Source organism: Pseudomonas oryzicola (assembly GCF_014269185.2).
Taxonomy (GTDB): Bacteria; Pseudomonadota; Gammaproteobacteria; order Pseudomonadales; family Pseudomonadaceae; genus Aquipseudomonas; species Aquipseudomonas oryzicola.
The window spans coordinates 765,198-876,571 of record NZ_JABWRZ020000001.1 but is presented as its reverse complement, the minus strand read 5'-3'; the positions used below and the strand labels follow the sequence as shown (position 1 = coordinate 876,571).

Sequence of the window (111,374 nt, the reverse complement as noted above, 5' to 3'; positions counted from 1 at the left end):
GGTCCGGGAAATGATCGAGGCTGTGCCCAGGACGATACTGCGGCCCTGGGCCCCAGCCATTGCCATTGCCGTCCGGGCGCCCTTGCCAGTCGCCGCCGGGCCGTTGCCCCGGGCCGCCGGCTTCCCAGTAGCGGTGCTCGCCATGGCGACGCGGAATGTCCTGGTAGTAGCCTTGGCGTGGCGGCTGCGTCTGTTGCACTTCGTCGCGCGAGTCGAGCGCACGAGCAGGCGCCTCGCCTGGCCCTTCGGCCATGACCGCGAAGCTGATGCCCAATCCCAACACACCAACACCTGCCAACTGCCAGATGCGCGACTTCATGGTATTCCTCTCGATAGAAAAAACGGCGCAGGCAACCAGTCTACCGCGCCCATCACGCGGGCCAAGAGAAATTCCCAGGCATGAAAAAAGGGAGGCCGCAGGGCCTCCCTTCAGGAATTGTCGTCCGTGCTCGGCACTTGTGGCGCCGGCTCACCTCACACCGTCTTCTGGAAAGTGTGTAGCCCGGGGGCCTGGCGGATCCTGTTGGATGGCTGGCCGCGACCGCCCGCCTGGGGCACGTCGCCTTGGACTGATGTCCGGGCAGTGATTCTGTGGATAAAGATACCGGACAGGGTGCGACAGCGGATTGCTAAGATTGCTCAGATAAATAGCACTTGCGCAATTTTTCGCCCCGGATTGATAATTCAACGCAATCGGAACAGAAAAGGCATACCCCATGAGCAAACTTGACCGCTACGACCTGAGCATCCTCGCCGAATTGCAGCGCGATGCGCGCATTTCCAACCAGGAACTGGCCGAACGCATCGGCCTGTCGCCCTCACCATGCTCGCGCCGGGTCAAACAACTGGAAGACGATGGCTACATCTCGCGCCAGGTGGCCTTGCTCGACCGCAAGAAGCTCGGCCTGAGCCTGACCGCCTATGTGCTGATCGGCATGGACCGCCACACCCCGGAGCGCTTCGAAACCTTCGAGGCGGCCATCCGCAACCTGCCACAGGTGCTCGAATGCAGCCTGGTGACCGGAATGGACGCCGATTACCAGCTCAAGGTGGTGGTGCCGGACATGGACCACTATCAGAAGCTGCTGCTGGGCAGCCTGACCCGTATCGAAGGCGTCACCAGCGTGCGCTCGAGCTTCGTGCTCAACCAGGTGCTGGCCAGCACCGAGCTGCCATTGACCCATTTACGTTAAACGCTCACGTCAGCCGGCGTATAATCACCTGCTCAGCCTGCCTGGAGAACACTGATGGATCCCGCCGTATTCGAAGAATGGATGATGATCATCCTGGTCACCGTGCTGATCGGTTTCATGGGCTTTATCGTCTGGGATCTGGCGAAAAAGTCCAAGGCAGGCAAGTTCGGCACCTTGATCCTGTTCTTCGTGCTGGGGCTGGGGGTGTTGGCCTTTATCATCAAGAGCGTGGTGGTGGGGTTTCTCGAAGGGGTGTAGGAAGTTTCGCGGCCATTCGCGGGCACGCCGGCGAATGGCCCTTTATCCAGACTAAAGCTTGGCGGCCACTTCGCGCCAGCAGCCCTGCTCCAACCCATCCAGCGCCCAATTCCCGATCCGCACCCGCACCAGGCGCAAGGTCGGCAACCCCACCGCCGCCGTCATCCGCCGCACCTGGCGGTTACGCCCTTCGCGAATCACCAGCTCCAGCCAGCTGGTCGGCACGCTCTTGCGAAAGCGTACCGGCGGGTTGCGCGGCCATAGCTCGGGTTCTTCCAGGCGCCGTGCCTCGGCCGGCAAGCTCGGCCCATCATTCAGCGCCACGCCATCGCGCAAGCGCTGCAACTGCTCATCGCTCGGCTCCCCTTCCACCTGCACCCAATAGGTTTTGGCCAGCTTGTGCTTTGGGTCGGCGATACGCGCCTGCAGACCACCGTCGTTGGTCAGCAGCAACAAGCCTTCGCTGTCACGGTCCAGGCGCCCTGCCGGGTACACGCCGGGGATGTCGATATAATCCTTGAGCGTCGCCCGTCCGTCGCCGTCGCTGAATTGGGTCAGTACGTCGAACGGCTTGTTGAACACGATCAGGCGTGGCTCGGCTGGGGGCGCCTTGGGCTGGCGACGCAGGCCGGTGGCAGGCCGCGCCTGAGGGCGGCGCGGCTTGGAACGGGGGGGCAGTGACATGGGGCCTCAGCGGAACGGCGGCTCATCGAAACTGCGCAGTTTACGCGAGTGCAGCGAATTGAGCTCGGTACGCAGCAGGTCGAGCGCGGCAATGCCGATCTTCAGGTGCTGGCTGACCGCCCGGTTGTAGAACGCGTTGGCCGAACCCGGCAGCTTGATTTCGCTGTGCAACGGCTTGTCGGAAACACACAGCAAGGTGCCATATGGTACGCGCAAGCGGTAACCCTGGGCGGCAATAGTGCCGCTTTCCATGTCTACCGCCACAGCACGCGACAGGTTGATCAGCGGCCGCTCCTGAGCCCAGCGCAGCTCCCAGTTGCGGTCGTCGTAGGTCAGCACGGTGCCGGTGCGCAAGCGTTTCTTCAGCTGTTCGCCACGCTCGCCGGTGACCTGTGCGGCGGCTTCCTGCAAGGCCAGTTGCACTTCGGCCAGCGCCGGAATCGGGATGTTCGGCGGCACCACCCGGTCAAGGATGCCATCACGGCGCATGTAGGCGTGTGCCAGCACATAGTCGCCGATGGTCTGCGACTGCCGCAGGCCACCGCAGTGGCCGATCATCAACCAGCAGTGCGGACGCAGCACGGCCAGGTGGTCGGTGATGTTCTTGGCGTTGGACGGGCCGACGCCAATGTTGACCAGGGTTACGCCGTCGCCGTCGGCGGCGATCAGGTGGTAGGCCGGCATCTGGTAGCGGTGCCAGACCACACTGGCCACCAGAGCCTGGGTTTCACCGTGGTCCATGCCCTTTTCGATCACCACGTTGCCTGGCAGGACCATGCGCACGAAACGCGGGTCGTCACGCAACTGGTCAAGACCGTGGCTGATGAACTGGTCGACGTAGCGGTGGTAGTTGGTCAGCAGAATCCACGGCTGTACGTGGCGCCAGTCGCTACCGGTGTAGTGCACCAGGCGGCGCAGCGAGAAGTCGACCCGCGCGGCATCGAACAGCGCCAGCGGCAGGGTCTCGGCACCGCCCCAGTCGTATAGGCCGTCGGCAATATTGTCGGTAGCCGCCGACAGGTCGGTGCTGGGGAACACCCGCGCCAGCTGGGCGGCGGTGATGCCGCTGCCGGCCAGCTCGTCGCCCTGATCGACCACGTAGGGGTAAGGGATGTTCTGCTCGCTGACGCCAACCTCTACCGTCACCGTGTAGTCGTGCATCAGCGGGCGCAGCTGCTCCAGCAGATAAGCACGGAACGCAGCCGGCTGGGTGATGGTGACGCTGTACGTGCCGGCCACCTGCACCTTGGCATAGGCCCGCGTGGTGGCGGCGACTTCACCGTGGCTGTAGTAGGTCAGGCGCAGCGCAGGGTAGCGGAACAGGTCGCGCTCTTCGGCGCCCGGCTCGGTACGGTCCTTGAGGTAACGCTTGAGGGCCTGGCTGAGGGCCCCGGTAGCCTGGTCATGCAAGGCCGCCAGACGGTCGACGGCCTGCTCGGGGGTATCAACGACTACAAACGCTTGGCTCACACTGTGCTTCCTGTCTGGACATGCATGTGAACCATCTTGCCTGCCTTCTTGGCTAAATACACCCCCATTGATCGGTGTTGCATCCATTCGCGGGCACACCCGCTCCCACAGGATCTTCACTGCCCTCAAGGACGACGCAATACCTGTGGGAGCGGGCGTGCCCGCGAAGAAGCCAGCTCAGTTCGCCCAGGCTGGCGTCGCCCTGGCCACCAATGCCTCCACATTCACACCCCGCGGCAACGCCCCATACACACGCCCGCCCCCCGTCAAGCGGCTGTCGATAAACGCATCACTGACCACCGCATTGCCCGCCTCCAGCAACAGCTTGGCCTGCAGCGCCAGGGCAATATCCTCGGTCAGCTGCCGCGCGCGATACTGCATGTCGCCAGTGTCGGCAAACGCCCCCTTGAGGTTGCCGATATGCGCCGCCAGGCGCGGGTCGCCGTGCCCATCGCCCAATTCGGCGAACAACGCATCGAGCACACCCGGTTCCTTGGACAAGGCACGCAGCACATCCAGGCACTGCACGTTGCCCGAACCTTCCCAGGTCGAGTTGACCGGCGCCTCGCGGTACAGCCGTGGCAGGATGCTGTCTTCCACATAACCCGCGCCGCCCAGGCATTCGGCGGCCTCGTTGATCATGGCCGGCGCACGTTTGCAGATCCAGTACTTGCCCACCGCCGTGACCAGCCGGGCAAAATGCGCCTGCTGCGGGTCATCGAGCTGTTCCAGCGCCTGCCCCATGCGCAGGCTCAGGGCCAGCGCGGCCTCGCTTTCCAACGCCAGGTCGGCCAGCACGTTCTGCATCAACGGCTGCTCGCTCAGCAGCCGCCCGCCAACCTTGCGGTGCGCGCAATGGTGGGCCGCCTGGGTCAACGCCTGGCGCATCAGGGCGCTGGAGCCGACCATGCAGTCGAAGCGGGTCATCGCCACCATTTCGATGATGGTCGGTACCCCTCGCCCCTCTTCCCCAATCATCCACGCCAGGGCACCGCGGAACTCCACCTCGCTGGAGGCGTTGGAGTGGTTGCCCAGCTTGTTCTTCAAGCGCTGGATATAGAACTGGTTGCGGCTGTCATCCGGGCGATGGCGCGGCAGCAGGAAGCAGCTCAAGCCTTTTTCGGTCTGCGCCAGGGTAAGGAAGGCATCGCACATGGGTGCCGAACAGAACCACTTGTGCCCGACCAGCTCATAGGCCTGGCCCGGGCCCGCCGCGCCGACTGGATAGGCCCGGGTGGTGTTGGCCCGTACATCGGTGCCGCCCTGCTTCTCGGTCATGGCCATGCCCAGGGTGACCCCAGCCTTGTGGCGGTCGCCGACGTTACGCGGGTCATATTGGCAGGCGAGGATTTTCGGCAGCCAGTATTCGGCCAGTTCAGGCTGCAGACGCAGCGCCGGGACAGCGGCGAAGGTCATGGTCAGCGGGCAACCGCTGCCGGCCTCGGCCTGGCTGTGCAGGTAGGTCATCGACGCCCGGGCCACATGCGCGCCAGGGCGGGGCTCGGCCCATGGCAGTGAAGGCAGGCCGTGCTCGACGGCAGTGCGCATCAGCTCATGGTAGGCCGGGTGGAACTCGACCAGGTCGATGCGATGGCCATAGCGGTCATGGCTGCTGAATTCCGGTTTGTGCGCGTTGGCCAGGAAGCCTGCCTGCATCAGTGGGCCACCGGCCAAGGCCCCATAGGCATCGATCCGCGACTCGGCCCAGCCCGCGCCAAAACGCCGTGACCATTCCTGTAGCGGCAAGTCAAGGCGGTACAGGTTGGCACCGTCAAGGGGTGGTGGCTGGTTGGTGACTTCGTGGGTTTCGGCGTACTGGTGCAGGTTCATCGGGGGCTCCTGGATCCGGGTAGCTTGAAGCACCAGTGAAGCACTCCCGAGGGGTCAGTCAAAGTGACATTGATGACTAAACGTGTGGTGGCAGGATGTCATGGCGAACACCTGTCAGCCATGCCTGGATTCTCTGCCCTCAAAGCGAGCCCCGCGCCTGCAAAATCGTCGGGCTCATCTGCAACTGCGCCACAGCCATGTTCAAACTCAACTCGAACCGGCTCCCCAGGCCCCGCGTCGACTCATGCGCCAACCTCGCCCCCAGCAACTCGCCCATCTGCCGGCAGATTGACAAACCAATTCCCAGCCCGCCATAACGCCGGGTCATCGAGCCATCGACCTGGAAGAAGCGCTGATACAAGGTCGACTGGTCCAGGTCATCGAAACCAATGCCGCTGTCGCTGACAATGAACGTCAGCGCCAGGTCGCCCAGCCCCACCCGGCGCCCGCGCACCTGAATCAGCACCCCGCCCTGGTGGGTGAACTTCAGGCCGTTGTCCACCAGGCAACCCAGGCAGCGGGCGAGTTTCTGGCCATCGCCCAGCAAGCCATCCGGCAGGTCGGCCGGAATGTCCAGGCTCAGGTACAGGCCTTTGCCCAGAGCCTGCCCGGCATAACCAGCGCGCAAGCCATGCAGCAGCGTGCGCAGGCTGAACGGCACCGGCTGCGCGCGCAGGCGGCCGGCCTGCAGTTCGGAGAGGGTCAGAATGGCATCGACCATGTCCATCATGCCTTGGGCCGAACTCACTGCAGTGCGATGGTACTGGGCCATTTCCGCCTCCATGGGCAAGGTGTGCATCAGCTCCAGCGAGCCGATGACACCGTTCATCGGGGTGCGCAGCTCATGCGTCACGCTGGCCAGGAACTCATCTTTCAGGCGGTTGCTCCTGGCCAGTTGCAAGTTCAACTGCTCCAGCGTCCGCCCGGCATCACGCAAGGTCTGCGCCTGCTGCTCGCGCAAATTGTTGATGCGGTCGGCCAGGGCCAGCGACAGCAAGGCCACCTCCAGCGCCGAACCCAGCTGGCTGGCATACATGGTGATGAACACATTCGGCAGGTAGCCCAGCACCATCAGGGTGTTGGCCAGGCCACCGAGCAGGAATGCCGTCCAGGCGATGATGAACCAGCGCGCCACGCGCAAGCCATGCCACCAGGCGTAAAGCCCGGCGCTGAAGATGCTAACGGTGAACAAAAGTGCCAGCGCCGTGGCCATGCGCAAGGCCAAGCCATAGGGCATGGTGACGGCCAGCACCATGACCAGCGCGCCACCCAGCATCAGCGCTTGCAGCAGCCGGTCGAAACCACGGCTGATGCTGGCCAACTGCAGGAAGTGCCGGGCGAACTGGCAGCCGAACAGGCCAGCAGCACCGATGAACAGCGGCGTCGAGGCATTAGCCCACCAGGGGCTGTCAGGCCACAGGTACGCCACGCCGGCGCCATTCACCGACACCTGGTAAAAGCCGAACGAAGCGATATAGAGGATGTAGTAGAGGTAGCTGACGTCGCGCACGCTCAGGTAGATGAACAGGTTGTACACCAGCATCACCAACAGCACGCCATAGATCATTCCCAGCACGTACAGGCGCGTGGGCTGCTCCTCCAGGTAGGCCTCGGCAGACCATAGCGCCAGCGGCGCCTGCACCGAGCCCTGGCTGTGCAGGCGCAGGTAGACGGTGGTCACCTGGCCGGGCGGCAGCTGCAGCTCGAACAGGTAATTGTTCTGCCGGATCTGCCGGCTGTCGTAGGGCAAGGCGTCGCCGGTGCGCCGGGCCAGGCGGTAGCCGCCGCTGCCGTCAGGCAGGTACAGCTCGAGGTGATCCAGCGGTGGATAGGCCAGCTCCAGCAGCCATTGCCGAGGGGCTGCGCCGGGCGCGGCCAGGGGGCGCAGTTCGACCTTGAGCCAGAATACCGAGGTGGAATAACCGGCGTTCAGCACCTCTTCGCGGTGAGGGCGAAAACGCTTGGCGAACTCTGGTGCACAGACCTGGGCGATGCTGGCACTGCCGTCGACGTCTTCATAGACTTGCATGGCCTTGCCCAGCGGAAGATGCCGGGTAGCGTCATCGAAATCGACCGCTCCGGCCAGAACGGGCAGCATACCCAGAAGCACAATCAGCAAATAGCGCATACAGCCCCAGCATGGCCTGTCCGGTCGAGTCGCGGTTGCCTCCCATCCATTTGAGACGACCTGATCCGGCAGAACCCGTTTGTCGAGTTATCCGAGCACTCTAGCATAGCTTCGCAACCTGGCAATCGGCCACACCCCTGCACAAAGAAAAGGCTCTAAATCAATACTTTCAGAAAGAAACAAAAGCAAAAGACGAGCGCATGTTCAGCAAAACCCATTGGCATGACGATCCGCCCAAACAGGATTGGTGGTAAGCTCGCCGACCATGAATATCTACAGTTCCCGCCCTGTTGTCCTCTGTCTCTCCGGCCACGACCCCAGTGGCGGCGCCGGCCTGCAGGCAGACATCGAAGCCCTGATCGCCCAAGGCTGTCACGCCGCGCCCGCGGTGACTGCCCTGACCGTGCAGGATACCGTCAACGTTTCCGACTTCCGCGTGCTCGACCGCGAGTGGGTGCTGGCGCAGGCCAACGCCGTGCTGGCCGACTCCACGGTAGCCGCCGTCAAGCTGGGCATGCTCGGCTCGATCGAGATGGTCGACACCGTCGCCGAACTGCTGGCCGCGCACCCGCATCTGCCGCTGGTGTGCGACCCGGTACTGCGTGCCGGTGGTGGTGGCCGCCTGGGCAAGGACGAAGTGGGTTACGCCTTGCGCGAACGCCTGCTGCCACTGGCGACCATCGCCACGCCGAACCTGCCCGAAGCCCGCATCCTGGCCGAACTGCCCGAAGGTAGCGCCGATGAGTGTGCCGAAAAACTGTTGCCGTTCTGTAGACACCTGCTGATTACCGGCGGTCACGGTGACGAGGACGAAATTCACAACCGTCTTTACAGCCGCGACGGCCAGCACCACACCTGGACCTGCCAGCGCCTGCCAGGCAGCTACCATGGCTCGGGCTGCACCCTGGCCAGCGCCCTGGCCGGGCGCCTGGCCCTGGGCGAGCAACTGGACAGCGCCGTGCGCAGCGCCCTCGACTACACCTGGCGCACCCTGCGTGACGCCGAGCAACTGGGCAAGGGCCAGTTCGTGCCACGCCGCCTGCCGCTGGATTTCTGCTCCTGACAAGAGGCCTTCAATGAAGCTACGCGGTCTGTACGCCATCACCGATAGCCAGCTGCTCGCCGGCCGTTTCCTCTCGCATGTCGAAGCGGCACTGGATGGCGGCGTATGCCTGCTGCAGTACCGCGACAAGGGCGACGACGCGGCCCGGCGCCTGCGCGAAGCCGAAGGGCTGATGAAGCTCTGCGAGCGCTACGGCACCCAGCTGATCATTAATGACGACGCCGAACTGGCTGCGCGCCTGGGTGTCGGCGTGCACCTGGGCCAGACCGACGGCCCGTTGACCCCGGCCCGCGCCTTGCTCGGCCGCCAGGCGATTATCGGTTCCACCTGCCACGCCAACCTTGACCTGGCCGTCCAGGCCGCCCGGGAAGGCGCCAGCTACGTCGCCTTCGGCCGCTTCTTCAACTCCGTCACCAAGCCGGGTGCGCCCGCTGCCAGCATCGAGCTGCTGGAGCAGGCCCGCGCCCAGGTGAAACTGCCGATCGCGGTAATCGGCGGCATTACCCTCGACAACGCTGCCCCGCTGGTCGCCCATGGTGCCGACCTGCTGGCGGTGATCCACGGCCTGTTCGGTGCCGACAGCGCGCAGGAAGTCACCCGCCGCGCCCGCGCCTTCAACGCCTTGTTCGCATCCTGATTCGAGAGAACCTCCCATGTCCCGTTCCGAAGCCCTGTTCGCCCAAGCCCAGAAGCACATTCCCGGTGGCGTCAACTCGCCGGTCCGCGCTTTCCGGAGCGTTGGCGGCACGCCACTGTTCTTCAAGCATGCCGAAGGCGCCTACGTCGTTGACGAGGACGACAAACGCTATGTCGACTACGTTGGCTCCTGGGGCCCGATGATCCTCGGCCACGGCCATCCGGAGGTACTGGACTCGGTACGCAAGCAGCTGCAGCACGGCCTGTCCTACGGCGCGCCGACCGCCATGGAAACCGAAATGGCCGACTTGGTCTGCTCGCTGGTGCCGTCCATGGAAATGGTTCGCATGGTCAGCTCGGGCACCGAAGCCACCATGAGCGCCATCCGCCTGGCCCGTGGCTACACCGGCCGTGACGCCATCATCAAATTCGAGGGCTGCTACCACGGCCACTCCGACAGCCTGCTGGTAAAAGCCGGCTCCGGCCTGCTGACCCAGGGCGTGCCAAACTCGGCTGGCGTGCCGGCGGACTTCGCCAAGCACACCCTGACCCTGCCGTTCAACGACATCGCCGCCGTCGAGAAGACCCTGGCGGAAGTCGGCCAGACCGTGGCCTGCATCATCGTCGAGCCGGTGGCCGGCAACATGAACTGCGTCCCCCCGGCGCCCGGCTTCCTCGAAGGCCTGCGCGAGCAGTGCGACAAGCACGGCGTGGTACTGATCTTCGACGAAGTGATGACCGGTTTCCGTGTTTCCCTGGGCGGCGCCCAGGGCCACTACGGCATCAAGCCAGACCTGTCGACCTTCGGCAAGATCGTGGGTGGCGGCATGCCGGTCGGCTGCTTCGGTGGCAAGCGCGAGATCATGGGTTGCATCGCCCCGCTCGGCCCGGTCTATCAGGCCGGCACCCTGTCGGGTAACCCATTGGCCATGGCTGCCGGCCTGACCACCCTGAAGCTGATCAGCCGCCCGGGCTTCCACGCCGAACTGACCGACTACACCAGCCGCATGCTCGACGGCCTGCAACAGCGCGCCGATGCTGCTGGTGTGCCGTTCGTCACCACCCAGGCCGGCGGCATGTTCGGCCTTTACTTCAGCGGTGCCGACGACATCGTTACCTTCGACGACGTGATGGCCAGCGATGCGGAACGCTTCAAACGCTTCTTCCACCTGATGCTCGACGGTGGCGTGTACCTGGCGCCGAGCGCGTTCGAGGCGGGCTTCACCTCCATTGCCCATGGCGACAAGGAGCTGCAGATCACCCTGGATGCGGCTGAGAAGGCCTTTGCTGCGCTGAAGTAGCTATCAGTCTGACCGGGGCGCTTTCGCGGGCAAGCCCGCGAAAGCGCCGGTACAGGCAACAAATACCCATGCACAATCAGCTGACTTCCCCAACCAGACAGAAATTCGAGTAAAACTTTGTAAGGTTGGCGCTGCTTATCCCATAATGTGCCACCAGAGACATTGGCCGCAGCTTTGCAGAGGTAAGTCGATCCCCATGAACCGCACCGGCCGCGCCCTGACCCTGGGCTGCCTGTTGCTTCTTCAGCCCCTGCTGGCCCTGGCAGAGGGCGGTAACTCGTTGCTGATTCCGGCGACGGGCCGCTGCACCTTGAACGTGCAGCCTGAAGACCTGGCAAACGCCCTGAAGGCCTGCGAACAGACGGCTACGGCGGGGGATGCCCAGGCGCAATTCGAACTCGGCGAGTACTACTACTCGCAAACCCCGAAAAACTTCGACAAAGCCCTGGACTGGTTGCAGAAGGCCTCGCTGCAAGGCCATGCCGAAGCCCAGTACCGCCTGGGTGCCATGTTCTACCGCGGCGAAGGGGTCAAGGCCAACAACGTGCAGGCCTACATCCTGCTGAAGATGGCTGCGGTCAACGGCGCCGAGGATGCGCTGGACATGGCTGACGAAGTGACCGAGAAAATGCCCCGCGACGAGCTGGAACATGCCACCCAGGTGCTCGGCCAGATCTTCCGCAAATACCTGCTGGAACTGCAGAACGCCGAAGGACGCACCCCGTTCTCGCCACTCCCCTGATGGTTACTTCTCCGGCATCGGCATGGGGAACGGCATCACGTTGCCGCCACCCTTGGCTTCGCTGATCTTGGCGGTGCCCAGGCGCTCCACCTCGTCGATGCGCACGATCGAATGCAGCGGCACGAAACTGCGGATCACCCCGTCGAACTGGCTCTTGAGCTTCTCTTCGCTCGGGTCCACCACCAGCTGCGAGCGCTCGCCGAACACGAACTCCTCGATTTCCAGGAAGCCCCACAGGTCGCTCTGGTAGATCTGCTTGGCATACATCTCGAAGACCTGCCCCTGGTTGAGGAAGATCACCTTGTAAATGGCGGGTTCGCGTTTGCTCATGTTCGGCGGGATAACACATGCGTAAGAAAAGGCAGGCATCATAGCAGACAGGCTTGCCGATCTGTGTCGCCTGCCCCGGCGACGAGGCCGGAACAGGCCAGACATACCGTTGGACGTTTCAGTGCTTTCGCCACTGCCATTCAAGGGTTATTCTTGAGTTCACCTTCATTGCCGTCGAGCGGCTAAAAACGACCTTGAACGCACCCATACAACCCCATCGTTTCATCCTCGAACCCTTCGAGGCCCACCGTTTCGCCAACCTGTGCGGCCAGTTCGACGAGCACTTGCGCCTGATCGAACAGCGCCTGGCCATCGAGATCCGCAACCGCGGCAATCAGTTCGAACTGATCGGCGAACCCAAGACCACCTCTGCCGCCGAGCAACTGCTGCGCCGTCTCTATCGCGAGACCAAGGCCACCGACCTGTCGCCGGAAACCGTGCACCTGTACCTGCAGGAGTCGACCGTCGAGAACATCGACAATCCGGCAGTCAACGAGGTCAGCGTTTCGCTGCGTACGCGCAAGGGCAATATCCGCCCGCGCGGTGTCAACCAGCAGCGCTACGTCAAGGAAATCCTGGCCAACGATATCAACTTCGGCATCGGCCCGGCCGGTACCGGCAAGACCTACCTGGCGGTGGCCTGCGCCGTGGACGCGCTGGAACGTGAACAGGTGCGCCGCATCCTGCTGGTGCGCCCAGCGGTCGAGGCAGGCGAAAAACTCGGCTTCCTGCCCGGTGACCTGGCCCAGAAGATCGACCCGTACCTGCGTCCGTTGTATGACGCCCTGTACGAAATGCTCGGTTTCGAACACGTGGCCAAGCTGATCGAGCGCCAGGTGATCGAGATCGCCCCGCTGGCCTACATGCGTGGCCGCACCCTGAACAACAGCTTCATCATCCTCGACGAAAGCCAGAACACCACCCTTGAGCAGATGAAGATGTTCCTGACCCGTATCGGCTTCGGCTCCACGGCGGTCATCACCGGCGACATCACCCAGGTCGACCTGCCCCGTGGCACCAAGTCGGGCCTGGCGCACGTCATCGAGGTGCTGAAGGACGTTCCGGGGATCAGCTTCACCCACTTCCAGCCCAAGGATGTGGTTCGTCACCCACTGGTACAGCGCATTGTCGAAGCCTACGACCGTTTCGATGCCCGCCAGGCCAAACCCGAGGCACCTGGCAAAGATGCTTGAACTCGACATGCAACGGGCCACGGATGCCGCCGCCCCGGATGACACCGCCTTCCGCCAGTGGTGCGAACTGGCCCTGCGCCAGCGTAGCGCCGATTCGGAGATGACCATTCGTCTGGTCGATGAAGCCGAGGGGCGTGAGCTGAACCGCACCTACCGGCACAAGGATTACGCGACCAATGTGCTGTCGTTCCCGGCCGAAGTGCCCGATGACCTGCTCGATATCCCCTTGCTGGGCGACCTGGTGATCTGCGTACCGGTGGTCGAGCGCGAAGCGGCCGAACAAGGCAAGTCGCTCGACGCGCACTGGGCGCACCTGGTAATCCACGGCTGCCTGCATTTGCTCGGCTATGACCACATCGAGGATGAGGAAGCCGAGGAAATGGAAGGCCTGGAACGGGAATTGCTGGCGGAACTGGGTCACCCCGACCCCTACGCCGATGATGAAACCGACTCAATCACACACTGATACACGAAGGATCACGAGAACCGCCATGAGCGAAGATCGATCGAGCAACGGGCAGAAGTCCTGGCTGGGTAAACTGACCCAGGCTTTTGCCCATGAGCCGAAAAACCGCCAGGAGCTCCTCGAGCTGCTGCGCGAAGCCCATCAGAACAAACTGCTGGACAGCGAAGCACTGACCATCGTCGAAGGCGCCATCCAGGTCGCCGACCTGCAGGTGCGCGACATCATGGTGCCGCGCTCGCAGATGATCAGCATCAAGGCCAGCCAGTCGCCACGCGAATTCCTGCCGGCGGTGATCGACGCTGCGCACTCGCGCTACCCGGTGATCGGCGAAAGCCACGACGATGTGCTGGGGATCCTGCTCGCCAAGGACCTGCTGCCGCTGATCCTCAAGGAAAACGGCGACAGCTTCAACATCAAGGACCTGCTGCGCCCGGCCACCTTCGTGCCCGAGTCCAAACGCCTGAACGTGCTGCTGCGCGAATTCCGCGCCAACCACAATCACATGGCCATCGTCATCGACGAGTACGGCGGCGTAGCCGGCCTGGTCACCATCGAAGACGTGCTGGAACAGATCGTCGGCGACATCGAGGACGAACACGACGTCGAGGAAGACAGTTACATCAAGCCGCTGCCGAGCGGTGACTTCCTGGTCAAGGCACTGACCCCGATCGAGAACTTCAACGAGTTCTTTGACAGCGAATTCTCCGATGACGAGTTCGACACGGTGGGCGGCCTGGTGATGAGCGCCTTCGGCCACCTGCCCAAGCGCAACGAGACCACCGAGATCGGCCCCTACAAGTTCCGTATTCTCAACGCCGACAGCCGGCGGATACACTTGCTGCGCCTGACACCGATCACCCGTTAAGGACGAACATGCGTTGGATCACCCGCCCCGGCTGGCCCGGTAACCTGCTGGCCCTGGTGGCCGGCGCTTCCACTCTCCTGGCCCTGGCGCCATTCGACATCTGGCCGCTGGCCTTGCTGTCCATCGCCCTGCTCTACCTTGGCCTGCGCGAGCTCAGCCCGCGCCAGGCCATGTGGCGTGGCTGGTGGTTCGGCTTCGGCCTGTATGGCGCTGGTACCTGGTGGATCTACGTCAGCATGAACACCTACGGCGGCGCCTCGCCGTTGCTGGCGATTCTGCTGCTGCTGGCGTTCTTCGCCGCCCTTGCCTGGTTCTTCGCCCTGCCCACCTGGCTGTGGGCACGCTGGTTGCGGCGTAACGAAGCGCCGCTGGCCGACGCCCTGTGCTTCGCCGCCCTGTGGCTGTTGCAAGAGGCCTTCCGCGGCTGGTTCCTGACCGGTTTCCCCTGGTTGTACGCTGGCTATAGCCAGCTGGACGGCCCGCTGGCCGGCCTGGCCCCGCTGGGTGGCGTCTGGCTGATCTCCTTCACCCTGGCGCTGAGTGCCGCCCTGCTGTGCAACCTGCACCGCCTGCGTACGCGCCCCTCCTTCCTGGTCGTAGCCTGCCTGCTGTTGCTGGCGCCGTGGGCACTGGGCCTGGCACTCAAGGGCCATGCCTGGACCAAACCGGCAGGCGACCCGTTGAAGGTTGCAGCCATCCAGGGCAACGTCGAGCAGGAACTGAAATGGGACCCGGCACATATCGATGCGCAACTGGCGCTGTACCGTGACCTGAGCTTCAGCTCCCGGCCGGTGGACCTGCTGGTCTGGCCAGAAACCGCCGTACCCGTGCTCAAGGACCAGGCCCAGGGTTATATCGACGTGATGGGCCGCTTCGCCGCCGGGCGAAACTCGGCGCTGATCACCGGTGTGCCAGTGCGTGAAGTGGTGCACCACCAGCGCCGCTACTACAACGGCATCACTGTCACCGGTGAAGGCGACGGCACCTACCTCAAGCAAAAGCTGGTGCCGTTTGGCGAGTACGTACCGCTGCAGGACATGCTGCGCGGCCTGATCGAGTTCTTCAACCTGCCCATGTCGGACTTCGCTCGGGGCCCGGAGGACCAGCCACTACTGCAGGCAAAGGGCTATCAGATAGCGCCTTACATCTGCTATGAAGTGGTCTACCCCGAATTCGCCGCAGGCCTGGCAGCCCGCAGCGACCTGCTACTGACGATCAGCAACGACACCTGGTTCGGCACCTCGATCGGCCCGTTGCAACACCTGCAGATGGCGCAGATGCGTGCGCTGGAGGCCGGGCGCTGGATGATCCGCGCCACCAACAATGGTGTGACCGCGCTGATCGACCCGTTTGGCCGCATTACCACGCAGATTCCACAGTTCCAGCAGGCGGTGCTGTATGGCGAGGTGGTGCCGATGCAGCAGCTGACGCCATACCTGCAATGGCGCTCGTGGCCGCTGGCGATTGTCTGTGCATTGCTGCTGGGCTGGGCACTGCTGGCCGGGCGTATTGCCAAGACCGTCTGATGATAGCGCCTGTATCGGCCTCTCGCGGGTTTGCCCGCGAGAGGCCGATACAGGCGCTACAAGGCTCAATAGAACAGCCGATACCCTGCCAGCCCCACCCCTTCATTGAGCAACTGCCCGCTCTGCCACATCGCCCGGCTTTCCGGCAGCAACCCGGCAAACGGTCGCGCATGCTCGCGCCCAAGAAACCCGACCGGCGCCGGCACCACCACGAACCCCGCCTGCTCGAAGCTCCAGCGCGAACGCTGCATGTGCCAGGCCTGGGTCACCAGCACCACCCGGCGTATCCCCAACGGTTGCAGGACCTTGGCCGTAAAACGGGCATTTTCCCAGGTCGTGCGGCTGGCTTCCTCCCGCCACTTCACCGTCACGTCGAAATCTGCCTGCAAGCAATCGGCCATCAAGCGTGCCTCACTCGGTGGCGAGCCGTAGTGCAGCCCGCCACTGGTCAGCACCGGCAGGCCCGAGGCCTTGGCCAGCCGTGCAGCAAGGCGCATGCGCTCCAAAGCGGTGGCCGTGGGCTGGTCGCCACCGCCCCAGGCCAGGTCACCACGTTCGCGCCCCGCCCCCAGCACCACGATGGCATCTGCCCGGCTTGCCAGGCTCGCCCAGTCATTCACCGCCAGCGGCGGCTCCGTTTCCAGCACACGTGCCGTTTGCTGCATTACCAGCGGCAAGCTCATCAGCCACAGGCCTGCCAGGCCCACGGCAAAGCACAACGCGGCCAGCCGCGGACGGCGCGCGCGCAACCACCATGCCGCCAACAGCAGCAGGAACAGGATGCCCGGCGGCATCAACCATTGCTTGAGGAAGAATCGGAACGCCATCGGCCACACCTCCTGGTCAGGCGTGCAGCCTAGAAGGATCGACGCCGGCCAACAAGGTTGCAGCCGGCGCCGATCATGAGATATGCGAGTGTTGAGAACCGGCGCGCTATAGCCTGCGCCTGGCGTCCTGAACGGCTAGCGATGCGGCAGCGTCCTGGATCTCGCCGAACTGGCGGTGCGTTTCTTGTCCTTGAGCCAGATGATCTTGGCCGATGTCGGCTCCGCTTGTGGGTAACTGCCGACACAGACATTGTGGCGCTCCGGGAGGGAATCCAGGTAGGCCTTGATCAGTTCGAACTCCGCATGGCTCAGGCCACGCAACTCCAGTTCAGCAGGCATCTCGTCGCGCAATCGCACCGATGTCCTGGCAACTTCCAGTGCCAGGCCAAGGCGGTCGATCAGGCGTTCGTATAGCTCCGGTTTGATTGCGGGTAGCTGCGTCTCTCCCATCCGTTCACCTCATTGAAGATAAGAATATCTCCCCCCACACCTGAGCTTAGCGTTGTTGCGAAAAGCAGCCGTGTGCCGCGACCAGCGGGCATTAGCAACGAAGGTTTCCCACGATGCGCAGCGCTGCTGTATGCTACGGCGTTCACTCTAAACGACACCGGAGTGCCGGACGCAGCGAGGTTCCGCTGCCTGGAACAAGGTCTCTTCCCTCTCAGCAAAAAGTAGCCATGCACGAACAATACACGCCCCGTGATATCGAAGCCGCCGCCCAGAAGTTCTGGGACGAGCAACAATCGTTCGCTGTTACCGAACAGCCAGGCAAGGACACCTACTACTGCCTGTCGATGTTCCCGTACCCGAGCGGCAAGCTACACATGGGCCACGTGCGCAACTACACCATCGGTGACGTGATTGCCCGCTACCAGCGCATGCTGGGCAAGAACGTGCTGCAGCCGATGGGCTGGGACGCTTTCGGCATGCCTGCGGAAAACGCGGCGATGAAGAACAACGTCGCCCCGGCCAAGTGGACGTACGAAAACATCGACTACATGAAGACCCAGCTCAAGAGCCTGGGCCTGGCCATCGACTGGGCGCGTGAAGTCACTACCTGCAAGCCTGACTACTACCGTTGGGAGCAGTGGCTGTTCACCCGCCTGTTCGAAAAAGGCATCATCTACCGCAAGAACGGCACCGTGAACTGGGACCCGGCGGACCAGACCGTACTGGCCAACGAACAGGTCATCGATGGTCGTGGCTGGCGTTCGGGCGCGCTGATCGAGAAGCGCGAGATCCCGATGTACTACTTCCGCATCACCGACTACGCCGACGAGCTGCTGGAGAGCCTCGACGAGCTGCCGGGCTGGCCTGAACAGGTCAAGACCATGCAGCGCAACTGGATCGGCAAGTCGCGCGGCATGGAAGTGCAGTTCCCGTACGACCAGGCCAGCATTGGCCACGCAGGCACCCTCAAGGTCTTCACCACCCGCCCCGACACGCTGATGGGCGCCACCTACGTCGCCGTCGCCGCCGAGCACCCGCTGGCCACCCAGGCCGCCCAGGGCAACCCGGCGCTGCAGGCGTTCATCGACGAGTGCAAGAGCGGCAGCGTTGCCGAAGCCGACATGGCCACCCAGGAGAAGAAGGGCATGGCCACTTCTCTGCTGGTGGAGCACCCGCTGACCGGCGAGAAGCTTCCGGTGTGGGTCGCCAACTATGTGCTGATGCACTACGGCGATGGTGCGGTAATGGCCGTGCCGGCCCATGACGAGCGTGACTTCGAGTTCGCCCACAAGTACAACCTGCCGGTCAAGGCGGTGGTGCGCACCAGCGCTGGCGACGAAGTCGGCAGCGAATGGCTGGCCGCCTATGGCGAGCACGGCCAGTTGATCAACTCGGGCGAGTTCGACGGCCTGGACTTCGCCGGTGCCTTCGACGCCATCGAAGCCGCCCTGATCCGCAAGGAACTGGGCAAGTCGCGTACCCAGTTCCGCCTGCGCGACTGGGGTATCAGCCGCCAGCGCTACTGGGGCTGCCCGATCCCGATCATCCACTGCCCGTCCTGCGGCGACGTACCGGTGCCGGAAGACCAGCTGCCGGTCACCCTGCCGGAGAACGTGGTGCCGGACGGTGCCGGTTCGCCACTGGCGCGCATGCCGGAATTCTACGAATGCAGCTGCCCGAAATGTGGCACCGCAGCCAAGCGCGAAACCGACACCATGGACACCTTCGTCGAGTCGTCCTGGTACTTCGCCCGCTACGCCTCGCCGAACTACGAAGGTGGCATGGTCGACCCGAAAGCGGCCAACCACTGGCTGCCGGTCGACCAGTACATCGGCGGTATCGAGCACGCCATTCTGCACCTGCTGTATGCACGCTTCTTCCACAAGCTGATGCGTGACGAAGGCCTGGTCACCTCGAACGAGCCGTTCAAGAACCTGCTGACCCAGGGCATGGTGGTCGCCGAAACCTACTACCGTGTGGCCAGCAACGGCGGCAAGGACTGGTTCAACCCGGCCGATGTCGAGGTCGAGCGCGATGCCAAGGCCAAGATCATTGGCGCGCGCCTGAAAACCGACGGCCTGCCGGTGGAAATCGGCGGCACCGAGAAGATGTCGAAGTCGAAGAACAATGGCGTCGACCCGCAATCGATGATCGACCAGTACGGCGCCGATACCTGCCGCCTGTTCATGATGTTCGCCTCGCCACCCGACATGAGCCTGGAATGGTCCGACTCCGGCGTCGAGGGTGCCAGCCGCTTCCTGCGTCGCGTCTGGCGCCTGGCCCAGGCACACGTGGCCCAGGGGCTGCCGGACAAGCTGGACGTCGCCGCCCTGGACGACGCGCAGAAGGTCATCCGCCGCGCCATCCACGCTGCCATCAAGCAGGCCAGCACCGATGTCGGCCAGTACCACAAGTTCAACACCGCCATCGCCCAGGTGATGACCGTGATGAACGTGCTGGAGAAGGCCCCGCAGGCCACCGAACAGGACCGCGCCCTGCTGCACGAAGGCCTCGAGGCCGTGACCCTGCTGCTGGCACCGATCACTCCGCACATCTCCCACGAGCTGTGGCAACAGCTGGGCCACCAGCAGGCCGTCATCGACGCCAGCTGGCCAGCCGTCGACGAAGCGGCCCTGGTACAGGACACCGTCACCCTGGTGGTGCAGGTCAACGGCAAGCTGCGTGGCCAGGTGGAAATGCCGGCCGCCGCCAGCCGTGAAGAAATCGAAGCGGCCGCGCGCAGCAACGAAAACGTCCTGCGCTTCATCGATGGCCTGACCATCCGCAAGGTCATCGTGGTACCGGGCAAGCTGGTCAACATCGTCGCCAACTGATGGCAACGCCCGCCCGCAGCCACTGCGGGCGGGCGGAACAGGCCCACAAGGGAGCAACAACATGATCAAACGCAATTTGCTGGTAATTGGCCTGGCGGTCATGCTCAGCGCCTGCGGTTTCCAGCTGCGCGGCACCGGCTCCACCGAGCTGAGCGTGAAGGAAATGGACGTCAGCGCACGCAACGCCTACGGCCCGACCGTGGTCCAGCTGCGAGAAACGCTGGAACGCAGCGGCGTCAACGTGCACACCGGCGCACCGTACCGCCTGGTGCTGACCAACGAGCAGGAGCGCGAGCGCTCGGCGACCTACAACAGCGGCAACCGTACCGCCGAGTATGAGCTGAGCACCGTGCTGAACTACAGCATCCAGGGCCTGAACAACCTGGAACTGATGAGCGACAAGCTGGAGGTACGCAAGATCTACCTGCGTGACGGCTCGAACATCACCGGCTCCGAGCAGGAAGCCAACCGCGCTCGTGAAGAAATGCGCCGCGACCTGGTCAATGCGATGATGGTTCGCTTGCAGATGCTGACCCCGTCGCAGCTGGACGAGCTGCAGCGTCAAGCCGACGAGCGTGCCAAGGCCGAAGCCGCCGCGCTGGAAGCTGCCCGCCGCCAGCAGGCCGAAACGCCTCAGCAATCGCCACTGGAAGTACCGGGCAACTAAGCCCGAGCGGGGTACCCTCGGGTGCCCCGCCTGTTCCCCATGAAGCTCGCCCCCGCCCAACTCAGCAAGCACCTGCAAGGCGCCCTGGCACCGGTCTACGTGGTCAGCGGCGACGACCCGCTGCTGTGCCAGGAAGCCGCCGACGCCATCCGCAACGCCGCACGCCAGCAGGGCTTCGACGAACGCCAAGTATTCAGTGCCGACGCCAACTTCGACTGGGGTACCCTGCTCCAGGCCGGTGCCAGCCTGTCGCTGTTCGCCCAACGTCGCCTGCTGGAATTGCGCCTTCCTTCGGGCAAGCCCGGTGACAAGGGCGCTGCTGCGCTGATGGAATACTGCGCCAACCCCGCCGAGGACACCCTGCTGCTGGTCAGCCTGCCCAAGCTCGACGGCAGCGCACAGAAGACCAAGTGGGGCAAGGCGCTGATAGAAGGCCCTCATTGCCAGTTCATTCAGATCTGGCCGGTGGATGTGCACCAGCTGCCACAGTGGATCAACCAGCGCCTGCAGCAGGCCGGCCTGTCGGCACAGCGGGACGCCGTCGACCTGATCGCCGCACGTGTCGAGGGCAACCTGCTGGCCGCCGCGCAAGAGATCGAGAAGCTCAAGCTGCTGGCCGAAGGCAACCAGATCACCGTGGAGACCGTGCAGGCCGCCGTTGCCGACAGTGCCCGCTTCGATGTCTTCGGCCTGGTCGATGCCATTCTCAATGGCGAAGCCGCGCATGCCCTGCGCATGCTCGAAGGCCTGCGTGGCGAAGGCGTGGAGCCGCCAGTGATTCTCTGGGCCCTGGCCCGTGAGTTGCGTCAGCTGGCCGGGCTGGCCCAGCAATTCAGCCAGGGCGTACCGCTGGACAAGGCCTTCAGCCAGGCCCGCCCGCCGATCTGGGATAAACGCCGACCACTGGTCAGCAAAGCCCTGCAGCGCCTGTCGGCACAGCGCTGGGCGCAGTTGCTGCAGGACGCCCAGCGCATCGATGCGCAGATCAAGGGGCAGGCCGAGGGCTCGCCCTGGACCGGCCTGGCGCGCTTGTCGCTGCTGATGGCCGGCCAGCGCTTGGCGCTTCCCCCCGAGTAACATTCAAAGGTCCAGTCGCCGGTAAGCCAGCCCCCACAGGGATAGCATGGGCTCGGAGGCTGTGCTGTGGGAGCTGGCTTACTGGCGACTGGGCCTCGGACCATATACACAATCAATTGGCCCCCGGTTGCCCAGGGCCCTACAGTGCCTCGCGAAAACCACCCAACCGGGGAACCCCGCCATGAGCAAAAAGCCGAAAAAACACGGCCCCAACAAGGCCAAGTCCATCGTCGCCCAGCCCCTGTTCCGCTGCCGGCAGGAACGACCCAACAAGGGCAAAGGCAGCTACCGCCGCGAAGCCTTCCAATCGAGAGATTGGGAGGCTTCGTACTTTTTGGCCGCATGAAAGCATCGAAAGCGCAGGCATGATATGGTCGTCACCTGACCTGCAATTCTGGATCTGTGCATGCTTCTCAGTCTTCTCCCCCGCTGGAAAACCCGTCAGTTGCTCGCGGCCTCCAGTTTCATCCTGCTCGTGGCCTGCGCAGAAAAGCCCACCGCCGCCGATGCCCTGCCGCTGGCTCCCGCCCAGCCAGCCCCGGTGGTAACCCTGCCCGGCACCACGCCCGACGTCAGCACTGAAATCCAGCCTCTGCAAACCTTCGCGCAATGGCAGGCTGGTTTCCGCCAGCAAGCCCTGCAAGCCGGTATTTCGCCGGATACCTTCGACCGCGCATTCCTCGGTATCACCCCTGACATGGACGTGATCAAGGCCGACCGCAGCCAGCCGGAATTCACCCGCCCGGTGTGGGAATACCTCGAAGGCGCCTTGTCACCGCTGCGCGTACGCAATGGCAAAAAACTGCTGGAACAGCATGCAGACTTGCTCACCCTAATCGAGCAGCGCTATGGCGTCGACCGCCAGGTGCTGGTTGCAGTGTGGGGCATGGAAAGCAACTTCGGCCAGTTCCAGGGCAACAAGTCGGTCATCCGCTCGCTGGCCACCCTGGCCTATGAAGGCCGTCGCCCACAATTTGCCCAGGACCAGCTGATCGCCGCGCTGCAGATCATCCAGCATGGCGACATCCAGCCTGAGGCCATGCGTGGCTCGTGGGCCGGCGCCATGGGCCAGACCCAGTTCATCCCGACCACCTACAACACCCATGCCGTGGACTTCGACGGTGACGGCCGCCGTGACATCTGGAACAGCACCCCGGATGCCCTGGCCTCGACTGCGCATTACCTGCAGAGTTCGGGCTGGAAGCGTGGCCAGCCTTGGGGCTTCGAGGTGCAGGTGCCAGCAGGCTTCGATTACTGGCAAGCCGATGGCGCACTGCGCAAGCCAGTAAGCGAGTGGTTGGCGCAGGGCGTGAAACTGCCAGCGGGGACGCAACTGCCGGTGGGCAGCGACCAGCTGTCTGCCGCCCTGCTGCTGCCAGCAGGCGCGCGAGGCCCGGCGTTTCTGGTACTGGACAACTTCCGCGCCATCCTCAAGTACAACAACTCGTCGTCGTATGCGCTGGCAGTGAGCCTGCTAGGGGACCGCTTCACTGGCTGGGGCTTCATCGCTGGCAGCTGGCCGAAGGAAGACCTGCCGCTCAGCCGCAGCGAGCGCATGGAGCTACAGAACCTGTTGAACAGCAATGGGCATGAAGCCGGGAACCCTGACGGCATCATTGGCGCCAACACCCGCAAGGCGATCCGCAACGCCCAGCAGGGGCTGGGGTGGCCGGCGGATGGGTACCCGACCCATAAGCTGCTCGAGAGCCTGCGTCAACAGTAAGGAACCTGGGGCCGCTGTGCGGCCCCCGACAATCAAGCCTTGAACAGATCCTGCTGCAGTAACAATGCTTGCTGAACACTATCCAGCCGCACCCTGGCCCCCAGCGGCAAGCACACATTCGGATCACAATGCCCACTGCGCCACCCGGCCAGCACCGGCACGCCCAGCGGCCCGAAGATGTCCTGCAGCAACGGCGTCAGCGCCACCGTGGTAATCCCGGCAAAATCCCCCACCAGCACGCCCGCGATCCCCTCCAGCTTGCCCGCCAGGCGCAGCTGGGTCAGCAGGCGGTCTACCCGGTACAGCGGCTCGTTGACGTCCTCGATGAACAGGATGCAACCCTTGGTATCCAACTCGGCAATCGTCCCCAAGGTCGCCCCCAGCATCGACAGGTTGCCACCTAGTAGCGGCCCGCTGGCCACACCCGGCTGTACACAGGTCAAAGCGTAGCCGGCCGGGTGCGCGATTGGCTCGCCGCTGCGCACCTGCCCACCCAGCTGCGCCAGCAGCGAAGCCTCGGTCGGTTGCTGCTTGGCACCCAACAGGTCTGCATTGAGCATTCCGCCATGGAAGGTGACCAGCCCGGTCCTGCGGTAAATGGCCGTGTGCAGCGCGGTGATGTCGCTGTAGCCGATCAGCGGCTTGGGGTTGTGCCGGATCAGCTCGAAATCGAGCCGGTCGAGCAGGCGCATGCTGCCATACCCCCCACGCATGCACAGGATGGCGTCGATCGCCGGGTCGGCGAAAGCGTCATGCAGGTCTTGCAAGCGCTGCTGGTCTACGCCTGCCAGGTATCCTTGCGCCTGCAGAGCTCCCGGGTAGATCCGGCAACGGTAGCCACGCTCGGCAAACCACCGGGTGGCCTTCTGGGTATCCAGCCGGGCCGGGCCGGCGGGCGCGACGATGGCAAAGCAGGCGTCGTGCGGCAACGCCATCGGCAAGCAAGGTTCGGTACGCTCAAGGCAATTCACATGCAACTCCTTGCAGGTCCTGGGGGCCCGATTCTGCCGCTGCGGAGCGACCTCGGCCAGCAGGAAACCCCATCAACAAAAATGCCGATGGCGCCTTTCGGCGCGCATCGGCATGTGTGGCCCAACCTTTGATCAGAGCTTGATCTTGGCCTCGTGGGCCTGTTGGTCAGCGTGGTAGGAAGAACGCACCAGCGGCCCGGAAGCGACGTTCTTGAAGCCCATCTTGTAACCTTCCTCGGCGAACCAGGCGAAGGTGTCCGGGTGGACGAAACGCTGCACCGGCAGGTGGCTGCGCGATGGCTGCAGGTACTGGCCGAGGGTGAGCATGTCGATGTCATGCTCGCGCATGCGCTGCATCACCTCGATCACTTCGTCGTCGGTCTCGCCCAGGCCCAGCATCAGGCCCGACTTGGTCGGAACGTGCGGCACCAGCTGCTTGAATTTCTGCAGCAGGTCCAGCGACCAGTCGTAGTCCGAGCCCGGACGCGCGGCCTTGTACAGGCGTGGTACGGTCTCGAGGTTGTGGTTGAACACATCCGGCGGCTGTTGGGCGGTGATCTCCAGGGCAACGTCCATGCGGCCACGGTAGTCGGGCACCAGGGTTTCCAGCTGCACGCCTGGCGACAGCGCACGGATTTCACGGATGCAGTCAGCGAAGTGCTGGGCCCCGCCGTCGCGCAGGTCGTCGCGGTCCACCGAAGTGATCACCACGTACTTCAGGCGCAGGTCGGCGATGGCGATAGCCAGGTTCTTCGGCTCGTCCAGGTCCAGCGGCTTTGGCCGACCATGGCCAACGTCGCAGAACGGGCAGCGGCGGGTGCAGATGTCACCCATGATCATGAAGGTCGCGGTACCACCGGAGAAGCACTCGCCCAGGTTCGGGCAGGACGCCTCTTCGCACACGCTGTGCAGCTTGTGCTTGCGCAGCAGTTGCTTGATGCGGTCTACCTCGGGCGAAACCGGGATACGCACGCGGATCCAGTCGGGTTTCTTCGGCAGCTCGTCGGTGGGGATGATCTTCACCGGGATGCGCGCAACCTTTTCGGCGCCACGCAACTTGACCCCGGCTTCCACCTTCTTCGGCGCTGGGCGCTGGGTGGCATCCTGGGTAGGTGTCAGGTTCGGCACGGCTTCTTGCACAGTTGTCATATTCAGTCGATTCCGCCCGTGAGGGTCGTCTGCTCAGCGTAGTCGAGGTGCTTGACCAGCTGTCCGCGCAGCCTTGTCCTGACCTCGTCGAGTTCGATCGGACCTGCCAGGTCGCGCAGCTGGGTCATCGCCAGCCCCGCATAGCCGCAGGGGTTGATTCGGCGGAATGGCGCGAGGTCCATGTCCACGTTCAGGGCAAGGCCGTGGAACGAACGGCCATTGCGGATTCGCAGGCCGAGGGAAGCGATCTTCGCTCCGTCGACATAGACGCCCGGGGCGTCGGGCTTGGCCGCGGCCTGGACATCATAACTGGCGAGCAGGTCGATGAGGGTCTGCTCGATGCGGCTGACCAGCTCACGCACGCCAAAGCCCAGCCGGCGCACATCCAGCAGCAGGTAGGCCACCAGTTGCCCGGGGCCATGGTAGGTTACCTGGCCACCGCGGTCGGTCTGTACCACCGGGATGTCACCCGGTACCAACAGGTGCTCGGCCTTGCCGGCCTGGCCCTGGGTGAAGACAGCGGGGTGCTCGACCAGCCAGACTTCATCCTGGCTGTCCGGGCTGCGTTGCTCGGTGAAGCGTCGCATGGCCTCCAGCACCGGTTCATAGGGCTGCAGGCCAAGCTCACGAAAACCGAGGCAGGCGGACATCAGAGCACCATTTTCACGATGCCGGTAGCGCGCAAGGCGCTGTTGATATCGTGCAGCTGGTTCTCGCTTTCGGCAACGATGTGCAATTGCACGGTAGTGTACTTGCCTTCCTTGCTCTGGCGCTCGGCCAGCGTGGCAAGGTCGACCTTGGCGTGCTTGCTGAGAATCTCGATCACCGTGTCGCGGAAACCGACCACGGTATCGCCGATGACCTTGATCGGGTAATCGTCGCAGGGGAATTCGATCTTGTGCGACTTGACGTCTGCTTCGCTCATGGTGGAAACGGCCTCGTAAGCCGTGGCAACAACAACGCCCCCGCGGGATACGCGGGGGCATGCAGGTCACGTATCAGTTGAACAACCCGTAGAAGAATAGACGGATGCTATCCCACATACGGCGGAAGAAACCACCTTCCTCGACGCCATCGAGGGCGATCAGGTCGGCACTGTGAACCACTTTTTCATCCAGTTTGACTTCCACTTTGCCGATCACGTCACCTTTGGCGATCGGCGCAGTGAGCTGCGGGTTCATGGTCATCGAAGCCTGAAGGCGTTTCAATTGGCCTTTAGGCATGGTCATGGTCAGGTCTTCGGCCAGGCCAGCTTTCACTTCGCCAGTGGCGCCTTTCCAGACCGGCGCCTTGGTCAGCTCGGTGCCCTTCTGGTAGAAGGTCTGGGTTTCGAAGAAGCGGAAGCCATAAGTCAGCAGCTTCTGGGTCTCGGCCGCACGCGATTGCTCGCTGTTGGTGCCGAACACCACGGCGATCAGGCGCTGGCCGTCGCGAACGGCGGAAGCCACCATGCAGTAGCCGGCTTCGTCGGTGTGGCCGGTCTTCAGGCCGTCGACCGTCTTGTCACGCCACAGCAGCAGGTTGCGGTTAGGCTGCTTGATGTTGTTCCAGAAGAACTCTTTCTGCGAATAGATGGCGTAGTGGGCCGGGTCGACATTGATGATCGCGCGGGCCAGGGTCGCCATGTCATGGGCCGACGAATAGTGGTCCGGGTGCGGCAGACCGGTCGGGTTCATGAAGTGGCTGTTGCTCATGCCCAGGTCGGCAGCGGTCTTGTTCATCATGTCGGCGAAGGCATCTTCGCTGCCGGCGATGTGCTCGGCCAGGGCGACCGAGGCGTCGTTGCCGGACTGGATGATGATGCCATGCAGCAGGTCGCTGACAGTGACCTGGCTGCCCACCTTGATGAACATGCGCGAACCGCCGGTACGCCAGGCGTTCTCGCTGACGGTAACCGGGTCGTTTTCACCGATCTGGCCGCGGCGGATGTCGAGGGTGGCGATGTAGGCGGTCATCAGCTTGGTCAGGCTGGCCGGCGGCAGGCGCTCGTCACCATTGTTCTCGACCAGCACGTTGCCGCTGGACGCGTCCATGAGTACGTAGGACTTGGCTGCCAGTTGCGGTGGCGCCGGCGTCATCTGCTCAGCCGCGAAGGCGGCTGGCGTGATCATCAGCAGTACGGGCAGGCAAAGTCGTTTGGCAAGGTTGGTGATGTTCATCCGTCTCTCGAAAATCGCTAATGGTCTGAATTTCCCTGGGCAAGATCATGTGCCCAGCGCCAGTCAGTCTAGTTTTTTGGCCACAGGCCTGGCCCGGCAAAATGCGGCGTTATGTCGCTGCGGGCAAAAGCCGACATTGTACATGCCTACGCCCGGCAATTCATGACAAAACCGACAGTTTGGTGTTGCCTTCTTCGCAGGCACGCCCGCTCCCACAGGGACATGCGAAATCCTGTGGAAGCGGGCGTGCCCGCGAAGAAGGCAACACGATCAGTCGGCAGTGACCAGCTTCGCCTGCCCCAGGTTCGCCAGGCGGATGCTGTCCTGCGCCTGCTGGATCTCGCCCTGGCTGCTGATCGGCCCCAGGCGCACGCGGTGCAAGGTTTGCTGGTTACGCACAATCGAGCTGATGAACACCGGCGCGCTGACCATGCTGCTGAGCTTGGAACGCAGCAGTTCGGCGGCGTCCGGGTTGGCGAAGGCGCCCACCTGCAGGAAGCTGCCGCCACTGTTGCTGCCCGGCACGTTGTTGCCGCCAACCTGCACAGGCACAACGGGCGCCGCGTGCTGTTGCGGCGGTGGAGTCCATTGTTCGACGCGCCCGGTACTGGCCGGGATCGCCTGGGTCTGGGCCACTTGCGGCTCCTTCAGCATCAGCGGCGGCGTCTGGCCACGCTGGGCCCACCATTGCTGCGGGTCGATGCCCTCGACGCGCACGTGCGCGGTGCCGATCTCGGCGTAACCGAGCTTTTTCGCCGCGGCGTAGGACAGGTCGATGATGCGATCGGAATAGAACGGCCCACGGTCATTGACCCGCAGGATCACGCTGCGGCCGTTGGCCAGGTTGGTCACCCGCACATAGGCCGGCAGCGGTAAGGTCTTGTGTGCCGCGCTCATGCCGTACAGGTCGTACAGTTCGCCGTTGGCAGTGTTCTGGCCGTGGAACTTGGTGCCATACCACGATGCAGTCCCCTCGGCGCGGTAGTTGCGCGCGTCCTGCATCGGGTAGTAGGTCTTGCCCAGTACCGTGTACGGGTTGGCCTTGTAGCTGCCGGTGTGCACCGTCGGCGTGGCATCGGGGATCTTGCTCACATCCACGTCCCACCACGGCGCGCCGTCCTTGTGTGCCCGGTTGATATCCAGGCCCGGCTGGGTGCGCACCACGTTGCCGCTACCTTGCTGGGCCGGGCGGCTGGAAGTGCAGCTGGCCAACAGCACGCCAACGGCGAGGCAGGTCAGCAGCTTGAAAGAGTTGGCAGAGATGATTGCGCGCATTAATTGACGCCCCGTGCTTGAACCAGCTGTTCCGAAAGCTGATGCACCGCCATGGCATACATCACGCTGCGGTTGTAGCGAGTGATCGCGTAGAAGTTCTTCAGGCCCATCCAGTACTCGGGGCCATTGTCGCCCTCGAGCCGGAAGGCGGTAACCGGCAGATCATCGCGCAGGGAATCATGAACCGACCAGCCGAGCGCGCGCAACTCCCCCACCGTCTTCACTGGCTCGATACCGGTGGTCAGGCCCTCGTCGGCCCGCTCGCCGTCCACCCAGGCACGGCTGACCACGCCTTCCCCGGCCACCCAACCGTGGCGCTTGAAGTAACTGGCGACGCTGCCGATGGCATCGTCCGGGTTGTTCCAGATATTGATGTGGCCGTCGCCGTCGAAGTCCACCGCAAAGTTGCGGAAGCTGCTCGGCATGAACTGCGGCAAGCCCATGGCGCCGGCGTAGGAGCCTTTGAGCGTCAAGGGGTCGAGCTGCTCCTCGCGAGACAGCAGCAGGAACTCCCGCAGTTCCTTGCGGAAGAATTCGGCCCGCGGCGGGTAGTCGAAGCTCAGGGTCGACAGGGCGTCTATTACCCGGTAGTTGCCGGTGTTGCGACCGAAGAAGGTTTCCACGCCAATGATGGCGACGATGTACTGTGCCGGTACGCCATATTCCTGCTCGGCACGGACCAGCGCCGCCTCGTGCTGGCGCCAGAAATCCACACCGCGGGCGATGCGCGCATCGGTGATGAACATCGGCCGGTAGTCCTTCCACGGTTTAACCCGTTCGGCCGGGCGCGAAATGGCGTCGAGGATCGACTGCTTGCGTTGCACCTCACCGAACACGCCCATCAGCTGCTCAGGAGCAAAACCGTAGTCGCGGCTCATTTCGCCAACGAACTGGGCCACCTGCGGCGAGTCCCGGTAATCGCCGGCATGGGCCAGCTGTACAGCGCCGAACAGGCCCACCGCGCCGACCCACGGCGCACAACGGACAGCCCAGTTACGCACTGCTTGCATGAAATTCTTCACCTTATTCAAACCTGCGCGATCCATTTGCGATGCGTGTGGATCGACATCAGAACGCCAAACGCTGACAGCAGCGTCACCAACGAAGTTCCGCCATAGCTGATGAAGGGCAGCGGCACGCCCACCACGGGCAGAAGGCCGCTGACCATCCCGATATTGACGAATACATATACAAAGAAGGTCATGGTCAGGCTGCCGGCCAGCAGCTTGCCGAACAAGGTCTGCGCCTGGGCGGTAATCACCAGGCCACGGCCGATCAGCAGCAGATAGACGATGAGCAACAGGCAGATGCCGACCAGGCCGAATTCCTCGCCGAGTACGGCAATGATGAAGTCGGTGTGGCTTTCCGGCAGGAAGTCCAGGTGCGACTGGGTCCCGAGCAGCCAGCCCTTGCCGAACACCCCGCCCGAGCCGATCGCCGCCTTGGATTGGATGATGTTCCAGCCAGTGCCCAACGGGTCGCTTTCCGGATCGAGGAAGGTCAGTACCCGCTGCTTCTGGTAGTCGTGCATGACGAAGAACCACATCGCCACTGCCACCGGCACCGCCGCCGCCAGCACGCTGAGGATCCAGCGCCAGCGCAGCCCCCCCATGAACAGCACGAAAGCACCGGAAGCGAGGATCAGCAGCGCCGTGCCCAGGTCGGGCTGGCGCACGATCAGAATGAACGGCACGCCAATCAGCACCAGGCTGATCGCCACGTGCTTGAGATGCGGCGGCAAGGTGCGCTTGGACAGGTACCAGGCGATGGTCGCCGGCATGATGATCTTCATGAACTCCGAGGGCTGGAAGCGAATCACCCCGGGAATGTTGATCCAGCGCGTGGCCCCCATGGCGTTGTGGCCCATCACGTCCACCACTACCAGCAACATCACGCCAACCAGATAGGCCAGCGGCACCCAGCGCGCCATGAAGCGAGGTTCCAGCTGGGCGATGATGAACATCGACGCCAGGCCGATACCGAACGAGGTGGCCTGCTTGAGCAACAGGTCCCAGTTCTTGCCACTGGCCGAGTACAGCACGAACAGGCTGCCAGCCGCGAGGGTCAGCAGAATGACCAGCAAAGGGCCGTCGACATGGATGCGCTGCAGAAAGCTGGCGCGCCGACGCATCACATCCTCGCTGGAGAGCATGCGATCGAAATTGTTCATCACAGGGCGGATTCCTGGGTAACGGTGGCGGGCGCGAACTCGGGCTTGAGCCGGCCGTTTTCGTCGAGCAGCCAGGCGTCCATCACCTGACGTACTACCGGTGCGGCAACGCCCGAGCCCGACTCACCGTTCTCGACCATCACCGATACCACGATCTTCGGGTCGTCGGCCGGGGCAAAGGCGACGAACAAGGCGTGGTCGCGGTGACGCTCCTGGAGTTTGTTGCGGTCATACTTCTCGCCCTGCTTGATCGCCACCACCTGGGCGGTACCACTCTTGCCGGCGATGCGGTACTGCGCGCCGATGGCCGCCTTGCGTGCGGTACCGCGGGCGTTGTGCATCACCTGCTCCATGCCATGGGTGACCTTGGCCCAGTCGGACTTGTCACGCAGCACGATGTTGTCCATGGGGTTGTCGTCCACCGGCGGCTGGCCTTCGATGGTCCTGGCCAGGTGCGGGCGGTTCCATACGCCCTTGTTGGCGATCAGCGCGGTGGCCTGGGCCAGTTGTAGCGGCGTGGCCTGCATGTAGCCCTGGCCGATACCGAGGATCAGGGTTTCGCCGGGGAACCAGGCCTGGCGGCGGGTGGCACGTTTCCATTCCCGCGACGGCATCAGCCCGGCGGACTCCTCGAACATGTCCAGGGAAACCCGCTGGCCGATACCGAACTTGTTCATGTAGCTGGACAGCCGGTCGATGCCCATCTTGTGCGCCAGGTCGTAGAAGTAGGTGTCGTTGGAGCGCATGATCGCGGTGTCCAGGTCGACCCAGCCATCGCCGGTGCGGTTCCAGTTACGGTACTTGTGGTCGTAGTTGGGCAGCTGGTAGTAGCCCGGGTCGAACACCCGGCTGCCAGCATTGACCACGCCACTGTCCAGGCCGGCGATGGCCACGGCCGGCTTGATGGTCGAGCCCGGCGGGTAGAGGCCGCGCAGCACGCGGTTGAACAACGGCCGGTCGATCGAGTCGCGCAGTTCGGCATAGGCCTTGAAACCGATGCCGGTGACGAACAGGTTGGGGTCGAAGCTGGGCTGGCTGACCATTGCCAGCACCTCGCCGGTACGCGGATCGAGCGCCACCACGGCGCCGCGCCGGCCACCCAGGGCCGCCTCGGCGGCTTCCTGCAGCTTGATGTCCAGGCTCAGCACGATGTCCTTGCCCGGTTTCGGGTCGGTACGCTTGAGCACGCGCAGCACCCGGCCGCGGGCGTTGGTCTCGACTTCCTCGTAGCCCACCTGGCCGTGCAGGACGTCTTCGTAGAACCGTTCGATGCCGGTCTTGCCTATGTGGTGGGTGCCGCTGTAGTTCACCGGGTCGAGCGTTTTCAGCTCCTTCTCGTTGATCCGCCCCACATACCCTACCGAATGCGCGAAATGCGCGCCCTGCGGGTAATGGCGCACCAGCTGGGCCACCACTTCCACACCCGGCAGGCGGAACTGGTTCACCGCCACGCGGGCAATCTGCTCTTCGTTGAGTTCGAACAGGATCGGCACTGGCTCGAACGGCCGACGGCCCTGGCGCATGCGCTTCTCGAACAGGGCGCGGTCCTCTGGCGTCAGCTCCAGCACTTCGACGATGGTGTCCAGCACTTCCTGCCAGTTACCCGCACGTTCGCGGGTCATCGACAGGCTGAAGCTGGGCCGGTTGTCGGCAACGATTACCCCGTTACGGTCGAAGATCAGCCCGCGGGTCGGCGGGATCGGCTGCACATGCACCCGGTTGTTCTCCGACAGCGTCGAATGGTAGTCGTACTGGATGATCTGCAGGTAATACAGCCGCGCGATCAGCACGCAGACAAGCAGCACGACCGCCACTGCGCCAACCACGACGCGGCTACGCACCAGGCGGGCGTCTTTCTCATGGTCCTTGAGACGGATCGGCTGAGACATCGGGCTGCTTACAGGCTCATTTGTGGTAAGGATGCCCGGACAGCACGGTCCAGGCGCGGTAGATCTGCTCGCCGATGAGTATCCTTACCAACGGGTGCGGCAGGGTCAACGGCGACAGCGACCAGCGTTGTTCGGCACGCGCACAGACCTCCGGCGCCAGGCCTTCCGGGCCGCCCACCATCAAATTCACCGTGCGCGCATCCAGGCGCCAGCGGTCCAGCTCGGTCGCCAGTTGCTCGGTACTCCAGGGCTTGCCATGAACCTCCAGGGTGACGATGCGCTCCCCCGGCTGAACCTTGCTCAGCATGGCCTCGCCCTCCTGACGAATCAGGCGGGCGACATCGGCATTCTTGCCACGGGTATTCAGCGGGATTTCCACCAGCTCCAGCGACAGCTCGGCGGGCAGGCGCTTGGCATACTCATGCCAGCCTTCCTCGACCCACTTCGGCATGCGCGAACCGACCGCGATCAGGCGCAGACGCACAGCGCTTTCCTTATTCCCGGTCCTTGAGCTTTTCGGAATACTCGTGGGCCTGGTCCGGGCTGTGGTGCTTGCCATCGGCGGCACGGCTCTGCTCGGCACCCTGCCACAGGCGCTCCAGGTCGTAGAACTGACGGGCAGCGGCGGTCATCATGTGCACGATGACGTCGTTCAGGTCCAGCAGTACCCAGTCGCTGTCGCCCTTGCCTTCTTCACCCAGTGGCTGGGCGCCCTTGGCCTTGACCGCTTCGCGGACCTTTTCCAGCATCGCGTTGATCTGGCGGTTGGAAGTACCTGTGGCAATGATCATGTAATCGGTCAGGCTGTGCTTGTCGCGCACGTCGATGACCTGGATGTCCTGGGCCTTGACGTCTTCCAGCGCTGCCTTGGTCAGGGCGACCAGTTCTTCGCCGTGGATTTTCTGCTTGGTCATATAAAACTCGTTCAACTCGTTGGATGAGGTGCCAGAGGCACCGTCAGTTAGGCGCACGATACAGTTCGTGCGCCTCGATGTAGGCCAGTACGGCGTCCGGCACCAGGAACCTCACCGACTTGCCGCTGGCCAGCAGCTGTCGGATCTGTGTAGCCGACACCGCAAGCGGCGTCTGCCAGACGAACGAAATGTTTCCCGCCGGGCCGGACATGGCGGCGGGATCGCTCTCCGAGCGCGCAGCCAGCAGGTTGCGCAGCTCGTCAGGGGGTTCTACGTCGGCATCCGGGCGTTGCAGTACCAGGATGTGACAGTGTTGCAGCAATTCTTCCCAGCGGTGCCAACCGGGCAGGCCGCAGAAGGCATCCCAGCCCAATACCAGGAACAACTGGTCGTTGGCAGCCAGTTCGGCGCGGATCGATTCCAGCGTATCGATAGTGTACGACGGCTTGTCGCGCGCCAGCTCGCGGCTATCCACGCTCAGGCACGGCACGCCCTGCACGGCGCTCTGCACCATGGCCAGACGGTCCTTGGCGGCCACCTGCGGAGTGTCGCGGTGCGGCGGCCTGGCGTTGGGCAACAGGCGCAGCTCGTCCAGCCCCATGAACTCGGCAACTTCCAGCGCGCTGCGCAGGTGGCCGATGTGCACGGGGTCGAAGGTGCCGCCTAGAATGCCGATGCGCCGGACTGCCTGGGCCTTGCTCAACTCAGCAGGACTCCTGGCCGCGCAACTGGCCGTCGCCGATCACCACGTACTTCTCGCAGGTCAGGCCTTCCAGGCCAACCGGGCCGCGCGCATGCAGCTTGTCGGTGGAAATGCCGATCTCGGCACCCAGGCCGTACTCGAAGCCGTCGGCGAAGCAGGTCGGGGTATTGAGCATGACCGAAGCCGAGTCGACTTCGGCCATGAACTGACGCGCTTCACCCTGATGTTCGCTGATGATCGAATCGGTGTGGTGCGAGCCATAGTGGTTGATGTGCTCGATGGCTTGGTCCAGACCGTCGACCACACGGATCGACAGGATCGCATCCAGGTACTCGGTGTGCCAGTCGGCCTCGGTGGCCGGCTTGGCGTCGATGAACGCCCGGGTGCGCTCGCAGCCACGCAGTTCTACGCCCTTCTCCTGGAAGCGGCGGGCCATCTCCGGCAGGAAACGCTCGGCCACCTGCTGGTCGACCAGCAGCGTCTCCATGGCGCCACAGATACCGTAGCGATAGGTCTTGGCGTTGAACGCCACGCGCCAGGCCTTGTCCAGATCGGCGTGCCGGCTGACATAGATATGGCAGATGCCATCCAGGTGCTTGATGACCGGCACGCGGGCATCGCGGCTGATGCGCTCGATCAGGCCACGGCCACCGCGCGGCACGATGACGTCGACAAACTCCGGCATGCCGATCAGCGCCCCCACGGCCTCGCGGTCGGTGGTTTCGACCACCTGCACCACGGCCGCCGGCAGGCCGGCTGCGGCCAGGCCCCGCTGGATGCAGCTGGCGATCGCGCGGTTGGAATGGATGGCTTCGGAGCCGCCACGCAGGATGGTCGCGTTACCCGACTTCAGGCACAGGCTGGCAGCATCGATGGTCACGTTCGGACGCGATTCGTAGATGATCCCGATCACCCCCAGCGGCGTGCGCATCTTGCCCACCTGGATACCCGATGGGCGGTAGCTCATGTCGCGGATGGCACCGACCGGGTCCGGCAGGCTGGCCACCTGGCGCAGGCCAGTGATCATGCCGTCGATACGCGCCGGGGTCAGCGCCAGACGGTCGAGCAGCGCCGGCTCCAGGCCGTTGGCGCGGCCGGCGGCGAGGTCCAGCTCGTTGGCGGCGGCAAGCTCGGCACGGGCGGCATCCAGCGCGTCGGCGGCAGCGTGCAGGGCGCGGTTCTTCTGCGCGGTGCTGGCACGACCGATCACCCGGGAAGCCTCGCGGGCAGCGTGACCCAGGCGGGTCATATAGTCAAGAACGGACTCAGTCATGGGTTCGGTGTCTTGGCGAAGGGGAAATCGGCTGATTATAACTGCCGCGCAGGTGTACGCCCAGCGGCGGGTGGCGGATGGTCGAAAATGGCCGGAATATTGCGCAGGAAAGATGTAACCGCACTTATCGGAATTTCTTTCTACTATTGCCACCGGCGAAGAGGCCGGTGCTGCCTGCATCGCAGCCGATTCAGCCTCGATTAAGCCATTCATTGCTATCATCCCCGCCTTCCCAGCCGCGAACTGCCCGCATGCCAGCATTGCCCGACAGCTTCTTCGACCGCGACGCCCAGACCCTGGCCAAGGCCCTGCTGGGCAAGGTCATCCGCCACCGCCACGGCAACCTGTGGCTGGCCGCACGGATCATCGAGACCGAGGCCTACTACCTCACCGACAAAGGCAGCCACGCCTCGCTCGGCTACACCGAAAAACGCAAGGCGCTATTCCTTGCCGGCGGGCATATCTACATGTACTACGCGCGTGGTGGCGACTCGCTGAACTTCAGCGCCCATGGGCCGGGCAACGCAGTGCTGATCAAGTCGGCCTATCCTTGGCAGGATGCCATCTCGGGGCCGAACAGCCTGGCGCAGATGCAGCTGAACAACCCCGACGCCAGCGGCAACCTGCGCCCGGCCGAGCGCCTGTGCGCCGGGCAGACGTTGCTGTGCCGCGCCCTCGGCCTGAAGGTGCCACACTGGGACGCCCAGCGCTTCGACCCCGAACGCCTTTACGTCGAGGATTGCAGCAACGCCGTGCCGCGGGTCATCCAGACGGCCCGCCTGGGCATCCCGCATGGCCGCGACGAGCACCTGCCCTACCGCTTCGTCGATGCCGAATACGCCCGTTTCTGCACGCGGAACCCGTTGCGTCGAGGCCAAGTCGAAGGCCGCGACTTCTTCATTCTCGAACAAGGAAGCTGAACCATGGGCCAATGGCTCGACAGCCTGACCGGCTGGCTCAGCGCCAACCCACAGTGGCTTGGCCTGGCAATTTTCCTGGTGGCCTGCATCGAATGCCTGGCCATTGCCGGCATCATCGTGCCAGGCACCGTCCTGCTGTTTGCGGTCGCGGTACTGGCCGGCAGCGGTGCCTTCAGCCTGGGCGAAACGCTGCTGCTGGGCTTTCTCGGCGGCCTGCTCGGTGACGCTGTGTCCTATGCAGTGGGCAAGTACTTCCATCAGAACATCCGTCGCCTGCCGCTGCTGCGTCACCACCCGGAATGGATCGGCAGTGCCGAGGCCTATTTCCAGCGCTACGGCATCGCCAGCCTGCTGGTCGGGCGCTTCATCGGACCACTGCGGCCCATGCTGCCGATGGTCGCCGGCATGTTCGACATGCCGCTGCCGCGCTTCATCGCCGTCAGCCTGGTGGCCGGCGCGGGCTGGTCGGTGGCCTACCTGCTGCCTGGCTGGGCCACGGGTGCAGCCATGCGCCTACCCCTGCCGGAAGGTTTCTGGCTGGATGCCGGCATCATTGCCGGCACCCTGGCAGTCATCATCGGGCTCAGCCTGAACACCAGCATCCGTGATCAACGCCACGGCACCCGGCTGATCGCCGGCATGAGCCTGGCAGCCCTGGCCGGGGTGTTCCTGGGCTGGCCCTACCTGCACGAATTCGACCAAGGCGTGATGACACTGGTGCAGGAGCACCGTAGCCAGGCCATCGATGGCGCCGTGGTGCTGGTGACCCGGCTAGGCGATTTCCGCACTCAACTGGTCTTGGGCGGCCTGCTGACTGGCCTGCTGCTGCTTGCCCGGCAATGGCGTCATGCCCTGTTCGCCGCTGGCGCACTGATGGGCACGGCACTTGCCAATGGCACCCTGAAATGGCTGTTCGCCCGGGCCCGGCCAGAGGTACTCAGCGACCCCTTGACCAGCTACAGCATGCCCAGCGGGCACAGTTCGGCGTCGTTCGCGTTCTTTCTGGTCATGGCCGTGCTGGCCGGGCGCGGGCAGCCGCCGCGGATGCGCCTGACCTGGGTCATGCTGGGCTGCATTCCGGCACTGGCGATTGCCCTGTCGCGGGTCTATCTGGGGGCGCACTGGCCGACCGACATCCTCGCCGGGGCGCTGCTGGCGTGCTGTGTATGTGCGCTGAGCCTGGCATTGGTACAGCGGCAGCAGACCCTGCCGGCCTTGCCGCTGCGGGTGTGGTGGCTGGTGGTGCCGGCATGCATCGCGTTGCTGGCGTTCTTTGCCCTGCATGCGTTGCCGCAGGCTTTGTTGCGCTATCAATATTGAGCCTGGCTTTACCGGCCTCTTGGCAGGTCTACCCGCTAAGAGGCTGGCACAGGTAATACTGCAGCATCAGGCAAACAGCTCGCCCTGAATCCGCTCCAGCAGCTTCTGGATCTCGCCAAGCCGCTGCTGCGGCGAGTCAAGGGTCAGCAGGTCCAGCTTGTCCTCTTCCATGAACGGCAACAGGTACGCCAACTGGTTGGCCAGCGCCTGCCGCCCGTCCACCGGGCGTGGCATGTCCAGGGCTTCGACCATCGGGTGCTCGCCCAGCGCCACCAGCAACGCCAGCAGATCTTCGTCGGCCTCGAGCAACGGGCTGTCCGCTTGCTCCGGCAACCACTCTACCTGCCCCACCAACAGCTGGTCCTTCTGCACCTCGGTGCTTGCGAGATTGAAGCGCCGCACGCCTTCGACGCGAATGCCCAACAAACCGTTATCCTGTTGCACGAAATCGCGGATCACCGCCTCGCAGCCGATCGAGGCCACCACCGGCGGCGCCTTGCCGACCTGTTCGCCTTCCAGGATGCACACCACGCCAAAACCTTCGCCCTGCTTCATGCAACGCCCGATCATGTCCAGGTAGCGCGCCTCGAAAATCTGCAAATCGAGAAAGCAGCCAGGAAACAGCACGGTATTGAGCGGAAACAGCGGTAACGTCATCACAAGTCCTCAAGCCACCAGACTGACTGCCAGCGGCAGGAACACCGCCGTGGCCACGCCCATCAGGCTCATCGCCAGCGCGGCAAAGGCGCCGCATTCGTCACTTTCCTGCAGGGCCACCGAAGTGCCCACCGCATGCGCGGTCACGCCCAGCGACATGCCGCGCGCCTCGGGGCTGTGCACGCCAAAACGGCTCAACAGCGCCGGGCCGAAGATTGCCCCGATAACGCCGGTTATCAACACGAACACCGCCGCCAGGGCCGCCACTCCGCCAATCTGTTCGGCCACCAGCATGGCAATTGGCGAGGTCACCGATTTCGGCGCCATGGTCATGAGGATCATGTGTTCTGCACCGAACCACCAGCCCAGCACCAGGCAGAACAGAGTGGCAAACAGGCCTCCGATTACCAGCGTAGTAAAGATGGGCCAGAACAGCTGGCGGATACGCCGCAGGTTCAGGTAGAGCGGCACGGCCAGGGCCACGGTGGCAGGCCCCAGCAGAATGTTCATGATTTCGGTGCTCTTGCGGTATTCGCGATAGTCGATGCCGAACAGCAACAATACGCCGATCACCAGCAACATCGACACCAGCACAGGCTGCAGGAAGATCCAGCGGGTCTTCTCGTAGGCGGCCAACACTACCTGGTAGGCGCCGAGAGTAATGCCGATACCGAACAAGGGATGGTGCACCACCGCGTCAAGCGCGCCTTGCCAGTCGAGCATCATGGTTGCTCCTCGCGCCGACCCTGGCGCTGGATGAGCTTTTGCATCAACACCCCGACAAACACCAGGGTCACCAGGCAGGAAATCAGCAATGCACCGACGATGGCCCAGAAATCAGCGGCAATGTCCCTGGCGTATACCATCACCCCCACCGCCGGCGGCACCAGCAACAACGGCAGGTAGCGCAGCAGGCTGCTGGCCGCTTCGTTCAGCGGCTTGCCAACCTCGCCGCGGGCCATGAGAAAGCACAGCAGCAGCAACAGGCCGATGATCGGCCCCGGCAGAAACGGCACCACCAAATGGTTGATCGCCGTACCCAGCAGCTGGAACAGCACCAGCCAGGTCAGACCACGCAACAGCATAAGCATCTTCCTCGTGCAGGACAGCCATTATAAGCATGTGGCTGCCGCATACCGATATTCGTCGAAAAACCTGCAACTTGACTGAAACGGTTCGCCGTGCTGATCTTGCACATTCGTACCAACTGATAACTTGGAGAGCCCGCGATGCCCTATGTACCGGTTAAAGAGCTTTCGCAGTACGTTGGTAAGGAGCTGGGCCGCTCGGCCTGGCTGAAGATCGACCAACAGCGCATCAACCTGTTCGCCGAAGCCACAGGCGATTTTCAATTCATCCATGTGGACCCGGAGAAGGCGGCGCAGACGCCGTTCGGCAGCACCATCGCACACGGCTTCCTGACGTTGTCGCTGATACCCAAACTGATCGAGGACATCCTGGTCCTGCCACAAGGGCTGAAGATGGTGGTGAACTACGGACTGGACAGCGTGCGTTTCATCCAGCCGGTCAAGGTCGACAGCCAGGTGCGGCTTAAGGTGGAACTGGCAGAGGTGCTGGAGAAGAAGCCCGGGCAATGGCTGCTCAAGGCAATTGCCACGCTGGAGATCGATGGCGAAGACAAGCCTGCCTATATAGCTGAGTCGCTCTCCCTCTGTTTTGTCTGAGGAATTTCGGGGGCGCTGCACGCCCCCTTGCCAAGCCGATCCACAAATCCCCCGCACTCGCGTAAACTGCCAGCCTTCGCGCAGCCTGGGGCTGCCCCTGTCGATTTACCAAAGGTGCCCGCCATGCCCTGGCTGCAAGTACGCCTGGCCATCAGCCCGGAACAAGCCGAAACCTACGAAGACGCTCTGCTCGAAGTGGGTGCTGTCTCGGTCACATTCATGGACGCCGAGGATCAACCGATCTTCGAGCCAGACCTCAACACCACCCCGCTGTGGTCGCACACCCACCTGCTGGCCCTGTTCGAGGCCGATGCCGAGCCCGAGCAGGTGTTCTCCCACCTGCGCCTGCTGACTGGTGCCGAGCTGCCCGAGCACCAGGCCGAGGTGATCGAGGACCAGGACTGGGAACGCAGCTGGATGGACAACTTCCAGCCGATGCGCTTCGGCCGCCGCCTGTGGATCGTGCCCAGCTGGCACGAGGCCCCGGAACAGGACGCGGTGAACCTGCTGCTCGACCCGGGCCTGGCGTTCGGCACCGGCACTCACCCGACCACCGCCCTGTGCCTGGAATGGCTCGACGGCCAGCAACTCGAAGGCACCCAGGTGCTGGACTTCGGCTGCGGCTCGGGCATCCTGGCCATCGCCGCGCTGCTGCTCGGCGCCCGCGAGGCGGTCGGTACCGACATCGACGTGCAGGCCATCGAGGCTTCGCGCGACAACGCCCAGCGCAACGGCATCGCCGATGAAAAGCTGGCGCTGTACTTGCCCGAGCACATGCCGGCCATGCAGGCCGACGTACTGGTCGCCAACATCCTTGCCGGCCCGCTGGTATCGCTGGCGCCGCAACTGTCCGGCCTGGTCCGCCCCGGCGGCCTGCTGGCGCTGTCGGGCATCCTCGCCGAACAGGGTGAAGAGGTGGCCGCAGCCTACGCCGCCGACTTCGAGCTGGACCCGATCGTCGTGCGTGACGGCTGGGTACGTATCAGTGGTCGCCGCCGTTAAGCCGGCCTAGAATTATTTTCTGCACAGCTCCCGGATTGCCGCATGACCGACAGTTTCGTCACCCAGTGCCCGCATTGCCAGACTAGCTTTCGCGTCACTCACCACCAACTGAGCGTGGCACGCGGCGTGGTGCGCTGCGGCCATTGCCTGCAGGTATTCAATGCTGCCAGGCAGTTGCTGGAGCAGAATCGCACCAGCACAGGGAGTGGACCTGTGGTACCGGCGCCAGTACCAGCGGTGCCTGACGAGCCGGCGGTCGAGCCAAGGGTTGCGCACGAACCGGCTGTCGACGAGCACAGCAGTTCTGCCGACGGAGACTGGGCGCTCACCGCCCAGGCACTGGACGCCCTCGATCTCGACAAGGAGCTGGAACGCCTGGAGCGTCGCGGCCAACCCATACCGGCACGCGCCGCCGAGCAGGATGACCGGTTGCAGGCGCGGCGTGACGAGTTGCAGCCGGACGAACACGCCAACGACCTGTTCGGCACGGCCAGCGATGATTCCTTCGAACCGCCAATCGCAGACGAGCCCGCCCCGGTGCTGCAGCCTCAGCCGCTCGAACTGGATCTGGAGCCCACCCCCGGTCAGCGCACCGAGCCGACCCTCGGCGGCAGCCTGGACCTGGACATCGACGATGAGCCACCGGTACGCCAGGTTGCCGACGATAACCGCCCCGCATTCGATGCATCGCCGCACGCGAGCGATGACGAAGTTCCGGAAAAAGGCCTGAGTGCACGCGACGACGAGCCACTGGCGCTGAGCCTGTCGGCGCATGATGACGACCCGGTCGAGCCACTGCCCGGCGAACGCCTGGAACCAGGCTTTTCTGGCAAAAGCGAGCGCCCGATGCGCAAGGAGCCACTGGTCGACGTGGTCGACGACCCACTGCAACTGGGTTGGGAAAAGCCGGCACCAAACTGGGGCAAGCGCCTGCTCTGGGGCTTTCTGACCGTGCTGGCCGCCGGCCTGCTGGCGTTCCAGTACGTGTGGTTCCACTTCGACGAAATGGCCCGCCAGGACCAGTATCGGCCGCTCTTCCAGCAGGTCTGCCCGCTGGTCGGATGCGAGGTCCCGACTCGCGTCGATATCGCCCGGATCAAGAGCAGCAACCTGGTGGTGCGCAGCCACCCGGACTTCAAAGGCGCATTGATCGTCGATGCGATCATCTACAACCGCGCGCCGTTCGCCCAGCCGTTCCCGCTGCTGGAACTGCGCTTTGCCGACCTCAATGGCCAGCTGATCGCCAGTCGGCGCTTCAAGCCCAGCGAGTACCTCTCCGGCGAACTGGCCGGGCGTGGCGAGATGCCCAGCCAGACCCCGATCCATATTGCCCTGGACATCCTCGACCCAGGGCCGAAGGCCGTGAATTACAGCCTCAGCTTCCGTTCACCAGAATAAGCCGCTAGCGGCAAGCTACACACCAGGCAGCCCGGTTGACTGGTCTGCCGCTGCCGCGGGTTGCCGCTTGTAGCTGAAAGTCATAAGCCGACAACTGTTCAGATTTTATCCAAATCCATCTTTATCCGGTCACCGAGAGCGGGTATCATGCCAACCCTTTTTCAGACTCCAAGATTCGGCCCCACAACAGGGATCACCTATGTCGGCGGTACGCATCGGCCAATACACACTACGTAACAACCTGATCCTCGCGCCCATGGCCGGCGTCACGGACCAGCCTTTCCGTACACTTTGCCAGCGCCTGGGCGCCGGCATGGTGGTGTCGGAAATGGTCTCCAGCGACATGAGCCTGTGGAACAGCCGCAAGTCGAGCCTGCGCCGCATCCATGAAGGTGATCCCGAGCCTCGCTCGGTGCAGATCGCTGGCGGTGATGCGCAGATGATGGCAGCGGCGGCGCAAGCCAATGTCGAAGCGGGTGCCCAGATCATCGATATCAACATGGGCTGCCCGGCAAAAAAAGTCTGCAACAAAGCTGCAGGCTCTGCTTTATTGAGAGATGAAGCCTTGGTCAGCGAGATTCTCCACGCCGTGGTCGGCGCCGTGGACGTCCCGGTGACGCTGAAGATTCGCACCGGTTGGGACCGGGCGAACAAGAACGGCCTGAACGTGGCGAAGATCGCCGAACAGGCCGGCATCCAGGCGCTGGCGGTACATGGCCGCACACGCGCCGACCTGTATACCGGCGAAGCCGAATACGACACCATCGCTGCCATCAAGCAGGCGGTGTCGATCCCGGTTTTTGCCAACGGCGATATCACCTCGCCAGAAAAGGCCCGGGCGGTGCTGGACGCCACCGGTGTCGATGGCCTGCTGATTGGCCGGGCTGCCCAGGGGCGGCCATGGATCTTTCGCGAGATCGAGCATTACCTGCGCACCGGCGAACACTTGCCGGCGCCGCAGCTGGACGAAGTGGAACGCATCCTGCTGGAGCACCTGGCCGCGCTGCATGCCTTCTATGGCGATGTGATGGGCGTACGTATCGCCCGCAAGCACGTTGGCTGGTACCTGGCAACACGACCCGGCGGCAAGGAGTTTCGCTCCCGGTTCAACGCTTTGGAAGACACACAAGCGCAGTGCGCCAACGTTCGTGCGTTTTTCAGCGAACGTCGACAGAGCCTTGAGACAGAGGACGGACAAGGGGTGGCCGCATGACGATGATGACCGAGACATTTGTGAGTGGAACAACGCCCGTGAGCGACAACGCCAACCTGAAACAGCACCTGAACACGCCGAGCGAAGAAGGCCAGACCCTTCGCGACAGCGTCGAGAAGGCGCTGCACAACTACTTCGCCCACCTGGAAGGCGCGACCGTGACGGACGTGTACAACCTGGTGCTCTCCGAAGTCGAGGCGCCCCTGCTCGAAAGCGTGATGAACTACGTGAAGGGCAACCAGACCAAGGCCAGCGAGATGCTCGGGCTGAACCGAGGCACCCTGCGCAAGAAGCTCAAGCAGTACGACTTGCTGTAAGCCAGAATCCCAATCAGAAAAGGCGGCTCCCTGAACAGAGACGCCTTTTTTGCTGACTCCACCGCGTTATTGGAACCCGAAATGACCGACCAGACTACCCGCCTGCCAGTCCGCCGCGCCCTGATCAGCGTCTCCGACAAGACCGGTATCCTCGAATTCGCCCGTGAGCTGCAGCAGCTCGGTGTCGAGATCCTGTCCACCGGCGGCACCTACAAGCTGCTCAAGGACAACGGCGTCAATGCGGTGGAAGTAGCCGACTACACCGGCTTCGCCGAAATGATGGATGGCCGGGTCAAGACTCTGCACCCGAAAATTCACGGCGGCATCCTCGGCCGTCGCGGCATCGACGACGCCATCATGAGCGAGCACGGCATCAAGCCGATCGATCTGGTGGCGGTCAACCTGTACCCGTTCGAGGCGACCATTTCCAAGCCTGGCTGTGACCTGCCGACCGCCATCGAGAACATCGACATCGGCGGCCCGACCATGGTCCGTTCGGCTGCCAAGAACCACAAGGACGTGGCCATCGTGGTCAACGCCAGCGACTATGCCAGCGTCGTCGAAGGCCTCAAGGCCGGTGGCCTGACCTACGCCCAGCGCTTCGATCTGATGCTCAAGGCGTTCGAGCACACCGCAGCCTACGACGGCATGATCGCCAACTACATGGGCACCATCGACCAGGCCAAAGATACCCTGAGCACCGAAGGCCGCAGCGAGTTCCCGCGCACCTTCAACAGCCAGTTCGTCAAGGCCCAGGAAATGCGCTACGGCGAGAACCCGCACCAGAGCGCGGCGTTCTATGTCGAGGCGAAAAAAGGCGAAGCCAGCGTTTCCACCGCCATTCAGTTGCAGGGCAAGGAGCTGTCGTTCAACAACGTGGCCGACACCGATGCTGCGCTGGAATGCGTGAAGAGCTTCGTCAAGCCAGCCTGCGTCATCGTCAAGCATGCCAACCCGTGCGGCGTTGCCGTGGTACCTGAAGACGAAGGCGGTATCCGCAAGGCCTACGACCTGGCCTATGCGACCGACACCGAGTCGGCGTTCGGCGGCATCATCGCCTTCAACCGCGAGCTGGACGGCGAAACCGCCAAGGCCATCGTCGACCGCCAGTTCGTCGAAGTGATCATCGCACCGAAGATCTCCCAGGCCGCCCGCGACGTGGTTGCCGCCAAGCAGAACGTACGTCTGCTGGAGTGCGGTGAATGGCCAGCCGAGCGCGCTGCCGGTTGGGACTTCAAGCGCGTCAACGGTGGCCTGCTGGTGCAAAGCCGCGATATCGGCATGATCAGCGCCGATGACCTGAAGATCGTCACCAAGCGTGCACCGACCGAACAAGAGATCCACGACCTGGTGTTCGCCTGGAAAGTGGCCAAGTTCGTCAAGTCCAACGCCATCGTCTACGCCAAGCAGCGCCAGACCATCGGCGTCGGTGCCGGCCAGATGAGCCGCGTCAACTCGGCACGCATCGCGGCAATCAAGGCTGAGCATGCCGGCCTGCAGGTGCAGGGTGCTGTCATGGCATCGGATGCGTTCTTCCCGTTCCGTGACGGTATCGACAACGCAGCTAAAGTGGGTATCAGTGCCGTGATCCAGCCAGGTGGCTCGATGCGAGATGCCGAGGTGATTGCTGCCGCTGATGAAGCCGGCATCGCCATGGTCTTCACCGGCATGCGCCACTTCCGCCACTGATTTACGGCAATCGGCCGCACTGAAGCAGGTATCTGCTGCGTTGGGGCCGGTTCCGCTGATGCTCATTGCCAGAAGGCAACTCCGCTCATCGGAACCGGCCCCGCCTCGCATCTACTTGCTTCATTGCGACCTCGTACAGCGTGAGATTTTGCCTCTCGCCCGAAAGAATTCGAGGTTTTGACATGAAAGTATTGATCATCGGCAGCGGCGGCCGCGAACACGCCCTGGCCTGGAAAGTCGCCCAGGACCCACGCGTAGAGAAAGTCTTCGTTGCCCCAGGCAACGCCGGCACCGCCATCGAAGCCAAGTGCGAGAACGTCGCCATCGACGTCAATGCCCTGGAACAACTGGCCGACTTCGCCGAACAGAACGTACAGATGACCATCGTCGGCCCGGAAGCGCCGCTGGTCGCCGGTGTCGTCGATCTGTTCCGCAGCCGTGGCCTGGACTGCTTCGGCCCAACCAAGGGCGCGGCCCAGCTGGAAGGCTCCAAGGCCTTCACCAAGGACTTCCTGGCCCGGCACAAGATTCCAACCGCCGACTACCAGAACTTCACTGAAATCGAGCCCGCCCTGGCCTACCTGCAGGAAAAAGGCGCGCCAATCGTGATCAAGGCCGATGGCCTGGCCGCCGGCAAGGGCGTGATCGTCGCCATGACCCTCGAGGAGGCCGAAGCCGCCGTGCGCGACATGCTGGCCGGCAATGCCTTCGGTGACGCAGGTTCGCGCGTGGTGATCGAGGAGTTCCTCGACGGCGAGGAAGCCAGCTTCATCGTCATGGTCGATGGCCAGAACGTGCTGCCCATGGCCACCAGCCAGGACCACAAGCGCGTCGGCGACCAGGACACCGGCCCGAATACTGGCGGCATGGGTGCCTACTCCCCTGCTCCGGTGGTCACCGCCGATGTGCACCAGCGCGTGATGGACCAGGTGATCTGGCCGACCGTGCGTGGCATGGCCGAAGAAGGCAACGTCTATACCGGCTTCCTCTACGCCGGCCTGATGATCGACAAGGCGGGCAACCCCAAGGTCATCGAGTTCAACTGCCGCTTCGGCGACCCGGAAACCCAGCCGGTCATGCTGCGCCTGGAATCGAGCCTGGTGCTGCTGGTCGAAGCTGCATTCGCCAAGGCGCTGGACAAGGTCGAAGCCCAGTGGGACCCGCGCCCGAGCCTGGGCGTGGTGCTGGCCGCCGGCGGTTACCCGGGCGACTATGCCAAGGGTGACGTGATCAACGGCCTGGAAGCAGCGGCCAGGATCGAAGGCAAGGTATTCCATGCCGGTACTTCGCTGAAGAACGGCCAGGTGGTGACCAACGGTGGCCGCGTGCTCTGCGCCACCGCCATGGGTGCCAGCGTTGCCGACGCCCAGCAGCAAGCCTATCGCCTGGCCAAGGAAGTCAGCTGGAACGGCAGCTTCTACCGTACCGACATCGGCTATCGGGCCATTGCCCGCGAGCGCGGTGAGCACCAGCAGTAAGCACTACCGGAGCGCCGTGACGCCCTGGGTCCGCAAAACCCAGGCGCACGGCCCCCGGCTCGTCGACAGGGCCCCGCGCGGGCCTTGCCTTCGACTTGGCGCGCCGCGCATAGTTACTACCTGGCATCTAGGCTAAGAAGGGATTTCGTAGTGCGTCGGCTTCGGATTGCCTCAGTTCTGATCGTCAGCATGCTGACCTTGCTCTGCCTGTTCCCGGCTGCCGCCGAACATGACGGAGGCTGGGCCGTTCTGCTCGACGAACAGGCCAACCTGCAACTGAGCGACGTGCGCTCCGAGCGTTACCGCAACCAGTTCAGCCCGCTGGCCCTCTCCGACCTGGATGCCGCACCGGCGGAACAGGCCATGTGGCTGCACTATCGCCTGGCCCCCGGTGAGCAGGAACAACTGCTGCGGGTGTTCGCCCCAGACCTGTCTGGCCTGGACCTCTACGCCCTCGAAGGCGACAAGCTTCTGCGTCAACTGCACCACGGCCGCCAAGCTGGCAATGCCAGCCCGACCCTGCGTGGCAGCGACCATGTATTACCCCTGCCCAACAGCAAGCAACCGGTAGACATCTACCTGCGCCTGGTCTCCGAGCACCAGCTGCGCCCGGCCATCAGCCTGGAGCCTGCGGCCGTGGCCGCCTCCGACCAGCGCCAGCCACTGCTGTTCGGCATGCTGTTCGGCGGCCTGCTGATGCTGATCCTGCACAACCTGATCCGCTTCTTCTACAGCCGCTCCAGCACCGCCCTGATCCTGGCTCTCTACCACGGCCTGATGCTGCTCAGCGGCCTGATCCTGCTGAATCTCAGCGGCCCCTGGTGGCACGTCTGGCACAGCGCTCAGACCCCCGCCGCCTATCTCACGCTGGTCCTGGCCGGCCTGGCTGGGCTGTATTTCACCCAGCACTTCTTCTCACCCTGCAACTCGCCGCGGCTGAATCGTCTGCTGCAGGGCGACATGCTGGTGGTCGGTGTCAGCGGGCTGGTACTGCTGTTCGTCGACACCCTGCCCCTGAACCTGATGACTTACGCCCTGATGGCCCTGGGTAGCGTCAGCATGCTGCTGGTCAGTAGCTATCACTGGTACAGGGGTTATGCCCCTGCACGGGTGTTCAGCCTGGCCATGGTGGTGTTCAACCTCGGCGGCCTGGTGCTGTTGCCGGCGTTGCTTGGCCTCACCCGCACCCCGACGCCCTGGCTGCTGTGCATCCTGCTGGGCTTGACCGTGGCCAGCGGCCTGCTGCTCAACCTGGCGGTCAGCGAACGCCTGCGGCGAATGAGCGAAGAGCGCTTCAGCGCCAGCCGCGCCCTGGCCGCCAGCGATGCCGAAATCAACGCCAAGGCCGAATTCCTGGCCAAGATCAGCCACGAAATCCGTACGCCGATGAATGGGGTGCTGGGCATGACCGAGTTGCTGCTGGGCACCCCCTTGTCGGTCAAGCAGCGCGATTACGTGCAGACCATCCACAGCGCCGGCAACGAACTGCTCACGCTGATCAACGAGATTCTCGACATTTCCAAGCTGGAATCCCGACAGATCGAACTGGATGACGTGCAGTTCGACCTCAATGCGCTGATCGAGGATTGCCTGAACATCTTCCGCGCCAAGGCCGAGCAGCAGAACGTCGAACTGATCAGCTTTACCCAGCCACAAGTACCCAGGGTGATCAGCGGCGATCCCACGCGCCTGCGCCAGGCCTTGTCGAGCCTGCTGGAAAATGCGCTGAAAAACACCGACCAGGGCGAGATCCTGTTGGTGGTGGCACTGGATCAGCGGGGTGAGGTACCGCGCCTGCGCATTGCCGTGCAGGACAGCGGCGAGCCGTTGCCTGCTGCCGAACGCGAGGCCTTGCTGCAGGCCGAACTGCACAGCCACCATTTCCTGTCCAGCAACAAGCTGGGCGGCCACCTCGGTTTGGTCATTGCCAAGCAACTGATCGGCCTGATGCAGGGCGAGTTCGGCATCAAGAGCAGCAGCGGCATGGGCAATACCTTGTGGCTGGCCCTGCCCCTTGACCCTTCTCGCCTGGAACAGCCACCGGCCGACCTCGATGGCCCACTGCGTGACGCCCGCGTGCTGGTGGTGGACGACAACGATACCTGCCGCAAAGTGCTGGTACAGCAGTGCAGCGCCTGGGGCATGAACGTCAGTGCGGTACCATCGGGCAAGGAAGCCCTGGCCCTGCTACGCACCAAGGCGCACCTGCGCGACTATTTCGACGCCGTGCTGCTGGACCAGAACATGCCGGGCATGACCGGCATGCAACTGGCCGCCAAGATCAAGGAAGACCCAAGCCTGAATCACGACATCCTGGTGGTGATGCTCACCGGTATCAGCAACGCGCCGAGCAAGGTCATTGCACGTAACGCCGGGGTCAAGCGGATCCTCGCCAAGCCGGTGGCCGGCTACACGCTGAAGACCACCCTCGCCGAAGAACTGGCCCAGCGCGGTCGCGAGCAGGCGGTACCCGCCAGCCCACCAGGCACCGCACAGGCACTGGAGCTGCCTGGCGACTTCCGCGTACTGGTCGCCGAGGACAACAGCATTTCGACCAAGGTGATCCGTGGCATGCTGGGCAAGCTCAACCTCGAGCCCGACACCGCCAGCAATGGCGAAGAGGCCCTCCAGGCGATGAAAGCGCAGCGTTATGACCTGGTGCTGATGGACTGCGAAATGCCAATACTGGATGGTTTTTCCGCCACCCAACAGCTGCGCGCCTGGGAAGCCGCCAACCAGCGCCAGCGCACCCCGGTGGTGGCGCTGACCGCGCACATTCTTGCCGAACACAAGGAACGCGCGCGCCTGGCGGGAATGGACGGGCACATGGCCAAACCGGTGGAATTGTCGCAATTGCGAGAGCTGATCCAGTATTGGGCCAGTCATCGGGAAACCAAGGTAGATCCGGCGCATACCTCCTGATCTGTATTGCCTGTACAGGCAACCCAGGTGCTGCTGATACACTTGCCCACACATTTCCTGCCAGGGGCTACCCCATGCTCCATGAGTTGTTCAGCGTCTACCTGAAAATGCTCGTGCTCTACAGCCCGTTCTTCGTGCTGTCGTGCTTCATCAGCCTGACCCGCGGCCACTCCAGCAAAGAACGCAAGCAACTGGCCTGGAAGGTGGCCATTGCCGCGCTCGTCGCCAGTGTCCTGCTGTACCTGTTCGGGCGTGCGATATTCGGTATTTTCGGCATCACCGCAGATGCCTTCCGCATTGGCGCCGGCAGCGTGCTATTCATCTCGGCACTGGGCATGGCCCAAGGCAAGTCGGCGGTTCAGGCAGACAACGTGCAGCAGGATGTCACCATCGTACCGCTGACCATCCCGCTGACCGTAGGCCCCGGTACCATCGGTGCATTGTTGGTGATGGGGGTGGGCCACCCACACTGGGACGACAAGGTGCTGGCCATTGTCAGCATTGCACTGGCCAGCTTCACCGTCGGCCTGGTGCTGTACCTCTCACACCGCATCGAGCGCATCCTGGGCGACCAGGGCCTGCAGATCGTAAGCCGGCTGATGGGGCTGTTCGTCTGTGCCCTGGCTGCCCAGATCATCTTCACCGGTATCAAAGGCTACCTGGCCCCCTAGGGCTGCAGGTCGTGAATCACCCGCGGCCCGCTGCGCTCCACGCTGGCCTGCGCCCTGCGACGGTAGTCCTCTCGGAACCCCGGCAGGTTGAAACGAATCACCACCAGGCGCAGATCGTTCACCTTCACTTCCTTGTTCGATTGCACGAACAGCCGCGAAACCCTTCCTCAGCTGCCCGGCATGCCCCCCTCAGGACTGGTTGCCGTACCAGCGCGGCGTATACACCCATGAGCCGCCATTGGCACGGCCGAAAGTGCAGGTATGGGACGAACCGACCAGCACCATGGTGCGCATGTCGACCATTTCTGGCACCAACTCGGCCAATGTGACTACCTTCAACGTCTGCCCCGGCCTACCGATGTCGCGGCCAAGGACTACCGGTGTATTCCTGTCACGATGCCGACGCACCACCTCCAGCGCCACGCCGAGCTGATGCGGCCTGGCTTTGGAAATCGGGTTGTAGAACGCCAGCACCAGGTCGGCCTGCGCCGCCAGGTCCAGGCGCTTTTCAATGATCGACCAGGGCTTGAGGTTGTCCGACAGCGACATCACGCAGAAGTCATGCCCCAGTGGTGCCCCTGCCTGCGCGGCCGTCGCCAGCGAGGCCGACACCCCCGGCAGGATCTCCAGGTCAACGCGATGCCAGGCAGGGTCGCTGGATTCATGCAACGCTTCAAGTACCGCAGCCGCCATGGCGAACACGCCCGGGTCGCCGGATGACACCACCACCACCGAACGGCCCTGGGCCGCCAGTTCGAAGGCATGCCGGGCGCGCTGCATCTCTTCGCGGTTGTCGGTGCAGTGCAGCACCTGGTCGCCCCGGAACGGGCCGGCCATGCGTACGTAGGTCTCGTAACCCAGCACATCTTCGGCACGCGCCAACTCGGCCTTGACCGCCGGCACCATCAGCTCGGCAGCGCCCGGGCCCAGGCCGATTACCGCCAGGCGCCCACGACGGCGGCCGAGCTGCGCCACCTCAAGCGGTGCAGGTGCCACCGCGATGACCATGTCGGCCACCTCGATCAGTTGTGCATCTGGCAATGCTTCGGCCACCATGCCAGCCACATCCTGCGGCTTGGCGGCAAAACGCAACGCCACGCCCAGTGCCTGCGCGGCCTCGTGCAGTGCGGTATCGGCCATGGCTTGCTCATCTGCCAGCACACACGCCAGCGAAGGCTCGGCGATACCAGCCTGCTGCAAGGCGGCACGAATGCCGTGCAGATTGCCACCCGCGACACCCACTACCACCGAGCGTGGGTGAATCAGCAGTTCGTTGCGGTTGGCCGGACGCGCCTGATGCCCCACATGGATGGTGCGCCGCGCCTCGCCACTGGCAGGCAGCTGTACCTGCTGCAACCACGGCGCATCCCCTTCGATGCGCACTGTTTCGCCAGCCAGCAGGTCGGAAACAAAGCGCTTGCCTTGCTCGATATCCGCCAGCGCATAGCCCTGCGGGGGGCTCAGCAGGCAGGTACCAAAACGCAGTTCGCCACTGGTGGTAATCGCCGCAGTAACGCCCAAGGCTTCGGCAATTTCGCGCGCCATCAGGTTCACACCAGCCAGGCCACCCAGCAGAGGTACCACGGCGCTGCCGTCTTCAGCCACCGCCAGCACCGCTGGTTCCACGCCTTTCTCGCTGAGCTGGCTGGCCAGGCTGCGAATCACGATACCTGCTGCGCACAGGGCAACAATCGGTGTGTCCTGCTGGTACAGCGCACGCAAGGTATCTCCAAACGCGCTGTAGTAAAGGTCGGCACCTTCGACCCGCCCTTCCAGGCCGTGGATCGACGCCTGTGGATAACATTGCCGGATACGCTGCGCCGTGGCCAGGCTGCCTTGGCCCAGAATGACGATCGCCGGAGCCTTGTGCATGTTCAGCCCTGCCATTTTTCACCCGGCACGATGATCAGCGAGAAATACGGCGACGACTGCGGATCGACCTGATCCAGCGGCACGATCTTCTGATTGGCCATGGTCGCTCGCTCCACATACAGCGCACGGCCGTCCAGGCCCAGTTCAGCCAGCACCTCGCGCACCTTGGGGAAGTTGCGGCCAAGCTTCATGATCACCGCCGCATCGGCGTCGGCCAGGCGGCGCCTGAGCTCTTCAGCGGGCAACACGCCAGACAGCACCGACAGGCTCTGGTTGCGATACACCAGCGGCGCGCCCAGTACCGAGGCACCACCAAGCATCGAACAGACGCCGGGGACCACTTCGGCCTCATAGCGCTGGGCCAGGCGGTCGTGCAGGTACATGTAGGAACCGTAGAAGAACGGGTCGCCTTCGCAGATCACCGCAACGTCGCGGCCGGCATCCAGATGCTCGGCCACCTGCATGCTGGCCTCGTCATAGAAGTCGCTGATCACCTGTTCATAGGACAGCGGCGCCGGCAAGGCCTCGGTGGTGACCGGGTAGACCAGCGGCAGCAGGGTCTGCTCGGGCTGCAGGTGTGCCTCGATGATGCCGAAGGCATTGCCGCGCTTGCCCTTGGCCACGAAATAGCCGACCACCGGCGCTTCACGCAGCAGGCGCAGGGCTTTCAGGGTAATCAGTTCAGGGTCGCCAGGGCCTACGCCCAGGCCGAGCAGACGTCCACGCGGCGCCATCATTCCACCTCCGTGGCCAGGGCGTTGACCGCGGCGGCGGCCATCGCGCTACCGCCCAGGCGGCCCTGCATGATCACGAATGGCACGCCACGGCTGTCGGCAGCGAGCATCGCCTTGGACTCGGCGGCGCCGACGAAGCCGACCGGGAAGCCGAGGATCAACGCCGGCTTGGGGGCGCCAGCGTCGAGCATTTCCAGCAGGTAGAACAATGCAGTGGGGGCATTGCCGATCACCACCACGCTGCCTTCCAGGTACGGGCGCCACAGCTCCAGGGCTACGGCGGAACGGGTATTGCCGGCATCTTTCGCCAGGCCCGGCACGCTCGGGTCGCGCAGGGTGCAGATCACTTTGTTGTCGGCAGGCAGGCGTGCCCGGGTGATGCCTTCGGCAACCATGTGCGCATCGCACAGGATCGGCGCGCCGCCCCGCAGCGCCTCACGCCCGGCGCGCCCGGCGCCTTCGGAGAATTGCAGGCCATCGATGGCATCGACCATGCCACAGGCGTGAATCACGCGCACGGCAAGCTTCTCGAGGTCTGCGGGAATCCGCTCGAGTCGGGCTTCCTCACGGATGATCCGGAAGGAATTGCGATAGATCTCCTGGCCATCGCGGATGTAGTCAATCATCAAGGTGCTCCGTCGGCAGGTCGAGCATGGCGCCTGCTTCGTTCAAGGTAAGGTCGGTGGCGCGCAGGGCGCCGAAGCCCGGCTGGCGTGCATCACGCAGGTACAGGTCATAACGGCCCGGTGAGCGGGCCAGCAGGGTAGCCGGGGCAACATGGGCCACGGCGCAGGATCGGGGGCAACCGGACAAGTGCACGCTGCCGGGCGCACCCGGGCCGAGCAGCGCGGCCAGGGTGGCGGCGTCAGCCTTGGTTTCGCCGAGGGCCTTGGCGCAGCCACTGCTGCCGGTGCAGGCACTGATACGGGCCAGCGGTTCATGAGCGTGGCACAGCAGGCCCAGGTCGCTGAGGGCGGCTTGGGCCTGGGCGACGGCTTGCGCCTGGATGTTGGTCAGCACCAGGCTTTGCCAAGGGCTCAGGCGCAGGCTGCCATCGCCCAGTTCGCGGGCGACACGTGCGGCCCCCCGCAGCATGGTCGGGGTCAGGCGGCCCTGCGGCGGGGCAACGCCCAAGGCCAGCCCCTGCGCCTGGGGCAGCACACCCAGCCACGGGGCATCGTACGCTTCACGTCGCCAGCCGAGCACGGCGGCATCGCGGCGGATAACCAGGCCGAGGCCGTCGATGAAATCGCTTGGCGAACACACTTCGAGCAACTGGCGCATGCGCGATTGGGCCGGGGTGGCCAGGTCGAGGAAGCGCTCCAGCACGGCACGCACCAGCATCAAGCCCTGCTCCAGTGGCACCGCGCCAAGCACCTGGCCGTCAGCCGGGCAACCCGCCAGGCCGAAGGCCAGCCAGGCCTGCTGCTCCAGAGGCAAAGCCGACAGCCACAGGTCATGAGGATGTTCGAGCATGGCCAGGCGCTCGCCGGCATCCAGCTGTACGGCGAACTTGGCCGACAGCTGGTGGAAACGCGGGGTACCTTCCAGCAGGTCGAGGATCTGCCCGGCCAACGGCCGAGCGTCCAACAGCATGGCCGGATCGCGGCCAGCCAGCGGACTGAGCATCAGGTTACGCACATCGTCACCAGCGGCATCACGCGGGCCCAGGCCGGCAGCGAGCAGGGCCTCGACCAGGCCCTGGTGATCGCTGCCGATGCCGCGGATCTGCAGGTTGCCGCGGTTGGTGGCCTCGATCACGCCGCTGGCGAAACGCTCGGCCGCCGTCGCCACCGCGTCGGCCTGGTCGGCTAGCAGCAGGCCACCCGCCAGCTTGATGCGGCAAATACCGCCATCCCGGGCACTGACGATACGCCACAACCCCGGACAGGCCGAGGGGCGGGGCGCAACTTGGGGGGTATGGGCCTGCGTCAATGGGGCATCCGGCAGTCTGTGAAAATGCGCTTGAGTGTAGAAGGCGCGGTATTATGCCTGCTTTGTCCGGCGGCATGAAAAGCCGGTGGTCGAGCATCATCAGCGATTGAGCAGAAATTCAGGGGCGCGCAGCGGCCCCAATCATGGCGGAATGAAATACATGGCACCCTGGCTGACAGTAGTAGGCATCGGCGAAGACGGCTTCAGTGGCCTGGGCAAGCAGGCCCGGCGCGCGCTGCTGGGCGCAGTGCGGATCTTCGGCAGCCCGCGCCAGCTGGCCCTGCTGCCGCGCTGCGTGGCCGGCGAGCGGCTGGGCTGGCCGAGTCCGTTCTCCCTCGCCCCGGTGCTGGCCTTGCGCGGTGAGCCGGTGTGCGTGCTGGCCAGCGGCGATCCGATGTTCTACGGCGTGGGCGCCAGCCTGGCGCGCCAGGTGCCTGACACAGAAATGCTCGTGCTACCGATGCCCTCGTCCTGCGCTCTGGCCGCCGCCCGCCTGGGCTGGCCACTGCAGGACGTGCAGGTGCTGTCACTGGTCGCCCGCCCGCTGTCTGCACTGAATGCCCAGTTGCACAGCGGCGTGCGCCTGCTGGTGCTGAGCAACGACGGCGACAGCCCGGCGGCGATTGCTGCGCTGCTGCGCGAGCGTGGTTTCGGGCCAAGCCGGCTGCGGGTGTTCGAGCATCTGGGCGGGGCAGCGGAACGTGAATTGTCCGGCTCCGCCGAGGATTGGCCACATGTCCAGGTCGCGGCGCTCAATCTGGTGGCCATCGAATGCCGGGCTGCGCCACACGCCGCTCACCTGCACCGTCTCGCCGGGCTGCCGGACAGCGCCTTCCGCCACGACGGTCAGCTGACCAAGCGCGATGTCCGTGCCATCACCCTCGCCCGCCTGGCGCCACAGCCCGGCGAACTGTTGTGGGACGTCGGCGCGGGCTGCGGCTCGGTCGGTATCGAATGGATGCGCGCCCACCCCGCCTGCCGGGCCCTGGCCATCGAGGCCGACGAGGGCCGCCAGGGCTTTATCGAACACAACCGCGATGCGCTGGGGGTTCCCGGCCTGCAACTGGTTCGCGGCAAGGCCCCGGCGGCACTGCAAGGCCTGGAACAGCCCGATGCCATCTTCATCGGCGGCGGCGTCACCCGCGATGGCGTGCTCGACCTGTGCTGGGCAAGCCTGCGCCCCGGCGGCCGCCTGGTAGCCAACGCAGTGACCCTGCAAAGCGAACTGGCCCTGACGCAGTTCCGCGAACGCCACGGCGGCGAGCTGACCCGCATCCACGTCGCGCATGCCCAGCCACTGGGCGCCTTCGACACTTGGCGCCAGGCGCTACCGATCACCCTGCTGGACATCGTGAAACCCGCCGATGCGTGAAGAAACCCGTGAACAGCCCGCGCCCCTGCGCAGCGGCCTGACCACCGGCAGTTGCGCCACCGCAACCAGCCTGGCAGCCGCTCGCCTGCTGCTGAGCGGGACGAGCAGCGATGCCGTGAGTATCACCCTGCCCAAGGGCAAGGTGGTGCAGATGCGCCTGGAGTTCTGCCGCCTGAACGGCGAAAGCGCCGAGGCGGGCACGCTGAAGGATGCCGGCGACGACCCTGACGTGACCCATGGCGCCCTGCTCTACAGCCAGGTGCGCCTGCTGACCGAAGCGGGCATCCGCTTTGTCGCCGGCACCGGTGTCGGCACCGTGACCCGCCCGGGGCTGGTGCTGGCAGTGGGTGAGCCGGCCATCAACCCGGTGCCGCGACGCATGATCAGCGAACATCTGCAAAGCCTGGCGGACGAATGCGGTTATGCCGGTGGCTTCGAAGTCACTGTCAATGTGCAGGGCGGTGAGCAGCTGGCGCTGAAAACCATGAACCCGCGCCTGGGTATTCTCGGCGGGCTGTCAATTCTCGGTACCAGCGGCATCGTGCGGCCGTTTTCCTGTGCGGCCTACATCGCCTCGATCCACCAGGGGATCGATGTGGCCCACACCAATGGCTACACGCACATTGCCGCATGCACCGGCAACGCCAGCGAGGACACCATGCGCCGGGTCTATGGCCTGCCGGAAATCGCCCTGATCGAAATGGGTGACTTCGTCGGCGCGGTGCTCAAGCACCTGCGCAAGGTGCCAGTGCCGCGTCTGACCCTGTGTGGCGGCTTCGGCAAGATCAGCAAGCTGGCGGCCGGGCACATGGACCTGCACAGCCGTCACTCCAGCATCGACTTGCCGCAACTGGCCGGCTGGGCTGCGGACATCGGTGCTGACCAAGCGCTGCAGGCGGCGATCCGCGCAGCCAACACCAGCCAGCAGGCTCTGGCGCTGGCCCATGCCGCCGGCATTGCGCTGGGTGATGTGGTTTGCGCCCACGCCCTGGCCTTCGCCCGCAGCATCGTGCCGGCTGAGGTGCACGTGGAAGTGTTCGCCATCGACCGCCAGGGCGGCATCGTTGGCCGGGCAGGCATGCCATGAACGAGCGCATCCTGCTGTTGGGCGGCATCACCGAAGCCCTGGCCATCGCTCGCCGCCTTGGCCCGCAGCACGTCTACAGCCTGGCCGGCATCGGCCGCGTGCCGCAGGACCTGCAATGCCAGGTGCGGGTGGGCGGCTTTGGCGGCGCCGAGGGCCTGGCGGGCTACCTGTGCGAGGCGGGCATCAGCTTGCTGATCGATGCCACCCACCCCTACGCCGCGCAGATCAGCCGCAATGCCGCCGCCGCCGCGCGCAGTGCCGGTATCGCATGCTGGGCGTTACGGCGCCCGGCCTGGCAGGCACAGGAGGGGGACGACTGGCGCGAGGTCGATGACTGGGCCGGGTTGATCGACGCCCTCAAGCCGTTTCGCAGGCCGCTGTTCACCTTGGGGCGTGAGCCCCTGCAACACCTGGATGAGATTCCGCCCGAGCAGTTCTGGACCTTGCGCGCGCTGGAAGCGTGCCCTGGCAACGAGCGCTGTGAAGTGATTGGCGCGCGTGGGCCGTTCCATATCGACGATGAGCGGGCCTTGTTCCAGCGTCGTGGCATCGATGTGCTGATCAGCAAGAACAGCGGCAGCGTGGCAACCGAGCCGAAGCTGGAAGTGGCGCGGGAGCTGGGCGTGCCGGTGCTGGTGCTGAAGCGCCCGGTGCTGCCTGGTGTGGACCGGGCATTCGAATCGCTGCATGACCTGGCTGCAGCACTCGGCCTGTAAGAACAACTGTCGCAAACGCCGCCGCTCCTGCACGAGATCCCATCACTCTTTAGAAAGTAGTCCTACAGCCATTTCGGGCTTTTCGTTCAAGCCTTCAGGTGGCCTTCTGCCGCCCTGCTGCCTTAAACTCGGCCTCCTCCCTCTGGAAGGCACTACTCATATGGATATGCAATGGTGGATCTGGCTGGTCTTCGGCATCGCGCTGATGCTGCTCGAACTGGTCCTGCCGACGTTCTTCATTCTCTGGTTCGGCATCGGTGCCGTGCTGGTTTCGCTCATCTCGCTGGCCGCTCCCGGCCTGCATCTGGACATGCAGGTGCTGCTCTGGGTGCTGCTTTCGTCAGTCACCACGGCATTGTGGTTCAAGCTGTTCCGGCGCAAACCGGACGTGCGCTGGACCGCCGACAGTGTGATCGGTGAAGTCGGGCTGCTGACCGCTGCCGTCTCGGAGTTTCAGAAAGGCCGGGTACGCTTCCAGAAGCCAGTCCTCGGCAACGAAGAATGGACCTGCATCGCCGACAGCGAGATCGCCGCTGGCGAGCGGGTACGCCTTACCGCCATCGAAGGGAATACCGCCCGGGTCATCCGGGCCTGAACCTGCACCAAAAGGAATTGCCTGTCATGACCAGCCTCATCGTCGTCGCCGCCATCGCCCTGTTCGTCCTGATCACCGTGTTCAAGGGGGTGCGTATCGTGCCCCAGGGCGAGGAATGGATCGTCGAGCGCCTTGGCCGTTACCACAACACGCTCAAGCCCGGCCTGAACATCGTCATCCCGTATATGGACGTGGTTGCCTACCGCCTGCCGACCAAGGACATCATCCTCGATGTGCAAGAGCAGGAAATCATCACCCGGGACAATGCGGTAATCGTCGCCAACGCCCTGTGTTTCGCCAAGGTGGTCGACCCGCAGAAGGCCTCCTACGGCGTGCAGGACTTCTCGTTCGCCGTCACCAGCCTGACCATGACCTCGCTGCGCGCCATCGTCGGTGCCATGGACCTGGATGAAGCGCTGTCCAGCCGCGAGCAGATCAAGGCGCGCCTGCGTGAAGCCATGTCCGAGCAGACCGAGGACTGGGGCGTGACCGTGCGCTCGGTGGAAATCCAGGACATCAAGCCGTCCGAAAACATGCAGCTGGCCATGGAGCGCCAGGCGGCCGCCGAGCGTGAGCGCAAGGCCGACGTCACCCGCGCCGAAGGGGCCAAGCAGGCGGCGATCCTCGAGGCCGAAGCACGCCTGCAGGCGGCCAGGCTGGATGCCGAGGCGCAGGTCAGCCTGGCCGAAGCCTCGGCACGGGCGATCACCCTGGTCAAGGACGCGGTGGGTAATGAGACCGTGCCGGCGATGTACCTGCTGGGCGAGCGCTATGTGGGGGCGATGGAGAACCTGGCGGGCAGCAGCAATGCCAAGGTGGTGGTGCTGCCGGCGGACCTGCAGGAGACCGTACGCGGGTTGATGGGGCGTAACAAGGCCTGATAATGCCGGGGCTGCTGCGCAGCCCCAAAAACTGGCCATCTGCGTCACTTCACCGCACCCTGTCATTTTTACCTATACTCGGCCGTACAATAGCCACCACGATTCCTGACCGGATCTCTCCATGCCCCCACGTCGGCCCATCGCCTGGATAGCCTGCCTCGCAGTGCTGTTCAACCTGCTGGCCATGCCGCTGTCCTCTGCTGCCCCCAAGGGCCCGGCCGAGCAGCTGCTGTGGGGGGCCTTCTGTTCCAGCATGGCCAGCAAGGCCAAGGTCGACGTGCAGGCCCTGGCCAAGATCGACCTTGGCCCGCAAAGCGACGACAGCGCCAGCATGATGAATTGCTGGTGCTGCTCCGGTGCCGCGCCACTGCTGGCCTTGCCCGGCTACCCGCCGCAGCTGCACAACCCGCCGATACTGCTGGCCGGGCTGCTGCCGCCACCCGCCGACTACCACGCCACGCCGCGCCAGCTCTGGCCGGCGCTCAATCCCCGTGCCTCTCCGCTGGCCTGAGTTCATCACCCTGTCTGCCTGAACCTGAACAGAAACGGAGATTCACCATGCTCAAGCACGCCCTCGTCGTGGCCGCCCTGCTGCTGCCCGGCGCCTTTGCCAATGCCCACGAATACAGCGTGGGTGACCTGCACATTGCCCACCCCTGGTCACTGCAGCTGCCCCCCAACGCCCCCAACGTCGCGGCGTACTTCGTGGTGCACAACAATGGCCAGGCCGACGACCGCCTGCTCGGTGTCGACAGCCCCATCAGCGATGACGCACAACTGCACGAGCATGTCATGAGCGCCAGCGGCGCCATGAAGATGCAGCAGGTGCCCAGCGTGGTGGTGCCCGCCGGCAAGGACCTGACCTTCGCCCCCAGCGCCTACCATGTGATGCTGATGCAGCCCAAGGACCGCAGCCTGCTCAGCGACGGCAAGCGCTTCCCGTTGACCCTGCACTTCGAAAAGGCCGGCGATATCACCGTCGATGTGGCCGTGCAGAAGCAGGCGCCGACGGACCAGCCGCAAGCCCACGAACACACGCACTGATCACCCGCTGAAAGGCACTCGTCATGAGCCTGCCACGCAACAGCATCAGCCGTACCACACGCCCTGACCGCAGGCGCGCCGGTGGCGGATGGCTGAGCCTGTTTGCCATGTGGATGATCTTCATCGGCCCGCTGATTTCCCAGTCGATGCCGATGGACCACCACGCCGGCATGAGCATGCCGATGGACATGCCGATGGCCACTGCCCATCAGCATGGCGGCGACACCCATCACGGCCAGGCCGGCGATGGCCAGCTGCACGTGATGTGGGAAAAGTGCGGCTACTGCAGCCTGTTGTTCAACTGCCCGGCCCTGCCCCAGACCCTCAGCCCGCTCAGCGCCGGCAGCGTCGTCCCCACCACCCACCTGTTCGCACCAACGCGCCAGGGCCATGCCCGGCAGGCTGTATTCCCCGGCGCGCGCAGCCGCGCGCCACCTTCCTCGATCAACGTCTGAACCCACATTTCGCGCACGGAGCCAGGAGGCTTCGCGCTGACTCATGACTGATCGACTGGAATCATTATGTCCGGCTGCACCCCTGTTTTTGCCTTGTCCCTGCGTGGGACCATCGCCGCCGTGTGCGGCTCGCTGCTCGCGCCCGTGGCCCTGGCCGCCGACCCAGGCCATAAAGGCCATGTACATGACGCTCCCGAGCTGAGCCCGACGGTGATCACCGCCGTGGCCCCGAGTTCACCGCTGACCGTGGTTACCAACCCGAAAGACCCGCGCCAGCCGGTGCCGGCCAGCGACGGCGCCGACTACCTGAAGACCATCCCCGGCTTCTCGGCCATCCGCGCCGGCGGCACCAACGGCGACCCGGTACTGCGCGGCATGTTCGGCTCGCGCCTGAACATCCTCACCAATGGCGGCCTGATGCTGGGCGCCTGCCCCAACCGCATGGATGCCCCCACCTCGTACATTTCGCCGGAAACCTACGACCGCCTGACCGTAATCAAAGGCCCGCAAAGCGTGATCTGGGGCCCAGGCGGCTCGGCAGGCACCATCCTCTTCGAGCGCGAGCCGGAGAACTTCGGCACCCTCGGCAGCCGAGTCAATGCGAGCCTGCTGGCCGGCTCCAACGGCCGCTTCGACAAGGTGCTGGACACCGCCGCCGGCAACGACCAGGCCTACGCCCGCTTCGTCGGCAACCAGTCGCGCTCGGACGACTACCACGACGGCAGCGACAACACCGTGCCGTCACGCTGGGACAAGTGGAACGGCGATGTCGCCCTCGGCTGGACGCCGGACCAGGACACCCTGCTGGAGCTCACCGCCGGCAAGGGCGATGGCGAAGCCCGCTATGCCGGGCGCGGCATGGACGGCTCGCAGTTCAAGCGCGAAAGCCTGGGCCTGCGTTTCGAAAAGTCCAACCTCGGCGAAGTGCTCGACAAGGTCGAGGCGCAGGTCTATTACAACTACGCCGACCACGTGATGGACAACTACAGCCTGCGTACGCCTTCGGGCAGCGGCATGATGGGCATGCCGATGGTCAGCAACGTCGACCGCCGCACCCTGGGCGCACGCATCAAGGCCACCTGGCGCTGGGCCGATGTGCAACTGATCGGTGGCATCGACGCGCAGACCAACGAACATCGCAAACGCGGCGGCATGGGCGTGAACGCGCACAAGGGCCAGGCCTGGACCAAGGACGCCGACTTCCACAACTACGGTGCCTTCGGCGAGCTGACCTGGTACGTCAGCGGTGAGGACCGCATGATTACCGGTGCCCGCCTGGACCGCGCCACGGCCCGCGACTTCCGCGCGGCCAGCGCCACCAACGGCAACACCCGCGCCGACACCCTGCCCAGCGGTTTTGTTCGCTACGAGCACGACCTGGCAGCCATCCCGGCCACCACGTACATCGGCCTTGGTCATGCCCAGCGTTTCCCTGACTACTGGGAGCTGTTCTCGCCCAAGCTGGCACCACCCGGTGCGGCCAATGCCTTCGACGGTATCAAGCCAGAGAAGACCACCCAGCTCGACTTCGGTATCCAGTACCGCGACGAGCGAATGGAAGCCTGGGCGTCTGGCTACATCGGGCAGATCCGCGACTACATCCTGTTCGACTACCAGGGAATGAGCTCCCAGGCTCGCAACATCGACGCCCGCATCATGGGCGGCGAACTGGGCGCGGCCTACCAGCTGACGGAAAACTGGAAGGCCGACGCCACGCTGGCCTACGCCTGGGGCAAGAACAGCAGTGACGGTACAGCACTACCGCAAATGCCGCCCCTGGAAAGCCGCCTGGGCCTGACCTACAGCCGCGATGCATGGAGTGTCGGCGCGCTGTGGCGGCTGGTGACGGCACAGAACCGCATCGCCGAGAACCAGGGCAACGTGGTCGGCAAGGACTACGACAACAGCGCCGGTTTCGGCGTGTTCTCGCTCAATGGCGCCTACCAGGTCAGCAACCACCTCAAGCTCAGCGCGGGGGTCGACAACCTGTTCGACAAGACCTATGCCGAGCACCTGAACCTGGCCGGGAACGCCGGGTTCGGCTACCCGGCCACAGACCCACAACCGGTGAACGAGCCAGGCCGGACCTTCTGGACCAAGGTCGATTTCAGCTTCTGACAAAAACCGTGGACGCAACCTGGTGTTGCGCCCCTCAGCTGGTAAAACCGGAGGTTCCCATGAGAGGAACACGCATCAATTTCTACAACCTGGCCTGGCGTTGGCACTTCTATGCCGGGCTGTTCGTGGCCCCGTTCATGATCCTGCTGGCGGTTACCGGGATCATCTACCTGTTCAAGCCGCAACTCGACCCGCTGCTGTACCGCGACCTGATGGTGGTCGAAGCCGGCCACCACCGGCAGGGCGCGGACACGATGCTGGCCGAAGTACGCCAGGCCTATCCCGAGGGCCATGTCGGCCAGTACCTGCCGCCGCTGAACGCCGAGCGCAGCGCGCAGTTCGTGGTGCATGACGGCGGGCGCGAACTGAACGTGTTCATCGACCCTTACAGCGGCAAGATCCTTGGCGAGCAGGACGGCAAGCAGAACCTGCAGGCCATTGCCCGGGCCCTGCACGGTGAACTGATGGTCGGCACGATCGGCGACCGCCTGGTGGAGCTGGCTGCAGGCTGGGGCATCGTACTGGTAGTGTCCGGCCTGTATTTGTGGTGGCCACGCGGGCGCAACGGCGCCGGCGTACTGTGGCCACGGCTGTCGGCACGCGGCCGCCTGTTCTGGCGCGACCTGCATGCAGTGACGGGCTTCTGGGGCTCGGCCTTGCTGTTGCTGATGCTGCTCAGCGGCATGACCTGGACCGGCCTGTGGGGCAAGCAATACGCCGATCTGTGGAACCGTTTTCCGGCAGCCATGTGGAACGACGTGCCCAGATCGGACCAGCAGGCGGGTGAACTGAACAATGCACACCGCCAGACAGTGCCCTGGGCAGTGGAGAGCACGCCAATGCCGCAGTCCGGTGCGCACGCCGAACACGCCGGGCATCACATGATGTCGGCCCTGCCCTCCGCACCGCAGGTGAGCGTGCAACATGTCGAGGACATCGCCAGCGCACGCCAGGTCGAACCGGGCTACAGCATCACCCTGCCGACCACGGCTGACGGTGTATTCACCATCGCGGTGTTCGCCGACGACCCACGCAACGACGCCACCCTGCATGTCGACCAGTACACCGGCAAGGTCCTGGCCGACGTGCGCTGGCAGGACTACAACCCGGTGGCGCGGGCCACGGAGCTTGGGGTGATGCTGCATGAAGGCAAGATGTTCGGGGCGCTGAACCAGATCATCATCCTGCTGGTGTGCCTGATGATCCTGCTGGGCTCGGTGAGCGGGCTGCTGATGTGGTGGCAGCGCCGGCCGGCCGGCGGGCTGGGTGTGCCGCCGCTGCGCCATGACCTGCCGCGCTGGAAGACGGCAGTGGCGGTGATGCTGGTGCTGGGGGTGGTGTTTCCGCTGGTGGGGGTGTCGATGGTGGTGATGTGGCTGGTAGATAGCCTGGTGGTCAGGCGCGGCCGGGTGCTGGCCAGCGCTTGAGCCTTGCTTCGTCTGTGCCGGCCCTTTCGCGGGTAAACCCGCTCCCACAGTTTCTGCGCCAAGCCTGAGGGCAGCGCGGTCCCTGTGGGAGCGGGTTCACCCGCGAAGAGGCCGGCACAGGCACAAAACTGCTCCCCAAAAGTCGAGTCGATCTGTCGCGCCCCGAACTGGGACGCGCGTGTTAGCCTAGCCGGCTACCTCCGCCAAGACGACGGACTGTCCAATGGAATGCCGACTATGACGCAAGCTTCACCCACGCCGCCAGATGAGCCACACCTGCAACGCAACCTGACCAACCGTCACATCCAACTGATCGCCATCGGTGGCGCCATCGGTACCGGCCTGTTCATGGGTTCGGGCAAGACCATCAACCTGGCCGGGCCGTCGATCATCTTCGTCTACATGATCATCGGCTTCATGCTGTTCTTCGTCATGCGCGCCATGGGCGAACTGCTGCTGTCGAACCTCAACTACAAGTCGTTCATCGATTTTTCCGCCGACCTGCTTGGCCCCTGGGCCGGCTACTTCACCGGCTGGACCTACTGGTTCTGCTGGGTGGTCACCGGCATCGCCGACGTGGTCGCCATCGCGGCCTACACCCAGTTCTGGTTCCCCGAACTGCCGCAATGGATACCGGCGCTGGCCTTCGTGGCGTTGCTGCTGTCACTGAACCTGGTGACCGTGAAGATGTTCGGTGAACTGGAGTTCTGGTTCGCCCTGGTCAAGATCGTCGCCATACTCGGCCTGGTCGCTACCGGCCTGTACATGGTCTTCAGCGGCTTTACCTCACCCAGCGGGCGCACCGCGCAGTTGGCCAACCTGTGGAACGACGGGGGCATGTTCCCCAATGGCCTGATGGGCTTCTTCGCCGGCTTCCAGATCGCCGTGTTCGCCTTCGTCGGCATCGAGCTAGTGGGTACCACCGCTGCCGAAGCGAAGAACCCGGAGCGCACTCTGCCGCGGGCGATCAACTCGATCCCGCTGCGGATCATCATGTTCTACGTGCTGGCACTGATCGCAATCATGGCCGTCACACCCTGGCGCGACGTGGTACCGGGCAAGAGCCCGTTCATCGAACTGTTCGTACTGGCCGGCCTGCCGGCGGCGGCGAGTGTCATCAACTTCGTGGTGCTGACCTCGGCGGCCTCGTCGGCCAACGGTGGCGTGTTTTCCACCAGCCGCATGCTGTATGGCCTGTCGCAGGAAGGTGACGCACCCAAGGCGTTTGGGGAGCTGTCGGGCCGCTCGGTACCTGCCAATGGCCTGTACTTCTCCTGCTCCTGCCTGCTGCTGGGTGCAGTGATGATCTATCTGGTGCCCAACGTGGTAGAGGCATTCACCCTGATCACCACTGTTTCTGCGGTGTTGTTCATGTTTGTCTGGACACTGATCCTGCTGTCCTACCTGCAGTACCGCAAGCACCGCGCGACGCTGCACCAGGCCTCGAAGTACAAGATGCCGGGCGGGCGCTTCATGTGCTACGTGTGCCTGGCGTTCTTTGCCTTCATTCTGGTGTTGCTGAGCCTGGAGGCAGACACGCGCTCGGCGTTGGTGGTGACGCCGATCTGGTTCGTGCTGCTGGCGGTGACCTACCAGTTCGTGCGCAGCAAACGCCATCCGCGCACGGCGGTGCGTAACGGCTGATGGCCTCGGGGGGGCTGCGTTGCGGCCCCAATCCTGTGCACACACATCCCGCCGGCACCAACCTGGATCCAACCAGCGCCCTAATACCTCGCACAACCCCTCTATTGCGCCCTTTGCGCAACCAGGCACACCCCTTGCAACACCCCTCCCCGCTTGCCCAACACATAAAAACTCAGCGGAGAGAGCACATGAAGCGTCGTAGTCTGATCAAGGCCTTTACCCTCAGCGCATCGATCGCGGCGATGGGCCTGAGCTGGAGCATACAGGCCGCCGAAACCATCAAGGTCGGTATCCTGCATTCGCTGTCGGGGACCATGGCGATTTCCGAGACCTCGCTCAAGGACATGGCGCTGATGACCATCGACGAGATCAACGCCAAGGGCGGTGTAAACGGCAAGCTGCTCGAACCGGTGGTGGTCGACCCCGCCTCCAACTGGCCGCTGTTCGCTGAAAAGAGCCGACAGCTGCTGACCCAGGACAAGGTCGCGGTAGTGTTCGGCTGCTGGACGTCGGTGTCGCGCAAATCCGTGCTGCCGGTATTCGAGGAGCTCAATGGCCTGCTGTTCTACCCGGTGCAGTACGAAGGTGAAGAGATGTCGCCGAACGTGTTCTACACCGGCGCCGCGCCCAACCAGCAGGCCATCCCAGCCGTGGAGTACCTGATGAGTGAGGACGGCGGCGGCGCCAAGCGCTTCTTCCTGCTGGGCACCGACTACGTCTACCCGCGCACCACCAACAAGATCCTGCGTGCCTTCCTGCACAGCAAGGGCGTGGCCGACAAAGACATCGAAGAGGTGTACACGCCGTTCGGCCACAGCGATTACCAAACCATCGTCGCCAACATCAAGAAGTTCTCCGCTGGCGGCAAGACAGCCGTCATTTCCACCGTCAACGGCGACTCCAATGTGCCGTTCTACAAAGAGCTGGCCAACCAGGGGCTGAAGGCCACCGACGTGCCGGTGGTGGCGTTCTCGGTCGGCGAAGAAGAGCTGCGCGGCATCGACACCAAGCCGCTGGTCGGCCACCTGGCGGCGTGGAACTACTTCGAGTCGGTGGATAACCCGGTCAACCAGAAGTTCGTCGCCGACTGGAAGGCCTACGCCAAGGCCAAGGGCTTGCCAGGTGCCGACAAGGCGGTGACCAACGACCCGATGGAGGCCACTTATGTGGGTATCCACATGTGGGCCCAGGCCGCCGAGAAGGCCAAGTCCACCGACGTTGACAAGGTCCGCGAAGCGCTGGCCGGGCAGACCTTCAAGGCACCGTCGGGCTTCACCCTGACCATGGACAAGACCAACCACCACCTGCACAAGCCGGTGATGATCGGCGAGATCCAGGATGACGGCCAGTTCAGCGTCGTGTGGGAAACCGAGCAGCCGCTGCGGGCGCAGCCTTGGAGTCCGTTCATTCCGGGCAACGACAAGCGCCCTGATTACGCAGTGAAAGGTAACTGAGTGCACTGGGGCTGCCTTGCAGCCCTATCGCGGATGAATCCGCTCCTACGGCACCGCCCGTGTAGGAGCGGATTTAACCGCGATGAATCCACCGCCAATCTTCAGGATTGCCCGCATGCTCAGACTGCTGCTCACCCTGCTCCTGCTATTACCCCTGGCCATCCAGGCCAGCGAGGGCGAATTCTTCCTCAGCGCCAAGCCCGCCGAACAAGCCCGCCTGCTCGAAGGTTGGGCGGCGCAACCGGATGCCGCACGCCTGCCGCTGCTGGACAACTTGCGCCACGGCCGCATCGCCATCGATGACAACCGCAAGGTCCGCCTGAACAACCGTCTGCGCGGCCTGATCGACAACGCCCTGGCCAGCCACCAGTTGCTCAGCGACGACAGCGCCACGCGCCTGGCCGCCGCCCAGCAACTGCAGAAGAGCGCACAACCTGCGCAAATGGCCTTCCTCGACCGGCGCTTCGCCAGCGAACCGGATGCCGCCGTGCACGCCGCCCTCGGCCTGGCCCTGGCCAACCTGCAACTGGGCGCCAGCGAACCGGCCGTACGCCTGGCTGCCGTGCGCCTGCTCGGCGAAACCGGTGACCCGCTGGCCCGCACCCGTCTTGAGGCACTGTTGCAACCGGGCGCGGAAACCGACCCGGGCGTGCGCACCGCCGTTGAAACCAGCCTGGCCCAGGTGCAGCGCAAACTATTGGTCGGCGAACTGCTCGGCCAGGCCTTCAGCGGCCTGTCGCTGGGTTCGATCCTGCTGCTGGCGGCCTTGGGCCTGGCGATCACCTTCGGCCTGCTCGGCGTGATCAACATGGCCCACGGCGAAATGCTGATGCTCGGTGCCTACAGCACCTACATGGTCCAGGTACTGCTGCAGCGCTACGCCCCCGGCGCCATCGAGTTCTACCCGCTGCTCGCCCTGCCGGTGGCCTTCACCGTCAGCGCCGGCGTCGGCATGGCGCTGGAGCGCACGATAATCCGCCACCTGTATGGCCGCCCACTGGAAACCCTGCTGGCGACCTGGGGCATCAGCCTGATCCTGATCCAGGCCATCCGCCTGCTGTTCGGCGCGCAGAACGTCGAAGTCAGCAACCCGGCCTGGCTGTCCGGTGGCATCCAGTTGCTGCCCAACCTGGTGCTGCCGTACAACCGCCTGGTGATCATCGGCTTCGCCCTGGCCGTGGTGCTGCTCACCTGGTTGCTGCTCAACCGCACACGGCTGGGCCTGAACGTCCGTGCGGTCACCCAGAACCGCAACATGGCGGCCTGCTGCGGGGTGTCCACCGGGCGCGTCGACATGCTCGCCTTCGGCCTCGGCTCAGGCATCGCCGGGCTGGGCGGTGTGGCCCTGAGCCAGGTCGGCAACGTCGGCCCGGACCTGGGCCAGAGCTACATAATCGACTCGTTCCTGGTGGTGGTGCTCGGCGGTGTCGGCCAGCTGGCCGGCAGCCTGTGGGCAGCATTCGGCCTTGGCATCGCCAACAAACTGCTGGAGCCGCAGATCGGTGCGGTACTGGGCAAGATTCTCATCCTTGCGTTGATCATTCTGTTCATCCAGAAGCGCCCGCAAGGCCTGTTCGCCCTCAAGGGACGGGTAATCGACTGATGAACCAGCCACTGCTTGTCACTGCCACGCAAAAGGTCGGGCCGCGCCTGTCGCTGGCCATCGGCGCCATCGTCGTCCTGCTGCTGGTGGCCCTGCCGCTGCTGTCGCTGCTACCGGCGGAGCATGCCCTGCAAGTGTCGGCGTACACCCTGACCCTGGTCGGCAAGATCCTCTGCTACGCCATCGTGGCCCTGGCGCTGGACCTGGTCTGGGGCTATGCCGGGCTGCTGTCGCTGGGCCACGGCTTGTTCTTCGCCCTCGGTGGCTACGCCATGGGCATGTACCTGATGCGCCAGGCCGCCGGTGACGGCCTGCCAGGGTTCATGACTTTTCTTTCGTGGAGCGAACTGCCCTGGTACTGGGCCGGCACCCAGCATTTCGCCTGGGCCTTGTGCCTGGTGGTGCTGGCGCCCGGGCTGCTGGCGCTGGTATTCGGCTGGTTCGCCTTCCGCTCACGGATCAAGGGTGTGTATTTCTCGATCATGACCCAGGCCCTGACCTTTGCCGGCATGCTGCTGTTCTTCCGCAACGAGACCGGCTTTGGCGGCAACAACGGTTTCACCAGCTTTCGCACCATCCTCGGTTTCGACATCGCCGCCCAAGGTACCCGTGCCGTGCTGTTCCTGTGCACCGTCGCCCTGCTGCTGGCCAGCCTGTACCTGTGCCGGGGCCTGACCCGCAGCAAGTTCGGCCGCTTGCTCACCGCCGTGCGCGATGCCGAGAACCGCCTGATGTTCTGCGGCTACGACCCTCGCGGTTTCAAGCTGCTGGTGTGGGTACTGAGTGCCGTACTGTGCGGCCTGGCCGGTGCGCTGTACGTGCCACAGGTGGGCATCATCAACCCTGGCGAAATGTCGCCGACCAACTCCATCGAAGCCGCCGTCTGGGTGGCCCTTGGCGGGCGCGGCACGCTGCTCGGCCCGCTGCTCGGCGCCGGCCTGGTCAATGGCATGAAAAGCTGGTTCACCGTGGCCTTCCCGGAGTACTGGCTGTTCTTCCTCGGCGCGCTGTTCATCCTGGTCACCCTGTACCTGCCCAAGGGCGTGGTGGGCCTGCTGAAGAAAAGGAGCCAACCATGAGAGGCGTGCCGCCGGTACACCCCGAATTCATGCTCGAGCCGGTTTTCGACAACCTTGGCGCCGGTCGCGAGGCCATCGGCCTTGGCAACCGCCGCAAGGCCGGCCTGGATACCCGCCACGGCACGGTGCTGAGCCTTGAGGACATCAGCGTCAGCTTCGATGGTTTCAAGGCACTCAACGCGCTGAACCTGTACATCGGCGTGGGCGAACTGCGCTGCATCATCGGCCCCAACGGTGCCGGCAAGACCACGATGATGGATGTGATCACCGGCAAGACCCGCCCTGACAGCGGCAACGCCTGGTTTGGCGACACCCTCGACCTGACCCGCCTGAGCGAATACCAGATCGCCCAGGCAGGCATCGGCCGCAAGTTCCAGAAGCCAACGGTGTTCGAGGCATTGACGGTGTTCGACAACCTGGAACTGGCGCTGAAGACCGACAAGTCGGTGTGGGCCAGTCTGACGGCGCGGCTCGGTGCTGAACAACGCCAGCGTATCGAGGAGGTGCTGACCACCCTGCGCCTGCTGCCCCTGGCTCAGCGCCAGGCGGGCCTGCTGTCGCATGGGCAGAAGCAGTTCCTGGAGATCGGCATGCTGCTGGTGCAGGAGCCGCAACTGCTGTTGCTGGACGAGCCGGTAGCCGGCATGACCGATGCCGAGACCGAGTTCACCGCCGAGCTGTTCAAGGGCCTGGCCGGCAAGCACTCACTGATGGTGGTGGAGCACGACATGGGCTTTGTCGGCAGCATTGCCGACCATGTGACCGTGCTGCACCAGGGCAGCGTGCTGGCGGAAGGGTCGCTGGAGCAGGTGCAGGCGGATGAGCGGGTGGTCGAGGTCTACTTGGGCCGGTGACCGGCATTTGAATTTTTGAAGCCTGTACCGGCCTCTTCGCGGGCTTGCCCGCTCCCACAGGAAACCCACAGTTTTCGAGCCCTGTGTAGTACCTGTGGGAGCGGGCAAGCCCGCGAAAGGGCCGGCACAGGCACAGCAACAATTTCAGGAATACACACATGCTCAAGATCGACACCCTGCACCAGTATTACGGCGGCAGCCACATCCTCCGGGGCCTGTCCTTCGAAGCCAAGGTTGGCGAAGTCACCTGCCTGCTGGGCCGCAACGGCGTGGGCAAGACCACCCTGCTGCGCTGCCTGATGGGGCTGGTACCCGCCCGCGACGGCAGCATCGAATGGGAAGGCAAGCCGATCACCAGCCTCAAGCCCCAGCAACGGGTCCATGCCGGCATCGCCTACGTACCCCAGGGCCGCGAGATCTTCCCGCGCCTCACTGTCGAGGAGAACCTGCTGATGGGCCTGTCGCGCTTTCCCGCGCGTGAAGCGCGCGCAGTGCCATCCTTCATCTACGAACTGTTCCCCGTGCTGGAACAGATGAAACAACGCCGGGGCGGTGACCTGTCCGGCGGCCAGCAGCAACAGCTGGCCATCGGCCGTGCCCTGGCCAGCCGCCCGCGCCTGCTGATCCTCGACGAGCCCACCGAGGGCATCCAGCCTTCGGTCATCAAAGAAATTGGCGCTGTCATCCGTCGCTTGGCAGAGCGCGGTGACATGGCCATCCTGCTGGTGGAACAGTTCTACGACTTCGCTGAGGAGCTGGCCGACCAGTACCTGGTGATGGCCCGTGGCGAGATCATCCAGCGGGGCCGTGGCGAAAACATGCAAGCCGAGGGTGTGCGTGGGCTGGTAACCATTTAATCTGCAAGCAACGCCCCTGCGAGACGCTGTCATGAGTCATGAAATCCGCGACGCCCTGCCTACCGACGTGCCAGGCATCCTCGACATCTACAACGACGCGGTGCGCAACACCACGGCGATCTGGAACGAAAACCCGGTGGACCTGGCCAACCGCCTGGCCTGGTTTGCCGCACGTGCGCAGCAGGGCTACCCGATCCTGGTGGCGGTGGATGAGAGCGGTGTGCTGGGCTATGCGTCGTTTGGCGACTGGCGGCCGTTCGAGGGCTTTCGCCTTACCGTTGAGCATTCGGTGTATATCCGCGGCGACCAGCGTGGCAAGGGGCTGGGGCCGGTGCTGATGGCAGCGCTGGTCGAGCGTGCGCGCGCGTGTGGCAAGCATGTGATGGTGGCGGCCATCGAGAGCGGCAATGCAGCGTCGGTGCGCCTGCACGAGCGGCTGGGCTTCGTGGTGACCGGGCAGATGCCGCAGGTGGGGGTGAAGTTTGGCCGGTGGCTGGACTTGACCTTCATGCAGCTGGTGCTGAACCCGGGGGCAGAACCAAGCTGAATTCGATTTTGCCTGTACTAGCCTCTTCGCGGGTAAACCCGCTCCCACAGATACTGCACACATCTCAGGAATCGTGCGCTCCCTGTGGGAGCGGGTTCACCCGCGAAGAGGCCGGGCCTGCAAACCTCACATCTGGATAAACCTGCCCAACCGCTGCCTCAGCATGCTGTTCTCACTGCGCAACTGCCGCACTTCCTGCAACAGCTCCAGCGCCAGCGCCACCCCTTCCCACTCCAGTTCCAGCTCCTGATGCAGCTTCGCCGCGCGTTTGGCCAGCAACGGTGCCTGATCGTCGAACAACCAGTCCTCCGGCGTTCGCCCGGAGGGTTCGACAATGCCGTGCTCGACGATTTCGATCACGCAGTCAGCCGTGAGGTCGGCCTCCTGACACAAGGTACGCATGTCCAGTTGAACGATCAGGGTGCTGCTCATGATCACTTACTCCATTGTGTCCTCGGGTTGAACGCAGCCTTCTCGGAAAGCTTGGTCCACAGTTCGCGGGCAGACTCGTCGGATGCTGGCGGCATGACCACTTTCAGTTGCGCGTAAAGGTTGCCACGCTCGCCACTCTTGTTGGCCAGGCCCTTGCCCGGTACGCGCAGGCGCTGGCCGCTCTGGCTGTCGGGGCGGATGGTGAGGTTGATCTTGCCGTCCAGGGTCGGCACGGCCACCTTGGCGCCCAGTGCTGCCTCCCACGGTGCCAGTGGTACGGTAATGATCAAGTCATGACCTTCGACATCGAACAGCGGGTGCGGTGCCATGCGAATGGTCAGGAACAGGTCGCCATTGGCCCCGCCAGCACTGCCCGGCGCGCCCTGGCCCTTGAGGCGGATACGCTCGCCATCAGTCACCCCGGCCGGGATCTTCACGTTCAGGGTCTTGGTGGTGAAGCCGGTGCGCTGGCCCATCGCATTGGTCTGCGGCACCTGGAAGCTGATCTGCTTGGACTCCTTGTTCAGGGTCTCTTCAAGGAATACCGCCAGTTCAAGCTCCACGTCCTGCCCTCGCCTGCCGGCACTGCGTTGCTGTTGCCGGGCGCCACCAAAGGGGTTGCCACCCCGGGCACCGAATATCGAACTGAAGAAGTCGGAAAAATCACCGCCCTCGAAGCCGCCACCGCCACGGCTTTCCCAGCCCGGCGGCGCCTGGAACGGCCGGCCATGCTGGCCGCCGTATTTGCGGATTTCGTCGAACTCGGCACGTTTCTGCGCGTCGCCCAGCACTTCGTAGGCCTCGTTGGCCTCCTTGAATTTTTCCTCGGCGTCGCGCTCCTTGCTGACATCGGGGTGATACTTGCGCGCCAGCTTGCGGTACGCGGCCTTGATCGCCTTCTCGTCCGCCGTCGGCTCTACGCCAAGTATCTTGTAATAGTCTTTGAAGTCCATCTATGGATCACCAATGTGAATGTGCGTGTTGCCATTGAAGATAGGGCTCAAGCATAGCCTTTCAAGACCGCTTTGGGTTTGCTCCAGGGCAGACGACCGGTCTTGATTCTGTAGCCAACTGGCATACACTGCGCGGCCGTTTTGCCTCCGGAAGTTCATTCCCCATGTCTGACGTATCTCCGGCCCGCGCCCTGGGCATCGACTTTGGCACCTCCAACTCTACGGTTGGCTGGCACCGTCCGGGTGTCGAGTCGCTGATTGCCCTGGAAGACGGCAAGATCACCTTGCCCTCTGTGGTGTTCTTCAACATCGAGGAGCGTCGCCCAGTGTATGGCCGCCTGGCGCTGCACGAATACCTGGAAGGCTACGAAGGGCGGCTGATGCGCTCGCTGAAAAGCCTGCTGGGCTCCAAGCTGATCAAGCACGACACTAGCGTGTTGGGCAGCGCCCTGCCATTCAAGGACCTGCTGGGCATGTTCATTGGCGAATTGAAGAAGCGCGCCGAGGCCACTGCCGGCCGCGAATTCGAACAGGTGGTGCTGGGCCGCCCGGTGTTCTTCGTCGACGAAGACCCGGCCGCTGACCAGGAAGCCGAGGACACCCTGGCCGAAGTGGCGCGCAAGATCGGCTTCAAGGACGTGTCGTTCCAGTACGAGCCGATTGCCGCAGCCTTCGACTACGAGTCGGGCATCAGCCGCGAAGAGCTGGTGCTGATCGTCGATATCGGCGGTGGTACCTCGGACTTCACCCTGATCCGCCTGTCACCCGAGCGCCACCTGGTCGCCGAGCGCCAGAGCGACATCCTGGCCACCGGCGGCGTGCACATCGGCGGTACCGACTTCGACAAGCAACTGAGCCTGCAAGGCGTGATGCCGCTGTTCGGCTACGGCAGCCGCATGAAGAGCGGCGCGCTGATGCCCACCAGCTACCACCTCAACCTGGCCACCTGGCACACCATCAACGCCCTGTACTCGCAGAAGTCGCAGCTGGCCTTGGGCAGCATGCGCTACGACATCGAGGACACACTGGGCATCGACCGCCTGTTCAAGCTGATCGAAGAGCGTGCCGGGCACTGGCTGGCGATGGAAGTGGAGGCCAGCAAGATCGAGCTGACCGAGCAACAGAGCCGGCGCGTCGACCTCGGCCGCATCGAGCGCGAGCTGGGCGTGGACCTGTCCCGTACGTTGTTCGAGGCGGCTATCGAAGGGTTGCTGGAGCGCGTGCGTGGCAGCGTGAGCGAACTGCTGGCCAAGGCGGGTGTCAGCGAGACCCAGGTCGACACGGTGTTCTTCACCGGCGGTTCCAGCGGGATCCCGGCGCTGCGCAACAGCGTGGCGGCGATGCTGCCGAATGCGCGGCATGTGGAAGGCAACATCTTTGGCAGCATTGGCAGCGGGCTGGCCATCGAGGCACGCAAACGTTACGGCGTGGCCTGAGCCAGGCTCTTCAGCCTGTGCCGGCCCCTTCGCGGGCTTGCCCGCTCCCACAGGTATTGCACAGGTCTTGGGTACTGTGCGGTCCCTGTGGGAGCGGGCAAGCCCGCGAAGGGGCCGGTACAGGCTATTGAAGAATCAGACCAGTTCGGCCCGCTTCAGCTCACTTTTCAGGTAGGCATAGTAGATCGGCCCCGCCACCACCCCAGGCAGCCCGAACGCCGCCTCGAACACCAGCATCGCCAGCAGCAGCTCCCATGACTTGGCGCTGATCTGCCCGCCCACGATCCGTGCGTTGAGGAAGTACTCGACCTTGTGGATGACGATCAGGTAACCCAGCGCCGCCGCCGCCACCCAGATCGACAGCGACAGGCCGACGATGGTGATCAAGGTGTTCGACATCAGGTTGCCGATCACCGGCAGCAGGCCGAGCAGGAAGGTCAGCACAATCAGCGTCTTGGTCAGCGGCAGGTGCACGTCGAACATCGGCAGCACCACCGCCAGGAAGATGCCGGTGAAGGTAGTATTGAGCAGCGAGATCTTGATTTGCGCGAAGACGATGTTGCGAAACGCCTGCACCAGCAGGCTCAGGCGTTCGAACAGCGCCGCCGCCAGGGGTTTGCGCCGGGAAATGTCGGGGATGCGCTGCAAGGCAACGATGGCACCAAGGATCATGCCTATCAGCAAGGTGACGAACATGTGTGCCATGCCCTTGCCCACCAGTTGCAGGTCGCTCAGGTGGCTCTTGATCCAGTCACCGATGGCCACCTTGAACTCCGCCGCACTGGCCGGCAGGTAGCCTTCGATGAACGGCGGCAGTTGCCCGCGGGCACGCTCCACCAGGGCCATGAACTTGTCCAGCGAGGCACCGGGGTTTTCTGCCTCGTGCAGCAGGAAGCTGAAGGCACCGGCGATCAGCAGGGTCAGGGTAATGACCACCAGTGTGCCAAGCAGCGCGACAGCCAACCAACGGGCACGTTGCCCGGCAATCAGCGGCTGCAGCCGCGGGGTGAGCATGTTGACAAGCTCGAACACCAGCAGGCCGGCCAGCAGGCTTGGCAGCAATTTCAGGGGCAACGCCAGCAACAGGCCGGCAAATACGATAATCCAGCTGGCCAGGGTGACCTGGCGGGGGGTGAAGGTCATACAGCCTCAACGGCAGACAACGGGAAAGACCCGCAGTCTGCCAGCCTTACGCGTGCAGGCATAGGCGCAGGTCATTTCTTCTTCAGACAGTCACTCATGAACGCCTTGCGCTCATCACCCTTGAGGGCTTTGCTGGTGGCGTCAGCATTGCACGTCTTCATTTTCTCCTGCTGGGTTTGTGGCACCTCCTTTTTCAGGCAGGTGCTCATGAAGGCTTTGCGCTCATCGCCCTTCAAGGCCTTGGCGGTGGCGTCGGCGTTGCAGGTTTTCATCTTTTCCTGCTGCGCGGTAGTGGCAGCGAAGCCTTGGGCGCTGAACAACACCGCCATTACCAATAAAGGAATATGCAGCACTTTCATGAAGTGGTCTCCTTGGCTCCGCACCCGATGCGCGGGGATCGAGCTGAGTGTAGCCAAGAATCCTCAAGGCCTTGCCCGCACCTGGCGGCGATAATGTTCGGGGGTGCTGCTGGCCGAGCGCTGGACCACGCCGATCCGTCGCTAGAGGCCCGCGGCCTTGAGCCGGGCAGCATGCTCGGTGAACAGCCGCACCGGTTCGGCGCCCGTGCCGATGGCACCAAGTGACTGGTTGACGATGTCGAGGTGATCGAGCGGATAATCGTCGCCAATCACTTGCCCCAGGTGCGAGCTGAAGCGCCCGACCATGCCATCGCACTGGCCCTTTTCCTTGACGAAACTGCGCGCGAACAGGCGGCAGAAGTAGTTGCTGCCATCGAAACGGTTGCGCCCCCGGTCGGTCAGGCCGGGCTGCAAGGTACCGGACCAGGAGAAATAGCGCACGCCATCGACCTGATAGGCGCCTTCCCCGCCCCAGGTATCTGGCAGCCCCTGTGGATACGCCTGGTTGAAGCGTGCCACACCGCTGCTGGTCAGGGCCTGGTGCGAGGCGTGCACATCCACCGGCAACGGGTCGCGACGCCAACCGGTTTCCAGCCATACCAGCAGCACGGCAACACCGTGCAGCAAGGCCTTGAGTATGCGCCCCTGGGGCGAATCGCCAGGCGCCCTGCGTTCCAGGTAGTCGGCCAGTTCAGAACCATGGTTGGGCCCGGCCACCGAGGTGACCGACGCCACCCGCTCGGGCCGCCTGGCAGCCGCATAGCGGGCGTCCAGGGCACCTTGGCTGTGGCCAATGAGGTTGACCTTTTCGGCATTGCTGCGCTGGCAGATGTCTTCGATGATCGCCAGCAGCTGCTCACCGCGCACCTCACTGCAATGCAGTGGCGAAACCTGCACCGGGAACACCTGCGCCCCGCCCTTGCGCAGAGCCGGCACAATACCGAACCAGTAGGGGTAGAGGACCACCCGCACGAACCCCAGCATGCCCGGTACCAGCACCAACGGGTATCGCGTGGCCAATTCCTGTTGCATAGCCAGCCCCTTTCCGTGGACGACCGGCCAACACTACAGCGGCCCTATTCAGCAGCGCAATCGAACTCTGGGCGCCCGCTGCGGTTCCAAACCCAACAGACCCTTTGCAAGGAGCGGGACCATGTACAAACAGACCCTGGCAATCCTCCTGGCCAGCGCCACCCTCGGCGCCTGTGGCAGCCGCCCGGAAAACCCCGTGGATTACGTCACCTACCGCGACGAACCGCTGGTCAAACAGGTGGAAAACGGCATGACCATGCAGAAGGTCATCGCTATCGGCGGTAGCCCGTCCAACGTGACGGACCTGCCTCACGGCGGTACCTGCAATGACTACATCCTCAACCGCGACGGCCACCAGCAGCCCTACTACGTGCGCTTCGACGCCACCGGTCATGTCGATGCCAAAGGCTTCAAGACCTGCAAGCAACGCCAGGAAGACAGCGACGCCGCCCACGGCGCATGACACCCACAGGACACGCCATGACCACCCTGATGCTTTCGGAGATGAACATGACTGCGATTGAACTGACCGATGTGCAAACCCTGCGCCAGCGTGCCCGCCAGCACGTCGAGAACGGCGCCGTGACCGAGGGCTACCACGCCGACCGTGAGCGCATCATCCGCCTGCTCAATGAAGCCCTGGCGACCGAGCTGGTGTGTACCCTGCGCTACAAGCGTCACTACTTCATGGCTTCGGGCGTGAAGGCCAGCATAGCGGCCGAAGAATTCCTGGAGCACGCCAACCAGGAAGCCGAACACGCCGACAGGATCGCCGAACGTATCGTGCAGTTGGGCGGCGAGCCGGACTTCAACCCGGATAACCTCAGCAAGAACTCGCACGCCCAGTACGTGGCAGGCGCCACGCTGAAAGAGATGGTGCTGGAGGACCTGGTGGCAGAGCGCATCGCCATCGACAGCTACCGTGAGATCATCCAGTACATTGGTGACAAGGACCCGACCACGCGGCGGATCTTCGAAGACATCCTGGCCCAGGAAGAAGAACACGCGGACGACATGTCCGATCTGCTGCAGGGGCTGTAATTGCAAGGGGCTGCCTTGCAGCCCCCCTCATTGCTTGCCTTTCACTGCAGCTGGCGCAGTGCCCGCCTTCATCTGCTGCAGCAACGGTGTGCATTGGTTCGGGTCATCCCCGCTGCTGGGCGCAATCAGCGCCAGCAAGCCCGCCGCCGGCCCGGCCACCACGCCCAGCGCCACCATCCCCGCCCCGCGCAATGCCAGCGGCACCGCCTGCACACCGGCACGGGGCTGGGCGAACGGCCCGCGCACGTACAGTGGCGAGCGCAGCGAGAACAGCCGCAGCCCTTTTGATTCAGGGGTGATTTTCAGGTCCAGCTGCTCGCTGGCGAAATTGGCCGTGCCGTTGATGTAGATGATTGCGTTCTCGGTATCGAAGATGAACAGGCGCGTGGTCGCCAACCCATCCTTGATGCCCAGATCGGCTGCTGCGCAATTGATCTTCACGTCTTCATCGCCGAACAGCTTGCCGACCACGTAGTTGCCCACGTTCAACCCGGCAATCTCCATCAGGCTACGGCTGATGGCGCCATCGTTGACCAGCATGCGCAGGTCGCCATTGGCCGTAGCCAGCAACGCAGCTACCGAATTGCCCCGGCCTGTGATGTCGGCATCGCCATTCAACTCGCCGAAGCTGGTCTGCATCGGCGCGAAACCGGGGAACAGCTGTTTGAGCTTGAACCCCCGCGCGGTCAGCCGGGCACGCCCCTGCAACGGCACGTTGCGGCCATCCAGGCGGACCTGCGACACCAGGTTGCCACCGGCCACGCCAAAACGCAGGGGCTCCAGGCGTAGCAGGCCATCTGCCAGGATCACGTGGGCCGACAGGTCGTTGAAGGGCAACTGCGCGCTGTGCACGATGCGCTTTCCGGCAAAAGTAACATCGGCATCCATTGCTCGCCAGCGCTCGGTGCGGAACTCCTCCACCGGCAGAACCTTGCCTTGCGGCTGCTTGCTGGCGCCGCCACGGGCTTTCTGCTCGGCATTGGAGTCGGCGCCGATCAGTGGCGCCAGGTCCTTGAACAGCAACTGGTTGGACACCAGGTTGCCCGACAGCTTGGGCCGTGGCTGGCTGGCAACGAAGGCCAGGTCACCATGAATGTCGCTGTTACCGATCTGGCCGTTGAAGCCCTGGTAGTTGAAGATCGCCCCTTGCGGCGCTTGCAGGTTGGCGCTGAGGTGGCCATCGGTGGAATAGGCCGGGGTGTCCGGCAGGGTCACACCGGTCAACGGGTAGAGGTTGCCCAGGCTGGCCCCGGACAGGCGCAGGCGCAGGTCGAGGGCACCCAGGTTGCGCGGATCGGTCAGGGTACCAGCGAGCACCACATGGGTGTCGGCGATACGCACATCAGCCTGCAGCGGGAACGGTTGGCTGGCGTCCTGCAGGGCCAGCAGGCCGCCAATCTTGCCGGACCCGGCCACCGGCTGGCCTTTATAGCGGCCCTGCACCTTGAGGCCGAAGGCGTAATCCTGCGCAGCACCGGTCTTCTCGGCCCTGGCCTTGCCGACGATGTCACTGAACGGTATCGGCTTGCCCAGCGGGTCGATCTGCACCTTCATGCTGGTTTTCAGGGTTTGGTCATCGAAACTGACATTACCCTGGTCGAAGCCGATCGCACCGATGTCCAGCTGCCATTTCGAAGGTTCGGCGTTCTCATCCTTGGGGCCGAAGTCGAAGGTCCAGTTGGCACGCCCATCAGCCAGACGGGTCAGGCTGGCAGTGGGCCCGGTCAGGTCGATGCGCGGGATGCTGATCTGCCGGAACAGCAGCGGTAGCGGCGCCAGGCGGAACGTCACGCGCTCCAGGCCGACCATCTTCTGCTCGTCGAGCCACGCCGGGTTGCCCAGGCTCAGGTCCTCGGCAATGAAGTGCGGCCAGGGTACCCAGGCGCGCCAACCGCCCTCTTCCGCTTCGGTGCGCCATTCCACGGCAAGGTTGCCATTGATCGCAAAGGGCCGCTGCAGGGCTTCGGAAACCTTCTCGTTGAGCAGAGGCTTGACGCGGTTCCAGTCGAAGGTGGCGATGACCACCACCAGGATCGCCAGCAGGGTCAGCAGGCTGGTGAAGGTCCAGGCGAGGATTCTGGCGGGACGCGTCATTGCGTGACTCTCCTTGCGGTATGGCACAGAAACAGGCGCAGCGGGGGCATTCAATAACTGGGACTGACGAAAACCCGCGGGGTTTTATGGTTGGCCCATGATAACGAAGTTTTTCCTGGCCATTTGTTCAGCAATTCGTCTTGTCAGGCTGTCGGTGTAACCGGCCCACAACAATCTCAAAAAGCCATCACTAAAGCCAGGAAGCCTGTTTCAGAGCTGTTTGAGGCCTCTATCAATACGGTCGATTGTTACCATTACCCGTATGAACTTCTCTCTGGCGTTACCCGGCGTAGCATTGGCTTCGTACCCACTTTCCAGCCCCCGAGAGGAGCACCGAAATCATGAAACGCCACCTGCTGACCCTGACCCTGTCCATTCTGGCTGCCAACGCTTTTGCCTTGCCAGCCGACGAGCAACACCTGACCGCCGAATCGCGCTCCAGCGCTGCGGAGATCGCCCAGCCGCTGAAGACTGTTGCCGAAGGTGGTTCTGATCGCCTGATCGAACGCACTGGCCGCGTTGCCGAAGGTGGTTCCGATCGCCTGATCGAACGCACTGGCCGTGTTGCCGAAGGTGGTTCCGATCGCCTGATCGAACGCACTGGCCGCGTTGCCGAAGGTGGTTCCGATCGCCTGATCGAACGCACTGGCCGCGTTGCCGAAGGTGGTTCCGATCGCCTGATCGAACGCACTGGCCGCGTTGCCGAAGGTGGTTCCGATCGCCTGATCGAACGCACTGGCCGTGTTGCCGAAGGTGGTTCCGATCGCCTGATCGAACGCACTGGCCGCGTTGCCGAAGGTGGTTCCGATCGCCTGATCGAACGCACTGGCCGCGTTGCCGAAGGCGGTTCTGATCGCCTGGTCGAAATCAGCCGTGTGAGCTGATCACCATGGCCGAAAAGAACAATCACTGTCGCAACACCGCCTCCCCTCCAGGCCCGGTCCATTGACCGGGCTTTGTTTTTTTCACTAGAGTGCCCAGCCTTACCGTCACAGAAGCTCGCACCATGCTGCCGCGCGCCGAACAGAAGCTACAGACCCGCCAGGCCCTGCTTGATGCCGCCTGCCAGCTCATGGAGAGTGGCCGTGGTTTCGGCAGTATCAGCCTGCGCGAAGTGGCGAAGACCGCCGGCATCGTCCCCACTGGCTTCTACCGGCATTTCTCCGACATGGACGCCCTGGGCCTGGCCCTGGTGGCCGAGGTCGATGCCACGTTCCGCCAGACCATCCGCCTGGTGCGCCACAACGAATTCGAGCTGGGCGGCATTACCGATGCCTCGGTGCGCATCTTCCTCGACGTGGTCGCCGCCCACCGCGCGCAGTTCCTGTTCCTGGCCCGCGAGCAGTACGGCGGTTCGCAGGCAGTCCGCCAGGCCATTGCCCGCCTGCGCCAGGACATCAGCAACGACCTGGCCACCGACCTCGCACGCATGAAACGCTGGCAGCACCTGGACGGCGCGGCGCTGGCGGTGATGGCCGACCTGGTGGTGAAGACCGTGTTCGCCACCCTGCCGGAACTGATCGACAGCCCGGAGCCGGGTTATCCACAGGCGCTGACGCCGCAGGAAAAAATCACCCAGCAGTTGCGCTTCATCTTCGTCGGTGCGCGGCATTGGCAGGGGTTGGGCAACCCGGGCTGATCGCTTGCCTGTACTGTCCTCTTCGCGGGCACCGGCTACCGAAAACCCCAGTTCTGCTACCATGGCGCCCTGCCCGACAGCGACGAGCGCCCAAATGTCCAACCCCCGCCACACCCTGCCCGAACTGGCCCGCTTCAACCAACATTTCGCCGAACGCATCGTGCCGTTGTGGCAAGGCCCGGGCTGGAACGCCGACATGGCCCTGCCCTACGAAGCCCTGGACGCCGAGCGCAAGCCCTTGCCGGTGCAGCGCTACCGGGCCATGGCCTGCGCGCGCCAGCTGTACCTGTTCAGCAGCCGCATCGGGTTACCCGGTGCGGCCGAACGCGCGGCGGCCCTGTTCCGCTCGTTGCAGAAGCACTTCCACGACCCCGAACACGGCGGCTGGTTCTACAGCATCGACGCCCAGGGCAAGCCGCTGGACCGGCGCAAGGACCTGTATACCCACGCCTTCATCGTGTTCGCCTGTGCGCATTACTGGGGCAAGGTGCGCGAAAGCCTGGTGGAGTCCACCTTGAATGCAGCGCTGGACATCATCGACCGGCAGTTCGCCCGTGACGACGGCCTGTACGAAGCCAGCCTGGGCGAAGACTGGGCCGACCTGGGCAGCGGCCCGCTGCAGAACCCACAGATGCATCTGGCCGAAGCGTTCCTGCAAGTGCTGGCAGTTCGTGAAGATGAACATACCCGGCAGTCGCTGCTGCAGCTGTGCGATGCCCTGCAGGCGCACTTCATCGAGCCGGCCCACGGCCTGATGCTGGAAAAACCCCGCGGTGCTGTGGACAACTGGTTCGAGCCAGGGCACCAGTTCGAGTGGTTCTACCTGCTGCACACCTCGCCGCTGCTGCGTGACACGCCATTACATGCCTCCATCGAGCGGGCTTTCGGCTACGCCGAGCAATACGGGGTAAAGGGCACGGCGGTGCTGGCAACGCTGGATGTTGAGGGCCGAGTGCTCGACGCCACCCAACGGATCTGGGCCCAGGCCGAGTACTTGCGGGCGTTGGCCCTGCGTCCGGGAAATGAAGCGAAGCTGCAAGCCCAGCTACAGGCGATGGAACATCAGTTCCTGCACCCAGGCGGGTGGTATGAATGCCGCGATGGTGAAGGTACGGTAAGTCGACACGACATGCCTTCCACAACCCCTTATCACTTGGCAACTTGCCTCGAAGGGACCATGTGGCACACAGCTGAGGGGAAGAGCTCCTGTTGAAGTTGAAATTCTCTCTGAAACTGTAATTTTCGGCTCTCTACTATGCACATTCCTTCATGTGACGAGTTCAAGCCGATGAACGAACAGAAATTTGCCGAGTATCTCTTAGAGGAAATCAACAAGACAGCGCAGGACATCGTCAACCGAGCCGACAATGTCGATGACTTCGCTCACGGCAAGCTGAGTTATCTACTCAGCCTCCGCCGCATTACCAGCGGCAACGCAGTGCGTGAGGATTTCGGTCGGCATGACGGAATCAACGATGTCCTGCAATTGCTGGGGATCATCCCGCGAGATCGTACCTACCTTTCCTACATCCCGAAGTAATCTCAGGCTATGGGCGAACCAGCAATTGCCGGTTCACCCATTTATCCCTGGTGTCACTTGGCCGACCGGTCGATCGAGAATCCTGCCCAATCCTGGCTTACCGGCATCAGCTCCAGGCTGTTGATGTTGATGTGCGCCGGCTGGTTGAGGATCCAGAAAATGGTCTCGGCAATGTCCTCCGGCTGGATTGGCTCGGCACCGGCGTAGGTGGCGTCGTACTTGGCCTGGTCACCGCCGAAGCGCACCAGCGAGAACTCGCTCTCGCACAGGCCCGGCTCGATGTTGCTCACGCGCACGCCGGTGCCGCGCAGGTCGCAGCGCAGGCTCAACGAGAACTGGCCGACGAAAGCCTTGGTACCGCCATACACGTTGCTGCCCGGGTACGGGTAGTTGCCTGCCACCGACCCCACGTTGAGGATCGATGCGCCGCGACCGTGGGCGATCAGCCGCGGCAGCAGCAGGCGGGTGGTGAACATCAGGCCCTTGATATTGGTGTCGACCATGGTCTCCCAATCGTCCAGGCTGCAGTTTTGCGCCGCATCCACGCCCAGCGCAAGGCCGGCGTTGTTGACCAGGCCCCGCAACTTGTCGAAGCCTGCCGGCAGGTTGGCGATGGCCTGCTCCATGGCCTTGCGATCGCGCACGTCGAGCACCAGCCCACACACTTCGGTCTTGGCTGACAGCTCGGCACACAGGGCGTCCAGGCGCTCCTTGCGACGACCAGTGAGTACCAGTTTCCAGCCGGCCTCGGCGAAGCGGCGGGCAGTGGCCTCGCCGAAACCGGAAGTCGCGCCAGTGATGAATACGGTGGACGTCATGCTCTGTTCCTCACGGTAGATTGTCATCGGCAGCTTTGCAGCATGCCCGCGCCGGGCGCTGGCAGCAAGCCGTCGAGGCTGCTGATCATTTTCTGTTCATACCCGGCAAACCCTTGCAGCAGAGGGTTCGGCGCCAGCTATACGCATGTTATCCACAAGGCTTTCCCCATGGATTGGGGGCAACTTGTCTGCTGAGCGGAACCCTTTCAGCGTAGCGGGGTCGGTGGATATCTTTCAGGTGATGGCGCAAGGCTTTCAAGGATGCCGCGTGCAGCGGTCTGTCCAAGGGTTTCTCACAGAGTTATCCACAGGCTATTCGCGGCGTTGAGCGAGGACGCTGAGTTCGCCAGAACAGTGGAAATCACCTACAGGAGGCATGTGATCAAAAAATGACCTTTTCCCTGTAGCCCTTGTTGGTCAAGGGTTTGCGCCAGGTGCCACCATGTTTTCCACAGGCGGTTCCACATTAACCGTGGAAAACATCAGCCTGTGGAAACAATGCTTTGCGACGCGCTTGTGGAGTAATTCGGGAAGGATGTGAAACAGGTTGTCCACATAGGAAACGGGGCTGCGTTTGCAGCCCCGGATGCCACTCAATGACCGCCCAGATAAGCGTTGCGCACTTCCTCGTTGGCCAGCAGTTCCTGCCCTGTGCCGGTCATGCGAATCTGCCCGTTGACCATCACATAGGCCCGATCAGACAGTTTCAGTGCATGGTTGGCGTTCTGCTCCACGAGGAAGATGGTCATCCCGGTCTTGGCCAGTTCGAGCAAGGTCGAGAAGATCTGCTTGACCACGATCGGCGCCAGCCCCAGCGATGGTTCGTCCAGCAGCAACAGCTTCGGACGGCTCATCAGCGCCCGGGCAATCGCCAGCATCTGTTGCTCGCCACCGGACATGGTCATGGCCCGCTGGTTACGCCGCTCCTTAAGCCGCGGAAACAGCTCGTACATGCGCTGCATGTCTTCGTCGGCATGTTTGTCGCCGATGGGGATGGTGCCCATCATCAGGTTTTCCTCGACAGTCATGTCGGGGAACACCCGACGCCCTTCCGGCGACTGGGCGATGCCGTTGGAAGCGATGTAGTGCGATGATTTGCGCGTGATGTCGGTGCCGCGGTACACGATATGCCCCGACGCGGCCCGTGGCTGACCGAAAATCGACATCAGCAGGGTCGACTTGCCGGCACCATTGGCGCCGATCAGGCTGACCGTCTCGCCCTCGTTGATGTGCATCGACACCTTTTTCAGCGCCTGGATCGGCCCGTAGAACACGTCCAGGTCCTTCAGTTCGAGAATGGGTGCACTCATACCAGTTCCTCTTCATCGGCACCCAGGTAGGCGGCGATCACCGTCGGGTTGTGGCGGATATCCTGCGGCGCGCCTTCGGCAATCACGTTGCCGTGGTCGAGCACCACGATATGGTCGGAAATGCTCATGACCATGCCCATGTCGTGCTCGATCAGCACCACAGTGATGTCGTGCTCATCACGCAGTACCCGGATCATGCGGCTGAGTGCCTCGGTTTCCTGTGGGTTGAGGCCCGCCGCCGGCTCGTCCAGGCAAATGATCTTCGGCCGCGTGCACATGGCCCGGGCGATTTCCAGGCGGCGCTGCTGGCCGTACGACAGCTCACCGGCCAGGCGGTTGGCGCAATCGACCAGGTCGACCACTTCCAGCCAGTAGAATGCATGGTCCAGCGCATCGCTTTCAGCCTTGCGGTAGGCCTTGGTGTTGAGCACCCCGGCCAGCAGGTTGCGGTTGACCCACATGTGCTGGGCCACCAGCAGGTTTTCCACCACCGACATTTCCTTGAACAGGCGAATGTTCTGGAAGGTCCGTGCCAGGCCGGCGCGGTTGACCAGGTGGGTACCGCCGAACATCTTGTAGTAGAGACGGTTGGCAAAGCGCGCCGGCGATACGAAGTCCGCAGCCTGGAAACGCTCGCCGAGCAGTTGGATGACATTGGTGTGGCTGCCGCGCACATTCAGCTCGATGCGCCCGCCGCTGGCCTTGTAGAAGCCGGTCAGGCAGTTGAACACCGTGGTCTTGCCGGCGCCGTTGGGGCCGATCAGGGCGAAGATCTGGTTGCGTTTGACCTTCAGGCTGACATCGCTGAGCGCCTTGATGCCGCCGAACTGCATCATCAGGTTGTCGACCGAGAGAATGATATCGTCGCTCATGGCGCCACTCCTTTACGCGGGGTCACACCGGTACGGCTGATGCGGATCAGCCCTCGCGGTCGCCAGATCATCATCAACACCATGAGCACACCGAACAGCAGCACCCGGTATTCCGAGAAGCTGCGCAGCAGCTCCGGCGCCACGGTCAGGACGAAAGCCGCGATCACCACGCCCACGGTCGAGCCCATGCCGCCGAGCACGACGATGGCAAGAATCAGTGCCGACTCGAAGAAGGTGAACGACGACGGGTTGACGAAGCCCTGGTAGGTCGCGAAGAACACCCCCGCCAGGCCAGCAGTGGAGGCGCCCAGGGTAAACGCCGAGAGTTTCACCAACACATGGTTCAGGCCCATCGAGCGGCAAGCGATCTCGTCCTCGCGCAGCGCTTCCCAGGCGCGGCCGACCGGCATGCGGGTCAAGCGGTGCTTGATGTACAGCACGGCCAGCACGACCATGAACAGCACGGCGTAGATGAACACGAACTTGAGGTTGGCGTTGTATTCGAAGCCGAAGAACTCGTGGATCGGTACCCCACCGTCCTTGGCCCGGCGGCCGAACTCCAGGCCGAAGAAGGTCGGCGACGGTGCCGGCATGCCGTTCGGGCCACCGGTGAACGACAGCCAGTTGTTCAGTACCAGGCGGATGATCTCACCGAAGCCCAGGGTCACGATCGCCAGATAATCACCGTGCATCCGCAGCACCGGGAAGCCGAGGATGCAGCCCGCCAGCGCCGCTGCGATGGCCGCCAGGGGCAGCACGCTCCAGAAGCCCAGGCCGAGGTACTGGTAGCCCAGCGCCAGGCCGTAGGCGCCGATGGCATAGAACGCCACGTAGCCGAGGTCGAGCAGGCCGGCCAGGCCGACCACGATGTTCAGGCCGAGGCCGAGCAGCACGTAGATCAGGCCAAGGATGACCACGGTCAACAGGTACTTGTTGGCGAAGATCGGGAAGACGATGGCAATCACCACCAGCGCCGGGATGATGTAGCGCAGGCGCGACACGTAGTCCGGCGCGCGCACATGCACGCCCGAGCCACCGCTTTCGAAGCCCTGCAGCATGCGGGTGCCGGCGGCGGTCTGCAGGTACAGGCTGAGCAGGAAGCGCCCCAGCATCACCCCACCGACCAGCCAGGCCACGCGACGCGGCTCGGCATTGAAGCTGTAGCCATCGAGGACCACGCCGACGACCGGGCCAAACACGATGAGTGCCAGCAAGCCGGCGACGATGGTCTCCAGCAGGCTGCGTTTAAGGTCGAAACCCTTGGTTTCGGGAACAGCGGCAGTTTTGGCAATGGACATGTTCACACCTTAGCCACGAGCGGGCGACCCAGCAGGCCTTGTGGGCGGAAGATAAGGATCATCACCAGCAGCGAGAAGCTGAACACGTCCTTGTAGTCGGAGTTGATCAGGCCAGAGAACAGCGACTCGGAAATACCCAGGATGATCCCGCCGAGCATGGCGCCAGGCAGCGAGCCGATACCGCCGAGCACCGCAGCGGTGAACGCCTTGATGCCGATGATGAAGCCGGCGTAGAAGTCGAAGGTGCCGTAGTTCATGGTGATCAGCACGCCAGCCAGGGCGGCCATCACCGCACCGATGACGAACACGTAGGAGATCACCCGGTCGGTATTGATGCCCAGGATCGAGGCCATCTTGCGGTCTTGCTGGGTGGCCCGGCACATGCGGCCGAGCTTGGTGTACTTGATCACGTAGGTGAGCAGGCCCATGCCCACGAAGGCGGCCACCAGGATGAAGATCTTGGTGTAGGTCAGTTGCACGAAGCCGGTGCCCACTTCGACGCGCCAGGCGCCTTCGAGCAGGGTTGGCACGCCTTGCTGGCGGGCGCCCTGGCTGATCTGCGCGTAGTTCTGCAGGATCAGCGAAATGCCGATGGCGCTGATCAGTGGTGCCAGGCGGGTGGAGTTGCGCAGGGGTTTGTAGGCGATGCGTTCAATGGTGAAGCCGTACACGCCGGTGACGACGATGGTGAACAACAGGGTGCCCAGCATCAGCAGGGGAAACGACTCGATACCGAAGTAAGCCAGCAATGCCAGGCTGATTGCCGCGAGGTACGCGGAAATCATGTACACCTCGCCGTGCGCGAAGTTGATCATGCCGATAATGCCATAGACCATTGTGTAGCCGATGGCGATCAGGCCATAGACCGACCCGAGGGTCAGGCCGTTGACCAGTTGCTGCAGGAAAATACCATCCATAACGCAATCTCACCTGATTGAGATTGCACGAGCGCCGACCACGGCGGGCCTTGGGACTAGGCGGCCCTCGCAGCGCAGTACTGTGCAGATCTACGGATAAAGACAGGTACCGCGGGGCTTTGGCCCGGGGGCTGACGCGCCCGGGCCGTGGGCCATTGTTATTTTTGTTTTTCCAGCTGGTGGTACTTGCCTTGGGCATCCCACTGGTAGACCACATAGTCGGACACGGTCAGGTCACCCTTCTTGTCCCACTTCTTCTCGCCCATGACGGTCTGCACCGGGTTGGCCTTGAGCCACTCGGCAGCCGCTTCGCCCTTGTTCGACTTGGCGCCGTTGAACGCGGCAGCCAGGGCCTGCAGCGAGGCGTAGGCGTACAGGGTGTAGCCTTCAGGCTCGGTGCCATTCTTGCGGAATTCCTCCACCACCGCCTTGCTGTCCGGCAGCAGGCGCGGGTCGGCACCGAAGGTCATGTACACGCCGTCGACGTATTGCGCGCCGCCTGCGGTGGACACCAGTTCGTCGGTGACGATGCCGTCATCGGACATGAACTTGACGTCCTTCAGGCCCTGTTCGCGCAGCTGGCGCACCAGCGGGCCGGCTTCCGGGTGCAGGCCACCGAAGTACACCACGTCGGCACCAGTGGAGCGGATCTTGGTGACCACGGCGCTGAAGTCCTTCTCGCCACGGGTCAGGCCTTCGTACAGCACCGGCTTGACACCGCGCTTTTCCAGCTGCGCCTTGGTCGCGTCGGCCAGGCCTTGGCCATAGGTGTCCTTGTCGTGCAACACCGCGACCTTCTTGCCCTTGAGCACGTCGACGATGTAGTCGCCAGCGACGATCCCCTGCTGGTCGTCACGCCCACACATGCGGAACATCGCAGAAAGACCGCGCTCGGTCACCTGCGGGTTGGTAGAGCCTGGGGTGATGGCGATGACACCAGCCTCGTCGTACACCTCGGAAGCCGGGATGGTATTGGAAGAACAGAAGTGGCCGACCACGCCGATCACCTTGTCCTGGTCGACCAGGCGGTTGGCCACGGCCACGGCCTGCTTCGGTTCGCAGGCGTCATCGCCCTTGACCAGGACAATCTTCTCGCCATTCACGCCACCGGCGGCGTTGATCTTGTCGGCCGCTGCTTGCGCACCTTTCATGTACTGCTCGCCAAACGCTGCGTTTGCCCCGGTCATCGGGCCCGCTACGCCGATCTTGACGTCGGCCTGAACATACGAAGAAACACCCAGTGCCGTAGCTACGGCCAGAGCCAGGAAACCTTTCTTGTAAAACGTCTGCGACATGAGGTGGTGCTCCTAGAGTTTTTTTGGTTGGCACTACAACTTCTCAGCACTGTGCTCAGAGCAAGGGCCGTGCCAGCGGTTTTGGGTTCCGGGAAAACACACCGTGCAGGGCACCTGCAGGCGACCGACGGCCTTTTCTTTATTGAGCGTGCAACCGTCTGCCACGCGGTGGGCGCCACCGCACGTACAGACAAGGAGCAACCTTCGCGTGCCATCATTGCAACCCTGGCAAGTGTTTACGTGCAACCAGCCTGTAACAGCAGACGTCACCGAACTGCACACCGCTGGTGCGCGACTGCTACAGGCGGCACCGTTTCAAGGCTGGCGTATGCACCGAAAAACACGCGGTTTTGGCTGTTCCGGCCTCTTCGCGGGGCATGCCCGCTCTCACAACGAGGCCCCCCTCGTTAACCAGAGAGATCTTTGTGGCAGCGGGCGAGCCCGCGAAACGGCCGGAACAGCCACACAAAGCCCAAAGGCTGGCACAATGTCCGCCATTCGCCGCCTCCGGAGCCCCTTTGATGAGCGAGAGCGCATTCGCCGAGCGCATCGTGCACAACCTGCTCGACACCGACTTCTACAAACTCACGATGATGCAGGGCGTGCTGCACAATTACCCGGACGCCGACGTCGAATGGGAATTTCGCTGCCGCAACGGCGAGGACCTGCGGCCTTATCTTGGCGAGATCCGCAACCAGCTGGAGAAGCTCGGCGACCTCACCCTGGATGACGGCCAGTTGGCCTTCCTGGAACGCATCAGCTTTCTCAAGCCGGACTTCCTGCGCTTTCTGCGCCTGTTCCGCTTCAACCTGCGTTACGTGCGCCTGGGGATAGAGCACGATCAACTGTTCCTGCGCCTGAAAGGCCCGTGGCTGCATGTGATTCTGTTCGAAGTGCCATTACTGGCGATCATCAGCGAAGTGCGCAACCGCAACCTGCACCCACGCATGCGCCTTGCCGAAGCCCGCGACCAGCTGTACCGCAAGTTCGACTGGCTGCGCGCGCATGCCAGCGCCGAGGAACTGGCCGAGCTGCAAGTGGCCGACTTCGGCACCCGCCGGCGCTTTTCCAGCCGGGTGCAGGAGGAGGTCGTCGGCGTACTGCGCGACGACTTCCCGGCCCGCTTCGTCGGCACCAGCAACGTCCACCTGGCATGGAAACTGGATATCAAGCCGCTGGGCACCATGGCCCACGAGTGGATCATGGCCCACCAACAACTCGGCCCGCGGCTGATCGACAGCCAGATCGCCGCGCTCGACTGTTGGGTACGCGAGTACCGCGGCCTGCTCGGCATCGCCCTGACCGACTGCATTACCATGGATGCCTTCCTCGGCGATTTCGACCTGTACTTCGCCAAGCTGTTCGACGGTTTGCGCCATGACTCCGGCGAACCGGTGGCCTGGGCAGAAAAGGCCATAGCCCATTACCAGAAACTGGGTATCGACCCGATGACCAAGACCCTGGTGTTCTCCGATGGTCTCAACCTGCCCCGTTCACTGGAAATCTTCCGCGCCCTGCGCGGTCGCATCAACGTGAGCTTTGGCATCGGTACCAATCTCACTTGCGACATCCCGGGCGTGGTACCGATGAACATCGTGCTTAAAATGACCGACTGTAACGGCGCGCCAGTGGCAAAGATTTCCGACGAAGCCGCCAAGACCCAATGCCGCGACGAGAACTTCGTCGCCTATATGCGCCACGTATTCAAAGTCCCCAGCAAGGAGTAACCCATGCAAGCGGTTCAGCAAGAGATTGCCCAGGCGCTGAAGGTACAGCCGCCGTTCGCCGACGCCGCCGCGCTCGAGGCCGAAGTCGCCCGGCGTGTGGCGTTCATCAAGGATTGCCTGGCCAACGCCCGGCTCAAGACCCTGGTGCTGGGCATCAGCGGTGGCGTCGACTCGCTGACCGCCGCCCTGCTCGCCCAACGTGCCATCAACGAGTTGCGAGCCGAAACCGGTGACAAGGCCTATACCTTCATCGCGGTGCGCCTGCCGTATCACGTCCAGCATGACGAGCATGACGCCCAGGCGTGCCTGGAGGTGATCAGGGCCGATGAAGTGCACACCATCGATATCGCCCCAGCGGTAAAAGCCCTGGCTGGCGAAGTAGAGGAACTGAAGAACGGTTCACCGACCTTGGTGGATTTCGTTGTCGGTAACGTCAAGGCGCGCACGCGCATGATCGCCCAGTACACCCTGGCCGGTGCACGCGGGGGCCTGGTGATCGGTACCGACCACGCTGCCGAAGCAGTAATGGGCTTCTTTACCAAGTTCGGCGATGGGGCTTGCGACCTGGCACCGCTGAGTGGCCTGGTGAAAAACCAGGTGCGGGCGATTGCGCGCAGCTTTGGTGCGCCGGAATCACTGGTGGAGAAGGTGCCGACCGCAGACCTGGAAGACCTGGAGCCGGGCAAGCCGGATGAAGCGTCCCATGGCGTGACCTACCAGCAGATCGACGCTTTCCTGCATGGCGAGCCGGTGAGCCAGGAGGCGTTCGACATCATCGTCGCCACCTACCGCAAGACCCAGCACAAGCGTGAAATGCCGTTCGCCCCATAAAAGCTTCGCGGGCATGCCCGCTCCCACAAGTACAGTGCCTGTTTCACAATTGGCACAATCCTGTGGCAGCGGGCATGCCCGCGAATAGGCCCGAAAGGCCTACACAGCTGTCATTACTTGACGACGACCTTGCCCTTCATCATCGAGATGTGGCCCGGGAAGGTGCAGAAGAAGCTGTAGTCACCACCGGCTTCCAGTTTGGAAGGGTCGAACTTCACTTCGGTTTCCTTCTCAGGCGCACCGATCATCTTGGTGTGGGCGATGATCGCGGCGTTATCAGCCTTGATGTAGTCCTTGTCCAGACCTTGGCTCATGCCTTCGGTGGCAATGCCCTGCATGTCAGCTGTCTTGCTGATCACCAGGTTGTGGCCCATGACGTTCTTCGGCAGGTTGCCGGAGTGGGTCAGTTTGACGGTGAACTCCTTGCAGCTCTTATCGACGGTGATTTCCTTGGTGTTGTAGGACATCTGATCGGTCGAGTCGACAGTCACCGAGCACTCGGCTGCGAAGACAGACGCGCTGGCGAGGGTCAGCAGGGATACCGCTACAGCTTTCGCAAACATCATGAATCTCCTTGGCAGGGTTTTATCAATTGCGAGACTGCCTGAAACCGTTCAGCCCCTTGCTGATATGGGTCAAGGGGGTGTCAAGCGGCCAGCCAGTAGAATTGTTCAATCGATTGTATACAACCAATTCAAGAGCACATCATGCCCTTTTATTGGACGATGGGACAACCTCTCATTTAGGAGCAATACGAAATGACCCTTGGTAGCCTGATGAACAGCCTGCTGGCGGCCTACGCCCATGGCGCGACCGGTGCAATCTGCGAATTCTCCCGTCCGGAGTGAAACCTGCCTTGGAACCGCTAGGCACGGGCCTTACCCTGTCAACCTGAGTGACTGGAGATGAGCAATGCCCGTACGTTCCGTTTGTGTGTTCTGCGGCGCCAGCATCGGCGCCAACCCTGCTTATCGTGAAGCAGCCGTCGCGTTGGGCCAGGCGATTGCCCGCCGCGGCCTGACCCTGGTCTATGGCGGTGGCGCGGTTGGCCTGATGGGCACCGTCGCCGACGCGGCCATGGCGGCCGGGGGCGAAGTGATCGGGGTCATCCCGGAAAGCCTGATGAATGCCGAAATCGGCCACAAAGGCCTCAGCCGCCTGGAAGTGGTCGACGGCATGCACGCGCGCAAGGCACGCATGGCCGAGCTGAGCGATGCCTTCATTGCCCTGCCGGGTGGGCTGGGCACGCTGGAAGAGTTGTTCGAAGTATGGACCTGGGGGCAACTGGGCTATCACGCCAAGCCGCTGGGCCTGCTCGATGTGAATAGTTTTTATGAAAAGCTCGGCGGGTTCCTCGACCATATCGTCGCAGAAGGTTTCGTGCGCCCACAGCATCGGGCGATGTTGCTGCTGGCGCAGCAACCGGACGAACTACTGGACGGGATGGAGAGCTTCGTCGCGCCGGTGGCACCGAAGTGGGTCGACAAGAAGCCTGACTGAAGCTGATACAGGGGCTGCGTTGCAGCCCCCCCCGAAATCAGCGCGGAATGACTGGCTGACGCGGCTTCTTGTTGCCCTTGCCACCCTTGCCCGCTTCCTTGCGCTCCTTGGCGGCCTGCTGGTTACGTGCAAACGCCTCGGCCTTGGCCTTTTCGCGCTTGTCCCACGGCTTGCTGCCATCACTGCCACGCGGCGGCAGGCCGGTGTGCTGGGTAAGGATCTTCTGCTCCTTGCCCACCTTGTGGCTACCCGCCGGGGTCGAGTTCTTGCGACGCGCGCTCTGGTAGCTGTCAGTCTGCGGCTGGTGCAGCGGGATCAGCTGATGCTTGCCCGGCCCGATCAGGTCGGCGCGGCCCATGCGCTGCAGCGCTTCACGCAGCATCGGCCAACCCTTCGGGTCGTGGTAGCGCAGGAACGCCTTGTGCAGGCGACGCTGCTCCTCGCTCTTGACGATTTCCACGCCTTCGCTCTTGTAGGTCACCTTGCGCAGCGGGTTCTTGCCCGAGTGGTACATGGCCGTGGCCGAAGCCATCGGCGACGGGTAGAACGCCTGCACCTGGTCGGCACGGAAGCCGTTGCCCTTCAGCCACAGGGCCAGGTTCATCATGTCTTCGTCGGTGGTGCCTGGGTGCGCAGCGATGAAATATGGGATCAGGTACTGCTCTTTACCCGCCTCTTTCGAGAACTTCTCGAACATGCGCTTGAAGCGGTCGTAGGTACCGATGCCCGGCTTCATCATCTTGTCCAGCGGGCCACGCTCGGTGTGCTCCGGGGCAATCTTCAGGTAACCACCGACATGGTGGGTGACCAGCTCCTTGACGTACTCCGGCGACTCCACGGCCAGGTCGTAGCGCAGGCCCGAGGCAATCAGGATCTTCTTCACCCCCGGCAGGGCACGTGCCTTGCGATACAGCTCGATCAGCGAGCTGTGGTCGGTGTTGAGGTTCTCGCAGATACCCGGGAACACGCACGACGGCTTGCGGCAGTGCTTCTCGATGTCAGGGCTCTTGCAGGCGATGCGGTACATGTTGGCGGTCGGGCCGCCTAGGTCGGAGACCACGCCAGTGAAGCCCGGCACCTTGTCGCGCATCTCCTCGATCTCGTGCAGGATCGATTCGTGCGAACGGTTCTGGATGATGCGGCCTTCGTGCTCGGTGATCGAGCAGAAGGTGCAGCCACCGAAGCAACCGCGCATGATGTTCACCGAGAACCGGATCATCTCGTAGGCCGGAATGCGCTCCTTGCCATAGGCCGGGTGCGGCACGCGGGCGTAAGGCATGCCGAACACGTAGTCCATTTCCTCGGTGGTCATGGGGATGGGTGGTGGGTTGAACCACACATCCACTTCACCATGCTTCTGCACCAGGGCGCGGGCGTTACCGGGGTTGGTTTCCAGGTGCAGCACACGGTTGGCGTGGGCATACAGCACCGGGTCGTTACGCACCTTCTCGAACGACGGCAGGCGGATAACCGATTTATCGCGGGTCATGCGCGGGCTATCGAGGATCTGCACCACCTTGGCTTCGTTCGGGTCTTCGACCTCGCCCTTGGCCTGCTCGATGGCACAGGCCTGGGTGTCCTGGGTGTTCACGTAGGGGTTGATGATCTTGTCCACGCGGCCCGGGCGGTCGATGCGCGTGGAATCGATCTCGTACCAGCCCTCGGGGGTGTCGCGGCGCACGAAGGCAGTACCGCGCACGTCGGTGATGCTCTCGATCTTCTCGCCGTTGGCCAGGCGCTGAGCCACTTCAACCACTGCGCGCTCGGCGTTGCCGAACAGCAAAATGTCGGCGCTGGCGTCGATCAGGATCGAGTGGCGGACCTTGTCCTGCCAGTAGTCGTAGTGGGCGATACGGCGCAGCGACGCTTCGATGCCACCCAGCACGATCGGCACGTGCTTGTAGGCTTCCTTGCAGCGCTGGCTGTAGACCAGGCTGGCCCGGTCCGGGCGCTTGCCGGCCAGGCCGCCGGGGGTGTAGGCGTCATCGGAACGGATCTTCTTGTCCGCGGTGTAGCGGTTGATCATGGAGTCCATGTTGCCCGCAGCCACGCCGAAGAACAGGTTCGGCTCGCCGAGCTTCATGAAGTCGTCCTTCGACTGCCAGTTCGGCTGGGCGATGATCCCTACGCGGAAACCCTGGGCCTCCAGCAGGCGGCCGATGATGGCCATGCCGAACGATGGGTGGTCGACGTAGGCATCGCCGGTCACGATGATGATGTCGCAGGAATCCCAGCCGAGCAGATCCATCTCCTCCCTGCTCATCGGCAGGAAAGGTGCCGGCCCGAAGCATTCGGCCCAGTACTTGGGATAGTCGTAGAGTGGTTTGGCTGCTTGCATGTCAGTGACCGGTTCTGGTGTGCAGGAAAATCGCGGGCGCGGAATATAGCACAAATTTTGACCAAATCCGACGATGGTTGTCGGATTCATGGATACCGGTGAAAAACGCCGATCCTATACGGACCCCCGTTATTCGTCGTCGTCGAAGTTGTACATGCCCGGCGCAAGATTCTCGAAGCGGGTGTACTTGCCGATGAAGGCCAGGCGTACGAAGCCGATGGGGCCGTTACGCTGTTTACCGATGATGATTTCCGCAACGCCCTTGTGCTCGGTCTCGGGGTGATACACCTCGTCGCGATAGACGAACATGATCACGTCGGCGTCCTGCTCGATCGCACCGGACTCACGCAAGTCGGAGTTCACCGGGCGCTTGTTCGGCCGCTGTTCCAGGGAACGGTTCAGCTGCGACAGGGCGATGACCGGGCAGTTGAACTCCTTGGCCAGGGCCTTGAGCGAGCGGGAGATCTCGGAGATCTCGTTGGTACGGTTGTCACCGGCCGAACCGGGGATCTGCATCAGCTGCAGGTAGTCGACCATGATCATGGCGATTTCGCCGTGCTCACGGGCCAGGCGCCGGGTGCGCGCGCGCATTTCAGAAGGGCTGATGCCGGCGGTATCGTCGATGAACAGCTTGCGGTCGTTGAGCAGGTTCACTGCCGAAGTCAGGCGCGGCCAGTCGTCGTCGTCCAGCTGGCCGGAACGCACCTTGGTCTGGTCGATACGGCCCAGCGACGACAACATACGCATGATCAGCGACTCACCTGGCATCTCGAGCGAGAACACCAGCACCGCCTTGTCGGTACGCAGTACGGCGTTCTCCACCAGGTTCATGGCGAAGGTGGTCTTGCCCATCGACGGACGGCCGGCAACGATGATCAGGTCGGCCGGCTGCAGGCCGCTGGTCTTCTCGTCCAGGTCGGTGAAGCCGGTGGAAACACCGGTGATATCGCTGTCGGAGTTGAACAGCGTGTCGATACGGTCAATGGCCATGGTCAACAGTTCGTTGACCCCTACCGGGCCGCCGGTTTTCGGGCGCGCCTCGGCGATCTGGAAAATCTGCCGCTCGGCGTCGTCAAGGATTTCTTCGGCATTGCGCCCTTGCGGGTTGAATGCATTGTCGGCGATGTCGGTACTGATGCTGATCAGCTGACGCAGGGTGGCACGCTCGCGAATGATCGCGGCGTAGGCCTTGATGTTGGCTACCGACGGAGTGTTCTTGGCCAGTTCCGCCAGGTATGCCAGGCCACCGACCTGCGAGGACAGGCCTTCCTTGTCCAGCTGCTCATGCAGCGTGACCACGTCGAAGGGCTGGTTGGCGTCAGCCAGCTTGTGCACGGCACGGAAGATCAGGCGATGGTCATGCCGGTAGAAATCGCCGTCCGAGACCTGGTCCAGTACCCGCTCCCAGGCGTTGTTATCCAGCATCAGGCCACCGAGCACGGCCTGTTCGGCCTCGATGGAATGCGGCGGCACCTTCAGGGCTGCGGTTTGCAGGTCAAGCTGTTCGGGGGTGGTGATCTCGTTCATGGCCACGAAAGAATTCTTGAGGATGAAAAAGACAAAGGGCACGGCCTGTCAAAAACAGGACCGTGCCCGATGTTAACCGCCCGGCTCACGAGGAGCCAGCCAGTCAGCGCAGCTTAGGCAGCTACGACGACCACACGTACGGTGGCTTCAACGTCGCTGTGCAGGTGCACGGCTACGTCGTATTCGCCAACCTGACGGATGGTGCCGTTCGGCAGACGAACTTCAGCCTTGGCCACTTCAACGCCGGAGGCGGTCAGGGCGTCAGCGATGTCGTGGGTGCCGATCGAACCGAACAGCTTGCCTTCGTCGCCAGCGGTGGCAGTGATGGTCACTTCCAGCTCGGCCAGTTGGGCAGCGCGGCTTTCAGCCGAAGCTTTCTTGTCAGCAGCTGCTTTTTCCAGCTCGGCGCGACGCTCTTCGAACGCAGCCAGGTTGGCGGCGTTGGCAACGGTGGCCTTGCCGAATGGCAGCAGGAAGTTACGGCCGTAACCAGCCTTAACTTTTACTTTGTCGCCCAGGTTGCCCAGGTTAGCGACTTTTTCCAGCAGGATCAGTTCCATTTGGTAAAACCTCTTAACTTTTAACCTTCACCGTTCGCGGAGTCATTCCCCTTGGGGGACTTGCGACCGCGAAAATCAATCAGGCTGTCGACAATGGCCAAAACCACCAGCAACGGATAAATCAGCTGCATGATCAGCGGCAACGTCACGTACATCCCCACCAGCCAGAAACCGGCCAGTCGGCCCTGCGCCACCAGCCCGTGCATCAAGGCGATGCCGGCCAGCACCAGTACCAGGCTCGAGGCCGATGCCAGGATGATGAACTGCGGCCCGATGAACGGGGCCACCACCATCACTGCCACCAAGACCGCCATGGTCTGTTTCGGCAACTTCAGGGCGCGAAACTCGCGACCGAAGCCTCCAGGGTTGTACAACGCTGCCTGCCAGTAGCGCGCCAGCACCAGGGCCAACACGCTGAACAATTGCACCGTCACTGCTGTGGAAGCGACCAGCACAGGGCGGATCAGCTCACCGGAAAGCACCGGTTGCCCTTCGATTTTCGGCATGGCTTCGGCAAACGCCTTGGCCAATCCATCGAAGGTTTGCGCCAGCGCCAGATCGAGCACGAGGCTGAAAGCCACGGCGAACACGGCACTGACGACCAACACCCGGCTCCAGGGATGCTCGGCGCGCAGCAGCGCAGCCAGGCCCAGGGCACCCGCGATCACCAGAAAGGTGATCGGATCGCCCATGACCCACACGGCCAGCCCGGCCAGCAGGCCGCCGGCGATGACCGTTGTAGCATCCTTGAACCCACGCCGCAGCAGCACAAGGCTGCCGGCAGCGGCACTCAACCAGAACAGCAGCGGCAATACCGCACTGATGACCACCACCAGGGTGGCCTGCATACGACCGCGCATGATGAAACTTGCTAACGCTCGCATGCTAATCCCTTACTGCTTGTCGACGACCCGGTCTCAGCGGCCGTGGCTGTCGGTGTAGGGCAGCAGGGCCAGGAAGCGGGCGCGCTTGATAGCGGTAGCCAGCTGACGCTGATAACGAGCTTTGGTACCGGTGATACGGCTTGGAACGATCTTGCCGGTTTCGGATACGTAAGCTTTCAGGGTGTTGAGATCTTTGAAGTCGATCTCTTTCACGTCTTCAGCAGTGAAGCGGCAGAATTTACGACGACGGAAGAAACGTGCCATTTAATAGGCTCCTCTAAAGGTCCGTGGATTACTCGTCAGCGTTATCGCTGGAGTCGCTGTCATTGCTGTCGTCGCCATCGGCGGATTCAGCATGCTCAGGACGCTCACGACGCTCACGGCGCTCGCTGCGGTTTTCTTCAGCCTTCAGCATCTCGGACTGGCCGGTAACGGCTTCGTCGCGACGGATGACCAGGTTACGGATAACGGCATCGTTGTAGCGGAAGTTGTCTTCCAGCTCGGCCAGGGCCTTGCCGGTGCACTCAACGTTCAGCATCACGTAGTGAGCCTTGTGAACATTGTTGATTGCGTAGGCCAGTTGACGACGGCCCCAGTCTTCCAGGCGGTGGATCTTGCCACCATCTTCTTCGATCAGCTTGGTGTAACGCTCAACCATGCCGCCGACTTGCTCGCTCTGGTCCGGGTGAACCAGGAAGATGATTTCGTAATGACGCATGAATGCTCCTTACGGGTTAGTAGTCTGCCAGTGGATCTGGTCAGACAAGGAGTGAATGACACTGGTGTGTCTTGCCAGGGAGTAGAGGCACATGCGCACCTGCCAGCTCGGCAAGGGGCGCAATTGTAGAGAAGGCGGGACACACAAGCAAGGAAATTGGTGATTATTTGAACAGCCGGAAACACTTTGCACCCGCGCTGGCCTATTCGCGAGTGAACCCGCCCGCACAGGGATCGCAAAAGGCCTGAGCCCTGTGCAGCACCTGCGGGAGCGGGCCTACCCGCGAAGAAGCCGGCACCGGCCGAAGATCAGCGTTTGGCCTGGCGCTGGCGCACGGCCTCGAACAGGCAGACGCCGGTCGCCACCGACACGTTCAGGCTGCTGACGCTACCGGCCATCGGCAGTTTCACCAGGAAATCGCAATGTTCACGGGTCAGCCGGCGCATGCCCTTGCCTTCCGCGCCCATGATCATCACCAGCGGCCCGGTGAGGTCCTGCTGATAGATCTCCTGCTCGGCTTCGCCAGCGGTACCGACTACCCACAGGCCACGCTGTTGCAATTTTTCCAGGGTGCGCGCCAGGTTGGTCACGGCTACCAGCGGGATCACTTCCGCTGCACCGCAGGCTACCTTACGCACCACTGGAGTCAGGGTTGCAGACTTGTCCTTGGGCACGATCACCGCCGTGGCACCGGCCGCATCGGCGGTACGCAGGCAGGCACCAAGGTTGTGCGGGTCGGTGACGCCGTCCAGCACCAGGATCAGCGGCGGCGTTTCGCTGCGCTCAAGCAGCTCCTCGAGCATCAACTCGCCCCACACCTGGCTTGGGCTCACCTCGGCAACAACGCCCTGGTGCACGCCTTCGACCCAGGCGTCCAGCTCACGGCGCTCGGCCTGGCCGACCGCCACGCGGTTTTCCGCGGCCAGCGCCAGCAACGCCTGGATACGCGGCTCGCTGCGCCCTTCCGACAGCCAGATCTGCTTGACCCGCTTCGGATGGTGCTGCAGCAACGCCTGCACGGCGTGCACGCCGTAGATTTTTTCCAGCTGACTCATGACTTGCTCTTGCTCTTGCGTGGCGCGCCGGACTTCGACGGGCCTTTACGGTGCTTGGTCGGCTTGCCCGAGGCCTTGCCGCCTTTGTCCGACTTGCTGCTGGCATGGCCGCCACTGCGCGCCTCGCTCATCAGCGCCTTCTTCATTTCGCGGCTCTTGCGCACTTCGGCGTTACGCTGCACGGCGTCTTTCGGGAAGTACGCCTCGGCGGTCTCGCTCTTGCGGCTGCGCGGCTTCGGCGTGGCCTTGGCCTCGACCGGTGCCTGCTCGGCCTGGCCGGCAGCCGGTGCTGCACCACGCTGCTTGCGGCCGATCGGCGCGGCGAGGGTGTTTTCCGACACTTCGAAGTCGATCTTGCGTTCGTCCAGGTCGACGCGCATGACCTTGACCTCGATCGTGTCACCCAGGCGGAAGCTGCGCCCGGTGCGTTCGCCGGACAGGCGGTGGTGCACCGGGTCGAAGTGGTAGTAGTCGCCCGGCAGCGCACTGACGTGCACCAGGCCCTCTACATAGATATCGGTCAGTTCGACGAACAGGCCGAACCCGGTCACTGCAGTGATCACGCCCGGGAAGGTCTCGCCCACGCGGTCTTTCATGAACTCGCACTTGAGCCAGTTGACCACGTCGCGGGTGGCCTCGTCAGCCCGGCGCTCGGTCATCGAGCACTGCTCGCCAAGTTGCTCGAGAGTGTTCTCGTCGTACGGGTAGATACGTGCCTTGGGGATGCTCATGGCGCCGGCACGCTTGACGTGCGGGGTATCGACCCTGGAGCGGATGATGCTGCGAATGGCGCGGTGCACCAGCAGGTCAGGATAACGACGAATCGGCGAGGTGAAGTGGGTGTACGCCTCGTAGTTCAGGCCGAAGTGGCCGTTGTTTTCGGTGCTGTACACCGCCTGGCTCAGCGAACGCAGCATCACGGTCTGGATCAGGTGGAAGTCCGGGCGCCCGGCGATGCTCGCCAGCAAGGCCTGGTAATCCTTTGGCGACGGGTCCTTGCCCTTGTGCAGGGTCAGGCCCAGCTCGCCAAGGAAGGCGCGCAGCTTTTCCAGACGCTCTGGCGGCGGGCCGTCGTGCACGCGATACAACGAAGGCACGCCATGCTTCTGCAGGAATTCGGCAGTGGCCACGTTGGCCGCCAGCATGCACTCCTCGATCAGCTTGTGGGCGTCGTTGCGCACGGTCGGGCGGATTTCCGCGATCTTGCGCTCGTCGCCGAAGATGATGCGGGTTTCCTGGGTCTCGAAGTCGATCGCGCCACGGGTGTGGCGGGCAGCTACCAGTACCTTGTACAGGTTGTACAGATTCTTCAGGTCCGGTACGACCGCCTTGTACTCCTCGCGCAGCGCCTTGCCCTCACGGGTGCGGGAATGCTCGAGCATGCTGCTGACCTTGTTGTAGGTCAGGCGGGCGTGGGAGTGGATGACACCTTCATAGAACTGGTAGTCGACCATCTGGCCGGCCTTGTTCATGGTCATTTCGCAGACCATGGCCAGGCGATCGACATGCGGGTTCAGCGAGCACAGGCCGTTGGACAGCTCCTCGGGGAGCATCGGCACCACGCGCTCGGGGAAGTACACCGAGTTGCCGCGCTGCTGGGCCTCGACGTCCAGGGCCGAGCCCAGGCGCACGTAGCTGGACACGTCGGCGATGGCCACATAAAGACGCCAGCCGCCGGAGAACAGACGCAGCTTGCCCAGCGGTTCGCAATAGACGGCGTCGTCGAAGTCGCGGGCATCCTCGCCGTCGATGGTGACGAACGGCAGGTGGCGCAGGTCGACACGCTTCTCCTTGTCCTTCTCTTCGACTTCGGAGCGGAACTTGCGCGCTTCCTTGATCACTTCCTTGGGCCAGACGTGCGGGATGTCGTAGCTGCGCAGGGCAACGTCGATTTCCATACCCGGCGCCATGTAGTTGCCGATGACTTCGACCACATCGCCTTGCGGCTGGAAGCGCGGGGTTGGCCAGTGGGTGATCTTGATCTCGACGAACTGGCCGATCTTCGCGCCACCATTGCGCCCGGCGGTCACCAGCACTTCCTGCTGGATCTTCGGATTGTCCGGGGTCACGTAGCCGATGCCGCCTTCTTCGAAGTAACGGCCAACCACGCTTTCGTGGGCACGGGAAATGATCTCGACCAGCACGCCTTCGCGGCGGCCACGGCGGTCGACACCAGACACGCGGGCCAGGCCGCGGTCGCCATCGAACACCAGGCGCATCTGCGCCGGGCTTAGGAACAGGTCTTCGCTGCCGTCGTCCGGGATCAGGAAGCCGAAGCCGTCACGGTGGCCGGAGACGCGGCCGCAGATCAGGTCCAGCTTGTCCACCGGGGCATAAGTGCCGCGCCGGGTATAGATAAGCTGGCCATCACGCTCCATGGCGCGCAGGCGGCGGCGCAGTGCTTCGATCTGGTCTTCGTCGTACAGACCGAACTCGGCCGCCAGCTCCTCGCGCGCGGCCGGTTCGCCACGGTCGGCGAGGCGCTGCAGGATCAGCTCACGGCTGGGAATGGGGTTGTCGTATTTTTCCGCTTCGCGAGCGGCCTCGGGATCGAGGGATTGCCAATCGGCCATCAGAAGGGGTTCACCTTGGGGTATATAGATAGGAATTCTGGCATAGGCGTATTGAAACCGGAAATGTCAGCCTTGGACAGCCCCACCGGCACCTCCGGCGGGCAGGAATAGGCCTGCGGAATCAACAAGTTGAATTTTTTGAAATTTTTTTCGCTCAGGGGGTTTACAGCCCCCCGGACCGTCCGTATAGTGCGCACCACAACGACGGACAACCCCGAAGTTGTAGTAGAGATGAACGACGCTGTAAAGCATCTTTTAATCTCGAATGTGTGCCCAGGTGGCGGAATTGGTAGACGCGCTGGTTTCAGGTATCAGTGGCTTAACGGCCGTGGAAGTTCGAGTCTTCTCCTGGGCACCAAATATTTTCAAGTAATAGATGACCAAGGATCTGTTACTACTGTGTGAAAGCGAACGATAGTAGCCTTCTCCAGATGATGTAAAGCTTTGCCCAGGTGGCGGAATTGGTAGACGCGCTGGTTTCAGGTATCAGTGACTTAACGGTCGTGGAAGTTCGAGTCTTCTCCTGGGCACCATACAAAAACCCACTAGCTTGCTAGTGGGTTTTTTCTTGCCTGCGTTTTTTGTATCGCCCTCCTTCGAGCAACGACACCGACAAGGTGCAAACCTGCACCGGCCTCTAGGCCGTTACACCTTGGTCTGCCCCATGAATTTCTCCTCACCCGGCCACTTGAGAAACGATTTCGTTTACCATTGTTTCCAAATATGTAGCCGTAAGCGAGGAAGTACCCGCATGACGATCCGCCCGCAACCGCTGATGCGTACCTTGGCCGCCGCCGTGCTGAGCCTGGTCATCGGCGCTCCGGCCGCCATGGCAGATGCACCGGTCACCCTGACCATGTACAACGGCCAGCACAAGGAAATCGGCGAAGCCATCGCCAAGGCCTACGAGGCCAAGACCGGCATCCACATCAATATTCGCAAGGGCAGCAGCAATCAGCTGGCCAGCCAGATCATCGAGGAAGGCGACCGTTCGCCGGCCGACATCATCTACACCGAAGAGTCCCCGCCCCTAAACAACCTGGGCGAGCTGGGCCTGCTGGCGAAGATCGACGATGCCACGCTGAACATGCTGCCCAAGGAATACGTTGGCGCCAACGACACCTGGATGGGCGTCACCGCACGCACCCGCGTCGTCGTGTACAACCCGAAGAAGATCGACGAGAAAGACCTGCCGACCACCGTCATGGATTTTGCCGGCCCTGAATGGGATGGCCGTGTCGGTTATGTGCCTACCAGCGGTGCATTCCAGGAACAGGCCGTGGCCATCCTGAAGATGCACGGTCGCGAAGCCACCGAAGAATGGCTGACCGGCCTGAAAGCCTTCGGCAAGACCTACACCAACAACATGGTCGCCCTGAAGGCCGTGGAAAAAGGCGAAGTCGCCGCCGTACTGGTGAACAACTACTACTGGTATGCACTGGAACGCGAGCGCGGCAAGCTCGACTCCAAGTTGTACTACCTGGCCGACGGCGATGCCGGCAACCTGGTGACTATCTCCGGTGCAGCGGCGGTCAAGGCCAGCAAGCACCCGAAGGAAGCCCAGGCCCTGCTCAACTGGATGGCCAGCGAAGAAGGCCAGCGCGTGATCACCCAGACCACCGCCGAGTACCCGCTGCACAAAGGCATGGTCTCCGACCGTGGCCTGAAACCGTTCGAAGAGCTGCGCCCGCCGAAGATCTCGCCGGCGGACCTGGGCAATGCCGAGGAAGCCATCGAGCTGGAACGCGAGGTCGGCCTGCTCTGATGACTGCCGCCCTGTCCGAGCCGGTGCCGGTACGCTTCGTACCGCGCCGCAAGCGCCCTTCCGTCTGGGTGCTGCTGCCTGTGCTGTTCCTGGTGGCAATGAGCTTGCTGCCATTGGCCTACGTCGCCATCAAAGCCTGGGAAGCCGGCTGGCGCGAAGCCTTGCACCTGCTGTGGCGGCCGTTTGTCTGGGGGCTGATGCGCAACACCCTGATACTGATGATCGGGGTGACGCTGGCCTGCATGGTGGTCGGCCTTGCCCTGGCCTGGTTGCTGGAGCGCAGCAACCTGTACGGCCGCAGGCTGTGGGGCGTGGTGCTGTGCCTGCCGTTCGCCGTACCGTCGTTCGTCAGCAGCTTCACCTGGGTGTCGCTGAGCTCGGACTTCGAAGGCCTGGGCGGGGCGATCCTGGTCATGGCGTTGTCCAAGTACCCGCTGGTATTCCTGCCAGTAGCGGCTACTTTGCGCAATCTCGACACCTCGCTGGAAGAGTCGGCACGCACCCTGGGTTGCAGCCGCTGGGGCGTATTCGTCAAGGTCACCCTGCCGCTGCTGTGGCCATCGATGCTCGGCGGTGCGCTGCTGATTGCCCTGCACATGCTGGTGGAGTTCGGCGCGCTGTCGATCCTCGGCCTGCAGACCTTCACCACGGCGATCTACCAGCAGTTCGAACTGGAATTCAGCAATGCCAATGCTGCGATGCTGTCGGCTGTACTGCTGGCGCTGTGCCTGGTGATGCTGTGGCTGGAATTTCGCGTTCGCGGCAAGGCACGCCATGTGCGCATCGGCCAGGGCGTGGCACGCCGCGCGCAACCGGTGCGGCTACGCGGCTGGGCCGTGCTGGCGCAACTGTTCTGTGTAGCCCTGGCAGTGCTGGGCAGCGGTATTCCGCTGGCCATGCTCGGCTATTGGCTGAGCGTAGGATCATCAGCGGCATTTCCGGTGGCGGCCATCTCCAAGGCGTTGTTCACCTCGCTGTCGGTGTCGCTTGGTGGTGCCGGCTTCTGCGTGCTACTGGCCCTGCCGATCAGCTTCCTGGTGGTGCGCTACAAAGGCCGCCTGGCAATCTGGGCCGAACGCCTGCCGTACCTGCTGCACGCCCTGCCCGGCCTGGTAATTGCCCTGACCCTGGTATTCTTCGCCCTGCACTATGTGCCGGCGCTGTACCAGACCACGGCCTTGTTGTTGCTCGCCTACGCGCTGCTGTTCCTGCCACTGGCCCAGTCGCCAGTGCGTACCGCGCTGAACAAGGCTTCGCCGACACTGGAGGAAGCCGCACGCACCTTGGGCGCGAACAGCTTTGCCGCGTTCTGCCGGGTGACCTTGCCGATCATTTTCCCGGCCATGGCAGCGGCCTTTGCATTGGTGTTTCTGGATGCCATGAAGGAACTGACCGCGACATTGCTGCTCAGCCCTACCGGCATGACCACCTTGGCCACCGAGGTGTGGGCACATACCGCCAACGTCGAGTTCGCGGCAGCGGCGCCTTATGCGGCACTGCTGATCGTGGTATCAGGATTGCCGGTTTATCTGCTGACTACACGCATGTATCTGAACAAGGCGTAACCTGCTTCGCGGGCTTGCCCGCGAAAAGGCCTTCAGACGATGTTACGCAGCATGCGCCGCACGATAGGCCCATGAGCCTTGCCGACCGGCAGCATGTAGAGGCGGCCGAACCTGTTGAAGCACTGCACCGAGGTGGTTACGCGCAAGTATTGCCGCCCCTGCCCTGCTTCATCCAGATCCATGCTCACCATCACCGCCAGGTGCGTGTCGCGCGAAGTCAGGACCAGTTGCTGATCAACGATCGCTTCGACGGTGAAAAAATCCAGAAGCTCGCCGACTACCGGCACCTGCTCGGGGCTGCGTGATGAGAAACCGTGGATGGCAGCGACATTGAACCGCCGCGAAATGGAGTCGCGCAGGCGGAAGGCCACGGCCAGCCAGCCCGGGACGACCGAGGTCATGGCACAGTAGGCCCCGAAGGCGGTCATTGGCGCAGTGACGACGATGCCATCGGAATGAAAAAAATCCAGCTCGGCCGGGGCGGCGACCAGTTGGGCAGACATGAACAACTCCTTTTGCCATGTGTCGCCGCCATCATAGCAACACCGCCCCTTGTAGGAGCGGCCGCATCAGGCTCTGAATTGGCCCAGGCTTGCCCGCAGCTGTGCGGCCAGGTCATCCAGCACCTTGCTGCTGGCCGTGGTCTGCATCACTACTTCGGCCGAGCGCTCGGCTTGTGCATGGATGTTTTCAACTCGCCCCCGCACCGCCTGCGCACCATGGGCCTGCTGTTCGGCTGCCCGGGTTGCCAGGCCGATCGCCGCATGCACCTGCTCGACCGCCACCTGCACCGACTGCTGACGGCGCTCGTTGTCGCGCAGCACCAGCAGCCCTTCGCTGGCCTTGAGCCCGGCCTGGCTGATGGTCGCCACGGCTTCCTTCGCACCTTTCTGCAAGGCGGCGATATGCGCCTGGATGTCGCCGGTGGAGCTTTGCGTCTTGCTCGCCAACGCCCGCACTTCATCAGCCACAACGGCAAACCCACGCCCGGTCTCGCCCGCCCGGGCAGCCTCGATGGCAGCGTTGAGGGCCAACAGGTTGGTCTGTTCGGCAATACCGTGGATCACCGTCAGCACCACTTCAATCTGTTCACTCTGCTTGGCCAGCCGCTCGATCACCTGCGAGCCGGTCTCCACCTGCTCGGCCAGATTCTCGATCAAGCCGGCCAGCTGGGTCGAGGTGCGACTGTTTTCATTGGTGGCCTGGCGGATATCCACGACTTGTTGCAGCGCAGCCTGCATCGCATGGCTTTCAGCCTGGGCCTCGTCGGCCATGCTCGACAGGTCGCGCAGGCTGGCCGCCACTTCATCGCGTTGCAGTGCAGCGGCAGCATCGGCGCCGGCATTGCGCTGGGCCATTGCGCCAATCTCAACGCCGGTACGCTGCGCCACCTCGCCGGCCTCGCGCACGATGGGCTGCAGCTTGTCGACAAAGCGGTTCACCGCCGAGGCCATGTCGCCGATTTCATCGCGGCTGTCGAGCAGCACGCGCTTGGTCAGGTCGCCTTCACCGGCAGCCAGGTCGTCGAGTGCAGCGATCAGCAGGCGCAGCTTGCTCAACACCCGCCGGCCAAGTACCACGGCTACCACCAGCAGCACCCCTAGGCCGACCAGCACCAGCCCCAGGCCGATACGCCAGCGCAGCTCGGCAGCGGCATCGCGAACCGTCTGTGCTGTATTGGCCTGCATCGCGGCGGCGCTGCCCTGGGCCTTTTCCAAACGCTCGCGCAGGGTGTCGCCACTCTCGGCCGCAGCACCGACCAGGCTGTCACCGACCAGTTGCTCGCCACTGGTGATAAGGGCGGCGAAGCGCTGGTCGAGCGCCTTGAGCTCCTGGTCGATGCCAGCCGTGGAAACACCCATCACCACCTTGCCGATTTCCGCACCATTGGGGCTGATCGAGGCCTCGACGAAGTACACCGCCGGGTCCCGCCGTGCCGCGTCGATCACCTTGTCCAGCGCACGCTCGCCCTGACCTTTTTCCATCAACGCCTGGTTGATCGGGTTCTGCCGGTTCAGGTAGCGGGTGAGGTGCTGGCCCTGGGCGTCGTCGTAAACCACAAACAGCACGTTGGGGTTGCGCTGGGCGCGGCGCGCGAAGTCGGAGAGCACCGGCACATCGTTGTCCCAGATCGCCCGCGGGGCGACCGAAGCCAGCAGCTCGGCCATATCGTTAGCGGAGTCCTTGAGGTTCTTCTCCAGCGTGCTGCGCAGCTGCTGCTGCTCGCTTTGCAGGCGTGCCGACAAACCTGCACTCAGGCGCTGGCGGGTGCTGCTGGAGAGCCCGTCGAGGCCGGAGCGCACATCTTGCCCGGCTTGCTCCAACTCACTGGCGAGTTGGCGGCTGTCTTTGCCCAGGCGTTCACCCAGGTCGGCTTCCAGGGCGGTGACCGTGCTTCGGGTAAGCGCAACGGCGACCAGCACCTGCACCAAAAGAGCGATACCAAGGGCAACAAACACAGGCCGCAAAAGGCGGCTTCGTAACAGTGAGAGGATGGCAGACACGGTGTAACCCTCGTGTTTTCTGGCGCCACTATTTTGATGGCATCTTCAGAAACTTCTTACAGCAAGGGTTGTGCCGGGGGCAGCAGGGATAAACGCCAAGGTTCAGCAATGGGTTTTCCTGCACCGGCCTCTTCGCGGGCTTGCCCGCGAAGAGGCCGGTGCAGGAAAGCACAAATGAAAACGCCGCAGCCCCTTTCAGGGCCACGGCGTCAGATCAGCCTGGAAGGCAGATCAGGCGAACGGATGACGCAGCACGATGGTCTCGTTGCGGTCCGGGCCGGTGGAGATGATGTCGATCGGCGCACCGATCAGCGCTTCGATGCGCTTGATGTAAGC

At 63.5% G+C, this 111,374-nt stretch carries 108 protein-coding genes, 2 tRNA genes and 1 pseudogene (2 of these 111 cut by a window edge); 57 read left to right on the top strand and 54 right to left on the bottom strand.

Features of this window, described 5'->3' with window-relative positions; translation table 11 throughout:
* On the bottom strand, positions 1–319 hold the 5' portion of the coding sequence (locus HU760_RS03955) for a DUF6515 family protein (RefSeq protein ID WP_186672745.1). It extends 467 nt beyond the left edge of the window; the window shows 319 of its 786 coding nt (coding positions 1–319); its start codon is at positions 317–319; its stop codon lies beyond the left edge, outside the window.
* 397 nt (positions 320–716) lie between these two features.
* Between HU760_RS03955 and HU760_RS03950 the strand changes: the two genes are divergently transcribed.
* Together HU760_RS03950 and HU760_RS03945 are read left to right on the top strand one after the other, a co-directional pair.
* On the top strand, positions 717–1,193 hold the full coding sequence (locus tag HU760_RS03950; RefSeq protein ID WP_003249795.1) for an Lrp/AsnC family transcriptional regulator: 477 nt from the start codon (positions 717–719) through the stop codon (positions 1,191–1,193).
* A gap of 54 nt (positions 1,194–1,247) precedes the next feature.
* On the top strand, positions 1,248–1,451 hold the full coding sequence (locus HU760_RS03945) for a DUF2788 domain-containing protein (protein WP_003249787.1): 204 nt from the start codon (positions 1,248–1,250) through the stop codon (positions 1,449–1,451).
* Positions 1,452–1,502: 51 nt separating this feature from the next.
* Here the strand turns inward: HU760_RS03945 and HU760_RS03940 are convergent, their stop codons facing one another.
* From HU760_RS03940 to HU760_RS03925, 4 genes are all read right to left on the bottom strand, one after another.
* The gene (locus tag HU760_RS03940) at positions 1,503–2,135 is read right to left on the bottom strand and encodes a pseudouridine synthase (RefSeq protein ID WP_225932799.1); all 633 of its coding nucleotides are present in this window, start codon (positions 2,133–2,135) and stop codon (positions 1,503–1,505) included.
* A 6-nt stretch (positions 2,136–2,141) separates the two neighbouring features.
* Positions 2,142–3,605: an AMP nucleosidase gene (amn, locus tag HU760_RS03935; RefSeq protein ID WP_186672743.1), complete on the bottom strand. Its 1,464-nt coding sequence runs from the start codon at positions 3,603–3,605 to the stop codon at positions 2,142–2,144.
* Positions 3,606–3,782: 177 nt separating this feature from the next.
* The gene (locus HU760_RS03930; RefSeq protein ID WP_186672736.1) at positions 3,783–5,435 is read right to left on the bottom strand and encodes an acyl-CoA dehydrogenase family protein; all 1,653 of its coding nucleotides are present in this window, start codon (positions 5,433–5,435) and stop codon (positions 3,783–3,785) included.
* Positions 5,436–5,574: 139 nt separating this feature from the next.
* On the bottom strand, positions 5,575–7,563 hold the full coding sequence (locus HU760_RS03925) for a sensor histidine kinase (protein WP_186672730.1): 1,989 nt from the start codon (positions 7,561–7,563) through the stop codon (positions 5,575–5,577).
* Positions 7,564–7,828: 265 nt separating this feature from the next.
* On the opposite strand from HU760_RS03925, the gene HU760_RS03920 reads away from it, so the two are divergent.
* The 4 genes from HU760_RS03920 (at position 7,829) to HU760_RS03905 (ending at position 11,305) form a co-directional block, all read left to right on the top strand.
* Complete coding sequence (locus tag HU760_RS03920) at positions 7,829–8,626, top strand: hydroxymethylpyrimidine/phosphomethylpyrimidine kinase (RefSeq protein WP_186672728.1); 798 nt, start codon at positions 7,829–7,831, stop codon at positions 8,624–8,626.
* A 13-nt stretch (positions 8,627–8,639) separates the two neighbouring features.
* Positions 8,640–9,263 carry a thiamine phosphate synthase gene (gene thiE, locus HU760_RS03915; RefSeq protein WP_186672726.1) on the top strand — a complete coding sequence of 208 codons (624 nt, stop codon included), beginning with the start codon at positions 8,640–8,642 and terminating at the stop codon, positions 9,261–9,263.
* 16 nt (positions 9,264–9,279) lie between these two features.
* Positions 9,280–10,563 carry a glutamate-1-semialdehyde 2,1-aminomutase gene (gene hemL, locus HU760_RS03910; protein WP_186672724.1) on the top strand — a complete coding sequence of 428 codons (1,284 nt, stop codon included), beginning with the start codon at positions 9,280–9,282 and terminating at the stop codon, positions 10,561–10,563.
* Positions 10,564–10,759: 196 nt separating this feature from the next.
* Entirely contained in the window at positions 10,760–11,305 is a 546-nt protein-coding gene (locus tag HU760_RS03905; protein ID WP_186672723.1) for a tetratricopeptide repeat protein, read from the top strand.
* A 3-nt stretch (positions 11,306–11,308) separates the two neighbouring features.
* Here HU760_RS03905 and HU760_RS03900 read toward each other — a convergent pair whose 3' ends face one another.
* Positions 11,309–11,635 (bottom strand): DUF1820 family protein, encoded by a 327-nt coding sequence (locus HU760_RS03900; RefSeq protein ID WP_170032856.1) that lies wholly within the window; start codon positions 11,633–11,635, stop codon positions 11,309–11,311.
* 194 nt (positions 11,636–11,829) lie between these two features.
* On the opposite strand from HU760_RS03900, the gene HU760_RS03895 reads away from it, so the two are divergent.
* The 4 genes from HU760_RS03895 to lnt are packed head-to-tail and all read left to right on the top strand — an operon-like array spanning position 11,830 to position 15,685.
* A complete protein-coding gene (locus HU760_RS03895; protein ID WP_170032858.1) occupies positions 11,830–12,828 on the top strand; it encodes a PhoH family protein in 999 nt (332 codons plus the stop codon).
* Positions 12,821–13,294, top strand: coding sequence for an rRNA maturation RNase YbeY (gene ybeY, locus HU760_RS03890; RefSeq protein ID WP_186672721.1), 474 nt, complete (start codon positions 12,821–12,823; stop codon positions 13,292–13,294). Before HU760_RS03895 ends, ybeY begins: the two co-directional genes overlap by 8 nt.
* Positions 13,295–13,319: 25 nt before the next feature.
* The gene (locus tag HU760_RS03885; protein WP_114170710.1) at positions 13,320–14,159 is read left to right on the top strand and encodes a CorC family transporter; all 840 of its coding nucleotides are present in this window, start codon (positions 13,320–13,322) and stop codon (positions 14,157–14,159) included.
* Positions 14,160–14,167: 8 nt separating this feature from the next.
* Positions 14,168–15,685 (top strand): apolipoprotein N-acyltransferase, encoded by a 1,518-nt coding sequence (gene lnt, locus HU760_RS03880; RefSeq protein WP_186672719.1) that lies wholly within the window; start codon positions 14,168–14,170, stop codon positions 15,683–15,685.
* Between the two features lie 65 nt (positions 15,686–15,750).
* On the opposite strand, the gene HU760_RS03875 is transcribed toward lnt, so the two are convergent.
* Together HU760_RS03875 and HU760_RS03870 are read right to left on the bottom strand one after the other, a co-directional pair.
* Complete coding sequence (locus HU760_RS03875; protein WP_186672717.1) at positions 15,751–16,512, bottom strand: YdcF family protein; 762 nt, start codon at positions 16,510–16,512, stop codon at positions 15,751–15,753.
* 135 nt (positions 16,513–16,647) lie between these two features.
* Positions 16,648–16,962: a hypothetical protein gene (locus HU760_RS03870; RefSeq protein WP_186672715.1), complete on the bottom strand. Its 315-nt coding sequence runs from the start codon at positions 16,960–16,962 to the stop codon at positions 16,648–16,650.
* 227 nt (positions 16,963–17,189) lie between these two features.
* On the opposite strand from HU760_RS03870, the gene leuS reads away from it, so the two are divergent.
* From leuS to HU760_RS03845, 5 genes are all read left to right on the top strand, one after another.
* Positions 17,190–19,796 carry a leucine--tRNA ligase gene (gene leuS, locus HU760_RS03865; RefSeq protein ID WP_186672713.1) on the top strand — a complete coding sequence of 869 codons (2,607 nt, stop codon included), beginning with the start codon at positions 17,190–17,192 and terminating at the stop codon, positions 19,794–19,796.
* 61 nt (positions 19,797–19,857) lie between these two features.
* Positions 19,858–20,463: an LPS-assembly lipoprotein LptE gene (locus HU760_RS03860; RefSeq protein ID WP_186672706.1), complete on the top strand. Its 606-nt coding sequence runs from the start codon at positions 19,858–19,860 to the stop codon at positions 20,461–20,463.
* Positions 20,464–20,502: 39 nt separating this feature from the next.
* Positions 20,503–21,540 carry a DNA polymerase III subunit delta gene (gene holA / locus HU760_RS03855; RefSeq protein WP_186672704.1) on the top strand — a complete coding sequence of 346 codons (1,038 nt, stop codon included), beginning with the start codon at positions 20,503–20,505 and terminating at the stop codon, positions 21,538–21,540.
* 181 nt (positions 21,541–21,721) lie between these two features.
* Entirely contained in the window at positions 21,722–21,886 is a 165-nt protein-coding gene (gene arfA / locus HU760_RS03850; RefSeq protein ID WP_023378548.1) for an alternative ribosome rescue factor ArfA, read from the top strand.
* A 60-nt stretch (positions 21,887–21,946) separates the two neighbouring features.
* On the top strand, positions 21,947–23,263 hold the full coding sequence (locus HU760_RS03845; RefSeq protein WP_186672702.1) for a lytic murein transglycosylase: 1,317 nt from the start codon (positions 21,947–21,949) through the stop codon (positions 23,261–23,263).
* Positions 23,264–23,295: 32 nt separating this feature from the next.
* Here the strand turns inward: HU760_RS03845 and HU760_RS03840 are convergent, their stop codons facing one another.
* The 13 genes from HU760_RS03840 to HU760_RS03780 all read right to left on the bottom strand — a co-directional run bounded on the left by HU760_RS03840 (position 23,296) and on the right by HU760_RS03780 (position 35,766).
* On the bottom strand, positions 23,296–24,198 hold the full coding sequence (locus HU760_RS03840; RefSeq protein WP_186672988.1) for a S66 peptidase family protein: 903 nt from the start codon (positions 24,196–24,198) through the stop codon (positions 23,296–23,298).
* A 168-nt stretch (positions 24,199–24,366) separates the two neighbouring features.
* A complete protein-coding gene (gene lipA, locus HU760_RS03835) occupies positions 24,367–25,383 on the bottom strand; it encodes a lipoyl synthase (RefSeq protein ID WP_225932798.1) in 1,017 nt (338 codons plus the stop codon).
* A gap of 2 nt (positions 25,384–25,385) precedes the next feature.
* Positions 25,386–26,033, bottom strand: coding sequence for a lipoyl(octanoyl) transferase LipB (gene lipB, locus HU760_RS03830; protein WP_013974352.1), 648 nt, complete (start codon positions 26,031–26,033; stop codon positions 25,386–25,388).
* A complete protein-coding gene (locus HU760_RS03825) occupies positions 26,033–26,308 on the bottom strand; it encodes a DUF493 domain-containing protein (protein WP_186672701.1) in 276 nt (91 codons plus the stop codon). Before HU760_RS03825 ends, lipB begins: the two co-directional genes overlap by 1 nt.
* 73 nt (positions 26,309–26,381) lie before the next feature.
* A complete protein-coding gene (locus HU760_RS03820; RefSeq protein WP_186672699.1) occupies positions 26,382–27,542 on the bottom strand; it encodes a D-alanyl-D-alanine carboxypeptidase family protein in 1,161 nt (386 codons plus the stop codon).
* Between the two features lie 270 nt (positions 27,543–27,812).
* Positions 27,813–28,817 (bottom strand): septal ring lytic transglycosylase RlpA family protein, encoded by a 1,005-nt coding sequence (locus HU760_RS03815; protein ID WP_186672697.1) that lies wholly within the window; start codon positions 28,815–28,817, stop codon positions 27,813–27,815.
* The gene (gene mltB, locus HU760_RS03810) at positions 28,817–29,827 is read right to left on the bottom strand and encodes a lytic murein transglycosylase B (RefSeq protein ID WP_186672695.1); all 1,011 of its coding nucleotides are present in this window, start codon (positions 29,825–29,827) and stop codon (positions 28,817–28,819) included. Before mltB ends, HU760_RS03815 begins: the two co-directional genes overlap by 1 nt.
* A gap of 17 nt (positions 29,828–29,844) precedes the next feature.
* Positions 29,845–30,948: a rod shape-determining protein RodA gene (rodA, locus tag HU760_RS03805; protein ID WP_170034301.1), complete on the bottom strand. Its 1,104-nt coding sequence runs from the start codon at positions 30,946–30,948 to the stop codon at positions 29,845–29,847.
* Positions 30,949–30,986: 38 nt separating this feature from the next.
* Complete coding sequence (gene mrdA, locus HU760_RS03800) at positions 30,987–32,876, bottom strand: penicillin-binding protein 2 (RefSeq protein ID WP_186672694.1); 1,890 nt, start codon at positions 32,874–32,876, stop codon at positions 30,987–30,989.
* 16 nt (positions 32,877–32,892) lie between these two features.
* Positions 32,893–33,360, bottom strand: a complete 468-nt coding sequence (gene rlmH / locus HU760_RS03795) for a 23S rRNA (pseudouridine(1915)-N(3))-methyltransferase RlmH (protein ID WP_003249722.1) — start codon at positions 33,358–33,360, stop codon at positions 32,893–32,895.
* A gap of 10 nt (positions 33,361–33,370) precedes the next feature.
* Entirely contained in the window at positions 33,371–33,790 is a 420-nt protein-coding gene (gene rsfS, locus HU760_RS03790) for a ribosome silencing factor (protein ID WP_170032886.1), read from the bottom strand.
* Positions 33,791–33,833: 43 nt separating this feature from the next.
* The gene (nadD, locus tag HU760_RS03785; protein ID WP_186672692.1) at positions 33,834–34,493 is read right to left on the bottom strand and encodes a nicotinate-nucleotide adenylyltransferase; all 660 of its coding nucleotides are present in this window, start codon (positions 34,491–34,493) and stop codon (positions 33,834–33,836) included.
* A 1-nt stretch (position 34,494) separates the two neighbouring features.
* Positions 34,495–35,766, bottom strand: a complete 1,272-nt coding sequence (locus HU760_RS03780) for a glutamate-5-semialdehyde dehydrogenase (RefSeq protein WP_186672690.1) — start codon at positions 35,764–35,766, stop codon at positions 34,495–34,497.
* Between the two features lie 251 nt (positions 35,767–36,017).
* Here HU760_RS03780 and HU760_RS03775 point away from each other — a divergent pair, with 251 nt between their 5' ends.
* Both HU760_RS03775 and HU760_RS03770 read left to right on the top strand, forming a co-directional pair.
* Entirely contained in the window at positions 36,018–36,686 is a 669-nt protein-coding gene (locus tag HU760_RS03775; RefSeq protein ID WP_186672688.1) for a DNA-3-methyladenine glycosylase, read from the top strand.
* A gap of 3 nt (positions 36,687–36,689) precedes the next feature.
* Positions 36,690–38,006, top strand: a complete 1,317-nt coding sequence (locus HU760_RS03770; protein ID WP_186672686.1) for a bifunctional DedA family/phosphatase PAP2 family protein — start codon at positions 36,690–36,692, stop codon at positions 38,004–38,006.
* Positions 38,007–38,072: 66 nt separating this feature from the next.
* Here the strand turns inward: HU760_RS03770 and HU760_RS03765 are convergent, their stop codons facing one another.
* Genes HU760_RS03765 through HU760_RS03755 form a run of 3 tightly spaced genes read right to left on the bottom strand, consistent with a single transcriptional unit; the run spans position 38,073 to position 39,748 of the window.
* Complete coding sequence (locus tag HU760_RS03765) at positions 38,073–38,663, bottom strand: LON peptidase substrate-binding domain-containing protein (protein WP_186672684.1); 591 nt, start codon at positions 38,661–38,663, stop codon at positions 38,073–38,075.
* Between the two features lie 9 nt (positions 38,664–38,672).
* Positions 38,673–39,389 (bottom strand): LrgB family protein, encoded by a 717-nt coding sequence (locus HU760_RS03760; protein ID WP_186672675.1) that lies wholly within the window; start codon positions 39,387–39,389, stop codon positions 38,673–38,675.
* Positions 39,386–39,748, bottom strand: coding sequence for a CidA/LrgA family protein (locus HU760_RS03755; protein ID WP_186672673.1), 363 nt, complete (start codon positions 39,746–39,748; stop codon positions 39,386–39,388). The genes HU760_RS03760 and HU760_RS03755 overlap by 4 nt, the downstream gene beginning before the upstream one ends.
* 144 nt (positions 39,749–39,892) lie before the next feature.
* Here HU760_RS03755 and HU760_RS03750 point away from each other — a divergent pair, with 144 nt between their 5' ends.
* From HU760_RS03750 to HU760_RS03710, 9 genes are all read left to right on the top strand, one after another.
* Entirely contained in the window at positions 39,893–40,348 is a 456-nt protein-coding gene (locus HU760_RS03750) for a MaoC family dehydratase (protein WP_186672671.1), read from the top strand.
* A gap of 123 nt (positions 40,349–40,471) precedes the next feature.
* The gene (gene prmA / locus HU760_RS03745; protein ID WP_087499523.1) at positions 40,472–41,350 is read left to right on the top strand and encodes a 50S ribosomal protein L11 methyltransferase; all 879 of its coding nucleotides are present in this window, start codon (positions 40,472–40,474) and stop codon (positions 41,348–41,350) included.
* A gap of 42 nt (positions 41,351–41,392) precedes the next feature.
* Complete coding sequence (locus HU760_RS03740) at positions 41,393–42,748, top strand: DUF3426 domain-containing protein (protein ID WP_186672669.1); 1,356 nt, start codon at positions 41,393–41,395, stop codon at positions 42,746–42,748.
* A gap of 199 nt (positions 42,749–42,947) precedes the next feature.
* Positions 42,948–43,961 carry a tRNA dihydrouridine synthase DusB gene (gene dusB, locus HU760_RS03735; protein ID WP_170032907.1) on the top strand — a complete coding sequence of 338 codons (1,014 nt, stop codon included), beginning with the start codon at positions 42,948–42,950 and terminating at the stop codon, positions 43,959–43,961.
* The gene (gene fis, locus HU760_RS03730; RefSeq protein ID WP_012274390.1) at positions 43,958–44,278 is read left to right on the top strand and encodes a DNA-binding transcriptional regulator Fis; all 321 of its coding nucleotides are present in this window, start codon (positions 43,958–43,960) and stop codon (positions 44,276–44,278) included. The genes dusB and fis overlap by 4 nt, the downstream gene beginning before the upstream one ends.
* An 81-nt stretch (positions 44,279–44,359) precedes the next feature.
* Positions 44,360–45,967 carry a bifunctional phosphoribosylaminoimidazolecarboxamide formyltransferase/IMP cyclohydrolase gene (gene purH, locus HU760_RS03725; protein ID WP_186672667.1) on the top strand — a complete coding sequence of 536 codons (1,608 nt, stop codon included), beginning with the start codon at positions 44,360–44,362 and terminating at the stop codon, positions 45,965–45,967.
* A 182-nt stretch (positions 45,968–46,149) separates the two neighbouring features.
* Positions 46,150–47,445 (top strand): phosphoribosylamine--glycine ligase, encoded by a 1,296-nt coding sequence (purD, locus tag HU760_RS03720; RefSeq protein WP_186672665.1) that lies wholly within the window; start codon positions 46,150–46,152, stop codon positions 47,443–47,445.
* A 150-nt stretch (positions 47,446–47,595) separates the two neighbouring features.
* Entirely contained in the window at positions 47,596–50,367 is a 2,772-nt protein-coding gene (locus tag HU760_RS03715; protein WP_186672658.1) for a hybrid sensor histidine kinase/response regulator, read from the top strand.
* A gap of 74 nt (positions 50,368–50,441) precedes the next feature.
* Entirely contained in the window at positions 50,442–51,038 is a 597-nt protein-coding gene (locus tag HU760_RS03710) for a MarC family protein (RefSeq protein ID WP_186672656.1), read from the top strand.
* Here the strand turns inward: HU760_RS03710 and HU760_RS24540 are convergent.
* The 5 genes from HU760_RS24540 to cobG all read right to left on the bottom strand — a co-directional run bounded on the left by HU760_RS24540 (position 51,035) and on the right by cobG (position 55,594).
* Positions 51,035–51,160 (bottom strand): hypothetical protein, encoded by a 126-nt coding sequence (locus HU760_RS24540; protein ID WP_264081706.1) that lies wholly within the window; start codon positions 51,158–51,160, stop codon positions 51,035–51,037. The genes HU760_RS03710 and HU760_RS24540 overlap by 4 nt on opposite strands.
* 67 nt (positions 51,161–51,227) lie before the next feature.
* Positions 51,228–52,925, bottom strand: coding sequence for a precorrin-3B C(17)-methyltransferase (gene cobJ / locus HU760_RS03705; protein WP_186672655.1), 1,698 nt, complete (start codon positions 52,923–52,925; stop codon positions 51,228–51,230).
* On the bottom strand, positions 52,913–53,647 hold the full coding sequence (locus tag HU760_RS03700) for a precorrin-2 C(20)-methyltransferase (protein ID WP_186672653.1): 735 nt from the start codon (positions 53,645–53,647) through the stop codon (positions 52,913–52,915). The genes cobJ and HU760_RS03700 overlap by 13 nt, the downstream gene beginning before the upstream one ends.
* Positions 53,644–54,270, bottom strand: coding sequence for a precorrin-8X methylmutase (locus HU760_RS03695; protein WP_186672651.1), 627 nt, complete (start codon positions 54,268–54,270; stop codon positions 53,644–53,646). Before HU760_RS03695 ends, HU760_RS03700 begins: the two co-directional genes overlap by 4 nt.
* The gene (gene cobG / locus HU760_RS03690; RefSeq protein WP_186672984.1) at positions 54,263–55,594 is read right to left on the bottom strand and encodes a precorrin-3B synthase; all 1,332 of its coding nucleotides are present in this window, start codon (positions 55,592–55,594) and stop codon (positions 54,263–54,265) included. Before cobG ends, HU760_RS03695 begins: the two co-directional genes overlap by 8 nt.
* A 145-nt stretch (positions 55,595–55,739) precedes the next feature.
* Here cobG and cbiE point away from each other — a divergent pair, with 145 nt between their 5' ends.
* From cbiE to HU760_RS03605, 17 genes are all read left to right on the top strand, one after another.
* On the top strand, positions 55,740–56,951 hold the full coding sequence (gene cbiE / locus HU760_RS03685; RefSeq protein ID WP_186672650.1) for a precorrin-6y C5,15-methyltransferase (decarboxylating) subunit CbiE: 1,212 nt from the start codon (positions 55,740–55,742) through the stop codon (positions 56,949–56,951).
* Positions 56,944–58,038, top strand: coding sequence for a cobalt-precorrin-5B (C(1))-methyltransferase (locus HU760_RS03680; protein ID WP_186672648.1), 1,095 nt, complete (start codon positions 56,944–56,946; stop codon positions 58,036–58,038). The genes cbiE and HU760_RS03680 overlap by 8 nt, the downstream gene beginning before the upstream one ends.
* Entirely contained in the window at positions 58,035–58,754 is a 720-nt protein-coding gene (locus HU760_RS03675; protein WP_186672646.1) for a cobalt-precorrin-6A reductase, read from the top strand. Before HU760_RS03680 ends, HU760_RS03675 begins: the two co-directional genes overlap by 4 nt.
* 160 nt (positions 58,755–58,914) lie before the next feature.
* Positions 58,915–59,349 (top strand): NfeD family protein, encoded by a 435-nt coding sequence (locus tag HU760_RS03670; protein WP_186672645.1) that lies wholly within the window; start codon positions 58,915–58,917, stop codon positions 59,347–59,349.
* Positions 59,350–59,375: 26 nt separating this feature from the next.
* A complete protein-coding gene (locus HU760_RS03665; RefSeq protein WP_186672643.1) occupies positions 59,376–60,230 on the top strand; it encodes an SPFH domain-containing protein in 855 nt (284 codons plus the stop codon).
* Positions 60,231–60,351: 121 nt separating this feature from the next.
* The gene (locus HU760_RS03660) at positions 60,352–60,741 is read left to right on the top strand and encodes a DUF2946 domain-containing protein (RefSeq protein ID WP_186672640.1); all 390 of its coding nucleotides are present in this window, start codon (positions 60,352–60,354) and stop codon (positions 60,739–60,741) included.
* A gap of 47 nt (positions 60,742–60,788) precedes the next feature.
* Entirely contained in the window at positions 60,789–61,274 is a 486-nt protein-coding gene (locus tag HU760_RS03655) for a copper chaperone PCu(A)C (protein WP_186672638.1), read from the top strand.
* Positions 61,275–61,297: 23 nt separating this feature from the next.
* Complete coding sequence (locus tag HU760_RS03650; protein WP_186672636.1) at positions 61,298–61,729, top strand: DUF2946 domain-containing protein; 432 nt, start codon at positions 61,298–61,300, stop codon at positions 61,727–61,729.
* A 66-nt stretch (positions 61,730–61,795) separates the two neighbouring features.
* Positions 61,796–63,847 (top strand): TonB-dependent copper receptor, encoded by a 2,052-nt coding sequence (locus HU760_RS03645; protein ID WP_186672634.1) that lies wholly within the window; start codon positions 61,796–61,798, stop codon positions 63,845–63,847.
* A gap of 59 nt (positions 63,848–63,906) precedes the next feature.
* A complete protein-coding gene (locus tag HU760_RS03640) occupies positions 63,907–65,274 on the top strand; it encodes a PepSY-associated TM helix domain-containing protein (RefSeq protein WP_186672632.1) in 1,368 nt (455 codons plus the stop codon).
* A gap of 237 nt (positions 65,275–65,511) precedes the next feature.
* Positions 65,512–66,918 (top strand): D-serine/D-alanine/glycine transporter, encoded by a 1,407-nt coding sequence (cycA, locus tag HU760_RS03635; RefSeq protein ID WP_186672630.1) that lies wholly within the window; start codon positions 65,512–65,514, stop codon positions 66,916–66,918.
* Between the two features lie 188 nt (positions 66,919–67,106).
* On the top strand, positions 67,107–68,372 hold the full coding sequence (urtA, locus tag HU760_RS03630; protein ID WP_186672628.1) for an urea ABC transporter substrate-binding protein: 1,266 nt from the start codon (positions 67,107–67,109) through the stop codon (positions 68,370–68,372).
* 82 nt (positions 68,373–68,454) lie between these two features.
* Positions 68,455–69,975, top strand: coding sequence for an urea ABC transporter permease subunit UrtB (gene urtB, locus HU760_RS03625; RefSeq protein WP_437179772.1), 1,521 nt, complete (start codon positions 68,455–68,457; stop codon positions 69,973–69,975).
* A complete protein-coding gene (gene urtC, locus HU760_RS03620; protein ID WP_186672624.1) occupies positions 69,975–71,054 on the top strand; it encodes an urea ABC transporter permease subunit UrtC in 1,080 nt (359 codons plus the stop codon). Before urtB ends, urtC begins: the two co-directional genes overlap by 1 nt.
* Entirely contained in the window at positions 71,051–71,908 is an 858-nt protein-coding gene (urtD, locus tag HU760_RS03615) for an urea ABC transporter ATP-binding protein UrtD (RefSeq protein ID WP_186672621.1), read from the top strand. The genes urtC and urtD overlap by 4 nt, the downstream gene beginning before the upstream one ends.
* 158 nt (positions 71,909–72,066) lie before the next feature.
* On the top strand, positions 72,067–72,765 hold the full coding sequence (urtE, locus tag HU760_RS03610) for an urea ABC transporter ATP-binding subunit UrtE (protein ID WP_186672620.1): 699 nt from the start codon (positions 72,067–72,069) through the stop codon (positions 72,763–72,765).
* Positions 72,766–72,796: 31 nt separating this feature from the next.
* Positions 72,797–73,312 (top strand): GNAT family N-acetyltransferase, encoded by a 516-nt coding sequence (locus HU760_RS03605; protein ID WP_047595857.1) that lies wholly within the window; start codon positions 72,797–72,799, stop codon positions 73,310–73,312.
* Between the two features lie 126 nt (positions 73,313–73,438).
* On the opposite strand, the gene HU760_RS03600 is transcribed toward HU760_RS03605, so the two are convergent.
* Together HU760_RS03600 and cbpA are read right to left on the bottom strand one after the other, a co-directional pair.
* Positions 73,439–73,744, bottom strand: coding sequence for a chaperone modulator CbpM (locus HU760_RS03600; RefSeq protein WP_186672618.1), 306 nt, complete (start codon positions 73,742–73,744; stop codon positions 73,439–73,441).
* Between the two features lie 2 nt (positions 73,745–73,746).
* Positions 73,747–74,697 carry a curved DNA-binding protein gene (gene cbpA, locus HU760_RS03595; RefSeq protein ID WP_186672616.1) on the bottom strand — a complete coding sequence of 317 codons (951 nt, stop codon included), beginning with the start codon at positions 74,695–74,697 and terminating at the stop codon, positions 73,747–73,749.
* 164 nt (positions 74,698–74,861) lie between these two features.
* Between cbpA and HU760_RS03590 the strand changes: the two genes are divergently transcribed.
* The gene (locus HU760_RS03590; protein ID WP_186672614.1) at positions 74,862–76,133 is read left to right on the top strand and encodes an Hsp70 family protein; all 1,272 of its coding nucleotides are present in this window, start codon (positions 74,862–74,864) and stop codon (positions 76,131–76,133) included.
* A 135-nt stretch (positions 76,134–76,268) separates the two neighbouring features.
* Here HU760_RS03590 and HU760_RS03585 read toward each other — a convergent pair whose 3' ends face one another.
* The 3 genes from HU760_RS03585 to HU760_RS03575 form a co-directional block, all read right to left on the bottom strand.
* Complete coding sequence (locus HU760_RS03585; RefSeq protein WP_186672612.1) at positions 76,269–77,276, bottom strand: AI-2E family transporter; 1,008 nt, start codon at positions 77,274–77,276, stop codon at positions 76,269–76,271.
* A 71-nt stretch (positions 77,277–77,347) separates the two neighbouring features.
* Positions 77,348–77,635: a PsiF family protein gene (locus tag HU760_RS03580; protein WP_186672610.1), complete on the bottom strand. Its 288-nt coding sequence runs from the start codon at positions 77,633–77,635 to the stop codon at positions 77,348–77,350.
* A 141-nt stretch (positions 77,636–77,776) separates the two neighbouring features.
* Positions 77,777–78,667, bottom strand: a complete 891-nt coding sequence (locus HU760_RS03575; RefSeq protein ID WP_186672608.1) for an esterase/lipase family protein — start codon at positions 78,665–78,667, stop codon at positions 77,777–77,779.
* Positions 78,668–78,788: 121 nt separating this feature from the next.
* Here HU760_RS03575 and osmE point away from each other — a divergent pair, with 121 nt between their 5' ends.
* Together osmE and HU760_RS03565 are read left to right on the top strand one after the other, a co-directional pair.
* The gene (gene osmE / locus HU760_RS03570) at positions 78,789–79,130 is read left to right on the top strand and encodes an osmotically-inducible lipoprotein OsmE (RefSeq protein WP_186672606.1); all 342 of its coding nucleotides are present in this window, start codon (positions 78,789–78,791) and stop codon (positions 79,128–79,130) included.
* A 47-nt stretch (positions 79,131–79,177) separates the two neighbouring features.
* Positions 79,178–79,708 (top strand): ferritin-like domain-containing protein, encoded by a 531-nt coding sequence (locus HU760_RS03565; protein WP_186672982.1) that lies wholly within the window; start codon positions 79,178–79,180, stop codon positions 79,706–79,708.
* 27 nt (positions 79,709–79,735) lie between these two features.
* On the opposite strand, the gene HU760_RS03560 is transcribed toward HU760_RS03565, so the two are convergent.
* Complete coding sequence (locus tag HU760_RS03560; RefSeq protein WP_186672604.1) at positions 79,736–81,802, bottom strand: AsmA family protein; 2,067 nt, start codon at positions 81,800–81,802, stop codon at positions 79,736–79,738.
* Between the two features lie 341 nt (positions 81,803–82,143).
* Between HU760_RS03560 and HU760_RS03555 the strand changes: the two genes are divergently transcribed.
* From HU760_RS03555 to HU760_RS03540, 4 genes are all read left to right on the top strand, one after another.
* Entirely contained in the window at positions 82,144–82,686 is a 543-nt protein-coding gene (locus HU760_RS03555; RefSeq protein WP_217858965.1) for a phage infection protein, read from the top strand.
* Between the two features lie 122 nt (positions 82,687–82,808).
* Positions 82,809–83,441, top strand: coding sequence for a TetR family transcriptional regulator (locus HU760_RS03550; RefSeq protein WP_186672600.1), 633 nt, complete (start codon positions 82,809–82,811; stop codon positions 83,439–83,441).
* 94 nt (positions 83,442–83,535) lie between these two features.
* The gene (locus HU760_RS03545; protein ID WP_186672598.1) at positions 83,536–84,654 is read left to right on the top strand and encodes an AGE family epimerase/isomerase; all 1,119 of its coding nucleotides are present in this window, start codon (positions 83,536–83,538) and stop codon (positions 84,652–84,654) included.
* Between the two features lie 75 nt (positions 84,655–84,729).
* Entirely contained in the window at positions 84,730–84,981 is a 252-nt protein-coding gene (locus HU760_RS03540) for a hypothetical protein (RefSeq protein WP_186672597.1), read from the top strand.
* Positions 84,982–85,034: 53 nt separating this feature from the next.
* On the opposite strand, the gene HU760_RS03535 is transcribed toward HU760_RS03540, so the two are convergent.
* From HU760_RS03535 to HU760_RS03510, 6 genes are all read right to left on the bottom strand, one after another.
* Positions 85,035–85,799 carry an SDR family oxidoreductase gene (locus HU760_RS03535; RefSeq protein WP_186672595.1) on the bottom strand — a complete coding sequence of 255 codons (765 nt, stop codon included), beginning with the start codon at positions 85,797–85,799 and terminating at the stop codon, positions 85,035–85,037.
* 593 nt (positions 85,800–86,392) lie between these two features.
* The gene (locus tag HU760_RS03530; RefSeq protein WP_186672593.1) at positions 86,393–87,109 is read right to left on the bottom strand and encodes an ABC transporter ATP-binding protein; all 717 of its coding nucleotides are present in this window, start codon (positions 87,107–87,109) and stop codon (positions 86,393–86,395) included.
* On the bottom strand, positions 87,106–87,981 hold the full coding sequence (locus tag HU760_RS03525) for an ATP-binding cassette domain-containing protein (RefSeq protein WP_019098909.1): 876 nt from the start codon (positions 87,979–87,981) through the stop codon (positions 87,106–87,108). Before HU760_RS03525 ends, HU760_RS03530 begins: the two co-directional genes overlap by 4 nt.
* Positions 87,978–89,279, bottom strand: coding sequence for a high-affinity branched-chain amino acid ABC transporter permease LivM (gene livM, locus HU760_RS03520; protein WP_186672592.1), 1,302 nt, complete (start codon positions 89,277–89,279; stop codon positions 87,978–87,980). Before livM ends, HU760_RS03525 begins: the two co-directional genes overlap by 4 nt.
* A gap of 2 nt (positions 89,280–89,281) precedes the next feature.
* On the bottom strand, positions 89,282–90,196 hold the full coding sequence (locus HU760_RS03515; RefSeq protein ID WP_013974411.1) for an ABC transporter permease subunit: 915 nt from the start codon (positions 90,194–90,196) through the stop codon (positions 89,282–89,284).
* A gap of 158 nt (positions 90,197–90,354) precedes the next feature.
* On the bottom strand, positions 90,355–91,491 hold the full coding sequence (locus tag HU760_RS03510; RefSeq protein ID WP_186672590.1) for a branched-chain amino acid ABC transporter substrate-binding protein: 1,137 nt from the start codon (positions 91,489–91,491) through the stop codon (positions 90,355–90,357).
* 521 nt (positions 91,492–92,012) lie between these two features.
* On the opposite strand from HU760_RS03510, the gene pncB reads away from it, so the two are divergent.
* Together pncB and nadE are read left to right on the top strand one after the other, a co-directional pair.
* The gene (gene pncB, locus HU760_RS03505; RefSeq protein WP_186672588.1) at positions 92,013–93,218 is read left to right on the top strand and encodes a nicotinate phosphoribosyltransferase; all 1,206 of its coding nucleotides are present in this window, start codon (positions 92,013–92,015) and stop codon (positions 93,216–93,218) included.
* A gap of 3 nt (positions 93,219–93,221) precedes the next feature.
* Positions 93,222–94,049, top strand: coding sequence for an NAD(+) synthase (gene nadE, locus HU760_RS03500; RefSeq protein ID WP_186672581.1), 828 nt, complete (start codon positions 93,222–93,224; stop codon positions 94,047–94,049).
* Between the two features lie 113 nt (positions 94,050–94,162).
* On the opposite strand, the gene azu is transcribed toward nadE, so the two are convergent.
* Positions 94,163–94,612 carry an azurin gene (gene azu, locus HU760_RS03495; RefSeq protein WP_186672572.1) on the bottom strand — a complete coding sequence of 150 codons (450 nt, stop codon included), beginning with the start codon at positions 94,610–94,612 and terminating at the stop codon, positions 94,163–94,165.
* Positions 94,613–94,961: 349 nt separating this feature from the next.
* On the opposite strand from azu, the gene HU760_RS03490 reads away from it, so the two are divergent.
* Positions 94,962–95,549 (top strand): cytokinin riboside 5'-monophosphate phosphoribohydrolase, encoded by a 588-nt coding sequence (locus tag HU760_RS03490; RefSeq protein WP_186672570.1) that lies wholly within the window; start codon positions 94,962–94,964, stop codon positions 95,547–95,549.
* A gap of 37 nt (positions 95,550–95,586) precedes the next feature.
* On the opposite strand, the gene HU760_RS03485 is transcribed toward HU760_RS03490, so the two are convergent.
* From HU760_RS03485 to rnr, 8 genes are all read right to left on the bottom strand, one after another.
* The gene (locus HU760_RS03485) at positions 95,587–97,887 is read right to left on the bottom strand and encodes a YgiQ family radical SAM protein (RefSeq protein WP_186672568.1); all 2,301 of its coding nucleotides are present in this window, start codon (positions 97,885–97,887) and stop codon (positions 95,587–95,589) included.
* A gap of 129 nt (positions 97,888–98,016) precedes the next feature.
* Positions 98,017–99,414 carry a replicative DNA helicase gene (dnaB, locus tag HU760_RS03480; protein WP_170033000.1) on the bottom strand — a complete coding sequence of 466 codons (1,398 nt, stop codon included), beginning with the start codon at positions 99,412–99,414 and terminating at the stop codon, positions 98,017–98,019.
* A gap of 113 nt (positions 99,415–99,527) precedes the next feature.
* On the bottom strand, positions 99,528–99,974 hold the full coding sequence (rplI, locus tag HU760_RS03475) for a 50S ribosomal protein L9 (RefSeq protein ID WP_003249568.1): 447 nt from the start codon (positions 99,972–99,974) through the stop codon (positions 99,528–99,530).
* Between the two features lie 20 nt (positions 99,975–99,994).
* Positions 99,995–100,858, bottom strand: a complete 864-nt coding sequence (locus HU760_RS03470; RefSeq protein ID WP_186672566.1) for a hypothetical protein — start codon at positions 100,856–100,858, stop codon at positions 99,995–99,997.
* Positions 100,859–100,891: 33 nt separating this feature from the next.
* Positions 100,892–101,122 carry a 30S ribosomal protein S18 gene (gene rpsR / locus HU760_RS03465; protein WP_003249563.1) on the bottom strand — a complete coding sequence of 77 codons (231 nt, stop codon included), beginning with the start codon at positions 101,120–101,122 and terminating at the stop codon, positions 100,892–100,894.
* 28 nt (positions 101,123–101,150) lie between these two features.
* Positions 101,151–101,576, bottom strand: coding sequence for a 30S ribosomal protein S6 (gene rpsF / locus HU760_RS03460; RefSeq protein WP_013974420.1), 426 nt, complete (start codon positions 101,574–101,576; stop codon positions 101,151–101,153).
* 308 nt (positions 101,577–101,884) lie between these two features.
* Complete coding sequence (rlmB, locus tag HU760_RS03455) at positions 101,885–102,631, bottom strand: 23S rRNA (guanosine(2251)-2'-O)-methyltransferase RlmB (protein ID WP_170033004.1); 747 nt, start codon at positions 102,629–102,631, stop codon at positions 101,885–101,887.
* Positions 102,628–105,204 carry a ribonuclease R gene (gene rnr / locus HU760_RS03450; RefSeq protein WP_186672564.1) on the bottom strand — a complete coding sequence of 859 codons (2,577 nt, stop codon included), beginning with the start codon at positions 105,202–105,204 and terminating at the stop codon, positions 102,628–102,630. Before rnr ends, rlmB begins: the two co-directional genes overlap by 4 nt.
* A gap of 271 nt (positions 105,205–105,475) precedes the next feature.
* Between rnr and HU760_RS03445 the strand changes: the two genes are divergently transcribed.
* The 4 genes from HU760_RS03445 (at position 105,476) to HU760_RS03430 (ending at position 108,534) form a co-directional block, all read left to right on the top strand.
* Positions 105,476–105,562 (top strand) — tRNA-Leu (locus tag HU760_RS03445).
* Positions 105,563–105,650: 88 nt separating this feature from the next.
* A tRNA-Leu gene (locus tag HU760_RS03440) sits at positions 105,651–105,737 on the top strand.
* A gap of 218 nt (positions 105,738–105,955) precedes the next feature.
* The gene (locus HU760_RS03435) at positions 105,956–106,969 is read left to right on the top strand and encodes an extracellular solute-binding protein (RefSeq protein ID WP_186672561.1); all 1,014 of its coding nucleotides are present in this window, start codon (positions 105,956–105,958) and stop codon (positions 106,967–106,969) included.
* Positions 106,969–108,534 (top strand): ABC transporter permease, encoded by a 1,566-nt coding sequence (locus HU760_RS03430; RefSeq protein ID WP_186672551.1) that lies wholly within the window; start codon positions 106,969–106,971, stop codon positions 108,532–108,534. Before HU760_RS03435 ends, HU760_RS03430 begins: the two co-directional genes overlap by 1 nt.
* Before the next feature lie 32 nt (positions 108,535–108,566).
* On the opposite strand, the gene HU760_RS03425 is transcribed toward HU760_RS03430, so the two are convergent.
* The 4 genes and pseudogenes from HU760_RS03425 to HU760_RS03415 all read right to left on the bottom strand — a co-directional run.
* The gene (locus HU760_RS03425) at positions 108,567–109,037 is read right to left on the bottom strand and encodes a DUF2867 domain-containing protein (RefSeq protein WP_186672549.1); all 471 of its coding nucleotides are present in this window, start codon (positions 109,035–109,037) and stop codon (positions 108,567–108,569) included.
* 66 nt (positions 109,038–109,103) lie between these two features.
* Positions 109,104–109,808 (bottom strand): methyl-accepting chemotaxis protein, encoded by a 705-nt coding sequence (locus HU760_RS24645; protein WP_437179851.1) that lies wholly within the window; start codon positions 109,806–109,808, stop codon positions 109,104–109,106.
* A 201-nt stretch (positions 109,809–110,009) separates the two neighbouring features.
* Positions 110,010–110,222 (bottom strand): annotated as a pseudogene (locus HU760_RS24640) (methyl-accepting chemotaxis protein); the annotation flags it as partial.
* Positions 110,223–111,269: 1,047 nt separating this feature from the next.
* Positions 111,270–111,374, bottom strand: the final stretch of a protein-coding gene (locus tag HU760_RS03415; protein ID WP_063911922.1) for an adenylosuccinate synthase. It continues 1,188 nt past the right edge of the window; only the last 105 of its 1,293 coding nucleotides appear in the window; its start codon lies off the right edge, out of view — the gene reads right to left on this strand; it ends in the stop codon at positions 111,270–111,272.

What these genes read in the sequence shown, in the direction of transcription:
- HU760_RS03950 (WP_003249795.1), top strand. Translation starts at nt 717, where the DNA reads ATGAGCAAACTTGACCGCTACGACCTGAGCATCCTCGCCGAATTGCAG.
- HU760_RS03945 (WP_003249787.1), top strand. Translation starts at nt 1,248, where the DNA reads ATGGATCCCGCCGTATTCGAAGAATGGATGATGATCATCCTGGTCACC.
- HU760_RS03940 (WP_225932799.1), bottom strand. Translation starts at nt 2,135, where the DNA reads ATGTCACTGCCCCCCCGTTCCAAGCCGCGCCGCCCTCAGGCGCGGCCT.
- HU760_RS03930 (WP_186672736.1), bottom strand. Translation starts at nt 5,435, where the DNA reads ATGAACCTGCACCAGTACGCCGAAACCCACGAAGTCACCAACCAGCCA.
- HU760_RS03925 (WP_186672730.1), bottom strand. Translation starts at nt 7,563, where the DNA reads ATGCGCTATTTGCTGATTGTGCTTCTGGGTATGCTGCCCGTTCTGGCC.
- HU760_RS03920 (WP_186672728.1), top strand. Translation starts at nt 7,829, where the DNA reads ATGAATATCTACAGTTCCCGCCCTGTTGTCCTCTGTCTCTCCGGCCAC.
- thiE (WP_186672726.1), top strand. Translation starts at nt 8,640, where the DNA reads ATGAAGCTACGCGGTCTGTACGCCATCACCGATAGCCAGCTGCTCGCC.
- hemL (WP_186672724.1), top strand. Translation starts at nt 9,280, where the DNA reads ATGTCCCGTTCCGAAGCCCTGTTCGCCCAAGCCCAGAAGCACATTCCC.
- HU760_RS03905 (WP_186672723.1), top strand. Translation starts at nt 10,760, where the DNA reads ATGAACCGCACCGGCCGCGCCCTGACCCTGGGCTGCCTGTTGCTTCTT.
- HU760_RS03900 (WP_170032856.1), bottom strand. Translation starts at nt 11,635, where the DNA reads ATGAGCAAACGCGAACCCGCCATTTACAAGGTGATCTTCCTCAACCAG.
- ybeY (WP_186672721.1), top strand. Translation starts at nt 12,821, where the DNA reads ATGCTTGAACTCGACATGCAACGGGCCACGGATGCCGCCGCCCCGGAT.
- HU760_RS03885 (WP_114170710.1), top strand. Translation starts at nt 13,320, where the DNA reads ATGAGCGAAGATCGATCGAGCAACGGGCAGAAGTCCTGGCTGGGTAAA.
- lnt (WP_186672719.1), top strand. Translation starts at nt 14,168, where the DNA reads ATGCGTTGGATCACCCGCCCCGGCTGGCCCGGTAACCTGCTGGCCCTG.
- HU760_RS03875 (WP_186672717.1), bottom strand. Translation starts at nt 16,512, where the DNA reads ATGGCGTTCCGATTCTTCCTCAAGCAATGGTTGATGCCGCCGGGCATC.
- HU760_RS03870 (WP_186672715.1), bottom strand. Translation starts at nt 16,962, where the DNA reads ATGGGAGAGACGCAGCTACCCGCAATCAAACCGGAGCTATACGAACGC.
- leuS (WP_186672713.1), top strand. Translation starts at nt 17,190, where the DNA reads ATGCACGAACAATACACGCCCCGTGATATCGAAGCCGCCGCCCAGAAG.
- HU760_RS03860 (WP_186672706.1), top strand. Translation starts at nt 19,858, where the DNA reads ATGATCAAACGCAATTTGCTGGTAATTGGCCTGGCGGTCATGCTCAGC.
- holA (WP_186672704.1), top strand. Translation starts at nt 20,503, where the DNA reads ATGAAGCTCGCCCCCGCCCAACTCAGCAAGCACCTGCAAGGCGCCCTG.
- arfA (WP_023378548.1), top strand. Translation starts at nt 21,722, where the DNA reads ATGAGCAAAAAGCCGAAAAAACACGGCCCCAACAAGGCCAAGTCCATC.
- HU760_RS03845 (WP_186672702.1), top strand. Translation starts at nt 21,947, where the DNA reads ATGCTTCTCAGTCTTCTCCCCCGCTGGAAAACCCGTCAGTTGCTCGCG.
- HU760_RS03840 (WP_186672988.1), bottom strand. Translation starts at nt 24,198, where the DNA reads ATGGCGTTGCCGCACGACGCCTGCTTTGCCATCGTCGCGCCCGCCGGC.
- lipA (WP_225932798.1), bottom strand. Translation starts at nt 25,383, where the DNA reads ATGACAACTGTGCAAGAAGCCGTGCCGAACCTGACACCTACCCAGGAT.
- lipB (WP_013974352.1), bottom strand. Translation starts at nt 26,033, where the DNA reads ATGTCCGCCTGCCTCGGTTTTCGTGAGCTTGGCCTGCAGCCCTATGAA.
- HU760_RS03825 (WP_186672701.1), bottom strand. Translation starts at nt 26,308, where the DNA reads ATGAGCGAAGCAGACGTCAAGTCGCACAAGATCGAATTCCCCTGCGAC.
- HU760_RS03820 (WP_186672699.1), bottom strand. Translation starts at nt 27,542, where the DNA reads ATGAACATCACCAACCTTGCCAAACGACTTTGCCTGCCCGTACTGCTG.
- HU760_RS03815 (WP_186672697.1), bottom strand. Translation starts at nt 28,817, where the DNA reads ATGCGCGCAATCATCTCTGCCAACTCTTTCAAGCTGCTGACCTGCCTC.
- mltB (WP_186672695.1), bottom strand. Translation starts at nt 29,827, where the DNA reads ATGCAAGCAGTGCGTAACTGGGCTGTCCGTTGTGCGCCGTGGGTCGGC.
- rodA (WP_170034301.1), bottom strand. Translation starts at nt 30,948, where the DNA reads ATGCGTCGGCGCGCCAGCTTTCTGCAGCGCATCCATGTCGACGGCCCT.
- mrdA (WP_186672694.1), bottom strand. Translation starts at nt 32,876, where the DNA reads ATGTCTCAGCCGATCCGTCTCAAGGACCATGAGAAAGACGCCCGCCTG.
- rsfS (WP_170032886.1), bottom strand. Translation starts at nt 33,790, where the DNA reads ATGACCAAGCAGAAAATCCACGGCGAAGAACTGGTCGCCCTGACCAAG.
- HU760_RS03780 (WP_186672690.1), bottom strand. Translation starts at nt 35,766, where the DNA reads ATGACTGAGTCCGTTCTTGACTATATGACCCGCCTGGGTCACGCTGCC.
- HU760_RS03775 (WP_186672688.1), top strand. Translation starts at nt 36,018, where the DNA reads ATGCCAGCATTGCCCGACAGCTTCTTCGACCGCGACGCCCAGACCCTG.
- HU760_RS03770 (WP_186672686.1), top strand. Translation starts at nt 36,690, where the DNA reads ATGGGCCAATGGCTCGACAGCCTGACCGGCTGGCTCAGCGCCAACCCA.
- HU760_RS03765 (WP_186672684.1), bottom strand. Translation starts at nt 38,663, where the DNA reads ATGACGTTACCGCTGTTTCCGCTCAATACCGTGCTGTTTCCTGGCTGC.
- HU760_RS03760 (WP_186672675.1), bottom strand. Translation starts at nt 39,389, where the DNA reads ATGATGCTCGACTGGCAAGGCGCGCTTGACGCGGTGGTGCACCATCCC.
- HU760_RS03755 (WP_186672673.1), bottom strand. Translation starts at nt 39,748, where the DNA reads ATGCTGTTGCGTGGTCTGACCTGGCTGGTGCTGTTCCAGCTGCTGGGT.
- HU760_RS03750 (WP_186672671.1), top strand. Translation starts at nt 39,893, where the DNA reads ATGCCCTATGTACCGGTTAAAGAGCTTTCGCAGTACGTTGGTAAGGAG.
- prmA (WP_087499523.1), top strand. Translation starts at nt 40,472, where the DNA reads ATGCCCTGGCTGCAAGTACGCCTGGCCATCAGCCCGGAACAAGCCGAA.
- HU760_RS03740 (WP_186672669.1), top strand. Translation starts at nt 41,393, where the DNA reads ATGACCGACAGTTTCGTCACCCAGTGCCCGCATTGCCAGACTAGCTTT.
- dusB (WP_170032907.1), top strand. Translation starts at nt 42,948, where the DNA reads ATGTCGGCGGTACGCATCGGCCAATACACACTACGTAACAACCTGATC.
- fis (WP_012274390.1), top strand. Translation starts at nt 43,958, where the DNA reads ATGACGATGATGACCGAGACATTTGTGAGTGGAACAACGCCCGTGAGC.
- purH (WP_186672667.1), top strand. Translation starts at nt 44,360, where the DNA reads ATGACCGACCAGACTACCCGCCTGCCAGTCCGCCGCGCCCTGATCAGC.
- purD (WP_186672665.1), top strand. Translation starts at nt 46,150, where the DNA reads ATGAAAGTATTGATCATCGGCAGCGGCGGCCGCGAACACGCCCTGGCC.
- HU760_RS03710 (WP_186672656.1), top strand. Translation starts at nt 50,442, where the DNA reads ATGCTCCATGAGTTGTTCAGCGTCTACCTGAAAATGCTCGTGCTCTAC.
- cobJ (WP_186672655.1), bottom strand. Translation starts at nt 52,925, where the DNA reads ATGGCAGGGCTGAACATGCACAAGGCTCCGGCGATCGTCATTCTGGGC.
- HU760_RS03700 (WP_186672653.1), bottom strand. Translation starts at nt 53,647, where the DNA reads ATGATGGCGCCGCGTGGACGTCTGCTCGGCCTGGGCGTAGGCCCTGGC.
- HU760_RS03695 (WP_186672651.1), bottom strand. Translation starts at nt 54,270, where the DNA reads ATGATTGACTACATCCGCGATGGCCAGGAGATCTATCGCAATTCCTTC.
- cbiE (WP_186672650.1), top strand. Translation starts at nt 55,740, where the DNA reads ATGGCACCCTGGCTGACAGTAGTAGGCATCGGCGAAGACGGCTTCAGT.
- HU760_RS03680 (WP_186672648.1), top strand. Translation starts at nt 56,944, where the DNA reads ATGCGTGAAGAAACCCGTGAACAGCCCGCGCCCCTGCGCAGCGGCCTG.
- HU760_RS03675 (WP_186672646.1), top strand. Translation starts at nt 58,035, where the DNA reads ATGAACGAGCGCATCCTGCTGTTGGGCGGCATCACCGAAGCCCTGGCC.
- HU760_RS03670 (WP_186672645.1), top strand. Translation starts at nt 58,915, where the DNA reads ATGGATATGCAATGGTGGATCTGGCTGGTCTTCGGCATCGCGCTGATG.
- HU760_RS03665 (WP_186672643.1), top strand. Translation starts at nt 59,376, where the DNA reads ATGACCAGCCTCATCGTCGTCGCCGCCATCGCCCTGTTCGTCCTGATC.
- HU760_RS03660 (WP_186672640.1), top strand. Translation starts at nt 60,352, where the DNA reads ATGCCCCCACGTCGGCCCATCGCCTGGATAGCCTGCCTCGCAGTGCTG.
- HU760_RS03655 (WP_186672638.1), top strand. Translation starts at nt 60,789, where the DNA reads ATGCTCAAGCACGCCCTCGTCGTGGCCGCCCTGCTGCTGCCCGGCGCC.
- HU760_RS03650 (WP_186672636.1), top strand. Translation starts at nt 61,298, where the DNA reads ATGAGCCTGCCACGCAACAGCATCAGCCGTACCACACGCCCTGACCGC.
- HU760_RS03645 (WP_186672634.1), top strand. Translation starts at nt 61,796, where the DNA reads ATGTCCGGCTGCACCCCTGTTTTTGCCTTGTCCCTGCGTGGGACCATC.
- HU760_RS03640 (WP_186672632.1), top strand. Translation starts at nt 63,907, where the DNA reads ATGAGAGGAACACGCATCAATTTCTACAACCTGGCCTGGCGTTGGCAC.
- cycA (WP_186672630.1), top strand. Translation starts at nt 65,512, where the DNA reads ATGACGCAAGCTTCACCCACGCCGCCAGATGAGCCACACCTGCAACGC.
- urtA (WP_186672628.1), top strand. Translation starts at nt 67,107, where the DNA reads ATGAAGCGTCGTAGTCTGATCAAGGCCTTTACCCTCAGCGCATCGATC.
- urtB (WP_437179772.1), top strand. Translation starts at nt 68,455, where the DNA reads ATGAATCCACCGCCAATCTTCAGGATTGCCCGCATGCTCAGACTGCTG.
- urtC (WP_186672624.1), top strand. Translation starts at nt 69,975, where the DNA reads ATGAACCAGCCACTGCTTGTCACTGCCACGCAAAAGGTCGGGCCGCGC.
- urtD (WP_186672621.1), top strand. Translation starts at nt 71,051, where the DNA reads ATGAGAGGCGTGCCGCCGGTACACCCCGAATTCATGCTCGAGCCGGTT.
- urtE (WP_186672620.1), top strand. Translation starts at nt 72,067, where the DNA reads ATGCTCAAGATCGACACCCTGCACCAGTATTACGGCGGCAGCCACATC.
- HU760_RS03605 (WP_047595857.1), top strand. Translation starts at nt 72,797, where the DNA reads ATGAGTCATGAAATCCGCGACGCCCTGCCTACCGACGTGCCAGGCATC.
- HU760_RS03600 (WP_186672618.1), bottom strand. Translation starts at nt 73,744, where the DNA reads ATGAGCAGCACCCTGATCGTTCAACTGGACATGCGTACCTTGTGTCAG.
- cbpA (WP_186672616.1), bottom strand. Translation starts at nt 74,697, where the DNA reads ATGGACTTCAAAGACTATTACAAGATACTTGGCGTAGAGCCGACGGCG.
- HU760_RS03590 (WP_186672614.1), top strand. Translation starts at nt 74,862, where the DNA reads ATGTCTGACGTATCTCCGGCCCGCGCCCTGGGCATCGACTTTGGCACC.
- HU760_RS03585 (WP_186672612.1), bottom strand. Translation starts at nt 77,276, where the DNA reads ATGACCTTCACCCCCCGCCAGGTCACCCTGGCCAGCTGGATTATCGTA.
- HU760_RS03580 (WP_186672610.1), bottom strand. Translation starts at nt 77,635, where the DNA reads ATGAAAGTGCTGCATATTCCTTTATTGGTAATGGCGGTGTTGTTCAGC.
- HU760_RS03575 (WP_186672608.1), bottom strand. Translation starts at nt 78,667, where the DNA reads ATGCAACAGGAATTGGCCACGCGATACCCGTTGGTGCTGGTACCGGGC.
- osmE (WP_186672606.1), top strand. Translation starts at nt 78,789, where the DNA reads ATGTACAAACAGACCCTGGCAATCCTCCTGGCCAGCGCCACCCTCGGC.
- HU760_RS03565 (WP_186672982.1), top strand. Translation starts at nt 79,178, where the DNA reads ATGACTGCGATTGAACTGACCGATGTGCAAACCCTGCGCCAGCGTGCC.
- HU760_RS03560 (WP_186672604.1), bottom strand. Translation starts at nt 81,802, where the DNA reads ATGACGCGTCCCGCCAGAATCCTCGCCTGGACCTTCACCAGCCTGCTG.
- HU760_RS03555 (WP_217858965.1), top strand. Translation starts at nt 82,144, where the DNA reads ATGAAACGCCACCTGCTGACCCTGACCCTGTCCATTCTGGCTGCCAAC.
- HU760_RS03550 (WP_186672600.1), top strand. Translation starts at nt 82,809, where the DNA reads ATGCTGCCGCGCGCCGAACAGAAGCTACAGACCCGCCAGGCCCTGCTT.
- HU760_RS03545 (WP_186672598.1), top strand. Translation starts at nt 83,536, where the DNA reads ATGTCCAACCCCCGCCACACCCTGCCCGAACTGGCCCGCTTCAACCAA.
- HU760_RS03540 (WP_186672597.1), top strand. Translation starts at nt 84,730, where the DNA reads ATGAACGAACAGAAATTTGCCGAGTATCTCTTAGAGGAAATCAACAAG.
- HU760_RS03535 (WP_186672595.1), bottom strand. Translation starts at nt 85,799, where the DNA reads ATGACGTCCACCGTATTCATCACTGGCGCGACTTCCGGTTTCGGCGAG.
- HU760_RS03530 (WP_186672593.1), bottom strand. Translation starts at nt 87,109, where the DNA reads ATGAGTGCACCCATTCTCGAACTGAAGGACCTGGACGTGTTCTACGGG.
- HU760_RS03525 (WP_019098909.1), bottom strand. Translation starts at nt 87,981, where the DNA reads ATGAGCGACGATATCATTCTCTCGGTCGACAACCTGATGATGCAGTTC.
- livM (WP_186672592.1), bottom strand. Translation starts at nt 89,279, where the DNA reads ATGTCCATTGCCAAAACTGCCGCTGTTCCCGAAACCAAGGGTTTCGAC.
- HU760_RS03515 (WP_013974411.1), bottom strand. Translation starts at nt 90,196, where the DNA reads ATGGATGGTATTTTCCTGCAGCAACTGGTCAACGGCCTGACCCTCGGG.
- HU760_RS03510 (WP_186672590.1), bottom strand. Translation starts at nt 91,491, where the DNA reads ATGTCGCAGACGTTTTACAAGAAAGGTTTCCTGGCTCTGGCCGTAGCT.
- pncB (WP_186672588.1), top strand. Translation starts at nt 92,013, where the DNA reads ATGAGCGAGAGCGCATTCGCCGAGCGCATCGTGCACAACCTGCTCGAC.
- nadE (WP_186672581.1), top strand. Translation starts at nt 93,222, where the DNA reads ATGCAAGCGGTTCAGCAAGAGATTGCCCAGGCGCTGAAGGTACAGCCG.
- azu (WP_186672572.1), bottom strand. Translation starts at nt 94,612, where the DNA reads ATGTTTGCGAAAGCTGTAGCGGTATCCCTGCTGACCCTCGCCAGCGCG.
- HU760_RS03490 (WP_186672570.1), top strand. Translation starts at nt 94,962, where the DNA reads ATGCCCGTACGTTCCGTTTGTGTGTTCTGCGGCGCCAGCATCGGCGCC.
- HU760_RS03485 (WP_186672568.1), bottom strand. Translation starts at nt 97,887, where the DNA reads ATGCAAGCAGCCAAACCACTCTACGACTATCCCAAGTACTGGGCCGAA.
- dnaB (WP_170033000.1), bottom strand. Translation starts at nt 99,414, where the DNA reads ATGAACGAGATCACCACCCCCGAACAGCTTGACCTGCAAACCGCAGCC.
- rplI (WP_003249568.1), bottom strand. Translation starts at nt 99,974, where the DNA reads ATGGAACTGATCCTGCTGGAAAAAGTCGCTAACCTGGGCAACCTGGGC.
- HU760_RS03470 (WP_186672566.1), bottom strand. Translation starts at nt 100,858, where the DNA reads ATGCGAGCGTTAGCAAGTTTCATCATGCGCGGTCGTATGCAGGCCACC.
- rpsR (WP_003249563.1), bottom strand. Translation starts at nt 101,122, where the DNA reads ATGGCACGTTTCTTCCGTCGTCGTAAATTCTGCCGCTTCACTGCTGAA.
- rpsF (WP_013974420.1), bottom strand. Translation starts at nt 101,576, where the DNA reads ATGCGTCATTACGAAATCATCTTCCTGGTTCACCCGGACCAGAGCGAG.
- rlmB (WP_170033004.1), bottom strand. Translation starts at nt 102,631, where the DNA reads ATGAGTCAGCTGGAAAAAATCTACGGCGTGCACGCCGTGCAGGCGTTG.
- rnr (WP_186672564.1), bottom strand. Translation starts at nt 105,204, where the DNA reads ATGGCCGATTGGCAATCCCTCGATCCCGAGGCCGCTCGCGAAGCGGAA.
- HU760_RS03435 (WP_186672561.1), top strand. Translation starts at nt 105,956, where the DNA reads ATGACGATCCGCCCGCAACCGCTGATGCGTACCTTGGCCGCCGCCGTG.
- HU760_RS03430 (WP_186672551.1), top strand. Translation starts at nt 106,969, where the DNA reads ATGACTGCCGCCCTGTCCGAGCCGGTGCCGGTACGCTTCGTACCGCGC.
- HU760_RS03425 (WP_186672549.1), bottom strand. Translation starts at nt 109,037, where the DNA reads ATGTCTGCCCAACTGGTCGCCGCCCCGGCCGAGCTGGATTTTTTTCAT.
- HU760_RS24645 (WP_437179851.1), bottom strand. Translation starts at nt 109,808, where the DNA reads ATGGCCGACGAGGCCCAGGCTGAAAGCCATGCGATGCAGGCTGCGCTG.